The sequence below is a fragment of the Maribellus sediminis genome (assembly GCF_011799805.1).
In the GTDB taxonomy this organism is placed as follows: domain Bacteria; phylum Bacteroidota; class Bacteroidia; order Bacteroidales; family Prolixibacteraceae; genus Draconibacterium; species Draconibacterium sediminis_A.
This window is the reverse complement of record NZ_WXUB01000004.1, coordinates 1-115343: the sequence shown is the minus strand read 5'-3', so window position 1 is coordinate 115343 and position 115343 is coordinate 1. Positions and strand designations below refer to the sequence as shown.

At 42.2% G+C, this 115343-nt stretch carries 86 protein-coding genes and 1 pseudogene (1 of these 87 running past the window's edge); 54 read left to right on the top strand and 33 right to left on the bottom strand.

The genetic code is table 11. From position 1 onward, the window contains the following. Positions 1-363, top strand: partial view of a PepSY-associated TM helix domain-containing protein gene (locus HFD85_RS15495; protein ID WP_167611832.1) — the end only. Its footprint begins 1155 nt before the window's first position; 363 of the gene's 1518 nt are visible here — the last part of the coding sequence; its start codon lies beyond the left edge, outside the window; the stop codon is at positions 361-363. Positions 364-511: 148 nt separating this feature from the next. Here HFD85_RS15495 and HFD85_RS15490 read toward each other — a convergent pair whose 3' ends face one another. From HFD85_RS15490 to HFD85_RS15455, 8 genes are all read right to left on the bottom strand, one after another. After that, positions 512-1858: an outer membrane protein assembly factor BamB family protein gene (locus tag HFD85_RS15490; protein ID WP_167611829.1), complete on the bottom strand. Its 1347-nt coding sequence runs from the start codon at positions 1856-1858 to the stop codon at positions 512-514. A 112-nt stretch (positions 1859-1970) separates the two neighbouring features. After that, positions 1971-2711 carry a class I SAM-dependent methyltransferase gene (locus HFD85_RS15485; RefSeq protein ID WP_167611826.1) on the bottom strand — a complete coding sequence of 247 codons (741 nt, stop codon included), beginning with the start codon at positions 2709-2711 and terminating at the stop codon, positions 1971-1973. An 11-nt stretch (positions 2712-2722) separates the two neighbouring features. Further along, on the bottom strand, positions 2723-3028 hold the full coding sequence (gene trxA / locus HFD85_RS15480; RefSeq protein WP_206081993.1) for a thioredoxin: 306 nt from the start codon (positions 3026-3028) through the stop codon (positions 2723-2725). Then, positions 3012-3248, bottom strand: coding sequence for a DUF6132 family protein (locus HFD85_RS15475; RefSeq protein WP_167611823.1), 237 nt, complete (start codon positions 3246-3248; stop codon positions 3012-3014). Before HFD85_RS15475 ends, trxA begins: the two co-directional genes overlap by 17 nt. Positions 3249-3364: 116 nt before the next feature. Continuing rightward, positions 3365-4081 carry a phosphoadenylyl-sulfate reductase gene (locus HFD85_RS15470; protein ID WP_338087641.1) on the bottom strand — a complete coding sequence of 239 codons (717 nt, stop codon included), beginning with the start codon at positions 4079-4081 and terminating at the stop codon, positions 3365-3367. A 314-nt stretch (positions 4082-4395) separates the two neighbouring features. Beyond that, the gene (locus HFD85_RS15465) at positions 4396-5586 is read right to left on the bottom strand and encodes a class I SAM-dependent rRNA methyltransferase (RefSeq protein WP_206081992.1); all 1191 of its coding nucleotides are present in this window, start codon (positions 5584-5586) and stop codon (positions 4396-4398) included. 3 nt (positions 5587-5589) lie between these two features. After that, entirely contained in the window at positions 5590-6162 is a 573-nt protein-coding gene (locus HFD85_RS15460) for a 3'-5' exonuclease (RefSeq protein ID WP_167611817.1), read from the bottom strand. Beyond that, positions 6163-6780: a DUF5063 domain-containing protein gene (locus tag HFD85_RS15455; protein ID WP_167611814.1), complete on the bottom strand. Its 618-nt coding sequence runs from the start codon at positions 6778-6780 to the stop codon at positions 6163-6165. An 843-nt stretch (positions 6781-7623) separates the two neighbouring features. Here HFD85_RS15455 and HFD85_RS15450 point away from each other — a divergent pair. Beyond that, a pseudogene (locus HFD85_RS15450) lies at positions 7624-8652 on the top strand (IS481 family transposase); the annotation flags it as partial. Positions 8653-9006: 354 nt separating this feature from the next. On the opposite strand, the gene HFD85_RS15445 reads toward HFD85_RS15450, so the two are convergent. After that, the gene (locus tag HFD85_RS15445; RefSeq protein ID WP_167611811.1) at positions 9007-10908 is read right to left on the bottom strand and encodes a RecQ family ATP-dependent DNA helicase; all 1902 of its coding nucleotides are present in this window, start codon (positions 10906-10908) and stop codon (positions 9007-9009) included. 137 nt (positions 10909-11045) lie between these two features. Here HFD85_RS15445 and guaB point away from each other — a divergent pair, with 137 nt between their 5' ends. The 13 genes from guaB (at position 11046) to leuB (ending at position 27868) form a co-directional block, all read left to right on the top strand. Next, a complete protein-coding gene (gene guaB / locus HFD85_RS15440; protein ID WP_167611808.1) occupies positions 11046-12521 on the top strand; it encodes an IMP dehydrogenase in 1476 nt (491 codons plus the stop codon). A 40-nt stretch (positions 12522-12561) separates the two neighbouring features. Then, positions 12562-14457: a peptidylprolyl isomerase gene (locus HFD85_RS15435; RefSeq protein ID WP_167611805.1), complete on the top strand. Its 1896-nt coding sequence runs from the start codon at positions 12562-12564 to the stop codon at positions 14455-14457. After that, positions 14450-15310, top strand: coding sequence for a hypothetical protein (locus tag HFD85_RS15430; protein ID WP_167611802.1), 861 nt, complete (start codon positions 14450-14452; stop codon positions 15308-15310). Before HFD85_RS15435 ends, HFD85_RS15430 begins: the two co-directional genes overlap by 8 nt. A gap of 11 nt (positions 15311-15321) precedes the next feature. Further along, the gene (locus HFD85_RS15425; RefSeq protein WP_167611800.1) at positions 15322-16665 is read left to right on the top strand and encodes a peptidylprolyl isomerase; all 1344 of its coding nucleotides are present in this window, start codon (positions 15322-15324) and stop codon (positions 16663-16665) included. 15 nt (positions 16666-16680) lie between these two features. Beyond that, positions 16681-17643, top strand: coding sequence for an AAA family ATPase (locus HFD85_RS15420; protein ID WP_167611798.1), 963 nt, complete (start codon positions 16681-16683; stop codon positions 17641-17643). Then, the gene (locus tag HFD85_RS15415) at positions 17643-19214 is read left to right on the top strand and encodes an OstA-like protein (protein ID WP_167611795.1); all 1572 of its coding nucleotides are present in this window, start codon (positions 17643-17645) and stop codon (positions 19212-19214) included. Before HFD85_RS15420 ends, HFD85_RS15415 begins: the two co-directional genes overlap by 1 nt. Positions 19215-19374: 160 nt before the next feature. After that, positions 19375-20103, top strand: coding sequence for an aspartyl/asparaginyl beta-hydroxylase domain-containing protein (locus tag HFD85_RS15410; RefSeq protein WP_167611792.1), 729 nt, complete (start codon positions 19375-19377; stop codon positions 20101-20103). 97 nt (positions 20104-20200) lie between these two features. Next, on the top strand, positions 20201-20992 hold the full coding sequence (locus HFD85_RS15405) for a class I SAM-dependent methyltransferase (RefSeq protein ID WP_167611789.1): 792 nt from the start codon (positions 20201-20203) through the stop codon (positions 20990-20992). A gap of 434 nt (positions 20993-21426) precedes the next feature. Continuing rightward, positions 21427-22932 (top strand): 2-isopropylmalate synthase, encoded by a 1506-nt coding sequence (locus tag HFD85_RS15400; RefSeq protein ID WP_167611786.1) that lies wholly within the window; start codon positions 21427-21429, stop codon positions 22930-22932. A gap of 122 nt (positions 22933-23054) precedes the next feature. Continuing rightward, positions 23055-24467, top strand: a complete 1413-nt coding sequence (gene leuC / locus HFD85_RS15395; protein ID WP_240925059.1) for a 3-isopropylmalate dehydratase large subunit — start codon at positions 23055-23057, stop codon at positions 24465-24467. 82 nt (positions 24468-24549) lie between these two features. Continuing rightward, the gene (gene leuD / locus HFD85_RS15390; RefSeq protein WP_167611784.1) at positions 24550-25137 is read left to right on the top strand and encodes a 3-isopropylmalate dehydratase small subunit; all 588 of its coding nucleotides are present in this window, start codon (positions 24550-24552) and stop codon (positions 25135-25137) included. A gap of 62 nt (positions 25138-25199) precedes the next feature. Then, the gene (locus HFD85_RS15385) at positions 25200-26783 is read left to right on the top strand and encodes an alpha-isopropylmalate synthase regulatory domain-containing protein (RefSeq protein ID WP_206081991.1); all 1584 of its coding nucleotides are present in this window, start codon (positions 25200-25202) and stop codon (positions 26781-26783) included. A 20-nt stretch (positions 26784-26803) separates the two neighbouring features. Next, positions 26804-27868 carry a 3-isopropylmalate dehydrogenase gene (gene leuB, locus HFD85_RS15380; RefSeq protein WP_167611780.1) on the top strand — a complete coding sequence of 355 codons (1065 nt, stop codon included), beginning with the start codon at positions 26804-26806 and terminating at the stop codon, positions 27866-27868. 81 nt (positions 27869-27949) lie between these two features. Here leuB and HFD85_RS15375 read toward each other — a convergent pair whose 3' ends face one another. Both HFD85_RS15375 and HFD85_RS15370 read right to left on the bottom strand, forming a co-directional pair. Beyond that, a complete protein-coding gene (locus HFD85_RS15375) occupies positions 27950-28759 on the bottom strand; it encodes a hypothetical protein (protein ID WP_167611777.1) in 810 nt (269 codons plus the stop codon). Positions 28760-28818: 59 nt separating this feature from the next. Further along, positions 28819-30639 carry a right-handed parallel beta-helix repeat-containing protein gene (locus tag HFD85_RS15370; protein WP_167611775.1) on the bottom strand — a complete coding sequence of 607 codons (1821 nt, stop codon included), beginning with the start codon at positions 30637-30639 and terminating at the stop codon, positions 28819-28821. Between the two features lie 145 nt (positions 30640-30784). Here HFD85_RS15370 and HFD85_RS15365 point away from each other — a divergent pair, with 145 nt between their 5' ends. Beyond that, a complete protein-coding gene (locus HFD85_RS15365; protein ID WP_167611772.1) occupies positions 30785-33196 on the top strand; it encodes an alpha-ketoacid dehydrogenase subunit alpha/beta in 2412 nt (803 codons plus the stop codon). A 173-nt stretch (positions 33197-33369) separates the two neighbouring features. Then, entirely contained in the window at positions 33370-35673 is a 2304-nt protein-coding gene (locus HFD85_RS15360; RefSeq protein WP_167611769.1) for a GH92 family glycosyl hydrolase, read from the top strand. A gap of 82 nt (positions 35674-35755) precedes the next feature. Here the strand turns inward: HFD85_RS15360 and HFD85_RS15355 are convergent, their stop codons facing one another. The 4 genes from HFD85_RS15355 to HFD85_RS15340 form a co-directional block, all read right to left on the bottom strand. Beyond that, a complete protein-coding gene (locus HFD85_RS15355; RefSeq protein ID WP_167611766.1) occupies positions 35756-36967 on the bottom strand; it encodes a cation:proton antiporter in 1212 nt (403 codons plus the stop codon). A 615-nt stretch (positions 36968-37582) separates the two neighbouring features. Then, positions 37583-39079: an IMP dehydrogenase gene (locus HFD85_RS15350; RefSeq protein WP_167611763.1), complete on the bottom strand. Its 1497-nt coding sequence runs from the start codon at positions 39077-39079 to the stop codon at positions 37583-37585. A gap of 94 nt (positions 39080-39173) precedes the next feature. Beyond that, the gene (locus HFD85_RS15345) at positions 39174-39809 is read right to left on the bottom strand and encodes a 3-keto-disaccharide hydrolase (RefSeq protein WP_167611760.1); all 636 of its coding nucleotides are present in this window, start codon (positions 39807-39809) and stop codon (positions 39174-39176) included. Positions 39810-40265: 456 nt separating this feature from the next. Next, a complete protein-coding gene (locus HFD85_RS15340) occupies positions 40266-42683 on the bottom strand; it encodes an ABC transporter permease (protein WP_167611758.1) in 2418 nt (805 codons plus the stop codon). A 138-nt stretch (positions 42684-42821) separates the two neighbouring features. On the opposite strand from HFD85_RS15340, the gene HFD85_RS15335 reads away from it, so the two are divergent. Then, a complete protein-coding gene (locus HFD85_RS15335; RefSeq protein ID WP_167611756.1) occupies positions 42822-43205 on the top strand; it encodes a VOC family protein in 384 nt (127 codons plus the stop codon). A gap of 1027 nt (positions 43206-44232) precedes the next feature. On the opposite strand, the gene HFD85_RS15330 is transcribed toward HFD85_RS15335, so the two are convergent. After that, positions 44233-44865: a histidine phosphatase family protein gene (locus tag HFD85_RS15330; protein WP_167611755.1), complete on the bottom strand. Its 633-nt coding sequence runs from the start codon at positions 44863-44865 to the stop codon at positions 44233-44235. Between the two features lie 354 nt (positions 44866-45219). Here HFD85_RS15330 and HFD85_RS15325 point away from each other — a divergent pair, with 354 nt between their 5' ends. From HFD85_RS15325 to HFD85_RS15230, 21 genes are all read left to right on the top strand, one after another. After that, positions 45220-45639 (top strand): hypothetical protein, encoded by a 420-nt coding sequence (locus HFD85_RS15325; RefSeq protein WP_167611753.1) that lies wholly within the window; start codon positions 45220-45222, stop codon positions 45637-45639. Between the two features lie 282 nt (positions 45640-45921). Then, the gene (locus tag HFD85_RS15320; RefSeq protein ID WP_167611751.1) at positions 45922-48117 is read left to right on the top strand and encodes a zinc metalloprotease; all 2196 of its coding nucleotides are present in this window, start codon (positions 45922-45924) and stop codon (positions 48115-48117) included. Between the two features lie 473 nt (positions 48118-48590). Then, positions 48591-49247: a hypothetical protein gene (locus HFD85_RS15315; RefSeq protein WP_167611749.1), complete on the top strand. Its 657-nt coding sequence runs from the start codon at positions 48591-48593 to the stop codon at positions 49245-49247. A gap of 123 nt (positions 49248-49370) precedes the next feature. Next, entirely contained in the window at positions 49371-51266 is a 1896-nt protein-coding gene (locus tag HFD85_RS15310) for a tetratricopeptide repeat protein (protein WP_167611747.1), read from the top strand. Positions 51267-51508: 242 nt separating this feature from the next. Next, positions 51509-52969, top strand: coding sequence for a DUF4832 domain-containing protein (locus HFD85_RS15305; RefSeq protein WP_167611744.1), 1461 nt, complete (start codon positions 51509-51511; stop codon positions 52967-52969). Between the two features lie 208 nt (positions 52970-53177). Further along, positions 53178-53579: a hypothetical protein gene (locus HFD85_RS15300; protein ID WP_167611741.1), complete on the top strand. Its 402-nt coding sequence runs from the start codon at positions 53178-53180 to the stop codon at positions 53577-53579. A gap of 598 nt (positions 53580-54177) precedes the next feature. Continuing rightward, positions 54178-55503 carry a WG repeat-containing protein gene (locus tag HFD85_RS15295; protein ID WP_167611738.1) on the top strand — a complete coding sequence of 442 codons (1326 nt, stop codon included), beginning with the start codon at positions 54178-54180 and terminating at the stop codon, positions 55501-55503. A 74-nt stretch (positions 55504-55577) separates the two neighbouring features. Next, positions 55578-56387 carry a CPBP family intramembrane glutamic endopeptidase gene (locus HFD85_RS15290; RefSeq protein ID WP_167611735.1) on the top strand — a complete coding sequence of 270 codons (810 nt, stop codon included), beginning with the start codon at positions 55578-55580 and terminating at the stop codon, positions 56385-56387. A 385-nt stretch (positions 56388-56772) separates the two neighbouring features. Further along, the gene (locus HFD85_RS15285; RefSeq protein WP_167611733.1) at positions 56773-57978 is read left to right on the top strand and encodes a DUF4185 domain-containing protein; all 1206 of its coding nucleotides are present in this window, start codon (positions 56773-56775) and stop codon (positions 57976-57978) included. A 376-nt stretch (positions 57979-58354) separates the two neighbouring features. Continuing rightward, positions 58355-59365 (top strand): aldo/keto reductase, encoded by a 1011-nt coding sequence (locus HFD85_RS15280; RefSeq protein WP_167611730.1) that lies wholly within the window; start codon positions 58355-58357, stop codon positions 59363-59365. A gap of 114 nt (positions 59366-59479) precedes the next feature. Then, positions 59480-60364 carry a TraB/GumN family protein gene (locus HFD85_RS15275; RefSeq protein WP_167611727.1) on the top strand — a complete coding sequence of 295 codons (885 nt, stop codon included), beginning with the start codon at positions 59480-59482 and terminating at the stop codon, positions 60362-60364. A 307-nt stretch (positions 60365-60671) separates the two neighbouring features. Continuing rightward, a complete protein-coding gene (locus tag HFD85_RS15270; protein WP_167611725.1) occupies positions 60672-62111 on the top strand; it encodes a type 1 periplasmic-binding domain-containing protein in 1440 nt (479 codons plus the stop codon). 578 nt (positions 62112-62689) lie between these two features. Beyond that, positions 62690-64624 (top strand): SGNH/GDSL hydrolase family protein, encoded by a 1935-nt coding sequence (locus HFD85_RS15265; protein ID WP_167611722.1) that lies wholly within the window; start codon positions 62690-62692, stop codon positions 64622-64624. Continuing rightward, positions 64621-66486, top strand: coding sequence for a carbamoyltransferase family protein (locus HFD85_RS15260; RefSeq protein WP_167611720.1), 1866 nt, complete (start codon positions 64621-64623; stop codon positions 66484-66486). The genes HFD85_RS15265 and HFD85_RS15260 overlap by 4 nt, the downstream gene beginning before the upstream one ends. A gap of 37 nt (positions 66487-66523) precedes the next feature. Further along, the gene (locus HFD85_RS21930; RefSeq protein ID WP_167618534.1) at positions 66524-66673 is read left to right on the top strand and encodes a DUF5989 family protein; all 150 of its coding nucleotides are present in this window, start codon (positions 66524-66526) and stop codon (positions 66671-66673) included. 9 nt (positions 66674-66682) lie between these two features. Further along, complete coding sequence (locus HFD85_RS15255; RefSeq protein WP_167611717.1) at positions 66683-67051, top strand: hypothetical protein; 369 nt, start codon at positions 66683-66685, stop codon at positions 67049-67051. Between the two features lie 70 nt (positions 67052-67121). Continuing rightward, complete coding sequence (locus HFD85_RS15250) at positions 67122-69290, top strand: TonB-dependent receptor (RefSeq protein ID WP_206081990.1); 2169 nt, start codon at positions 67122-67124, stop codon at positions 69288-69290. Positions 69291-69303: 13 nt separating this feature from the next. After that, positions 69304-70098 (top strand): cation efflux transmembrane domain-containing protein, encoded by a 795-nt coding sequence (locus tag HFD85_RS15245; protein ID WP_167611715.1) that lies wholly within the window; start codon positions 69304-69306, stop codon positions 70096-70098. Positions 70099-70268: 170 nt separating this feature from the next. Beyond that, positions 70269-70616, top strand: a complete 348-nt coding sequence (locus HFD85_RS15240) for a hypothetical protein (protein ID WP_206081989.1) — start codon at positions 70269-70271, stop codon at positions 70614-70616. A 178-nt stretch (positions 70617-70794) separates the two neighbouring features. Continuing rightward, a complete protein-coding gene (locus HFD85_RS15235; RefSeq protein WP_167611712.1) occupies positions 70795-71061 on the top strand; it encodes a hypothetical protein in 267 nt (88 codons plus the stop codon). Positions 71062-71072: 11 nt separating this feature from the next. Then, positions 71073-72110 (top strand): alpha/beta hydrolase, encoded by a 1038-nt coding sequence (locus HFD85_RS15230; protein WP_167611709.1) that lies wholly within the window; start codon positions 71073-71075, stop codon positions 72108-72110. Positions 72111-72121: 11 nt separating this feature from the next. Here the strand turns inward: HFD85_RS15230 and tilS are convergent, their stop codons facing one another. The 4 genes from tilS to proS form a co-directional block, all read right to left on the bottom strand. After that, positions 72122-73441, bottom strand: coding sequence for a tRNA lysidine(34) synthetase TilS (gene tilS, locus HFD85_RS15225; RefSeq protein WP_167611706.1), 1320 nt, complete (start codon positions 73439-73441; stop codon positions 72122-72124). Positions 73442-73601: 160 nt separating this feature from the next. Further along, positions 73602-74828 (bottom strand): peptidase T, encoded by a 1227-nt coding sequence (pepT, locus tag HFD85_RS15220; RefSeq protein ID WP_167611702.1) that lies wholly within the window; start codon positions 74826-74828, stop codon positions 73602-73604. Positions 74829-74978: 150 nt separating this feature from the next. Next, positions 74979-75665, bottom strand: coding sequence for a hypothetical protein (locus tag HFD85_RS15215; protein WP_167611699.1), 687 nt, complete (start codon positions 75663-75665; stop codon positions 74979-74981). A gap of 142 nt (positions 75666-75807) precedes the next feature. Then, positions 75808-77283 carry a proline--tRNA ligase gene (gene proS, locus HFD85_RS15210; RefSeq protein ID WP_167611696.1) on the bottom strand — a complete coding sequence of 492 codons (1476 nt, stop codon included), beginning with the start codon at positions 77281-77283 and terminating at the stop codon, positions 75808-75810. Positions 77284-77380: 97 nt separating this feature from the next. Between proS and HFD85_RS15205 the strand changes: the two genes are divergently transcribed. Next, positions 77381-78802 carry a hypothetical protein gene (locus HFD85_RS15205; protein WP_167611693.1) on the top strand — a complete coding sequence of 474 codons (1422 nt, stop codon included), beginning with the start codon at positions 77381-77383 and terminating at the stop codon, positions 78800-78802. Positions 78803-78856: 54 nt separating this feature from the next. Further along, positions 78857-80347, top strand: a complete 1491-nt coding sequence (locus HFD85_RS15200) for an OmpP1/FadL family transporter (RefSeq protein ID WP_167611690.1) — start codon at positions 78857-78859, stop codon at positions 80345-80347. 262 nt (positions 80348-80609) lie between these two features. Here the strand turns inward: HFD85_RS15200 and HFD85_RS15195 are convergent, their stop codons facing one another. From HFD85_RS15195 to HFD85_RS15180, 4 genes are all read right to left on the bottom strand, one after another. Next, positions 80610-80957 (bottom strand): L-rhamnose mutarotase, encoded by a 348-nt coding sequence (locus HFD85_RS15195; protein ID WP_167611687.1) that lies wholly within the window; start codon positions 80955-80957, stop codon positions 80610-80612. A gap of 18 nt (positions 80958-80975) precedes the next feature. Further along, a complete protein-coding gene (gene fucP / locus HFD85_RS15190; protein WP_167611684.1) occupies positions 80976-82271 on the bottom strand; it encodes an L-fucose:H+ symporter permease in 1296 nt (431 codons plus the stop codon). A gap of 119 nt (positions 82272-82390) precedes the next feature. Continuing rightward, positions 82391-83473 carry a mannose-1-phosphate guanylyltransferase gene (locus HFD85_RS15185; RefSeq protein ID WP_167611681.1) on the bottom strand — a complete coding sequence of 361 codons (1083 nt, stop codon included), beginning with the start codon at positions 83471-83473 and terminating at the stop codon, positions 82391-82393. Positions 83474-83578: 105 nt separating this feature from the next. Further along, the gene (locus HFD85_RS15180) at positions 83579-85447 is read right to left on the bottom strand and encodes a heparinase II/III domain-containing protein (RefSeq protein ID WP_167611678.1); all 1869 of its coding nucleotides are present in this window, start codon (positions 85445-85447) and stop codon (positions 83579-83581) included. Between the two features lie 187 nt (positions 85448-85634). Here HFD85_RS15180 and HFD85_RS15175 point away from each other — a divergent pair, with 187 nt between their 5' ends. Both HFD85_RS15175 and HFD85_RS15170 read left to right on the top strand, forming a co-directional pair. Next, positions 85635-86081 carry a hypothetical protein gene (locus HFD85_RS15175; RefSeq protein ID WP_206081988.1) on the top strand — a complete coding sequence of 149 codons (447 nt, stop codon included), beginning with the start codon at positions 85635-85637 and terminating at the stop codon, positions 86079-86081. Between the two features lie 4 nt (positions 86082-86085). Continuing rightward, entirely contained in the window at positions 86086-86415 is a 330-nt protein-coding gene (locus HFD85_RS15170; RefSeq protein ID WP_167611675.1) for a hypothetical protein, read from the top strand. Positions 86416-86473: 58 nt separating this feature from the next. Here HFD85_RS15170 and HFD85_RS15165 read toward each other — a convergent pair whose 3' ends face one another. The 3 genes from HFD85_RS15165 to HFD85_RS15155 are packed head-to-tail and all read right to left on the bottom strand — an operon-like array spanning position 86474 to position 89477. Beyond that, positions 86474-87313, bottom strand: coding sequence for an N-acetylmuramoyl-L-alanine amidase (locus HFD85_RS15165; RefSeq protein ID WP_167611672.1), 840 nt, complete (start codon positions 87311-87313; stop codon positions 86474-86476). After that, positions 87310-87813, bottom strand: coding sequence for a holin family protein (locus HFD85_RS15160; protein WP_167611669.1), 504 nt, complete (start codon positions 87811-87813; stop codon positions 87310-87312). Before HFD85_RS15160 ends, HFD85_RS15165 begins: the two co-directional genes overlap by 4 nt. 29 nt (positions 87814-87842) lie before the next feature. Next, the gene (locus HFD85_RS15155) at positions 87843-89477 is read right to left on the bottom strand and encodes an amidohydrolase family protein (protein WP_167611666.1); all 1635 of its coding nucleotides are present in this window, start codon (positions 89475-89477) and stop codon (positions 87843-87845) included. A 428-nt stretch (positions 89478-89905) separates the two neighbouring features. Here HFD85_RS15155 and HFD85_RS15150 point away from each other — a divergent pair, with 428 nt between their 5' ends. From HFD85_RS15150 to HFD85_RS15135, 4 genes are all read left to right on the top strand, one after another. Next, positions 89906-90160 carry a hypothetical protein gene (locus HFD85_RS15150; protein WP_167611663.1) on the top strand — a complete coding sequence of 85 codons (255 nt, stop codon included), beginning with the start codon at positions 89906-89908 and terminating at the stop codon, positions 90158-90160. A gap of 100 nt (positions 90161-90260) precedes the next feature. Then, entirely contained in the window at positions 90261-92156 is a 1896-nt protein-coding gene (locus HFD85_RS15145; RefSeq protein WP_167611660.1) for a B12-binding domain-containing radical SAM protein, read from the top strand. 92 nt (positions 92157-92248) lie between these two features. Then, complete coding sequence (locus HFD85_RS15140) at positions 92249-94891, top strand: hybrid sensor histidine kinase/response regulator transcription factor (RefSeq protein ID WP_167611657.1); 2643 nt, start codon at positions 92249-92251, stop codon at positions 94889-94891. Between the two features lie 239 nt (positions 94892-95130). Next, complete coding sequence (locus HFD85_RS15135; protein WP_167611654.1) at positions 95131-96081, top strand: hypothetical protein; 951 nt, start codon at positions 95131-95133, stop codon at positions 96079-96081. 47 nt (positions 96082-96128) lie between these two features. Here the strand turns inward: HFD85_RS15135 and buk are convergent, their stop codons facing one another. Together buk and HFD85_RS15125 are read right to left on the bottom strand one after the other, a co-directional pair. Next, positions 96129-97202 (bottom strand): butyrate kinase, encoded by a 1074-nt coding sequence (gene buk, locus HFD85_RS15130; RefSeq protein ID WP_167611652.1) that lies wholly within the window; start codon positions 97200-97202, stop codon positions 96129-96131. A gap of 1 nt (position 97203) precedes the next feature. Next, positions 97204-98100, bottom strand: a complete 897-nt coding sequence (locus HFD85_RS15125; protein WP_167611649.1) for a phosphate acyltransferase — start codon at positions 98098-98100, stop codon at positions 97204-97206. 641 nt (positions 98101-98741) lie between these two features. On the opposite strand from HFD85_RS15125, the gene acs reads away from it, so the two are divergent. From acs to HFD85_RS15100, 5 genes are all read left to right on the top strand, one after another. After that, on the top strand, positions 98742-100664 hold the full coding sequence (acs, locus tag HFD85_RS15120; protein ID WP_167611646.1) for an acetate--CoA ligase: 1923 nt from the start codon (positions 98742-98744) through the stop codon (positions 100662-100664). Positions 100665-100711: 47 nt separating this feature from the next. Next, the gene (locus HFD85_RS15115; RefSeq protein WP_167611643.1) at positions 100712-101275 is read left to right on the top strand and encodes an acetate uptake transporter; all 564 of its coding nucleotides are present in this window, start codon (positions 100712-100714) and stop codon (positions 101273-101275) included. Positions 101276-101642: 367 nt separating this feature from the next. Continuing rightward, positions 101643-104339 carry a bifunctional acetate--CoA ligase family protein/GNAT family N-acetyltransferase gene (locus tag HFD85_RS15110; protein WP_167611640.1) on the top strand — a complete coding sequence of 899 codons (2697 nt, stop codon included), beginning with the start codon at positions 101643-101645 and terminating at the stop codon, positions 104337-104339. Between the two features lie 65 nt (positions 104340-104404). Next, the gene (locus tag HFD85_RS15105) at positions 104405-105148 is read left to right on the top strand and encodes an SIR2 family NAD-dependent protein deacylase (RefSeq protein WP_167611637.1); all 744 of its coding nucleotides are present in this window, start codon (positions 104405-104407) and stop codon (positions 105146-105148) included. Between the two features lie 233 nt (positions 105149-105381). Next, positions 105382-106515 carry a hypothetical protein gene (locus HFD85_RS15100; protein ID WP_167611634.1) on the top strand — a complete coding sequence of 378 codons (1134 nt, stop codon included), beginning with the start codon at positions 105382-105384 and terminating at the stop codon, positions 106513-106515. 230 nt (positions 106516-106745) lie between these two features. Here HFD85_RS15100 and HFD85_RS15095 read toward each other — a convergent pair whose 3' ends face one another. From HFD85_RS15095 to HFD85_RS15080, 4 genes are all read right to left on the bottom strand, one after another. After that, the gene (locus HFD85_RS15095) at positions 106746-107174 is read right to left on the bottom strand and encodes a hypothetical protein (RefSeq protein ID WP_167611631.1); all 429 of its coding nucleotides are present in this window, start codon (positions 107172-107174) and stop codon (positions 106746-106748) included. Between the two features lie 47 nt (positions 107175-107221). Continuing rightward, the gene (locus HFD85_RS15090) at positions 107222-107779 is read right to left on the bottom strand and encodes a hypothetical protein (RefSeq protein WP_167611628.1); all 558 of its coding nucleotides are present in this window, start codon (positions 107777-107779) and stop codon (positions 107222-107224) included. A gap of 46 nt (positions 107780-107825) precedes the next feature. Further along, positions 107826-108323 (bottom strand): hypothetical protein, encoded by a 498-nt coding sequence (locus HFD85_RS15085; RefSeq protein WP_167611625.1) that lies wholly within the window; start codon positions 108321-108323, stop codon positions 107826-107828. Between the two features lie 188 nt (positions 108324-108511). Next, positions 108512-110446, bottom strand: a complete 1935-nt coding sequence (locus tag HFD85_RS15080; RefSeq protein ID WP_167611621.1) for a helix-turn-helix domain-containing protein — start codon at positions 110444-110446, stop codon at positions 108512-108514. Positions 110447-110638: 192 nt separating this feature from the next. Between HFD85_RS15080 and HFD85_RS15075 the strand changes: the two genes are divergently transcribed. Beyond that, on the top strand, positions 110639-113551 hold the full coding sequence (locus HFD85_RS15075) for an FAD-binding and (Fe-S)-binding domain-containing protein (protein ID WP_167611618.1): 2913 nt from the start codon (positions 110639-110641) through the stop codon (positions 113549-113551). A 511-nt stretch (positions 113552-114062) separates the two neighbouring features. Beyond that, on the top strand, positions 114063-115343 hold a 1281-nt coding region (locus HFD85_RS15070), incomplete at its 3' end, for a hypothetical protein (RefSeq protein ID WP_206081987.1).

Below are 115343 nucleotides of genomic sequence, written 5' to 3'. Positions count from 1 at the left end.
GGCGAAGTACGCGACTATTTCAGCGGGCTACCTTATCAGGCGCCACAGGGAATGAGCCGTCCAATCGGCAATCAAATGGTAGCCGGAATGATCGTTGCCAAAGACAAGGCGTGGTGGTTCGATTACAATATGGGGGCTCAAGGGATGTCATCCCTCAAGTTTCCTGAAATGCCTGGGGAAATCAGATTCGCTTCACCAATGTCGCTTTGGAATGTTTCGCAGGAAATACACACCGGACGAATCTTTGAAAATATACTTGGTCCGTTTTACATTCTCTTTGTTCCGCTGGCCGGAATATGTTTATTGATTGTACTCATTAGCGGTGTACTTATCTGGTGGTGGGTGTACCGCAAAAAAGGGTGAAGCGGTTTGAAACCGCTTCAATCTTCGGCGCTTACACCTCCACAAAAAAGGATGTCATCCGTCAGTTGACGGATGACATCCTTCTGCTCAACGATCGACGTAATTCGATCACAGAAATTACACCTAAATATTTCGGGAGAAGGTTCCCTTATTTCTTCCCAACCGCAATCACAGATTTCTGAGCACGGAAATAAATCACGTTTTCAGAAATAGCGGGCGAGGCCATTAAAATGTCGTTCATGTTATTATGTGCAGCCACTTTATATTCCGGACCGGCCTGCACCACAAAAACATCACCCTGCTCGGCACAAAAGTAGACCAGATCGCCGGCAGCAACTCCCGAAGCTGAAAATCCGCCCACCGATCCCAGGCTTTCTTTATACATCAATTCGCCGGTGGTTGCCTTAAAAACCGACAAGGAACCATTTCCCTGCAGGTTGTACAGATAATCGCGGTAAATCAACGGCGATTGCATATAAGCGCCTCCGCGTTTAACGCTCCAAACAATGTAATCGTTCGACAATTCATCCTCGCCTAAAGTGATGTCTCCGGTTGCATCGGGTTTTACCGCATAAATCGGCGAATACCGGCCATGGGCATTATTTATGAATATGAGATCGTTAGCAATTACCGGCGTTGGCGTTGGAATATCGCCGCCGCCACTCATTCGCCAGATAGGTTTCCCGGTTTCAAAATCATATCCTCCCATATGTTTCCAGCCATTCACCACAATTTGAGTTTTACCGTCTTTCTCAAATACTGTCGGCGTACTCCATGTTGATTCATCGTCGCGGGCAACCTGCCAGACAAAATCTCCTGTTTCCACATCGTAGCAAGCTATAAATCCATCTCCCAAAAAATCGCATTGCAAAACAACTTTGCCTTTGTGAATGATTGGAGAACTTGAAAAGCCCCACTCCAGTTCGGGTGCGTTGTACGGACCGGCATTCATTTTGCCAAACTTTTTGCTCCATAATAAATCGCCATCCAGGTTATAACAGTACAATCCATTCGAGCCAAAAAATGCCAGCACATGCTTTCCGTCGGTTGCGGGAGTTGGATCGGCCTGTGAAGCCTTGGTGTGCCGTTTTACCACCGGAACACCTTTATGACACAAGCGTTCCCAAAGAATTTTACCGTTGTTTTTATCCAGACAATACAGTTTGAATTCGTGTTCCGAAGTATCTTCAACCGCATCGCCGTCACCATACAAACCAACTTTCAGGTAGTCTTCACCCGATCCGCTTATGGCGGTTGTTATAAACATCTTATCGCCCCAGATTACCGGACAGGAATGCCCCAGACCGGGGATCGGAGTTTGCCATAAGATGTTCTCGCCTGTTTCCAGGTTCCAGTCTTTCACGGTTTGAACATTATCAATAAATCCGCGAGCAAACGGGCCACGAAACGAGGGCCACTGTTGCATATAATTTGTCTGGGCTGTTACGTTCAGAATTAAACATAACAAAATTGAAAATAGTAGAAATTTGGTCATTGATCCGGTTTTCTCGCTAAAATAGCATTTTTTACCGCAATGGATTACAAATTCCAGGACTGCCAAACGTTTTAAATGAAATTGTTAGTTTGAGAATTTTCCTTTGACGCTTCTATTTCCGGCAACTAACAACCAGTGGTAAATGATTTCCTCCAAACGGGTCGGAATTAAAATTGGAATACAACTCAACCGATTTGAATCCTTCCGTAATGAGTAAATGCACAAGCTCTTTACTTTTTAAAGCAAACAAAGTAGTGGTATTAGAAATCAACTTGTTTTCATGCTTGATGAGCAGGTCGGTTTTAAAGTTTATCAGTCGACTTTCGGGTAAGAATTCGTACTTACGAACAAACTTAATGGCGTCGGTTTCAATAAGGGGAAGTTCGGTAATATTTTCAGCAAGAATATGATCGTAGTTCAGAATCTGCAACAAAAAATGTCCACCTTCTTTAAGTAGGTTGTATACGGAAAAGATCATTTTACGCATTTGCGTCAGGGCTTGCAGATGAACCATCGTATTCCCAAAACACAAAATACTATCGAACTGCCCGACTCGAAAATCATTTTCAAGTTCGAGCATATCGCCTGACTGAAATTTTAGGTTAGGTTGCGGAATGTTCTCTTTTGCCTGAGCCAGCAAATCTTCATTCAAATCGATGCCGGTAACTTCGGCGCCTTCTGCTGCCAGTTGAAAGGTTAATTGTCCGGTAGCACAACCAATATCCAAAATCTGTTTCCCGGGAAGTGATCCCAGTTTATTCGCCACAAAGAATAACTGTTTGGGATTATAAGGAAAAATATCGGAATAATGTGTCGAAATGGAGGTATAGAATATGTTCTGCTTATCAGCCAAACTATTGTTTTTTAATTTTCTATTTCCTGTTGAACGATGAGTTTAATTTCGTTTGCTGAGTGCACACCTGCTCCGCTCCATTTTGCTTCGCCGTTTTTAAACAACATTATGGTTGGCACACTTCTTATCTGGTATTTTGTAACAATATTCGGGTTCCGGTCAACATCAACTTTTATGATTCGCAACTGTTCGCGAAACTCTTCCTTAACTTCTTTTAAAATGGGAGGTACCTGTTTACACGGCACACACCATTCGGCATAAAAATCGACTAAAACCGGACGACTTGAATTAATAATATTTTTAAACTTCCCTATCATTATTCGTTTCTTTTTTCTTCTTCACCTTCAGAAGTAGGTCGTTAAGAAAATCTCCTGCCAGGTAACCAACTGCAGCGCCCCATAATGTGCTCCAGTACCAAACCGATTTTATGGCACAGGTTCCGCTGGTACAGCCCACAAACCGCCAATATAAAAATCCACCAATAGCTCCTAAAACCAGAAAGATAATCTGTAAACGCTTCTTTTTTAATGCTTCCATTCTATAACTGTTAATAATCAAACAATAGTCGGAGTTTTTGGTTCCCAACTACCAATAGATAATTCATATCACCAATAGACTTTGCTGAAAGGAGGTTGAAATATTTTGAGTCCGGCTTATTTTTTCACTTCGTGCAGGCCACATTCTTTGCCCGTACCTTGTTCCCACCACCAGCGTCCGGCACGGAAATCTTCGCCCGGCTGAATGGCACGTGTACAAGGCTGGCAGCCAATGCTTACAAAACCTTTATCGTGTAGAACATTGTAAGGTATTCGCTTTTCTTTGATGTAGGCGATGGTTTCGTCGAGACTCCAGCCTTTAAGCGGATTAAACTTTACGATGTTGTTGCCCTCATCCACTTCAAATTCCTTCATGTCGCTGCGGTTATCCGACTGTGCAGCACGAAGGCCGGTTATCCAGATATCGTTGCCGGCAAGCGCCCGTTTTAAGGGAATTACTTTACGGATAAAACAGCACTCTTTACGGTTTTCAAGCGATTCATAAAAGCTGAAAGGTCCTTTCTTCGTGACCATCTCTTCTACTTTATCAGCCGGCGGAAAATAAACCTGAATTTCTTTTTTGTAGCGCTCCACTGTACTGCGGAATACCTTGTACGTTTCAGGAAAAAGACGCCCGGTATCCAGCGTGATCACTTTAATATCAATGTCATTGTCGAAGATCAGATCTGTGATCGCCTGGTCTTCGTAACCAAAGCTGGTTGTAAAAACCACTTTCCCGGGGTGCTGTTCCGCAAGGAATTTCAGTTTCTCAACTATTGATTGTTTTTCAAGTTGGGTGTTATATTGATCGGCTGTCTTTTGCAGTTCCATAATCCTGTAGTTATTTATTGCTTCTTAAAACTTGTATTCCTTTTTAACAGGTTAATTATAGTGATTTATTGTGACTTCTTGCGATTGATTGTAATTTCTAATTTTAGCGATGATCTGCGAGCCGCGAGCTTGTTTGGTAGTCGGAAATTGAATATTCAAAATTGGATAATGATCATTAACGCCATGATATTCAATTTAACAGTTCAGCAATTTTTCAATTTTTCAATTTCACAATTAATCTCCATCAATCTTCTTTCAATCTCCCATCAATCCTTCAGTCCTTCAATCCTTCAATCCTTCAATCCTTCGTCCATCAACTACTCCACATACAAAACCAAACCCTTCAAATACTCTCCTTCCGGATGGTAAATATTTACCGGGTGGTCGGCGGGCTGAGTAAGCTGATGCAGGATGCGAACTTTTCTTCCGGCAATGGCTGCGGCAGTAAACACGGCCTCGCGGAATTTATCTTTGGTTACCACCTGCGAACACGAGAAAGTGAATACCACACCACCGCTTCTGATCTGTTCAAAAGCGCGTGTATTTATGCGTTTGTAGCCTTTTAAAGCCTGATCGAGCGCCCTGCGGTGCTTGGCAAATGCAGGAGGATCGAGAATGATCAGATCATATTTATCCTGAATGTTTTTTAGATATTCAAAACCATCGGCAGCAAAAGCTTCGTGACGTTTGTCGCCGGGAAAATTCAGTTCCACATTTTCGCGGGTCAGTTCAATGGCTTTTTCCGAAGCATCTACTGAATGCACCAGTTTTGCCCCACCCTGCATGGCATAAAACGAAAATCCACCGGTGTAACAAAACATGTTTAACACTTCGCGACCTTTGGAATAGGTTTCTACCAGTTTTCGGTTTTCGCGCTGATCGACAAAAAAACCTGTCTTCTGGCCATCTTCCCAGTCGACCTTAAATTTCAGGCCGTATTCTTTTACCTCTGTTTCTGAATCATTACCAAAGAGGTAACCGTCCGCCGATTCGATATTCGCCTTAAAGGGCAGAGTTTTATCGCTTTTGTAATAAACTGCTTTTAGTTTTTCGGCCAACACCTCGCGTAATGCGTTTACCACATGTTCGCGGGTAAAGTGCATACCCACCGAGTGCGCCTGCATTACAGCTGTTCCATTGTAGAAATCAACGATCAAACCGGGCATGTTGTCACCTTCGCCATGTACCAGGCGAAAAACATTGGTTTCATCGCTTTCAGCCAGCCCCAGCATTTTACGCAGGTTCCAGGCACTTTCGATTTTCTCTTTCCAAAACTCGTAATTCACCTCTAAATCGAGGAAAGAAACGATACGCACCGCGATTGATCCGATTTGGTAGTGACCAATTCCGAGAAACTCATTTTTATTCGAGAATACTTTTACGAGCTCACCTTCTGCGGGCTCCCCGCTCATTTCGCGGATAGCACCTGAAAATACCCAGGGATGAAAACGCTTCAGCGATTGTTCCTTTCCCGATTTCAGAACAACTTGAACCAGATTGGCTGACATAAATTAATTGTTTGAAAAATGTTCGAAAATAACCAATGCAGCCCAGGCATCGGTAGCGGCATACAATTGCTGTGGCTCGGTAAGTTCCGGCGCTTCCCAGTTCGACAACTGCTGCCCTTTTGAGATGCGGAAACCACAGGCAATGGCGGTTAACTTTTTCAGGCTGAAATTCTGAATGCCCATATCTTTGGCTTCGTCCTGCAATTCAACAAAACCGGCTGGTTTGAAATTTGCATATTCCTGCAAGCCTTTTATATCATCGCGTATGGCAACGCCGGGTTTAATAATGTCTTTGTTCGACAACAAGTTCACAATTTCCTTTGGTAACCCAATGAGATTGATTCGGAATAAATAAGCGCGGTTACGGGTTGAAAGCTGCAGAAGAGCTACTTTGTTGACCACCCCTTTTTTAAAGGAAGGTTTTGTTTCAGTGTCGAAACCAATGATCCGGTGCTTTGACAATTCTTTCACAGCACTCCGAACCTTTTTTATTGAATCGATCACTATGATTTCGCCTTCGAATGATTTCAAAGGCATTTCAACTAACTCTTCGTTTGTTATGCTTTCTTTAAACATTTAATCTTCCTCTTCATTCGTGCCCCAAAAGTTATCCAACCATTTGGGATTTCCTTTTCCGGGAGCGGCTTCATCCGAAGTATCTTCCGTAAAATCAACATCGCCAACTACCAGCATGTGCACTGCGCGCAGAACATTTACCAGTTGTTGCCCCCAAAATTCGCTAAAGTGAAAAACACATTCAGCCAGACTATCGTTCATTACTTCCTCGTTTCCAATGCTGTAGGAAGTTATAAAATCCTTCAGATCCTGGTAAATGTCTACCAGGTTTTCGGAAATACTGGCCGTAACCGTTTCGTCGCCAAACTGAATGCTCGGATCGAAAACTTCGTAAAAACTATCGTGCTCACCCAGTAATTGAAGCCACTTCTGATGAACGGTATTGTAATCCAGTTCCGAAACAAACTTTTCCAGTTCCTCCTCCATTACTGATTCCACTTTTGGCAGCAAAGCAGCTTTCAGATAGAGCAGCGGAAGGATCTTTTGCAGTTTGTCCAGATTTTCCTTGGGTGTATGATGACCGGCGTTTTCAATAGTAGCGCAATACTCGCTGGCTACAGTAACAAACTCCACCACATTTTTGGAATACACTATTTGGCTGACACCCTGATCGTTCATTAGTACACTATAAAAATATGCTGCAAAAGTAGTAAAGATTTTTTAAGAAGAAAGCGCTTAGCTTCGAGCCGCAAGCGGCAAGATTTGGAAGGACTGATGGATTGAAGGACTGAATGCTTGAATGCTTTAATATTCTGAAAACTGAGACTGCGACTGAAAACTTTGAATAACGAATGTCGATTAACGATTGAAGATTTTTGATTAAAAACCCCAAACAGAAGGACTGAAGAGTTGAAGGATTGAGGGCAAGAGAGCTTGAATGCCAAAATGCTTTAATGCTTTAATATTCTGAAAACTGAGACTGCGACTGAAAACTTTGAACATCGAATGTCGATTAACGATTGAAGATTTTAAATTGAAAACGCCAAACAGAAGGATTGAAGAGTTGAGAGATTGAGGGTTTGAATGCAATAATGCTAAAATGCCTTATGCTTTAATTCACTGACAACTGAGACTGAATACTGAAAACTATGAACATCGAATGTCGATCAACGATTGAAGATTTTTGATTGAAAACGCCAAACAGAAGGACAGAAGGTTTGAAGGACTGAAGGATTGAGGGTTTGAATGCAATAATGCTAAAATGCCTTATGCTTTAATTCACTGATAACTGAGACTGAATACTGAAAACTTTGAACATCGAATGTCGATCAACGATTGAAGATTTTTGATTGAAAACCCCAAACTGAATGACTGAAGGTTTGAAGGATTGAGGGCAAGAATGCTTGAATGCCAAAATGCTTTAATTGAAATAGTTTCGATTTAATCTGACAGTTAAAAGGCAAAACTGAATAAATTTAGTTTGCGAATAAAAATAAGTTTCACCTTTTAAAACTGTCAGAAATGAATACAGAATCAAAGTTAATCAAAAGCAAGTTAGGCTTATTGCAATTAGCCGAACAATTAGGAAATGTTTCCACTGCTTGTAAGTATTTAGGCTACAGCCGGGATACTTTTTACCGATACAAAGAACTCTTTGAAGAAGGCGGAGAAGTCGGACTTAAAGAGTTAAGCAGAAAAAAGCCCAATGTAAAAAACCGAATTGCTGCTGAGATTGAAGAAAGGGTTGTTGCCTTTGCCATCGAGAACCCTGCATTCGGGCAAACCCGTGTTTCCAATGAACTCAAAAAGGAAGGGATTTTTGTATCGCCAGCAGGAGTCAGATGCGTTTGGCTCAGGCATGACCTGGAAACCTTTAAAAAGCGTTTGAAAGCCCTTGAAGCCAAGGTAGCACAAGATGGTTATATTCTCACTGAGGCTCAAGTTGTGGCATTGGAAAAAGCGAAGGAAGAAAAACAGGCACAAGGCGAGATTGAAACCTATCATCCCGGCTATCTGGGAGCTCAGGATACCTACTATGTCGGCTATATCAAAGGTGTTGGGAAAATATACCAGCAAACCTATATTGATACCTATGCCAAAGTAGCAACAGCGAAACTCTACGACCGAAAAATTGCATTGGTTGCTGCCGATACCCTGAATGATCGGGTGATTCCCCTTTACGACAGATACGGTATTCCTTTGATGCGGATACTGACCGACAGGGGGACTGAATACTGTGGGGCAAGAGAACATCACGAATATCAGTTATATCTTGCCATTGAGGATATTGACCATTCCAAAACAAAAGCAAAAAGTCCGCAAACCAATGGCATTTGTGAACGTTTCCACAGAACAATGCAGGATGAGTTTTATGCTACTGCATTCCGAAAAAAGATTTACAACACAATCGAAGAATTACAGGCAGATGTTGATGTCTGGCTGGATTATTACAACAATCACAGACCTCATTCCGGGAAATACTGCTTTGGGAAAACACCTATGCAAACCTGGAACGATAGTCTGCATCTGGCAAAAGAAAAGCTGCTAAGCAATCAGTTTCAAAATGTTGTATCTTTAACGGTGTCAGATGAAACGGAAACAGGCTCTGGTGGCGACCAACCTGCAAGGGATAATCTGACCGACTGGAATGGTAAAAAGGGGCAATCCAGCCCCTCATTCCCACTAATCATTCCAAGAGAAAATGCCTTGGAAAACGCATTGTCTCGATAGAGGCAAAAATGCCTTACTGTCAGATCAAGTCTTAACTTTTACACTTTAATTCACTGATAACTGAGACTGAAAACTGCGACTATACCTTAAACTCTGAACTTTGAACCTGCCCGAATGAATTCGTTCCCGCCAGAATGGTTCTTTCGGGCTGGCAGGCGGGCTCTGAACTCTCAACTACTCCTTCCACTCCAACAGCCCGTCAATGCGGTAAATGATCTTATTGTTGTCGAGGTACCATTTCAGTATTTTTCGCATTTTCTCAGGTTCGCCTTTTAGTTTAAAAATCAGCCCTTCCATGGTTGAAGGCTCGGCCAGTATTTTCTTAATGCGCTGTCCATAACTTTTAAACTCAAATGTGGTGATCTCCAACTGTTCCACATTCTTACACACATCGCAGGTGCCGCAGGGTGCTGCATCGTCTTCGCCAAAATACGCCAGCAAAATCTGGCTGCGGCAGGTATCCGAACTTCCGGCATAGTGAATCACAGCATCGATTCGTTCTGCAAAATCCTTTTTTCTGATATCGTAATTTTCCTTCGAAATTTTTAACCGGTCGATGGCGATTCTTTCCTTGCTGAAATAAATAAAAGGTGTCCGGCTGCGTGGGACGTAGTCGATTACATTGGATTTTCGCAGGTGTTTCAGATAGTTATACACCGCATCCCCATCGATTCCGGCACGTTTGCCCAGCAGTTCTTCATCGATCCGAACATAACCGCTAAACAAACCGGTGTATGAACGCAATACCAGCTTGATAAAATTATCGTAATTGGCGTTGGCCACCTGAAATTTGTAAAGTTCGTCGCGCGAAACCACAAAATATATCCGCGATGGATTATCCACTTCTTCCGTAAATTCAAGGAAACCTTCCCGTTGCAAAATCTTCAGGCTGTTGTACACCATGGCCTGCTGAAATTTAAACGCCTGGGCAAAGCTCTGCAGACTAAATTCATAAGTCATGCCCTTTCCATATCCGATGGCCACCTGGAGGTAATTACAAAGCGCTTCGTAAATCCGTTTAATGTTGGCAATTTCGGGAAAAGCAACCGAAATGTGTTTTTTCAGTTTTACCCGGTCGGTGTTGTTGTACAATAGCACTGCCGCCGATTTTTTACCATCGCGGCCGGCACGACCAGCTTCCTGGTAATAAGCCTCCAGTGAATCGGGTGGTGTTAAATGAATCACAAAACGCACATCGGGTTTGTCAATTCCCATACCGAAAGCATTCGTGGCCACAATCACCCGCGTTTTCCCCTTCACCCAATCGTCTTGCCGCACACTGCGTACCAGGTTACTCAAACCGGCATGGTAATAATCTGCTGAGATTTTGTTTTTACGTAATTCATCGGCTATTTCGCGTGTTGCCTTGCGGCTGCGAACATAAATAATACCCGAGCCTTTTACTCTATTCAGCGTTTTCAACAGGTATCCATCCTTATCTTCCACTTGCCGCACCAGGTAACTTAAGTTGTCGCGCTGAAAGGAAACACTCAGCTGATTCTTTTCTTTAAAGGCCAGCTTCTCCTGAATATCGTCGACTACCTTTGGAGTTGCCGTTGCCGTTAATGCCAGCACAGGAACATCGGGCAGGAATTTCCGTACTTCAACAATATTCAGGTAACTGGGCCTGAAATCGTAACCCCACTGTGATATACAGTGGGCTTCATCTATCGTCAGCAGGTTAATCTCCATTTGTTTCAGGCGCTCCAGAAAACGCTCCGAATTAAGGCGTTCCGGAGAAACATACAGAAACTTGTAAGACCCCCACACTGCATTATCGAGCGTAAGTTTTATTTCGCGCGGCGACATGCCACTGTGAACAGCCAGCGCCTTAATGCCCTTTTTGTTCAGGTTCTCAACCTGGTCTTTCATTAAGGCAATAAGCGGTGTTACCACAATGCAAATACCTGGTTTCGAGAGCGAAAACACCTGAAAAGTAATCGATTTCCCGCCACCCGTCGGCATCAGTCCAAGCGTGTCTTTCCCTTCCTTTACCGACTGGATGATTTCCAGCTGTAAAGGTCTGAAGTCGGGATAGCCCCAATGCTTGATCAGTATCTGCCTAAAAGATTCCATTTAATACAAATTAAGAAATCATTTTAGGCTTTAACAATATTTATTGTTCAAAATAGCTGTACGGCCTATTTTAGCCTTCCCTGTGTGCTATTTTTTTGTAGTTTTGCGCATTAATAAAAACACTTAATACAATAGCCATGTCGTTTTTAAAAGACAAAATTGAATTTGAAGGTTTGACTTTCGACGACGTCCTATTACTTCCCTCATACTCAGAACTCTTACCACGCGAAGTAGACCTAACATCACGGTTCACACGAAATATTACCATCAACACACCGATACTTACGGCTGCCATGGACACGGTAACCGAACACAAAATGGCCATTGCTATTGCCCGTGAAGGCGGAATTGGTGTGATTCATAAAAACATGGGGATCGAAGAACAAGCCCACCAGGTAACGACTGTTAAAAGGGCTGAAAACGGAATGATCTACGATCCGATTACCACCACTCCCGATAAAAAGGTGAAGGATGCTTTGGAACTCATGGCTAAATACAAAATCGGTGGTATTCCCGTGGTTGACGACGGTGGCTTTTTAGTGGGAATTGTTACCAACCGCGATCTACGTTTCGAACGCAATATGAGCCGTCCGATCACCGAAGTAATGACCAGCGAAAACCTGGTTTCTACAACCGAATCAACCAACCTGGAAAAAGCAGCTGATATTCTTCAGAAATATAAAATTGAGAAACTGCCGGTAGTTGATAAAAACAACAAACTGATTGGGCTGGTAACCTACAAAGACATTACCAAAGCAAAAGATAAGCCGCTGGCCTGTAAAGACGAAAAAGGCCGTTTACGGGTAGCTGCCGGAGTTGGAATTGCCGGCGATACCATGGACCGTGTGGATGAGCTGATAAAAGCGCAGGTGGATGCACTGGTGATCGATACGGCTCACGGACACTCAAAAGGTGTAATTGAGATACTAAAAAAAATAAAAGCAAAATATCCTGAAAAAGATGTTGTAGCCGGAAACATCGGTACCGCCGAAGCAGCTATTGCACTGGTAAATGCCGGCGCCGACGCGGTAAAAGTGGGAATCGGGCCCGGCTCGATTTGTACCACCCGGATAATTGCCGGAGTTGGTATCCCACAATTATCTGCCATTTACAACGTTTCAAAAGCGATAAAAGATTCCGGGATTCCGGTAATCGGCGATGGCGGCATCCGCTATTCGGGCGACATTGTTAAAGGCCTGGCAGCAGGTGCCGATTCAATCATGGCCGGTGGCTTGTTTGCCGGAGTGGAGGAATCGCCCGGTGAAACCATTCTTTACCAGGGACGAAAATTTAAATCGTACCGCGGAATGGGATCGGTTGAAGCCATGCAGCAGGGATCGAAAGACCGCTATTTTCAGGATATGGAAGAAGACATCAAAAAACTGGTTCCCGAAGGTATCGCTGCACGGGTGCCTTACAAAGGATCGCTATATGAGGTAATTTACCAATTGATAGGCGGCCTGCGGGCAGGTATGGGTTATTGCGGTGCACCAAATATAAAAGCGTTGCAAAAAGCCAAATTTACCGTGATTTCCAATGCCGGGGTGCAGGAAAGTCACCCCCACGATGTGAGTATTACACGTGAAGCACCAAATTATAGCAGTCGCCAGTGATCCCTGAATTTTTGAAATGAATAATAAAAAGAAAACAGTAATGAAACGAGCATTCTTTTCATTTGTATTGATATGCATTACAGCATTCGGCCTTTTTGCACAAGACGATGAAATTCTAATGACCATCGACGGTCAACCGGTTACAAAAGCCGAATTCGAATACATCTACAAGAAAAACAACAACAACGTTTTTAGCGAGGCTGATAAAAAATCACCGGAGGATTACCTCGACCTGTTCATTGATTTTAAACTGAAAGTGATTGAAGCTGAAAACCTGAAGATGGACACCAGCCAGGCTTTTATCAATGAGTTGGCCGGCTACCGGAAGGAAGTTGCAGCGCCCTACCTCACCGATACTAATTTCGATGAGCAACTGGTAAAAGAAACCTACAACCGAATGACAAAGGAAGTGGATGCCAGCCATATATTGTTGCGTCTTGATCAGAATGCGACACCCGACCAGGAAGCCAAGGTACTGGAAAGGATAACCAACATCCGCGAGGAAATCGTAAACGGGAAAGACTTTGGTGAAGCAGCTGTTGAATATTCCGAAGATCCTTCGGCAAAGGATAACAAAGGTCATCTGGGCTATTTCACGGCTTTCATGATGGTCGCACCATTTGAAGATGCCGCATTCGAAACACCGGTGGGAGAGGTTTCTGAACCGGTTCGTACGCGTTTTGGCTATCACATCATAAAAGTGAACGATGTTCGCAAAAACAAAGGCGAGATTCTGGTCGCCCACATCATGAAAAATGTGGCAAACGACGCTTCAGAAGAAACCAGAAAAGCTCAGAAAGAAAAAATAGACGCGATTTATGAAGAACTTTTAAAAGGTGCCGATTTTGCCGAAATGGCTAAAAAGGAATCTGACGACCGCCGCACCGCTACCGAAGGTGGAAAAATGCCATGGTTCGCTGCAGGACGCATTATCCCCGAATTCTCGAATCCGGCCTTTGCCATCGAGAACATTGGCGATTTCACCAAGCCGGTGGAAACAGCATTTGGCTACCACATTATAAAAAAACTCGATGAAAAACCGGTGGCTTCTTTTGAAGATATGAAAGCTGAGATTGAAACGCGAATTAAAAGAGACCCGGAACGCAGCAATTCAAGCCAGCACGCGTTTATTGCTTCGTTGAAAGATGAGTATGGATATTCAGAAAACGAGGCAAACAAAAAGGTACTTGCGGAAAAAACGATTTTGGACAGTGCTTCGGTTAGTAAGCTTGTTCTTTTCAGCATTTATGGAAAAGACTACACCGGTGCCGATTTTACAAGTTGGATTGCAAACAACAAACAACAAAATCCAATCTATTCAACACAATTCGAACAATGGGTGGATGCCGAAGTGCTTGCTTTGGAAGATGCAAAGCTGGAAATAAAACATCCTGAATTCAAATTCCTGATGAAGGAATATCACGACGGTATATTACTGTTCAATATTTCACAGGAGAAAATCTGGAATTATGCCAGTCAGGATAGTGCCGGTCTGGAAGCGTTCTACGAAAAGAATAAAGGAATTCACATGTGGAACGAACGTTTTAAAGGAAGCATTATAAGCTGTGAAGATCCTGCGGTTCACGAACAAGCCGATAATTTATTTGGAGCCGGTTTGTCGAACGACGAAGTAATGGAACACATTAACGTTGACGGCGAACTTATTCAATTCAAAACCGGTGCCTGGGAAGAAGGCGAAAATCCGATTGTCGATTACTTCGTATGGAATGGACCGAAACCTGCCGGTTTTAACGAAGAAGTTACTTTCGTTCGCGGCGACAAGGTTGGCCCGGAACCTAAAGAACTGGATGAAGCTCGCGGATTGTACATTTCTGATTACCAAAAATACCTGGAAGAAAAATGGATAAAAGAACTTCGCTCGAAGTATAAAGTTAAGATCAATAAAAAAGTATTGAAAACGGTACCTGGTGTTTAAAACGCTTCTAAAATATAGCTTGTTTATTGCAGTGGTTCTAACTGGGGCTGCCTGTTCCGAATCGGTACAGGAGAAACCGGTGGCACAGGTTGGTTCGCATTACCTCTACCCTTCCGACATTTCGCGAATAATGCCGGCGAATACAAATACTGAAGACAGTGCCATTCTGGCTAACGATTACATCAACAAGTGGATTAAACAGGAATTGATGATCCAGAAAGCCAACGAAAATTTAAGCGAAGATCAGAAAGACCTTACTCACGAACTGGAGGAATATCGTAATTCACTAATCATTTATCGTTATAAAAACGAGTTGGTAAAACAACGCATGGATACGGTGGTTACCACGGAGCAGATTGAAGATTTTTACAATGCCAATAAGCAAACCTTTTTGCTCGACCGCTCTATCGTAAAAGCCGTTTTTATAAAAATCCCCAGCGAACTGGCCAATCCCGAGCAATTAAAGGAAATGGTGAAAGATGATTCGGAAGAAGGACAAAGCGAGCTAAGGGATTATTGCATGCAGTACGCCAAAAATTTTGAGATCGCACTCGACAGCTGGATTGACTTTGCTGTTTTGAACCGCAACCTGCCTGAAAACATCAGCGATCCGGTAAGCTTTCTTACCCGAAATAACCTGAAAGAAATGGATGACTCCAATTATTACTATCTTGTGAGCATTCACGATTATATGCTGACTAACGACCTTGCTCCTCTTGAATTTGTGGAAAACAACATAAAAAATTTAATTTTGAACCAGCGTAAAATCAAATTTCTAAGAGAGCTGGAAAACAATATTTATACTGAAGGGGAACGTCAAAAGAAATTTAAAATATACCAGGAGAACGAATGACAATGAAGAATATGAAGAAAATACTGGGAGCCATTTTACTGAATCTACTTGTTTTGGGAAGTATGGCTCAGGATAAAGTTATCGATCAGATTGTTGCAATTGTGGGCGGTAACATTATACTGAAATCGGATATCGAGAACGCAACACTCAGTCAGCAGGCTCAGGGAATCACCACCGAAGGCGACATGAAATGTGAAGTACTGGAGGATTACCTGATTAATAAACTGCTGGTTGCCGAAGCCGAAATGGATACCTTGATCACGGTAACACCAAGCCAGATTAACCAGCAAATGGACCAACAGATACAATATTTTTTGCAACATATGGGTACCGAAAGTGCGATTGAAACATATTTCAACAAACCGATTGCACAAGTTAAAGCAGATTTGCAGGAAAACATCCGCGAAAATTCTCTGGCACAACAAATGCGTTCTAAAATTGTAGAGAATGTTACGGTAACGCCTTCGGAAGTGCGCTACTATTTCCGTAATCTCGACAAGGAACAGATTCCCACAATTCCAACTCAATACGAATACGGGCAGATTACCATGCAACCTCAGATTGAACTGGAAGAGCAAAACCGTGTAAAGGCTAAACTTCGCGAAATAAAGAAACGTATCGAAAACGGTTCAAGTTTCGAAGCCATGGCAGTGATTTATTCTGAAGATCCGGGATCGGCCAAAGATGGCGGAAAATTACCATATTTCGGACGCGCAGAGTTAGATCCGGAATTTGCTGCTGTTGCTTTTAATCTAAAGGGTGACAAGATCTCGAACATAGTACAGAGCGCTATGGGTTACCATATCATTCAGCTAATCGACAAACAGGGTGGTAAAGTAGCAACCCGCCATATTCTTATGAGGCCTAAAGTTTCGGTTGAAGCACGCGAAGAGGCGTACAATCGTCTGGACAGTCTTGCAACGCTAATCCGTAAAAACGAAATCGGGTTCGAACAGGCTGCTAGCATGTTCTCGTACGATAAAAACACTAGAAATAACGGGGGTTTGGCAATTAACCCAAATACCATGTCATCAAAGTTTGCCATAGAAGAACTCGACGGCGACATCAGTAAGGTAATTACAAAGATGAACCTGAACGAAATTTCACAACCTTTCGAAACCATCGATCCCGAGAATCAACAAACCGTGTATAAGATTGTTAAACTCACTAATAAAATCGATGCTCACAAAGCAGATTTGCAAAACGATTATCAGGTTCTGGCCGACCTTTACCTGGCTAAAAAGAAAGAGGATGTAATGCAAAAATGGATTGCCGAACAACAGTCACAAACCTATATCCGAATCGATAATACGTATGCAAACTGTAACTTTAAATTCGATAACTGGATAAAATAAGCACCTGATACACCCATGGAATTTAAAAACGATGTTGCTGCGCTGGATGCCCTGCGCGAAAAATTTGAGGCATTAAAAAACGAGATTAAGAAAGTAATTTACGGACAGGATGAAGTGATCGACCAGGTGTTGGTTTCACTTTTCAGCCGTGGACATGTCCTTCTTATTGGTGTTCCGGGACTGGCAAAAACGCTGCTGGTAACTACCATTGCTAAAACACTCGGATTAAAATACAACCGTATTCAGTTTACTCCCGATTTGATGCCTTCTGACATTATCGGTACTGAGATCCTGGATAACGAACGCAACTTCAAATTTATCAAGGGGCCGCTTTTCGCCAACATCATTCTGGCCGACGAGATCAACCGTACGCCGCCAAAAACACAGTCGGCATTGCTAGAAGCCATGCAGGAAAGATCGGTAACTGCTGCAGGCGAACACTTCGATCTCGACAAGCCGTTTTTTGTTTTGGCTACTCAAAACCCGATTGAACAGGAAGGTACTTATCCGCTTCCTGAAGCTCAGCTCGACCGTTTTATGTTTTCGGTATGGCTCGATTATCCAAAACTCGAAGATGAGTTGACCATTGTTAGAAATACAACTTCAACTTATACCAATGAACCCAAAACCGTGATTTCGGGCGACGAGATCAAGTTCTTCCAGGACCTGATTCGTAAAGTGCCTGTAAACGACAATGTACTGCAATACGCAGTAACACTCGCCGCCAAAACTCGTCCGGGTAACGGGCATTCAGCCGAGGTTTCAAACCAGTACCTGAAATGGGGAGCCGGTCCGCGTGCTTCGCAATACCTTGTACTTGGAGCAAAAACCAATGCTGCATTGCACGGAAAATATTCTCCCGACATTGAAGATGTAAAAGCAGTGGCGCCTTCCATTTTACGTCACAGGATCATAAAAAATTACAAGGCAGAAGCCGAGAATAAATCTATCGACGATATCATCGATCAATTGCTTTAATGCACACCAGTCGTTTCAATACTAAAATAGCTGCCCCTTTCCGGAACTTTATTCTGGGGCTTATACTTTTATTGCCTTTTTTCTCGTCGGCCCAGGAAAAGAAAGAGGTGGAAATTTTACAGGCCGGAGCACTCGTTCAAAGTCCTCATATTGCAAATGCACAACGCCTGCTGAACGACGTTATCATCAAGCACCAGGACGTGCTGATGTATTGCGACAGTGCCTACACCTACGAAGGCTCGAACCGGGTAGATGCTTTTGGCCACGTTCATATTAACCAGGGAGACACACTACATCTTTACGCCCAAAAGGTTTTTTACGATGGCGACCGCAGTTTTGCACAAGCCATACATGATGTTGAACTTCACAACAAGGATATTATCCTGTACACCGACACCCTGGATTACGACATGGAAAATGACATTGGTTATTACGACTGCTTTGGTAAGATAGTCGACAGCACCAATGTACTAACCAGCAAAGTTGGCAAATACTACATGAACGAGAAGCTCGCGCACTTTACCGACAGTGTAGTGGGTTTCAGCGATAAGTACACCATCGACAGTGACAACTTGAAGTACAACACGGAAAGCGAAATTATTTATTTCGAAGGACCAACTACCATACGCGATTCAGCAAATACTTTGTATGCCGAAGATGGCTGGTACAATACCATTACAGGTGAAGCCGATCTGAAAAAAAGCCCCGAGGTTTATAACGAAACCCAGCTGTTAAAAGCCAAACAAATTATTTACAACAAAGAAAACGGTGATGGTTTTGCCTACGGGAATGTTCATCTTGAAGATTACGAAAACAGAACCATTGTTCGCGGAAACAGTGTTCAATACAACGAACTCACAGAACTCGCCACAGTCACTGATTCGGCTATGTTCATATCGTATAACGAAACCGACAGCCTGTTTTTGCATGCCGACACATTGCGCACCATGCCCGATACCGTTGAAGGTGAAAATATTGTGAAGGCCTATTATGGTGTTCGTTTTTACCGCAGCGATGTACAGGGAATCTGCGATTCACTGATCTATTTCACAAAAGATTCGCTGGTGCAGTTGTTCAGAAATCCGGTACTTTGGTCGGAAATGCAGCAACTGAGTGCCGACCGTATTGAAATGATCCAGCATACAAATGCGCCCGATCAGATTCTGATGTATAAAAACAGCTTTATTATTGCTGAACAGGATTCGGGCATGTACGACCAGATAAAAGGCAAGGATATGGTAGGTTACGTTATAAATGGTGAACTCAACAACATCAATGTCGACGGAAACGGACAAACGCTGTATTATGCCCGTGAAGACAAGGAAATTATTGGCATGAACCGTGCCGAAAGCAGTAACATTTCCATTCGCTTTAAAGACGGACAGATACATAAAATTGCTTTTATGAAGCAGCCTACCGGAGAGTTGAAACCACTGTTGGACCTCACTGAAAACGACAAAAAACTTGCGGATTTTAAGTGGCAGATCGATTTGCGCCCGGTTTCGAAAGACGACATTTTCCGTGAACCCAAGACACAGACTCCGGAAATAACTGAGGCCGCAGAAAAATAGAATTGATCCCGGTTATTATTCACTTCACCATCCTTCACAACAGGCTGGTAATCGTTGCCTAGCCAGGTAAAAGAAGTAAAAACGCTAAACTTTGGAGCACAGCTGCTTGTTAGGTTTACTTTGAATTTAGATAACATTCTGACCAACTAAGCGCAGAAATATGAGCAACCGGCAAATCACAAAACATTTAAAGTTACCAATTCGATTCGATCAGCATAAACTGGCTCATGATCTTTCATTAGCACTCAAAAAAAACTGGATACCGCATTTTAATACCTCGGGGTATAGCGGCGAGTGGACAGTAATTCCTTTGTACACAGGCAATGGCGACGAAACAAATATTTTTGCCATTTCACCTGAAGCTGCCGAAATTACAGAAACACCAATCATGAAAGAGTGCCACTACTTCAGGGAAGTAGTCGAATCATTTAAGTTTCCGGTAACAAGCGCACGTTTGTTAAGGCTTGGCTCCGGAGCTGAAATAAAGCCGCACAGAGATCATGAGTTGGGCTACGAAGACGGTAGTTTTCGCCTGCACATCCCGATTGTTACCAACAGCCTGGTTGAGTTTATTTTAGATGGTGAATGGCTGCTAATGTCACCCGGAGAATGCTGGTATACCAATGTCAATTTCATTCACTCGGTAAGCAACCGTGGTGAAACAGATAGGATTCACCTGGTAATTGATGGCCTCAGAAATGAATGGACCGACAAGTTATTTTATGCGCAGGCTCCTCCCGACAGCTTTCAGAAAATGCGAGATAACCAGGAATCGTCGGAAACGATTAAACGAATAATCGAAGAATTGGAACGAAGTACTGAACCCGCCGCAAAACAGTTGATCGCAGAATTATCCCAGAAGCTAAGTTCGGGAAACCACTTGGCTTAAAATCACAGTTTCTCTCACTTTATTTTCGCAAAAGATTTGATTTTAGCCTGAAAAAAGCTTCATTCACTTAACTTTATGTCGAATAAAAAATTGACCAATGGATTATATCGCCATCAATAAAAAACTCTGGGACGAAAAAACAGAACATCACTTTCAATCCGATTTCTACGATGTAAGTTCCTTTCTGAAAGGAAAAGATTCGCTAAATACCATCGAACTTGAATTGCTGGGTGAGCTGAAAGGGAAAAAAATATTACACCTTCAATGTCATTTCGGACAAGATACGATTTCACTCGCCCGCCACGGAGCAGAGGCTACCGGCGTTGATCTTTCGGATAAAGCCATTGAAAAAGCACGGGAATTAAACGACAAGCTGGGAACTACTGTCCGCTTTATTCAGAGCGATGTATACCAACTTCATGAGGTGCTCGACGAACAATTCGACATTGTTTTTACATCCTACGGAGTTATCGGTTGGTTGCCAGATATGAACAAATGGGCCGAAGTGATCCATCGTTTTTTAAAACCCGGAGGGAAGCTGGTGTTTGTTGAATTTCATCCCATCATCTGGATGTTGAGTTACGATTTTCAGCGCATTGAATACAATTACATGGATTCGCCACCAATTATAGAAGAACTTGAAGGCACCTACACCGACAGGAGTGCTCCAATCAAGGAAAAATCGGTTTCGTGGAACCACGGTCTGAGCACGGTAATAAATGCACTGATAAAATCCGGTTTGACGATCACCGATTTCAGGGAATACAATTATTCGCCTTACGATTGTTTTCAGAACACGGTAAAAATCGACGAACGAAAATTCAAAATAAAAGGACTCGAAGATAAAATCCCGATGGTTTATTCGGTAACGGCAGACAAAAAATTGTAGTATCGGTGTAGATTTTTGGGGTAACGGCGTGTAGAATAGTTAAACAGAATCGGAGTTTGTGGTATTATTCTTAACTTTTCGTATAAAAAAGCCCGTTTTGTTTTCATTTTTGAAAAATATTTTGATATTTGCAGGAAATCGTAAGTAAACGATCAAATGAGATTAAACATCAACATATCTATTCTAAATATTATTCTTGGTATTCTTCTTCTAAAAAAGTTGAACTGAGAGTGGTATGTTGATACAAAATATTGGATTTAAAATAGAAGCCATTCTCAGATAAGAGGGTGGCTTTTTTAATGCAGGAAGCTGGAAGCACGAAGTCGGAAGAAAAAAAATTTCCGCTTCATACTTCAAACCGCAATCCAATAGGTTTTATAACGAAACAGAGAACTTGATTAGACAGCTAATAAAAATTGAAAAATGAATAAATCATGAGCGACAGACTTTACATTTTCGACACAACCTTGCGCGACGGAGAACAGGTCCCGGGTTGTCAGTTGAACACGGTAGAAAAGATTGAAGTTGCCAAAGCATTGCAGGATTTGGGAGTTGACGTAATTGAAGCCGGCTTCCCTATTTCCAGCCCTGGCGATTTTGAATCGGTAGTAGAGATTTCGAAAGCGGTAACATGGCCAACCATTTGTGCCCTGACCCGCGCAGTGCAAAAAGATATCGATGTTGCAGCCGAATCGCTAAAGTACGCCAAGAAAGGACGTATTCACACGGGAATCGGAACATCGGATTTTCACATTTACCACAAACTAAATTCCAATCCGGAAGAAATTATAGAACGCGGTGTTGAAGCCGTTAAATACGCCAAGAAATACGTTGAAGACGTAGAGTTTTATGCCGAAGATGCCGGACGTACAGGAAATGAATACCTGGCTCGGGTAATCGAGGCAGTAATCAAAGCCGGGGCCACAGTGGTAAATATTCCGGATACAACCGGTTATACCCTCCCCCACGAGTTTGGTGCAAAAATTAAGTACCTGATGGAAAATGTGCCAAACATTCATAAAGCAGTTATTTCAACACACTGTCATAACGATTTGGGAATGGCAACTGCCAATACCATTTCGGGTGTTTTGAATGGTGCGCGCCAGGCTGAGGTAACCATCAACGGTATCGGCGAACGTGCCGGAAATACTTCGCTCGAAGAAGTAGTTATGACACTTAAAACACATTACCAGGCACTGGGAATTGAGACAGGTGTAAATACCAAAAACATTTACAACACCAGCCGTTTGGTTTCTACCCTGATGAACATGCCGGTTCAGCCAAACAAAGCGGTAGTTGGCAGAAATGCTTTTGCACACTCATCGGGAATTCACCAGGACGGTGTTTTGAAAAACCGTGAGAACTACGAGATCATGGATCCGACTGACGTTGGTATCAACGAATCAGCGATTTTGTTGACAGCCCGAAGTGGACGTGCCGCATTGAAGCACCGTTTGGAATTATTGGGCTTCCAGTTAGACAAAGCAAAACTCGACGAGGTATACGACGAGTTCCTGAAACTGGCCGATAAGAAAAAAGACATCCGCGACGACGATATCGCGTTGCTGGTTGGCGATGCCACGCGCAAAGAGCGACGTATCAAATTGGATTACCTGCAGGTAGTTTCAGGCAAAAGTCTGAAACCAATGGCTACCGTTTGCCTCGATATTTCAGGTGAGAAATTTGACGCAACATCTGCCGGAAACGGTCCGGTTGATGCCGCCATTTCTGCAGTTAAAAAGATCATTCACCGCCAGGTAGTTATTGAAGAATTCCTGGTTCAGGCCATAACCCGCGGTAGCGACGATATTGGTAAAGTGCACATGCAGGTGGACTATAACGACTCCATCTACCATGGTTTTGGTGCACACACCGATATTATTACTGCATCAGTGGAAGCTTTCCTTGATGCGATTAACAAATTGCCGGTGGCGAGTTAAGTAGTTAAGTAAAAAAGATTCGGACAGTTCATCCCCCTTAATCCCCCTTCGAAGGGGGAGTGCGACGAAGGAGCAGGGGGATGAGTCAGTTTCAAAAATATATAAGTTGAATCCATTTATAGATGGAAAAGATTATGGAAGCAAAAACATTATTTGATAAAATCTGGGACGCTCACGTGGTAGAGCAGGTTGAGGGAGGTCCCAACGTATTGTACATCGATCGTCACTTAATTCACGAGGTTACCAGCCCGGTAGCTTTTCTTGGGTTAAAGACACGCGGATTAAAAGTATTCCGCCCCGATAAAACAACGGCTACACCCGACCATAACGTTCCAACCCAGGAGCAGCACCTTTCAATTAAAGACGAACTTTCGCGCAACCAGGTTGAAATGCTGAAAAAGAACTGTGCTGAACATGGCATTGTTTATCACGATCTGCAGTCGGAAGGACATGGAATCGTTCACATTATCGGCCCTGAAATGGGATTGACCCAACCGGGAATGACCATCGTTTGCGGCGACAGCCACACCTCGACTCACGGAGCTTTTGGAGCGATTGCTTTTGGAATCGGTACCAGCGAAGTGGAAATGGTGCTGGCCAGCCAGTGTATTATGCAGCCAAAACCGAAGAAGATGCGCATTACTGTAAACGGTGAACTGGGTAAAGGCGTAACTGCAAAAGACATTGCACTGTACATTATTTCGAAAATTTCGACCAGTGGAGGTACCGGTCACTTTATTGAATATGCAGGTTCTGCCATTACCGGACTTTCGATGGAAGGCCGGATGACATTGTGTAACCTGAGTATCGAAAGTGGTGCACGCGGTGGTATGATCGCCCCGGATGAAACAACGTTCAACTATGTAAAAGGCCGTCAGTTCGCACCAAAAGGCGAAGAATGGGAAGCCGCTCTTGCCAAATGGAAAGAACTGAAAACCGATGACGGTGCTGTATTCGACACAGAATACACTTATGATGCTGCCGACATTGAACCCATGATCACCTATGGTACCAACCCGGGAATGGGAATTGGCGTAACACATCAGATTCCTACAACCGAAGGGATGCAGGGAACCGATAAATCAACTTACCTGAAATCGTTGCAATACATGGGTTACCACGAAGGAGACTCAATGAAAGGCAAACAGGTAGATTACGTATTCCTTGGAAGTTGCACGAACGGCCGCATCGAGGATTTTCGTGCTTTTGCAAATTTTGTAAAAGGCAAACAAAAAGCGCCAAACGTAAACGCATGGCTGGTGCCCGGCTCGAAGCGGGTTGAAACCCAGATACGAGAAGAAGGTTTGGTGGACATTCTTGAAGCAGCAGGTTTCGAACTCCGTCAACCGGGATGTTCAGCTTGTCTGGCGATGAACGAGGATAAAATTCCTGAAGGTAAATATGCAGTTTCTACTACCAACAGAAACTTCGAAGGCCGCCAGGGACCGGGATCCAGAACTATGCTGGCCAGTCCGCTCACAGCAGCAGCTGCAGCCGTCAGTGGAGTAGTAACCGATCCAAGAGAAATGATGTAAAACCGCGAAGCGCTAAGCGCAAAGGGCACAGCGAAAAAGCGCCTGGCTCTCTGCTCTTGGCTCTCTGCAAAATTTTGTAAACATGGCATACGATAAATTTTCTGTAATAAATACACCGGCAGTACCGCTGCCCCTTGAAAATGTAGATACCGACCAGATCATTCCTGCACGTTTCCTGAAAGCAGTTGAACGCAAAGGATTCGGCGACAACCTGTTCCGCGACTGGAGGTATGAAAAAGACGGAAGTCCGAAAGCTGACTTCCCCTTAAACGACAACAAATATTCAGGTAAAATACTGGTTGCAGGTAAAAACTTTGGTAGCGGATCGAGCCGCGAGCACGCTGCCTGGGCTATCTACGATTACGGATTCCGTGTAGTGGTTTCAAGCTTTTTTGCCGACATATTCAAAGGCAATGCCTTGAACAACGGACTGCTACCGGTTGTTGTTTCACCTGAATTCCTTCAAAAGATTTTCGACGCTATCGAAAAGGATTCCGACTCGACTTTTGAAGTAGATCTTGAGAAACAAACATTCACCATTGCATCAACAGGCGAATCGACTGAATTTGAGATCAATCCTTACAAAAAGCATTGCTTAAAAAACGGTTTGGACGACATCGATTACCTGGTGGCAATGAAAGATGCGATAGCTGAGTTTGAGACAGCTTAAATTCGCCGAATAAAGAGCGTTTGAAATCAGCATTATCAATTCGCTCACAAAAACAGACAGAAATGACAGGCAAAACAATAGAAGTTACAGGGAAACAGTTGACCATTATGGACACTACCCTGCGGGATGGAGAACAAACCTCGGGGGTTTCGTTCAGTGAGACCGAGAAGCTTAGCGTGGCTAAGGTACTGCTCGACGATGTAAAAGTTGATCGTATTGAAATTGCCTCGGCCCGTGTATCTGAAGGTGAATTTAAAGGCACACAACGCGTTATGAAGTGGGCCGCAGAAAAAGGTCACCTCGAAAAGGTGGAGGTACTCGGCTTTGTTGATGATGCCATTTCGCTGAATTGGATCAACGATGCCGGTGGGAAAGTCATTAACCTGCTGTGTAAAGGTTCGTTCAAACACGTTACCGAACAGTTGCGCAAAAAACCTGAAGAGCATGTTGCCGATATCCGGAAAGTGATCAACAATGCCGATAAAATGGGCATTAAGGTGAACATTTACCTGGAAGACTGGTCAAATGGTATGCGCAGTTCAAAAGACTACGTTCATTTTATGGTTTCGCATTTGAAGGATGAGAAAGTGGACCGGATCATGTTGCCCGATACACTTGGCATTCTCGACCCGGATGAGACTTACGAATTCTGCAAAGAAATGATCGAAACCTATCCGTATGCAAACTTCGATTTTCATGCACATAACGACTACGACCTGGCCATTGCCAACGTTTTTCATGCCATAAAAGCTGGGATACGTTGTGTTCACACCACCGTAAACGGTTTGGGAGAACGAGCAGGAAATGCGCCGCTTTCGAGTGTGATTGCAACAATCAAGGACCACCTGAAAATGACCACCAATGTGAATGAGCAACAGCTCAACAAAGTTTCCAAACTGGTGGAGTCGTTCTCTGGAATTCGTATTCCGACCAACAAGCCCTTAATTGGCGAGTTTGTTTTTACGCAGTGCAGCGGCATCCATGCCGACGGCGACAGTAAAAACAACCTGTATTTCAATGAGCTCTTGCCGGAACGTTTTGGCCGTATCAGACAATATGCGCTTGGTAAAACATCAGGGAAAGCCAACATCAGGAAAAACCTGGAAGAGCTGGGGATTGAACTGGATGCGGAGTCGCTTAAAAAAGTGACCGATAGAATCATTGAACTGGCTGATGAAAAGGAAACCATTACCAATGATGATCTGCCCTACATTGTGGCCGACACCCTGGATAATGATCTTATTGAGCAAAACATACGCGTGGTCAACTTCTCGATAAGTCACACCATGGGACTGCGCCCACTGGCCAACCTTGCCCTTGAAATAGGCGGAAAAATTTACGAAGAATACAGCGACGGCGACGGTCAGTACGACGCATTTATGCAGGCTTTGAAGAAGATTTACAAAGAGCTTAGCCGGCCATTGCCAAAACTGATCGACTATGTGGTAACCATTCCTCCCGGGGGACGTACCGATGCTTTGGTTGAAACCGTAATTACCTGGAAAGACAAGCACGAGTTTAAAACCAAAGGTCTGGATCCAGATCAGAATGCAGCGGCCATCAAAGCAACCATCCGCATGCTGAACATTATCGAAAACGAATTTAAACCCGGAATTCTTGATAAACTCATGAGTTCCATTTCATAATCAACTATTATTTAAATCAAATGAAGCTAAACATAGCAATACTTCCCGGCGACGGGATCGGGCCTGAAATTGTTGAACAGGCTATGAAAGCTGTAAAAGCAGTTGCAAAAAAATTTAATCACGAACTCGAATATGAATACGGAATCACCGGTGCAGCTGCCATCGATCAAGTAGGCGATCCCTACCCCGAAGATACTCACCAATTGTGTATGAATTCGGATGCTGTGCTTTTTGGTGCCATCGGCGATCCAAAATTCGATAACAATCCCAAAGCCACCGTACGACCGGAACAAGGCTTACTGGCCATGCGTAAAAAGCTGGGCTTGTATGCTAACATTCGTCCGGTAGAGACTTTCGAGTCGCTGTTGCACAAGTCGCCATTAAGAAGAGAATTGGTTGAAGGTGCCGATTTTGTTTGTATCCGCGAATTGACCGGTGGTATTTATTTTGGTGAAAAAGGTAGAAAAGACAACGGAAATACTGCCTTCGACACCAACACTTATACCCGTGAAGAAATCGAGCGTATCCTGAAACTGGGATATGAATTTGCAGCCAAACGCAATAAAAAACTTACGGTAGTTGACAAAGCCAATGTGCTGGAAAGCTCTCGTTTGTGGCGCGAAGTGGCTCAGGAAATGGCTCCAAATTATCCGGATATCAAGACCGAATACATGTTTGTGGACAATGCGGCGATGCAGATCATTCAGTGGCCAAAAAACTTCGACGTAATGGTTACCGAAAACATGTTTGGCGATATCCTCACCGACGAAGCCAGTGTGATCACCGGTTCGCTGGGATTATTGCCTTCTGCGTCAATTGGTATTCATACTTCGGTTTTTGAACCTATCCACGGTTCATATCCGCAGGCAGCAGGAAAAGATATTGCCAATCCGATTGCAACCATTCTTTCGGCCGCCATGATGTTTGAATATGCTTTCAACCTGATGGATGAAGGAAAACTGATTCGTGATGCTGTTGCGGCTTCAATGGAAGAAGCTTATGTTACAGAAGATATTGCCGAAGGCACGGCGTACAATACTTCGCAGGTTGGCGACTGGATTGCTGACTGGATTGCAAAGAATTAATTTGATAAATTTATTTGCTGTTTATAACGCAAGGAACAACCTTCGGAAAGCTATTTTCGGAGGTTGTTTCTTTTCCATACATCAGTTTTCTATACTTTCATATTCGAATACAACATTAATTCCCTGCTGATCGGGATACCGAACATAACTCAATACAGCTTTCTCCGGCAGATTCTCAGAACTGTATTCATACGAAATTTCAAACTCAGGAGGTAAACTACTCGCAATTGAATTCATGTACGACAGATAAACCGGATTATTTACCTGTACAATATCAATATCACGCGAATACATAAAAGCGTTTATAGTACTAATCCCTGAAGCGCCCAGCGGATTAATCTTAGCATCATACCTGAATTTAAGTTCCGACAATATAAAATCAGAATCGCTATTCGAAGGTCGCACAATCTTTTCTATTGTATTCCCTCTTGAATCGTACTTATAGCTAATATAAGAACTTACCTCTCCATTTTCTGAAAACACTTTTCCTTTACTAATCCTTCCATTTTTATAGTAATATTCCGTTTTTGTGCTCCACTCGTTTCCGTTTTCCGGAGATAGATATTGCAAGTTCTCCTCAATTACCTGACCTTCTGAATTGTATACATAACTTGTAGTATAATCCCCGTTTGTTTTTTGACTGATTTTACCAGCTTCGTTATACACATATGATTCAGTAAAAATCTGCTCGCCCTGAGATCTATTTTGTATTTCGCTTAATCGGTTCAGGCTGTCGTAAACAAAATCCGTCCGGTACTCCCAATCTTCGGTCGTCGTTGTTATTGCAATCAGATGCTGATTCAATTCAGGAAAAGTAGATGTAAAATCGTCTTCCTTACAGGCATTTAAAAAGATGAAAAATAACAAGGCAACTAATGTAGCTTTTCTCATAATTAAGGTTTTTCAGAAGATGAAGATTTCATACACTTGGTTGCGTCGGAAAGAATTTTCTAATCGGCAAACCTTTCTATTAATTCCTCTAATTGTTGACGATAGCTTTCGTCTCCTTCCGTCAATACCAGATTATTTACCTTCTGAATATCCTCTTCGTTCGTGCGGTTATAACGAATCGGAGGATTTCCGGGCGAGCAAAACAAATAATTCTCTTTTACCAGATTGGTAGTTGCCCTGTGAAACCGCAGTGGTGATTTGGCAATATTGTAAATCAGGTTATTGGCAACCAGCACATCGGTCGTACCTTCATCCAAAAACATTCCATTGCTTTCGGCCCTGCCGGCATTTATTCGCACATCGTGAATATGATTATTTACCAGCTTGCTCCCGGGCTGCAAACCCAACATGTATATTCCTCCTCCATCACTTAGCAGATTCATAATATTGTGAATGTGATTCCCATCAACAACATTTGCCCGACAAGGAGTTGGCACCGGACTCCACATCCACCCTATCGATATTCCTGTATAAGGAAGATCATAAATGTGATTGCTTTTCACATTAACTTCAGCAGTAAACCCACACCAGATTCCTACTGCACCAAAAAAACGAACGCCGCACTGCATTACGGTGCAATTTTTTACTGAATTCCCGGTTGCCACGTCACCTGGAGTTTCTTTCCACCAGGGTTCGCCACCTACCATTCGGTCCTGTCCTTCTCCAACCATAATTCCATTTCCTCCAATATCCGTAAACAACGAATTATTCACACCACAGTTTTTACAGCCCGTTGAAATCCAAAGCCCTGATCCTCCCAGGTTTTGAAAGGTGCAATTATTAAAGAGAACATCTTCGGCCCATTCAGCTTTTATAGCAGCAGGCACTACCTCCCATGGTCCGCTTTCGGGACGGGAATCGTGATGGCAAGCCTGAATTCCGCAATACCCTTGCGAAGGTATTTTCCAGGCGCTGTATTGGAATTTAATTCCTTCGAAGGCAATATTTTTTACCGGCTGATCTTTTGTTCCGTTTATCAATACAAGACCTTCTGATACAGGAAACATCACATTCAATTCTTCCGGATTTTGATCGACAGGTAATTTCAACAATATTTTTTCCGTATTTGAGTCATAGCACCATTCAAAATCCATATCAAGGAAAGCTTTGTCGTTCTCCAGAAAATACCTCGGATGTTCTTCCCAGTTATCGATATTAAAAAATGAAAGACTTTTCGCGCCAATGGAGTCAACGGCTGTCAATTGATGTTTTTGAAAATCTATTTCTTTCAGGCCGATTCTGGAAATCGACCAGTCGTGAAAAAATACGAGTTCTACATCGCTAATATTCGTTGGAACAGGAAATTCTCCTTCTTCAAAAAAGAAATTTGTACGATGATCGTCTCCCGCTTTTTTTACCCTCAAAAAACCTTCATTTGGAAATCTTGCACGCGTACAACGCCGTTCATCAATGAATAATTCTGTTGGACTTCTTTCTTTCTGTATTTTTGCTTCCCAGATTCCGTCATTTAGTTTTTGCCATCCCTTAATCCGGTTTCCTCCCGATATTACCGGACTGGCTCCTTCCACAGCTTTCAAAACTAACTTCGATTCGGAATTTGAAAATTTATCAGCTGCCATTAAAAGCGGTTTTTCTAAAAAATACGTTCCGTCGGCAAGATGAATTACATAATTCCCAGGTTCATTAGAAGGTATCGCTTCCAATGCTTTCTGAATGGTTTGAAAGGGCTTTTTTGCAGTTCCTGAATTAGCATCGTTTCCTGCCGGAGCAACATAGAATTCTGTTTCGCCCGGAGATAAGCACGATAGAAGAAAAATATTAAGAATCAGGAAGAAACCATTCACAGAACTAGTTGTCATTGTTATTGATTTAGGTAAGATTTAGTACCCAAAATTATCCAAATTAAGCTAAAATCAAATGCCTTCGCCACATTTCATCATCGAACAAATGCCCTCTTTAAACGTTATTTTTTCAGAAAAAACCACAATGGTTAAACGCGTACGAATGATTACAGATAAAGCAGCACCTAGCCCCAAACATAAAATAACAACAAAAGAGGCACTTGAAGATTATTTCATGGCCTATCTGAGCCGCCAGCTAAGTATTCTTGGGCGAAGAGAAGTTCATAATGGCAGGGCGCATTTTGGTATTTTTGGCGATGGTAAAGAAGTAGCCCAAATTGCATATGCCAAAAATTTCAAAAAAGGCGACTGGCGTTCGGGTTACTACCGCGATCAGACCTTTATGCTGGCACTCGGATTATTACAGCCCGAAGAGTTTTTCTCGATGATCTATGGAGATACCGACACTGAAATCAATCCGTCAACAGGCGGCAGAAATTTCAACAACCACTTCTGCACCACAAATATTACCCCTGAAGGAGAGATCAAAAACTTGAGCAAACAATATAACTCGGCTTCCGATATTTCTTCAACCGGAGGGCAAATGCCTCGTATGCTGGGACTGGCGCAGGCTGCAAAAATCGCCCGCCAGCAGCCTGAACTTGTAAAACATTTGAAGAACAACATTACCGGAAACGAAGTGGTTTTTGGCAGTATTGGCGATGCCAGTACTTCTGAAGGTCTTTTCTGGGAAACCATAAATGCAGCCGGAGTAATGCAGGTACCAATAGCTGTAGCTGTTTACGACGATGGATTTGGGATAAGTGTGCCTACCGAACTGCAAACCACAAAAGCCAGCATTTCAGAAGCCTTAAAAGGTTTCGAAAAAGAAGGAGAAAGCAACGGAATTAAAATCTACAAATGCAAAGGTTGGGATTATCCGGAGCTGATAAAAACATTCAAAAAAGGCATCGATTTCTGCCGCGAAACGCAAACACCGGTGGTCTTTCATATCGATGAAGTTACCCAGCCACAGGGACATTCAACTTCCGGTTCGCACGAACGTTACAAAACAAAGGAACGTTTGGAATGGGAAAATGAATTTGATGCATTGAACCGGATGCGCAAATGGCTGATCGACAGTGGCACTGCCGATGAAGATCTGTTGAAGGAAATAGAAAAATCGGCGAAAAAAGATGCCCGGGAGGCTCGGGAGAAAGCCTGGAAAAACTATACGGATGGTTTTAACGAAGAGCGGGCGGCCATAAAAAAGATCCTCAACAAAATCGACAGTAAAAGCGATCTTCAGAGCCTGCGTCGTTTTGAGAAAGTTACCGATAAGGTCTTCCCAACCCGGCGTTCGCACCTGAGCTTTGCCAAACGCCTGAACCTGGAACTGCATATAATACCTGAACTCGCCAACGAGAAAAGGGAGTTAAAGGAATGGATCAGCAATTTTGAAGAACGCAGCCGTAAATTTTACAGCGGAGAATTATACCGCACCGGTAAAGATTCAACACTAAATGTAAAAGCCGTACCGGTAGAATATGATGAGAATTCAGTAGAAGTGAACGGTTCGCAAATAGTGAACAAGAACTTCGAGGTTCTTTTTGAAAAATACCCGAACCTGGTCACTTTTGGTCAGGATACCGGCAAACTTGGCGATGTGAACCAGGGCATGAAAGGCATGCAGCAAAAATATGGTTCGCAGCGTGTTTCTGATGCCGGAATCCGTGAAGCTACCATCATCGGACAGGGAATTGGTCTGGCACTGGCCGGCTACCGGCCTATTGCTGAGATTCAATACCTCGACTACCTGATCTATGCGCAATCACAGTTGAGTGATGATCTGTCGACCATGCAGTACCGCACACTCGGGAAACAGGCTGCCCCGGTAATCGTACGAACCCGCGGACACCAGTTGCAGGGGATCTGGCACGCCGGATCACCGATGCAAATGCTACTTGGGTCAATGCGGGGCATGTACATTTGTGTTCCCCGAAACCTGACTCAGGCAGCCGGATTTTACAACACTTTACTTGAAGGGAATGATCCGGCTTTGGTGATTGAACCACTAAAGGGCTACAACGTAAAAGAAAAACTTCCGGTAAATCACGGCGAGTATAAAGTTCCGCTTGGTGTTCCCGAGATCATGCGCGAAGGAAGCGATGTAACCGTGGTAACTTATGCCTGGAACGTACACCATGCCATTAAAGCAGCCGATCTGCTTCAAAAATACAAAGGAATTTCTATTGAGGTGATCGACGTACAAACCTTACTCCCGTTCGATGTGAACCACATTATTCTGGAATCGGTAAAGAAAACCAACAAGGTGATCTTTATGGACGAAGATGTACCCGGAGGAGGAACTGCGTACATGATGCAAAAAGTGCTGGAGGAACAAAAGGCCTTCGACTACCTGGATACCGCACCGCGCACACTTTCGGCAATGGAACACAGGCCGGCCTATGGAATCGACGGAGAGTACTTCTCGAAACCCAATGTTGAACGTCTTTTCCGCGAAGTGTATGAAATGATGGGTGAAGTTGATCCAAAAGAATTTCCACACCTGTAATAAATAACAAAAAAGTGTGGGTAACGCGTTTTGAAACTGCCACAATTAAAAATTGCTGAAACCATTAAGGATTCAGATACAACATATCTTTTCGTAAAAAGCGGTAAACCACCAAACAAATAATTCAGAAATGCTATTTTTGTTGCAATACTTAAACCGACAAAGTTATTGCAATGAGAATTACATTATTTCTAATGCTACTGACACTCTTTTTTAGTTGTACAGTAAGCGAAACTCAACAAACAACTTCTTATGAGTCTGATAAACTGGTTGACCTTGTTAACCCGCTGATGGGCACCGACTCAGAATTCAAACTCTCCAACGGAAATACCTATCCGGCAATTGCCCGGCCCTGGGGAATGAATTTCTGGACACCGCAAACCCGCAAAATGGGTGACGGTTGGGGTTACACCTACGACGATTATAAAATCCGAGGCTTTAAACAAACGCACCAGCCCAGCCCATGGATCAACGATTACGCGGCCTTTTCATTATTGCCTGTAACCGGCGAACTAAAATGGAAAGAAGATGAGCGCGCATCGTGGTTCTCGCACAAGGCCGAAGTTGCCAAACCACACTATTACAAGGTTTATCTGGCCGATTACGATGTAACAACAGAATTTACACCAACGGAGCGCGCTGTTGCCTTTCGTTTTACCTTTCCCGAAAACGAATCGTCGTACATTGTACTGGATGCTTTCAACGGCGGATCGATGGTGAAGATCATTCCTGAAGAACGAAAAATCATAGGTTATTGCCAGAACAATCATGGCGGTGTTCCTGCCAATTTCAAAAATTATTTTGTCGCCATTTTCGATAAGGATTTTGAAATTACCAAAACCTGGAAAGAAGACGATCTGCAGGATGCCGACGAAGCCAAAGGTTTTCATACCGGGGCAGTTATTGGTTTCAAAACGAAAAAAGGCGAGCAGGTAAATGCTAAAATTGCTTCTTCATTTATTAGTCAGGAACAGGCTGAACTAAACCTGAACCGCGAAATCGGAGATAAGTCGTTTGAGGCTATCAAAACAGAAGGCGCTGCAGTTTGGGAAAAAGAACTTTCGAGAATTAAGGTTGAAGGCGGAACCGAAGAGCTCCGAAAAACTTTTTACTCGGCACTTTACCGTGTTTTGCTTTTCCCGCGTAGTTTTTACGAATACGACAAGGATAATCAACTCGTACATTATAGTCCATACAACGGCGAAGTACTGCCCGGTTATATGTATACCGACAACGGTTTCTGGGATACCTTCCGTGCCGTTTTCCCCTTCTTTACCTTGATGTATCCCGAGCTCAATTCACAAATTATGGAAGGACTGGCAAACACCTACAAGGAAAGTGGCTGGTTGCCCGAGTGGGCCAGCCCGGGTCACCGCGGTTGTATGATCGGCTCGAACTCTGCATCGCTGATCGCCGACAGTTACTTAAAAGGTATCCGCGGCTACGACATTGAAACCTTGTACGAAGCCATTCTGAAAAACACCGAAAACTGGATGGAGAACATCACCTCGGTAGGTCGTTTCGGTGCCGATTATTACAATGAATTAGGATACATTCCATACGATGTTGGCATACGCGAAAACACGGCTCGCACACTTGAATATGCTTATGCCGATTACTGCATCTGGAAACTGGCTCAGGAACTCGGCCGTCCGCAGGAAGAGATCGACCTGTTTAAGAAACGGGCGCGTAATTACCACAATGTTTTCGATCCTGAAAACAAACTGATGCGGGGTAAGAATGAAGATGGAACGTTCCAGTCGCCTTTCAGCCCGTACAAATGGGGCGATGCCTTTACCGAAGGAAACAGCTGGCACTATACCTGGAGCGTTTTCCAGGACATTGAAGGCCTGAAACAACTGATGGGTGGCAATGACGGTTTTGTGGCCATGCTCGACTCGGTATTTGTCGTGCCTCCAATTTTCGACGATTCGTATTACGGCGGTACCATCCACGAGATCCGTGAGATGCAGATTGCAGGAATGGGCAATTACGCTCACGGTAACCAGCCCATCCAGCACATGATCTACCTGTACAATTACACCGACAAACCATGGAAAGCACAATACCATGTTCGCGAGGTTCTGGATAAACTCTATTCATATGCGCCCGACGGTTATTGCGGCGACGAGGACAATGGACAAACTTCGGCCTGGTACGTTTTCAGCGCTATGGGCTTTTACCCGGTTTGCCCCGGAACTGATGAATATGTGCTGGGATCACCGCTTTTCAATAAGGTAACTGTAACGCTTGAAAACGGAAATGAATTTGTGATCGATGCCGCCAACAATTCAAAAGAGAACGTTTATGTTGATGCCGTTTCGTTGAATGGAGCGTCTTACAACAAGAACTACCTGAAACACGCCACCATTCAAAACGGCGGTGAAGTTTCATTCACAATGTCGGCTAAGCCAAACAAAGAAAGAGGCACCGGAGCAGAAAGTTATCCGTATTCGATGACCAACGAAGAAAATTAGAAATTTGACTTAGCAAAAATAAAAGTGGGGATTCGACTAAAAACCGGATCCCCATTTTTTGCAATTAATATCGTCAATCATCCTACTCAATCTCCCCTGCTTTTTTGAGCGAAAAACGGGAAGCGATCGGGCCAATAATTTCGTGAATCAGTGCTGCTCCGATAACAATACCCATAATCATCGGGCCTGTGTTTTTAAAAGCCGGATCGTTCGTAAGTAACAAAGCCAGCCCGATAACAATACCGCCCTGTGGGATCAAGCCACCGGCGGTGTATTTCTTTATATTCGGACTAAGCTTAAAAAATAAGGAACCGGCATAAATTCCTGCAAATTTACCCAAAGCTCGGGTGATAATGTAAATCACAATCAGCAAGAAACTTCCCGATATGGATGCAAGTTGCAAATGCAGGCCGGACAGCGTAAAAAAGATCACAAATATGAGTTCATCGGTATAGCGCTCAATGAGTTTAAATATTTTGTCGGCCACCGGATTTGTGTTCACTACAACGGCTCCCAACGCCATTGTTGAAAGCAGCGATTCGAAACCAAAGTACTCAGAGATACCGTAGCTTAAAGCAATCAGGCCAAAGATCAAAACAATTAAGGTTCCCTCCTGCTGTTTTGAAAAAAACCTGATGATGTAGGTAAACATCATTCCTACCATGGCTCCTACCAGCAAAGCCCCGCCAATATTTCTTCCCAGGTCAGCGAATACGTGGCCAATTTCCACATTACTCGTTCCTAAAAAATAGGCTGCAAAAGCCGTAACCAGCGTGTAGATGACTATTCCTACCAGATCGTCGAAGGCGGCAATCTCGAGCATGGTCGAACTCACTTCACCTTTTGCTTTGTATTCGTGAATTACCGCAATTGTTGCCGACGGATCGGTTGGTGCCGCCAGCGAGGCCAAAACAAGACTAACAGCCAAACTCACGGAGACAGCATCGAAGAGCGGAATAAAAAACCGCAGTATAAGAAACAAGAAGACAAATACACTAAAAAAAGCAAATAATGATTCCAGAAGCGTTAGTGCTACAAGTGTTCTTCCTGTAGCTTTTAACTTTTTCGCCGAAAGTGACCCCCCTATTGAAAAAGTGATAAACGATAAAGAAATGGAGAGCAGCGGATCAGTGTGTTCAACAAAATCATCTGACATTATACCCAATAAATCGGGATTAAGCAGAATTCCGGCGATGATGTAACCCGATATTTTTGGCAAGCGGATTTTTTCGGCCAGCTCACCCAAAATATAACCTGTAAATATTAGTAGTCCAACGCTTAAAATTACATTCATGAGCATCGATTTTTGATTTCGAAACGCGAGCGCAAACGAAGTTCAGGAAGCATTAAATTTACTAAGCTCAACCCACAATAAAAACCATTCGCAGAACAAAATGCGACAATTTGCTAACTTTAACATTCATCATTTCCGGTATTCACGCTAAGAGGTAGCCACAAAAACAAACCGAACATGCATGGCCTTGCAAATGCTGCTTTTCTATGTCAGTTCATTCCAAGCGCTCAGCATTCAAATACCGGCTTTATGAATACCCCTTTCGATTGATGATCCTGCGACATCTGCCTCGCTTATGCCGGACAAAAACCCAAAATCAGCGATTGAAAACTGCGTGAGCAGATTATGAGTTGGCAAATCCATAAGGATTAATCCGCATCAGCAAGTGGTATTAAATGGCTGGTTGATGGAATAAAAATTCATTCCCGGGGGATAAAAATTACTTCAGTTGATAGTAAAAAGAGATTGCTTCTCCCGAATTCTCGGGTTCGCAATGAGTGGAAATTTGTGGCTTATCAGTTATAGAGAGGGCCTGGCGGCTTTGCCGCCAGGCCCTCTCTAACCTAACTATCTTAAAATTGTCATTGCGAACGCAGTGAAGCAATCTTTTTGTCCTTAGTTACTCGTGTCCTTCACAATCACATCATGCGCGCCACCTTCAATAATACTGGTTGAAGAAACCAGGGTGATGCGTGCATCTTCCTGCAATTCGGGCAGGGAACTTACGCCGCAACTGCACATGGTCGATTTTATCTTACCCAGCGTAGTATCGAGGTTCTCTTTAAGTTTTCCGGCATACGGTACGTAGCTGTCAACACCCTCCTCGAATTTAAGCGCACTGCTTCCGCCCATGTCGTAACGTTGCCAGTTACGGGCACGGTTCGAACCTTCGCCCCAGTATTCTTTTACATAGTTTCCGTTAACCAGCAGTTTACGCGTAGGGCTTTCATCGAAACGGGCAAAATAACGTCCCATCATCAGGAAATCGGCGCCCATAGCCAGTGCCAGTGTCATGTGATAATCCTGAACAATTCCACCGTCGGAACAAATTGGAATGTACTCGCCGGTTTCGGCAAAATATTCGTCGCGGGCTTTGGCCACTTCAATCAGTGCGGTAGCCTGTCCGCGGCCGATACCTTTTTGTTCGCGGGTGATACAGATCGATCCGCCGCCAACACCAACTTTAATAAAATCGGCACCTGCTTTTGCCAGGTACAAAAATCCCTCTTTATCCACAACGTTACCGGCACCAATCAGTACCTCGCCCTTGTATTCGTTTTTGATGTAATCGAGTGTTTCCTGCTGCCATTCCGAGAAACCATCCGACGAGTCGATACACAGCACATCAACACCGGCTTCAACCAGTGCCGGAACACGTTCTTTGTAATCGCGGGTATTGATACCGGCGCCAACAACAAGTCGTTTATGCTGATCGAGCAGTTCGTTCGGATTCTTTTTATGACTGTCGTAGTCCTTACGGAATACAAAATATTTTAAGCGGTTGTCTTCATCCACAATCGGAAGCTGGTTCAATTTATGTTCCCAGATAATATCATTGGCTTCTGTAAGCGAAACGCCGTTAGGTGCAGTGATCAAATCTTCTGCTGGCGTCATAAACTCACTTACTTTTTTATCGAGGCTGTCTTTGCTGGCACGGTAATCGCGGCTGGTAACAATTCCCAGAAGGACACCTGACGAAGTGCCATCGTCGGTTACCCCAACGGTTGAAAAACCGGTTCTCGATTTCAGAATTAAAATATCCTGCAAGGTACTGTCGGGTGTTAAATTGGCACGGCTTTCAACAAATCCGGCTTTGTGGTTTTTTACTTTGCTAACCATTTTAGCCTGCGACTCTATGGTTTGCGAGCCGTAAATGAATGAAAGTCCGCCTTCTTTTGCCAGTGCAATGGCCAGTCCGTCATCGGAAACCGACTGCATGATAGCCGAAACAAAAGGTACATTTAAGGAAATTTTTGACTGTTCGCCTTTTTTGAACTTCACCAGAGGTGTCTCTAAATTAACACGATCAGGAATGTGTTCTTTAGTTGTTAAACCAGGAATAATCAAGTATTCGCTAAACGTTCTTGAAACTTCATTCATTATTTTTGCCATAACCTTCGAATAAAAAATTTCGCAAAACTATAAAAATTGTCGCGGTTTTGAGGCTAAATCAGCTCATTATTCCCCAACGTTAAATCAAGTAAAACTACAAAGGCTCAATATAAAAATTGCGGAACTGTATTTTTGAACCTTCAGCCTGTAAACCGATACCACCTTTTGTTGTTGAACAATCGGTGGCTACATTCTGCAGCAAACCGTTTACATACAATTCTATGGTAGTTCCATTGCAAACAATGTCGTAACTGTTCCATTCGCCGGCGGGTGTTTCATTGGTCGGGTGCATTTTCGCGATCAGCGGTTTATCGTTCGCCGTTGAGGTATAAACCGTATCGTTCAAAGTCGCACTTTGTCCAACGCCGTGTACAATAAAATCACCTGCATTCTGGTATTTCAGCTGCCCCTGGTAATGACTTATCCAAATCATATCCGGAGTGTTTACATGCAGCATAATGCCGCTGTTTACCGGTTCTTCGGGATAGCGCCACTCCACATGCAATTTGTAATTGCTATATTCCTTTTTGGTTCTTGCGTAACCCAGCGGCACGCCCGGCGTTTCAATCATTCCGTCTTTCACATAAAAGAAATCTTCAGGCTGAATTGAATTATCTTCGGGATAAATCACCCAGTTATCGAGATCTTTTCCATTAAACAGGTATTCCTTTTTATCACCACAGGCTGCCAGAATGCCTAGCAAAATTAAAGCAAATAGAAGTTTCTTCATCGGTACAGAATTAGCATTTATGATGCGAAGAAGCCCAAAATCAGCTTTTCACGTGTTCATGTTGAACTGTAAATTTAAGCTATTCAGCTGAAGATATGATGTCGGAACGATAGAATTATCGCAACATATAATTTTTTTAGATGTATTACCGTCTTACTCCACAAACACTTACAGTCATTACAATATTAAATACATTTTGAATATTTGAAGTGCTGTTTCATTATCGTCCGGAACATCCGTTGAGCTTCGATCGGCTTCCTTCGCCGGACGACGTAGATCGTGTTATTTCAACCCGGGGCGCCGTAATTCGTTGAATTACTTTGCCCCGGGCTAAAATACGACGCACTTTCAGTGCTTATCTGTTGTTTCAAAAAAATCTATAAACAGACTTTACCGTTTAATAGGGCTGAAAATCAACAGAAAGGATCAATCACAAGAATGACAACTAAAGCTTCCCTATTCGTACCGCAGCGTGTTCGCAGGGTTGATCCGTAAGGACTTCAGCGTTTTGTAACTTATGGTCAGCAGTGCAATCATAATGGCAATTACAAATCCGATAAAAAATTCGAATACCTGCAAATGAATCCGGTAGTAATAATTGTGCAGCCAGTTTCTGGCAATAAAGAATATAAGCGGCCAGGCAATCAGAGTCGCTACGCAAACCAAAATGATTATTTCTTTCGAAATGATGTAAAAAATGTTGATCCCCGTAGCGCCAAGTGCCTTCCGAACGCCCACTTCCTTGGTACGTTGCTCGATGGTGAACGAAGTAAGTCCAAACAATCCTAGCGCCGCGATAAAAATTCCCAGAATAGCAAACACCACTGCCAGTTTTGCATTTTGTTGCTCGGCCTTGTACATGTGCCCGAAATCATCGCTCATAAAAAAGTACTGCAAGGGATTATTGGAGGCAAAACGTTTCCAGATATTTTCGATTTGAGTAACCGATTGTGCCGAAGCTCCCGAATTAAATTTCACAGTTACATAGCCCCAGTAATTGTTCTGTTTAAAACGCATCATGTACGGATTAATCCGGCTGTGCAGCGATTGAAAATGAAAGTCGCTGCAAACCCCTACAATTGGCATATGTACCCTGTCTTCCGCGTCATCCATTGTAATAAACCGGGTCTGGCTAAAATCTTCGATACCAAATTCTTCGATTGTTTTTTGGTTCACAAAACAAGCCTGCTGGTCGGAACCGTAAGAGCGGTCGAAGAAACGTCCGTCGGTAACTTTGATATTGTAAGTTTTCAGAAAATCATAATCTACCCAGGCAGTTTGCAACAGAAAAGTCTCCCCGTCGCGGCCTTCGAGCATGTAACCGTTGTTGTTATTGTTGTGTCCGGGCACAGCAGTTGAGGCTGAAACACTCTCCACTTCCGGCAGTTTCAACACCTCTTCTTTAAAGGTATTTACTTGGTCTCCTATCGAACCGGCCTGTTCAATTACCAGCAAACGGTCTTTGTCAAAACCAAGGTCTTTGTTCAGCATAAAAGTAAGCTGGCGGTACATAATGATGGTTCCAATAATCAGCACAATCGAAATCAGAAACTGAACCGAAACCAGGATGCTTCTGAGTTTTCCGTTTTTCACCCCATCCCTTATCTTTCCTTTTAATACCGTTGTTGGATTAAACGACGAAAGGTAAAAAGCGGGATAAGTACCCGCCAGAATACCAACAACAATGGCAAAAAGAATCAGCAAAGGCAGCGTGTAAAAATTGCTAAAGAGATGGAAGCTGACTTTTGTATCGAGCAGGTTATTGAAGAAAGGCAAAGCAAGAAAAACCATGAGCACTGCAAGAATTAGAGCGATGAACGAGATCAGCACCGAGTCGCTCAGGAATTGTGTGATCAACATGCCTTTTGATGAACCACTTACTTTTTTGATCCCGATTTCTTTGGCGCGTTTGGTGGCCTGTGCCGTCGACAGGTTCATAAAATTGATGGAGGCAATTACGATGATCAGTATGGCGATACTTCCGAAAATAATCAGGTATTTAGGATCGGTAGCGGGTTTCACTTCACTTTCAACCGACGGATCGAGATGAATTTTTGTAAGCGGTTGCAGGTGAAAATTGTACCTGTTTCCCTGGCTGATAAAATCGCTGATCGAAATTCCAAACAATTCCTGGACCCGCGGTCCGATATACTTTTCAACCATTCCCGGAAATTTAGCTTCCAAAGCATCAGGCGATGTGTTGGGTTTTAACAACAGATAAGTTGAAAAGCTGTTATTCAGCCATTCCTGATCGTTTGCCCGCTGGTTGGTTACAAACGAAGTCAGGATGTCGGCGTTAAAATGCGACTCTTCCGGAAAATCGGCCATCACTCCGGTAATCCGGTACGGTTCCTGTCGGGTATTCACGCGCAACATTTTATCAACGGGATCCTGGTCGCCAAAAATAATCTGAGCCATCGATTCCGATAAAACCATCGTGTTGGGTTCGTTCAGCAATGTTTTCACATTTCCTTTCAGCAACGGGATCGAAAAGAGCTCTAAAAACGATGAATCGATTTCGGCAAAATCCTTCACCGTAAATACGCGGTCGCCATCCTTTACAATGGTTTCGCCATACGTGTTCATTCTACAAAATTTTTCAACCTCCGGAAAATCAACAGCCATTGTTGGCCCGATTATCGCAGCAGTATAAGCAGAATTTATCTCCTGCTCCCCTATTTTACCATCGAGCGTCAGCCGGTAGATCCGGTCCTTGTTCAGGTTATACTGATCGAAACTCAACTGGTGAAGAATAAACAGTGCGATAATTAAACTGCAGGCAATGCCCACCGAAAGGCCAAATATGTTGATAGCGACATAAGCTTTCTGCTTTTTCAGGGCACGTAAACTGTGTTTCAGTAAGTTCTTAATCATGATTCAAACGATTTAATCAGGCTGAATAAAAATGCGAACACCTGTAAGACGCAGAATTCTCTCTGAAGTTACATTGGTGTTTGAGAACCTTATTCAACGAAAGTGTGTTATGCTTTCAGTCACCAAAAACTTACAAAAATGAAAAACAATGCAGTTGGCTGGTTTGAAATTCCGGTAAATAACATGGAGCGGGCCATGAATTTTTACGAGACCGTTCTCGATTTGAAAATGCAAAGAAACCAGATGGGGCCGCTTGATATGGCCTGGTTCCCGTGGCAGGAAGACGGACTGGGTTCGCCCGGATCGCTGGTTTACCACGAAGAATACTACAAGCCGTCGGCCGATGGTGTTTTGATTTACCTCACTGCTCATTCCGGCGACCTTGCTAACGAACTGGCCCGTGTTGAAGCGGCAGGCGGAACAGTGTTGCAGCCCAAAACCAAAATATCGGATGAATACGGTTTTATGGCCCTCATCCTCGACACGGAGGGCAATCGCGTGGCGCTGCATTCGAGGCAGTAATCTTTTGAATTCCTAAATACACCCTTGACACGAATATTTCCCTGCTGCCCCTCGTTTGTAACGTGGGGCCGGTAACTCGTCGTTTGTAACGACAATTTTAAAAATTTAGATACAGAGTTAATTACTAATTGCAAGCAGATTTTGTCGATGCAATCGACAGATTATTTATCCCTCGTTGTAAACGAGGGATAGTTCGGAAACTCGTAGCTCATAGCTTGAAGCTAAAAGCTATTTCCCCCGCTGCCCCTCGTTTGTAACGTGGGGCCGGTAACTCGTCGTTTGTAACGACAATTTTCAAAATTTAGATGCAGAGTTAATTACTAATTGTAAGCAGATTTTGTCGATGCAATCGACAGATTATTTATCCCTCGTTGTAAACGAGGGATAGTTCGGAAACTCGTAGCTCATAGCTTGAAGCTAAAAGCTATTTCCCCCACTGCCCCCCGTTTGTAACGTGGGGCCGGTAACTCGTCGTTTGTAACGACAATTTTCAAAACATAGATAAAGAGTTAATTACTTTATTGTAAGAAGATTTTGTCGATGCAATCGACAGATTAATTATCCCTCGTTTACAACGAGGGATAGTTCGGAAACTCGTAGCTCATAGCTTGAAGCTAAAAGCTATTTCCCCCGCGGCCCCTCGTTTGTAACGTATGGCCGGTAACTCGTCGTTTGTAACGACAATTATCAAAATATAGATAAAGAGTTAATTACTAATTTTAAAAAGATTTTGTCGATGCAATCGATAGATTATTTATCCCTCGTTTACAACGAGGGATAGTTCGGAAACTCATAGCTCTTAGCTCATAGCTTGAAGCTAAAAGCTATTTCCCCCACTGCCCCTCGTTTGTAACGTGGGGCCGGTAACTCGTCGTTTGCAACGACAATTATCAAAATATAGATAAAGAGTTAATACTAATTGTAAGAAGATTTTGTCGATGCAATCGACAGATTATTTATCCCTCGTTGTAAACGAGGGATAGTTCGGAAACTCGTGGCTCGCAGCTCAAAGCTCGCAGCTATTTCCCTACAACTCATTCAACACATTCAGCGAAACCAGGTGTTCAATTACACCCCACTCTTTTAAAAACCAGTGGTCGTCGCCGATGTAAAACGAACTGATGGACGAATTATTGATTGAAAATACCCGCGGATCATCCAGCTTTAAACCGAAGGTTTTGTACATCATCATTTCAAGTACGAGGCCATGCGCAACAATCAGTACTTTCTTGTTTTCAAATTTACGTGCAATGGTTTCTATTTCGGTGGTTACACGCTTAAAAAGCTGTTCGATGCTTTCGCCGCCGGGAAATGCAAATTTCGGATCGCGGGCTTTGTAGCGGCTGTATTCATCGGGGTAACGCGCCTTCATTTCCTCAAAGTTCAAACCTTCTACTTTGCCAAACGAGCGTTCGCGTAAATTCGAGTTGTATTCGTGCGACAAATGCAATTTTGCATTGATAATTCGTGCGGTTTGCGCAGCCCGTTCCAAATCGCTGCTGATCAGTACATCGAACTCGCGTTTAGCCAGTGCCTCAGCCACCAGCCCTGCCTGTATGATACCGTTTTCGCTCAATTGGCTGTTACTGTGCCCCTGTATGCGTTTTTCCGCGTTCCAAATGGTTTCTCCGTGTCGGATAATGGTTATCTCGGTCGCCATGCTTTTTCAAATTTGCTGCGAAGATGAGGTATTTTTTGGCAGCAATAAAAAATTGGATGTGAAAAATATGTTATGGTTTTTTACCCCTGTTTCCCCTAAAGGGGACTAAAACCACATATTTCGGCAATTTTTGAAGATATAAAACTATTATTTCAAGCAAGGAGTCAGAAGTCGGAAGTTGGGAGAAAAACAAAAAATTCTCCGTGCTTCCAGCTTCCCGCTTTTTTTCCTCCTCCCGCTTCTCTCTGCCTCCTTGTGTTTAAGTCAGTTATTTTGTAAATTGTTATACCCTATTACAAAAGATGATAAGCATTTCCCGGAGCCAATCGTTAAATCAATCTGAAACTCAGGAATATGACCGTGACGCTACAAACCATTCTTCAGAAAGTTCTTGTTTTAACACTATTACCCCTCTTAACAATTGGTTATGAAGAACATCGATTAATGCATACAACCAACAATTTTCAAACTGACATGACTACACTAAGCATTGATTTCCAGGACGGATTTGATAAGGACAGCATTCTTTGCACAGTAAATGAGCTTACAGTTTTCAATAAAAAAGCTGTTACAACTTCAAAATTAACTGGTCTGGCCGATTCAATAAATATTGAAGTTGAAAAAGGAAAAGCACACCTCGAGATTACGATTGTGAACAGGAATCTGTCGAAATTAATTAAGCTGAATATCACTGAGGAATCCTACATTGGAATTTCCCTGGCAGGTGATTCAATCAGCTATATCCGGTCAGCAGAACCGTTTGGTTACGGTTAATACGATCCTTTATGTAAACTATAAACCCTAATTGGAATAATGTAAAACGTCTCTTTAATGCTTTCACTCGCTAAATAGAGTGACAACGTTCTTTCACTTTTTAAAACCATATAAAACAGAAATAACACCGCAAGGTTAGTTCTGAAAAACGATCTATGCGCTCATTGTTTGCTGTTCAGATAGCACACATTAATTTGACATTCCGATAGCTTTCTATCCTTGTCATCTATTCCCGCGACTTCATTCTGTAAGTCAAAATTTTTAATCCAAAAAAATGCAATTATGAGTAGGAAAGTAAAACCAACCAAAAATCAAGACTTTCAAACTGCACTCACCAATCCGGCAGCCGATTATACGCTGGTACCGCAAAAAGAGCTTCTCAAGTATCCAACCGACTGGTGGCAATGTTTAAGATTCGGGCCTGTAAGCGGGCGTTACGAAGGAGAGATGACAGCTCCTGATGTAGGAAAATACCTCCTCGATCTGAGGGTCGACATCGACGTACGACATGCGAACTCTCCGGTGATGAATCGTGTTAGCGGCGACTTGTACCAGATGTACAATTACACCTGGGGAACCTATAAATACAAGTGGCGCGTTTACAAAGAATCCTGGATTATCGATAATCCCACCGTGAAGTGGTCGAATTGTTCAGTGAAAATTACGGGCAACCTGCGATTCTGGACTGGATTCCATCTCATTACAAGTGCAGAAATTGTCATTCCATGGTCGGGAGGAACAATTGGACCAGCTACAGTAAAAATTTCCTCCATTTTTTCATCTGCAAGTTCGGTGTATTCCTGCACGAAAAAATCGAATGCATTTCGCGAAGTTAAACTCGAAGTCGATATCTGTTCTTCAGTGAACACAGCTCCAATCTTACCCGAGTACGACACCGACGATCACAACAACCGTCCGGTGGATCTGCCACAGCGCGTGCTTACTATCGAGGAAAGCTACCAGGAAGCCGGGATCGACATGACCATCAACCCGAGTCACTCAATTATCGACGACAGCGACTCGCAGTTTACTACCTGGTCGCCGGCCGAACTCCACGACGCCATGGAGCAATATTTCAGTCAGTACGCCGGTACCTGGCCCAAATGGCACATGTGGTGTTTGCTGGCCGGAACCTTCCAGTCGTCGTCGGTTGGCGGAATAATGTTTGATGCAGCGGCTGCCTATGGCGGAGCGGGCGATGCTCCCGACCGGCAGGGATGTGCTGTGTTCAGAAATCACTCGTGGTTTAACAGCCTGGTTCAAAATCCAAGCACACAAACCCAGGCCGCCGCAATGCGAAAATACCTCTACACCTATGTTCATGAAATCGGACATGCCTTTAACTTTTTGCATTCGTGGGATAAAAGCCGTCCGGATGCGCTCTCGTGGATGAATTACGACTGGAAGTATGATAACCGAAACGGTTCGGGTACGTTCTGGGGCAATTTCAGGATGCGTTTCGACGACGAGGAACTGATCCACATGCGGCACGGAAACCGGGCTTCGGTGATCATGGGTGCCGATCCGTGGGCTTCAGGCGGGCACATGGAAGAGCCGGGTAATGCCATGTCGAATATTATTGGCGATGCACCTGTTGAATTCAGCGTTAAATCAAAAGGTTATTACCAGTTTATGGAACCCGTTTCCATCGAACTGCGGGTAAAGAACATATCCGAACTGCCTTTGAATCTCGACACGCAACTTCATCCCGAATTTGGTGGCGTTGTCATCTATATTCAGCGGCCCGACGGAAAGATCCTTCAGTACGCCCCTGTGCTGTGCAAAATAGCAACACCTGAGCTTAAGGTTTTGCAGCCACTGGCCGTTAGCCTTGAAGGAAACGACCGCCACAGTCAGAATGTATTTCTGAGCTTTGGTTCCGACGGATTTTATTTCAACGAACCGGGCGAATATGCTATCCGGGCGGTTTACCAGGGCGACGGAAGCATGCTCATCCCTTCGAACCTGCATCGTATAACCATCGGCCGGCCATTTTCGAGGGAAGAAGAGAAAACAGCGCAGGACTTTTTTAATAACAGCACCGGAATGGCCCTGTATTTAAACGGTTCGGCTTCACCGTTCCTTAAATCGGCAATGGATACTTTGGAAGAAGTGGCAAATAAATATGAGAAAAGTCCGCTTGGGGCACAAGTTTCACTGGTACTGGCCAAGAATCTCAGCGCTCCGTTCTACCGGATTGATGAAAAAACAAAGAAAATGGTGAAAACAAGTGATGCCAAACCGGCGGAAGCTTTAAGTTTTACCGAGAAATCGCTGAATTATCAGAAAAGCGAATCCTCGACCTTCCAGAACATCGAATACCACGACTTACGGAAAGTGCGAACCGATTTACTGGTTAGTATGGGTAAAACAGCCGAAGCTAAAAACGAGGTAAAAGAACTCGTTAGCGATCTTAAAAAACGCGGTGTAAATCAACCCGTATTAGATACTATCAAAGCATATACAAAAGGATTGTAAACTTTAATTCACTCACAAACACCGTCCCGGAACAAGCTTCTGGGGCGGTGTTTTATTTTTCATTTCCCGGGAATTACAAAATACAACTGCAGCAGGAATAATTCCCCTCCTCCCCGAGGAGGGGTGGCTCCGATCCGTCAGCTGACGGACGGGGACGGGGTGGTGAACCATGCTCCCAAACACTACCGAAATATAGCTCTCCAAAAAAATGTACTGTTAAACAGCCCAACAAACAATTTTCTGATTATCTTCGGGGTAAACTAAAAATCAAACCTTTGCTAATAAAAATACTCCCTCCCTGCAAAATCCGAAAACCTGGTTTATTCCCCCAAATTGGGTGTATAACCCAAAGTGATAATAAGGAAATAACCCAAAGTTTTGGGTTCCACATACGTTAGCAAACATTTTAAAAGAAGATACGCAACCAAATAGAATGATTAATAATCTATGTTACACACCTTTAATTAATTCACATGAAAAAAGTCGTAATTCTGATGATTTTCGCAACTACACTTCTATTTTCTTGTAAAAAGGATAATGAAGACATAGGTTTTGATAATGCGATTTGTAAACAAGAACACTTCTATTACACATTCGAGGAAAAATATTACATCGATAGTTCATTGAGAAATGACTATTTACTCATCGGATTTAAAACAACTAACACGGACGAAGAAATTAATGAATTTCTAAATACTCAAGCATATTTCAAAAATGAGAATATTTCTGAAAGAGTTGATTCAAATTACAAATTGATTATTAGAAAATTTGAAACATCAAAAGCATGCTTTGAAATTGATGAAATAATTGATGAATTACAGACATACAATATTGTATCCTTTGCAACGCACACATATGATGGTGTCGCTTGTATAGGATTTAATTGTACCGAATTAATGAGTTATGGTAATGAACTTCTTGTCAAACTTAATGACGATTCAGATATTGACGAATTATATGAACTTGTAAATAATACTAACACGTGGATAGAAGAAGAGAAAAATAGTTACACGGTAATTGGAGTTGATAAGAATTCGCAAGGAAATGCTTTGCAAATGGCAAATTACTTTTATGAAACTGGAATATTTCATTACACGCAACCTAATTTCCATTACTTTGACATTGAATAAAAAACGTTTGCTAACACAGTACATATTGCAGGGCGGGGTTTGGTGGTACGCCAACTGCGGATTCTCGTTTCGCAGTTCCATGTCCTTCGGACAGGAACGCTCTCCGAAATCCGCCCCGACAACATGTACCAACCGTTAGCTGCAACTCTAAAAAAGACCCGTACAACTAATAATGAATTGAAAGATTTTAAACAAAATACTGAAGAACTAATCTTAGAAATTAGCGAGAAGATTAAAAAACGCGAGACTGCAATTTTTTGTGGTGCTGGGATTTCTTATAATTCAGGACTTCCTTTAGTTAATGACTTAATAAAATATGTTCTAAATTCATTCGATGTTGAAGATGCAGATTCAAACAAAATCTTGAATTCAGACCTCCCCTTTGAAAGTTTCATTCAAACTCTCGCTGATGAAGTAAACATTGAAAAAATCTTAGACATTTTTGCAAAAGGAAGTCCAAATATCAATCATAAACTAATTGCAGGGTTGATTCAAAAAGGGTTAGTAAAAACAATCTTGACTACAAACTTCGATACTCTAATTGAAAAATCATTAAATATTTTAGGTTTAATTAAAGGAGTAAACTTTCAGGTATATTCATCAGAGAATGAATTTGAGAAAATAGATTGGGAAAGTGACACTATAAAAATTATTAAAATCCACGGCTGTGTTTCAGATAAAGAAAAGATGGCAATAACCATGGAGTTAGTTGCTAAAGGAACAAACATTCAAAATAAAAACAATGTTGTTTCATCATTCTTTTCAAATACTGTAAATCCAAGCATTCTCGTATTAGGCTATAGCTGTTCCGACTTGTTTGATATTTCACCGCAAATTGAATCAATTAGCAATGATATGAGTCAAATCTTCTTTTTAGAACATGTTGTTTCGGATTCAGAGCCCTATGTTGAAGATATTTCAATTAAATCAAATAAAAATCCATTTAAGAAATTTATCGGGCAACGATTATATATGAATGCAGATAAATTAATTAAGAACTTATGGGATTTAATATTGGTAAATAACTATGAATATTCATCTTCAAACATATCATGGAAATTAAATATTGACACATGGTTGGAAGAAGCTATTAAATATTCTTTGGGTATAAAAAATCAAATTTCTGCTCGATTGTTTTATGATATTGGGGAATATGAAATTGCGATAAAAAGATGGGAACAAGGGTTAAGTATTGCACAAAGTGAAAACAACCAATTATTTTTTTACAGTCAACTTGGTAATCTTGGAATGGCTTTCAACGCTCTTGGAAAATATACAGATGCTAAACGGTGTTTAGAAGAATCGTCTAAAGCTTGTCGAGATATTGAATTCTTGCAAGGAGAAACTGCTCAATTGCAAGCATTAGGAAACATCTATCGAAACCTTGGAGATTTTGATTCTGCAATAAAAGTATACAATAGAGCTGTCTTTCTTGCTGGCCAAGAAGATGTCGGCAGCCTTTGTAATTCCTTAGGAAACTTAGCTTCTATTTTTACGCAAAAGGAACAACCTGATGAAGCAATCAAAGTATTAGAGCAAGGATTGATATTAGCAAAAGAAATTGGAGATAAGCAATCAGAGGGAAGTATGTTGTGTAGTATCGGAGTAGCTTATTCTCAAAAGGGAAATAATCCTAAAGCTATCCAATGCATCCAGGAAAGCATAAACATAACCAAGCAAATTGGCGACAGACAGGGAGAATGTATGGCATTTCTGAACCTATCTAATGTTAACCTTCGAAGCGAAGAATATGACAGTTGTATTCATAATGCAACTATATCACTTAGAATCGCACAATCTTTTAATCTAAAACAAAGTGTTGGTAGTGCTTATTACAATATCGGAGGTGCATATTTTTTTAAAGGTGATGCAAAATCCGCAATTCCCAATATAAAAAAAGCAATTTCAGTTTATGCAGAGATATATGGAAATGAACACAGACATACTCTATCTGCAATAAAACTGTTGACTAATTCAGAAATATACCTTAAAAGATATGGAGACAAAGTGCTAAAATGATAAAAAACAAAAAAGAGCAGCAGCTAACACAGTACATATTGCAGGGCGGGGTTCGGTGGTACGCCAACTGCGGATTCCCGTTTCGCAGTTCCGTGTCCTTCGGACAGGAACGCTCTCCGAAATCCGCACTCCACTTACATAAACCGTTGTATATGAATGGAACTTGTTTAGATTTAAACGATGAAGCATTTTCAGGTAAAGGAAGAAAGCGAGAGCGCACACTTTGCAGGTAATTAAACAACATGAATAGAAGAACATTTATCAGGAGAACAGGAGTAAGTACTGCCGGATTATCCATGTTATCATTTACAGGATTTCCGGCTGTTTATAAAAACGGCCTTATTTCCGTCGTTCCTGAGGATAATGGCAAAGCCTTAATAAATCCGGATATGGGTTGGACCATGCACTACTATTCCAACATTATTACCAATTACGGTTCCAGGCTGGAACCTTCGGATACCCTGGACGATTTCCCCGGGCTCTCCACCGTTTACCTTCGTGTACCCTGGTCGTTTATTGAAACAGAAGAAGGAAAATTCAACTGGGAATTACTGGACACTCCGGCCCAGCGCTGGATCTCGAAAGGCAAAAGAGTAGCTTTTAGGGTTTCAGCCGAAGAAAGCTGGATGAGGTATGCCACCCCCAAATGGGTGAAAGATGCGGGTGCTGAAGGAATTGACCTAAACGACAATAAAGACGGGACATGGGAACCTAAATTCGACGATCCGGTATTTCTTGAAAAAGTGGAAAACTTTGTAAAAGCAATGGCTGAGCGTTATGACGACAAATCCTATGTTGACTTTGTTGACGTGGGGCATTTCGGCATGTGGGGCGAAGGTCACACGGTTATGAGCGGAATAGAATATTCGTTTGAAGTTAAGAAATGGCACATTGATGTTTATCTAAAGTATTTTAAAAACACATTGCTGTGCATCAGCGACGATTTTGCCGGCCACGACAAACCGGGAGATCACTTCCCCATTTCGGATTATGCTTTTTCCAAAGGGGTTACCCTGCGCGATGACAGTATTATGGTTCAGCCGGCCCCACGAAACTGGTATCATTCGGAAATGGCGCAACAGTTTTGGCCAACATTACCCGTTATTTTAGAGCACGAACACTACGGTAATGCAATAAAACGCGGCTCGTGGGATAAAGATTTGTTTTTAAAATCGGTGGAAGACTATCATGCGAGTTACATGTCTATTCATTGGTGGCCGAGAATTCTTTTAAATGAGAACAAAGATGTGATAGACAAAATAAACCTCAGAATGGGTTATCGTCTTCAACTCGTTGAAGCATCGTGGCCGGAAGAGGTAAAAGCTGGAGAAGCATTTGAATTTAAATCGGAATGGAAAAATGCGGGTGTAGCACCTTGTTACAAAGGAGGATTTTTGTGCCTTACCATTAAAGACGGCAAGGAAGGAATTGTTGCAGTTTTGGTGAATGATGAATTTGATTTCAAGGAACTGGAAACGGGAGAACCGGGAAAGAGCAAATCAAAAACCATCGCTTCAATGTTTACAATTGCCCCAGTTTTTAAAGACGCGGACCGGGAGTTTTCAAGAACTATTCAGACAGGAGATTTTCAAGTGTTTATTTCCATTGGCTCACGTGATGGCACACCAATTTATGAATTACCCTACGACAATAACGACGGAAACAATCGGTACAAAATCGGGAACATAACCCTGAACAAATAACATTTTAACTAACAATAATTTTAATTATCGAGAATAAGAATAATTTTATACCACATTTTGGATAAGTAACGGCCGGGGAAGTGCTAAACATCAATGTTTGTAGCCCCAGTAAGCACCGGTTTATAAGCGGTGCTTCGGTTGAAACAACCGACAACCGGAAAATCATTAAGAAAAACACTTAAAATCATACATCTTTAAAAACTATCAAATGGACCAAAAACAATCTTTTAATCTGAATGCCGACTTTTTAGGGGGCTTTACAGCAATTTTTATGAAACTGGTTTTTGTTATTGTAGCTGTTTACCTGCTTGTAATGGTAATGAATTTTCTGCGCGACAAATTCATTAATACAGAAGTCACCACAAAAAAAGACGACATTTCCGATTTACTGATCATCTTAAACAAAGTATTCTTTATCTCCGGTTTTGGATTTATAATCGCCAATATTTTTCAGGTTTTACTGTCTCAGGCCAGCCGGGGCCACAGTGGTATGCCGTCGATGAATTTCATAGGCGAATGGGAATACCTGACATTTGGAATTATCATCATCTTCGTAGGTATTGGATTTAAGGTGGCGAATGAACTGTTAAAAAAGAACCAAAACGAATAAGTGCTATCATTACTACCCCTCGTTTGTAACGACAATTAGAAACACATCAATCTTCTGAAAGAATTCTTTACTTCATGGAAATAATTCTTGTCGATGCAATCGACAAACTATACGCCCCTCGTTGCAAACGAGGGGCAGTGGAGTGGAGATTATTTATTCAACCACCTCCCCCTGATTTCGCAAAGCTACATCAGGGTACTCCTCCTTTACAAGGAGGAGAAAGTTCGCATTTCAAAACTTTTTTGAACTAAAGAATATAACCGTAGCAAGAAAATTTCCCCTCCTCATTGAGGAGGGGTCCGGCTTTAGCCGGGGGGTGGTGAGTATATTTAGCTACTCCTGTTTGCAAACGAAGGGTAGCGGACAAGCACTTACGGGCATTGGAAGTCGTGCAGAAAGTGAATATGAAGTCCGGCTTTTCTAAAAAATGTACTGTTAAACAGCTCTTCCAATCCTTTTCTGATTATCTTCGGCGTAATCTATCAATCTGATGTCAACTAATGAAAATATTCCCACGTAACAGTCCTCGTCCTGCAGACGAACAACTACATAAGCAACTTACAATTTTCCACCAGACTTAAAATAAAGATCGCAGACTATGAAAAAATTATTCTTAATCGCATTTATAATCCTTCTGATTACCAACTATTCCAACTCTCAGACAGCAGGATACGACAGCATTGGAAAATTCGGAACGCATGGAATTTCATGGGCGTTGGTTCAAAAGGACAACAAATTCGGGTTCATTAACTCCCAGGGAGAAGTTATCGTTCCCGTAGAATACGACAACATCGGAAAATTTGGAACCCACGGAATCGCTTGGGCGTTGGTGCAAAAGGACAATAAATGTGGGTTCATTAATTCCCAGGGAGAAGTTATCGTTCCGGTTGAGTACGACAACATCGGGAAATTTGGCACCCATGGAATCGCATGGGCGTTGGTGCAAAAGGACAATAAATGTGGGTTCATTAATTCCCAGGGAGAAGTTATCGTTCCCGTTGAGTACGACAACATCGGGAAATTTGGCACCCATGGAATCGCTTGGGCGTTGGTGCAAAAGGACAATAAATGTGGTTTTATTAATTCCCAGGGAGAAGTTATCGTTCCCGTTGAGTACGACAACATTGGAAAATTCGGAACCCATGGAATCGCATGGGCGCTGGTTCAAAAAGACAAAAAATTTGGCTTCATTAATTCGCAGGGAGAAGTGACTGTGCAGCCTGAATACGACAACATCGGGAAATTTGGCCCCCATGGAATCGCATGGGCGTTGGTTCAAAAGAATGATAAATTCGGTTTTATCAATTCCCAGGGAGAAGCAACCGTTCCGGCGGAATACGACAACATCGGGAAATTCGGTACGCACGGGATCTCCTGGGCGTTGGTTCAAAAGAATGATAAATTCGGTTTTATCAATTCCCAGGGAGAAGTGACTGTGCAGCCTGAATACGACAACATCGGGAAATTCGGAACCCACGGGATTTCCTGGGCACTGGTTCAAAAAGACAAAAAATTTGGCTTCATTAATTCGCAGGGAGAAGTGACTGTACAGCCGGAATACGACAACATCGGAAAATTTGGAACCCACGGAATCGCATGGGCACTGGTTCAAAAGAATGATAAATTCGGTTTTATTAATTCCCAGGGAGAAGTTACCGTTCCCGTAGAATACGACAACATCGGGAAATTCGGAACCCACGGGATTTCCTGGGCACTGGTTCAAAAAGACAAAAAATTTGGCTTCATTAATTCGCAGGGAGAAATGACTGTGCAGCCTGAATACGACAGCATCGGAAAATTTGGTGCTAATGGAATCGCATGGGCTTTGGTTCAAAAGAATAATAAATATGGATTCATCAATTCTCAGGGAGAAGTTGTTGTTCCGGTTGAAAATGACGATCCGGATAAAATAAACGTTGAATAATTTGAGGTCAAAGTTTTGTAACGATACAATAAAAACGTCAGCCGCATCACGCTCTACTGAAAATTAATTTTACCATGAGAATTGGCAAATCCTTTCTGTTTACCTTCCTGCTTCTGCTTATAAACGCAGCCCTGATCCTGCTTTTTTCATTCCCGGGAAAATTATTGAAATCATATCCCGACTTAAGTCGGATTTATGAAGGCGGGATAACAACATTGTGCTATTTATTGTCGTATGTTTTGATGTTCTATTTTGTATTTAAATGGAAACCTGATCTAAAAAGCAGGTTCAAAATTCCGGGCCGGATAAACGGGAGCATCCTGTTTTTTACGCTTCTGATTATGCTGGGGCTGCGCTTAGTACAAAAACCCATATCCGAAATACTGGTTATCTTTGATTTTCTGCCACAATACACACCGGGGAAGCATGGCCCCAAACTGGAAAGCAGTACCTATGATTTTCTGATCATCAACGGGTTTATTACATCGGTTTTAATTGCTCCCCTTGGGGAAGAATTATTTTTTCGGAAATATGTGTTTAAAAAATTACTGGAAAAACATTCTTTTGCCGTAGCCACTCTCGTTTCGAGCCTGTGCTTTATGCTTATTCATATTCCCAAATGGACGAACCTGCTGCCTACCTTTATTTTTGGGATAGTGGCCTGTTATATCTACCATTATACCAAGCGTTTGATTTACCCGGTTTTTCTGCACCTGTCGGGTAACCTGCTTGTTTTTTTAATGGGGCTTTATGGCAGCCCGGTCAGCAACTGGTACCGGGAAAATGCGTTTAACGGAACTTACTGGCTGCTGGTAGTTGCCGGCTTTGGTATAGGCCTGTTCGGATTGCTAAGTATTCGAAAAGCAGCACACAACATTGTTTGATCCCCCGTAGGCGCGTCACGATAATTACCGGAACATACCAACGGTGTCTGTCGTTGGAGCGGAGATCGCTTCGGTGTCCTTCCGTCAGCTGACGGAGGGAAAGGTGAAGCAATCTAATTCTTACCTGCCCCCGCCGGCGCAGATTTGTAATCCGTGCCCGTGACATCCTCCCCTCCCTCTTGTTTGCAACGAGTGGGACGCAACATGTCGTTTCTAACGACAAATAACAGGATGAATGTTCGTAAAAATGATTGATTTTAAAGACACTGTGTCGATACAATCGACAAATCAGTAACCCCTCGTTGCAAACGAGGAGTAGTTGAGTAGTTGAAGTGCTATGGAAACATTATATTTACTCCAATCGTAAGCCACATAAAAACTCAAAATGATGATACCGCGAATGCTGCGTTGCTCCGTTTTATTGTTTTTGATTCTAGCCGTTACTTCCTGCGTTCACACACCACCGCTCTATGTGAATTTAAGCCAGCACAATCCCATTATCGACGATTACAAGGCGCTAACCAATGCCGGTCTGGCGCAACGTTGTTGTCCCGAATTTCCGTTAAAGGACGGCTGGCTGGGTGGCGACGGCGATGTTTCGGTCCCGCTCGATGCCACCACTACCCTCTTTCTGTTTAGCGACTCATATGTAGGTCAGCAAAATCAAACCAAACGTAATGTTCCGGGCACAAAAATAATTGCCAATACGGTGGCCATCCAATCCTGTAAATGGGAGGATGAATCGGAGATCAACTACTTCTGGAACCGGATGTACACCTCCAATCCACGGCCTGTATTCGAGCCGAAAAAGCACGGTAACAAATTCTGGGTGAACGATGCCTTTTTACTCGAGGGGAAGCTGTATGTACTGCTCGAGGAGATCGGCGAAAAAGAAAATGCCGCACCCGACGATGTTTTCAATTTCACGCAGGTGGGCTATACAATGGCTAAAATCGATAATCCCTATGATACACCGTTAACCTGGAACATCGATTACCTTCCGCTACCGGGTTTTCAGCACCCGCAAACCGGGATTAGCTGCCTGACACGGCATAAAGAATACGTCTATTTTTTCATCAACAATAACGACCGGGTACAGCAGCTGGTGCGCAAAGCAGTGACTGATTTTGAGGACATGGACCACGGATTTGAATACTTTGCCCGCGACCGCAGCTGGCAGTCCGGAATTGAAACCGCGGATATGGATACACTTTTTACGGGTTTCCGATGTACAACGGTAAAATACCACAGCGCCGTAAAAAAGTGGGTAATGATCAAGGATATTCAATTCAAAACAAACGAAATTAAAATGCGCTGTTCCCCTGAACTCACCGGTCCGTGGTCGGAAGAGCGCGTAGTGTACACCATTCCTGAAACAACACCGGGTAACGAGCATTACCACGAAAATAACTTCTGCTACCTGCCCAGGGAGTGTACACAAAACTACAATTCCAAATCGTGTGAAATGGTAATGACTTACGATGTCAATAATTTTGACCTGTCGTATGTGATCAACCACGAACTTATTTACACCCCTCGTGTGATAACGATTTATCTGCCGGTGGAAGAATCTGGCGGCCCGGAGGAATGAATGGCTATAGCTTTATTAAAACAATCGTTTAATTACCACGCATTCACGCCGGGCTTCGCTACAGCACCGTGACATTGGACTTTAGTCCGCATAAACCTTTTTCGCTTGTACCTTTGCAACAAGCAAAGCATCAATCTTCAAAACAGAATTCTTCAATGTAATGGCTTTATTGCCGATGCAACCGACGAATCCTTACCCCTTCGCGAAATAATCGGGACAGGCTTTTGCAAAAGAGAGATAACAGAAAAGTTTGTATTTCAAAACTCTTTTGAATAACACCCAAATTACCGGAACCATTTGTAGCTCGTTTTGTTAATTTCGATAAAACATAACAACATTACGACCATAACAGATTTTCACAACCAAAACATACATTATGAAATACAATTTATTGGGAAACACAGGATTATACGTATCGGAACTTTGTTTGGGTACGATGACTTTTGGTGGCCGCGGGATGTGGACAGCCATAGGCACACTGCCCCAGGACCAGGTGAACAGCCTGGTAAAACAATCGATCGAAGGCGGAATAAACTTTATCGACACCGCGAACATTTACAGTGAAGGATTGAGTGAGCAAATGACGGGGCAGGCCATCCGCGATCTGGGACTGAAACGCGACGACCTGGTGATTGCCACTAAAGTACGCGGACAAATGGGAAAAGGCCCCAACGAGGTGGGGCTGAGCAAAAAGCACATTCTACAGCAAGCCGACGAAAGTCTCGCACGCCTGAACATGGATTACATTGATTTGTATCAGATTCATGGTTTCGATAAACTTACTCCACTTGAAGAAACGCTTGAAGCGCTCGACATGCTGGTAAAAAGTGGCAAAGTAAGGTACATCGGGTGCAGCAACCTGGCTGCCTGGCAACTGATGAAAGCGCTGGGCATTTCGGCACAGCAGCACCTGAGCAAATTTGTTTCGCTGCAAGCCTATTACACCATCGCAGGCCGCGATCTCGAACGCGAACTGATTCCCCTGCTGCTCGATCAGAAAGTGGGATTGATGGTATGGAGTCCGCTAGCCGGAGGTCTGTTAAGTGGCAAGTATAGCCGCGATGCGGAAACAAAGGAAGGCCGCAGGGTGAATTTTGACTTCCCGCCTGTGAACAAGGAAAAAGCCTTTGACATTATCGATGTGATGCGAAAAATTGCCGATGGCAAAGGCGTTACCGTGGCTCAAATCGCGTTGGCGTGGCTCTTGCATCAGCCCGCGGTTTCATCGGTTATTATTGGCGCCAACAAACCCGAACAGCTAGCCGACAACCTGGATTCGGTAAATGTTAAACTCGATGCCGCCGAACTTAAGGAACTGGATGTGGTAAGTAAATTGGCTCCTGAATATCCGGGTTGGATGATCGAACGCCAGGGCAGCGGTAGGTAATTGTTAAAAACATATGTTTCTGCCATTTAAAACAAGGGATAGCAGTGACCATGTATAACTCCAAAAATTGCAAAATAAAGGGAATACCCGTATTTTGACCGTAAATAATACGCAATGGTTAAAACCATATTCACAGTACTGCTTATCCCGCTTTTTTGTATTTCGCTATTTGCCAATAAGAGCGTTACCCGCGATTCATTAAATACCAATACGGTATTGTTTAAGGTAACGCATTCCGACAGCAAACATGTCTCTTATCTTTTTGGCACCCACCATGCCTTGGGGAAGCCATTTTTCGATGCGCTGAAGCCTGCAAATGAAGCACTGTTATCGTGTGACCTGCTGATAAAAGAAAATCTGAATATTCCCGGACATCTGGCAAAAGACATCATCAACCAAAGAACCACAACTACAAAATGGGAAAAGTACCTCGATAAAGAGGAACAACAGTTTGTACTGAATCTTTTTGCGTCGGGCAGCCTTGAGTTTGACAAAATGACTCCGGCCGAATTGTATGCTTTTTTGAGCAGGCATTACAAAGAAGAGGTTTGTGTGGAAAAGGATCCTGAAGCCACCTACTTTTCATTGGATGACTACATTGGAGCTGTTGCAGAGAAAAATCATTTAGAGCTTTTCGGTCTTGAAACCAGTGAGGAACAAATTTACCTGATTAATGAGGATGTTAAGGGAATGCCACGGAAAGTTCATGAACGAAGGCTTTCGGCAATGATCGCCCGTTTGGAATCCGGCTCAAAGGATCTTTGTGCTGAAATTGACTGGTACCGAAGTATGCAGTTCGACTTTAAACTGGATCAGCCATGCGCAAATCAGCTCGTATTAAGCGACCGAAACGACAAGTGGATGGAACAAATAGAGGAACGCTTAAAAACCAATAACTGCTTTATTGTTGTTGGTTTGAGTCACCTGATGTTTGAATGTGGCTTGCTCAATCAGATAAAAAAACTGGGCTACCACATTGAAGCTGTGCCGGTAAAATAAAAAGGCCCGTGCTTGCCCGATTGATTTGCTTGATTTATAAACATGTACATAAAATGAGACCAAAGAGGCGAATTACTAAAATACAGGGCTTGCTTATGTCTATGCTATTTCGTACCTTTTTGTCTCATTTTCTTATTATTAAATATAAAGTATCTATAATAATGTATGTCAAAACTCTCTTGTAAATATTAAAATTACAACTGATGATCTCATTTACATAAAGACTGGATTATTTGCTTATTTACTAATGAACCTTTAGGTGTATTCTATAAATTATCATACACGCATACAAACATTTTAACAAGAAATGAAAGATATCCTTGAGCATTTACCGGAGATAATAAAAGCAGCTTCCTCCGACCCATTGTCGATGATAGCATTCTTTATTGTTGTTATTTCATTATTGGCTTACACCTTTTTTAATAATGAAAATATAAAAGTTAAGATCTCAGTCTTCATTGCAATTACGCTTGGCTTAGGATATATGATTTATGCATTCCTAAATTTTTACAAACAAATGGATAATAATGTTGATATACAAAAACCAACTGTTATTTACAGTGACGAGTCCCCAAAAATTATTGGTATCTATCCCAAAGATATTTTTGGCCTAAATCAAAAAGAAGGATTGGTTAAATCGCTAGATAATAATAAAATTGGCATTGATCTGATTCATATGGATTTTCTGTCATATAATGAGATGAAATCAGAAAAGTTTAACGGCTTGCTGGACTCTTTGAAAACACTTCTCCTTAATGAAAACATCATAGCAATTGCGGGTCCACCTATTACTGAATGTGCCGACGATGCACTTAAAGTCATTGAAGAAACCAAATCTAAAGTACCCGTTTTCAACACTAGTGCGGCACCCCAAAGTTTTTTGAAATGGAATGAATACAATAAGAAAATCAACCTTTACAGAATTGGAACGGGAACAGATGATCGAGCTAGGTCAATGGCGGAGTTTCTCAAAAGGCATACTAATGATATTAAGAAAACTGCCTTATTAGTTGAAACGAATCATAGCAGATTAAAAACCTACGGAGAGATCTTTCTCGATGAAATGATCAAGGCATCTCCCGAGTTAGTATCATTCACAGAATCAGGCTTAATAAAGGTATTCTATTTTGACCGATCAAATATTGATGAGTATGATTCGCTGTTTAATTCTATCAAATATGATTATAACTCTATATTTCTATTTGGTGTAGGTGAGCCATATAGTCACACTATTGATAAGTATTACAAAGGTTCATTTAGCGAAGACAGTCTGGCTATGTTTGGTGGATATATGTTCGGTTATGCCTTAAATGATGAGTTAAATAAATCAAAATCAGATATAATAAATGAAAGGATTTTTGAGATCACAGATTTGAATCTTGGACGATCGGAAGGTATTGACGCCCCCATGCAGGTAAACAAATTCAGATCTGAATTTGGTGGTTTTCATCCAGGATTGAGAGATGAGGCTTCTTATTATGACATTGGACTATGTATGATACAAGCACTTGCTATTTTGAGAGATAGCTTAAATGCTTCACCTTCGAAAAATATAAAGTTCAATGAAGAAACTTTAAATTATTTGAACAAAATTCTTAAACAGAATACATTTAATGGTATCTCTAACGAAATCAGATTTGATGCTCGAGGTATTAATTCGAAAAGCATTCTAAAAACAGCAGTATACGATTCCATTAATAATAAATGGAAGAGTATGCATAGAGATTCAATTATGAATTTAAGATGAATTAGCGACTCGAAAAAATGAACTGGAAAAATTCAAATTTACCCAAATAACCATAAGAGTAGCATCTTCCATCCACTCATATGTCGATCGCAGTCAATGCAATTCTTGCCTTCTTGGTGTATTTTGAAACATGTACAACTTTTGGGCCTCCCAGTAAGTCTTTTTGTGTCCCTGTTAAACATTTGAGCCTCCCAGTGCCGCGGAAGGGGCAACTTTCCAAAGGAACCCGGAGATTGTCAGATTTTTTCAAACCATATACCAAATTACCTTATTCATCCGTCACGACAGAAAGTCAACCGCTTATCCGATATATTCAGCAAAAACACCCCCTTAAATATTTCAGGCTTCACCTTACCATTTAATATCAAAAATTTGTAGCTTAATGCGTTTTTCGGAGCTGCCGGTTTAGTGTGCTCCTGCTTGTGCCGGACACCGCATGCAGGAAAGAACACAGGGCAGCAACAGACTAAACTTGAATAAAACTAAATGAATAAGCGGCATAGTGACCTGACAGGCAGGAGCTTTGAATTGTCCTGCATTGTTTCCGGCATTCCATGGCCGGCTTAAAACTTTTGAACATGGAAAACAAATCGAAAAGCAGCAGAATCTGGTTATTCAGAATAATACTGGTTTCACTTTCCTTGTTTTTAATCGTATTTATCGAATTGATATTAAGACTGGCCGGCTACGGACACAGCTACGATCTGTTTGTGGAAAGTGAATCCTACCCAGGTTATTACGTGATGAATGAATTTGCATCGGAAAAATTCTTTCCGGATGCCGATAAAGCCACAGTTGGATATTACGAGCCTTTTTCGATGCACAAAGCGGATGATACCTACCGAATCTTTGTACTCGGAGAATCAACCACGGTTGGGTTCCCCTACGGCTACAACGGATCGTTTCACCGTTGGCTCAAATACCGTTTAATGTTTGCTTTTCCCGATGTTAACTTCGAGATCATCAACCTTTCGCTGACGGCGGTGAATTCGTATACCGTTGCCGATTTTGCGGAGAAAATTGTGGATTACGAACCGGATGCGGTGTTAATTTATGTTGGGCACAACGAATACTATGGTGCACTTGGTGTGGGATCTGTACTAAAAACGGGGAACAATCCTAAAATAGTAAGAAGCATCATCAAGCTGCGGCAATTAAAACTGTACCAGTTAATGTACAACATTATTGAAGGCATTAGCAAGGCAACACAGACTGAGAAGCTCACCGAAGAAAGCTTAATGCAACACATGCCCGGCGATAAACAGATCGCCTTCGGATCGGAGAAATACCAGCAGGCAATTGAACAGTTCAGGTACAACATGAATCGCACCTGCGAGATTCTGGACCGTGAGAATATTCCTGTGCTGATCAGCAACCTGGTGAGTAATGAAAAGGATTTAAAACCATTTATCAGCGACAGCGTACCTGAAAATTCAGCAATAAACTTTTATGAAAAAGCCCGGCAACAGTATGAAAATGGAAATTTTGACGAAGCCAAAAAGCTTTTTGTAAAAGCAAAAGAATATGATCTGCTCAGGTTCAGGGCACCTGAGGCTATTAACAGCGAGATTGAAACGTTGGCCCGCTCATACGCTCTGGTTCAACTTGTCGATTCCAGGTCACGCTTCGAACAGGAATCTCCGCACGGGATCATAGGAAATGAGACCTTACTGGAACATGTACATCCAAATTTATTTGGGTATGCCCTACTGTCCGATGCTTTTTTTACAAAAATGAAGGAGCTGAATCTGCCGGCATCGGATTGGAGCAGAGCAATGAGCTTTGACCGCTTATTAAAGGAAATGCCGGTTAATGAGGTCGATTCGTTGAAAGGCGCCTATCAAATTCGCTTCATGTTAAACGAATGGCCGTTTACGAATAATCCGGTACCGAAACAGCAAGTCGTTAAAGCTACCACTGAATTTGAAAAAAGCATTTTAAACTATACACATGGTGAAACTTCCTGGAATAAGGTTCAGGCCGGGCTCTATGTTGCCTACCGGAATAAAGGCGATGTAAAAAGTGCACTCAAACTAAGTGAGGCCTTTGCGCTAATTGATCCTTTAGAAGAGAAATTATTAAAAGATGTAGCGGCCTTAAGTGTATCCGCCGACGATTTTCCCAAAGCAGCATTCTACTTCTCAAAAGCTTTTAAGCTAAATCCAACCATACCTGTTGCGCAGCAATTGGGAAAAATTTATACCCGTACTGATGATCCGGAACATGCCTTGCTGTATTACCGGTACTTACAATCCAACGATACCAGGAATACATTTTATGGTGTTATTATAACCATCCTTGAAGATATACAACGTGAAAAGGAGGCTTTGATTGAAAATGATGCCAATATTCAGGTATTGAATAAACTGGCATTCAACTATGTTCAATTACGAAATACAGAACCGGCGCGAAAATATTTACTGAGATCGCTAAGCCTTGATTCCAGGAATAATGAAACCATTCAAATAGCCCAGGCTTTGTTACAGGTTGAGAAAGAGCAAAAAGAACAATGAAAAAAATCTTAGGTATTTCTGCATTTTATCACGATTCAGCTGCCGCACTCACCATCGGCGGAGAAGTGGCAGCAGCTGCCCAGGAAGAACGATTCACTCGAATTAAACACACTTCCGATTTTCCGGTAAATGCAATAAAGTACTGCCTGGAAGAAACCGGTCTAAACCTGGATGAATTGGATGCAGTTGTGTTTTATGACAAGCCTTTGTTGAAGTTCGAACGCTTGCTGGAAACGTATTATGCATTTGCTCCCAAAGGATTGCTGTCGTTTCTGAAAGCTATTCCCGTTTGGTTGAATGAAAAAATGTTTTTGAAGAAATTGATATATGATGGCTTGAAAGAGATTCAGCACTTTGACAAAAAAGAGCTGACCTTGCTCTTCCTTGAGCACCATCTGTCACATGCCTCGAGTGCATTTTTTGTGTCGCCTTACGAAGAATCCGCAATTCTTACCATCGACGGTGTTGGCGAATGGAGTACTGCTTCCATAGCTATGGGTAAAGGAAATGCTATTTCCATGATTAAGGAACTGCATTTTCCGCATTCGCTAGGATTGCTTTACAGCGCCTTTACCTATTTTCTTGGTTTTACGGTAAATTCAGGCGAGTACAAATTGATGGGACTGGCTCCTTATGGAGATCCCGATTCAGAAGAGGTAAAAAAATACACGAGCATTATAAAAAGTGAATTGGCAGACGTAAAAGAAGATGGTTCTGTTTGGCTGAATCAAAAGTATTTCAACTACAGCACAGGATTAAAAATGATTAAAGAGAAAAAGTGGGCTGCTCTTTTTTCATTTCCACGCCGAAAACCTGAAGCCGAAATTGAACAGCGCCATTGTAATTTAGCCATGGCCATACAAAAAGTTACAGAAGAAATTGTGATGAAGATGGCTCTTGAAGCCAAAAGAGTTACCAATTCCGAAAATCTGTGTCTGGCCGGCGGAGTTGCGCTTAACTGTGTCGCCAACGGAAAATTGCTGCAGGAAAAAGTCTTCAAAAACATTTACATACAGCCGGCGGCAGGCGATGCAGGCGGGTCACTCGGTGCTGCTATGGCTGCTCATTATTTGTATTTCTCGGAAGAAAGAAAATTGGAGAACAGAGCGGATAAAATGACCGGCGCTTATTTGGGGCCTGATTATTCTGAGAAAGAAATAGGGTTAATGAACAGAAAATACAAAGCGGTATTCAAAAAATATGCGGATTTTAATGAATTATGTGCCGCTGTTGCAGCTCAGATAGCAGACAGTAAAATTGTAGGTTGGTTCCAGGGAAGAATGGAATTCGGACCCCGCGCATTGGGAAACAGGAGCATTCTTGGAGACGCACGTAACGCCGATATGCAGAAAAGATTAAATCTGAAAATCAAATACAGGGAAGGATTCAGGCCATTCGCTCCGTCGGTTTTAATAGAAAACAGTAAGGATTTTTTCGACCTGGATGTGGCTTCTCCCTATATGCTGTTTACTGCTCCGGTAAAGAAGGAAAGAAGAGAAAAGCTACCCGGTAATTATCACAATCTGCCTCTGTGGGAAAAATTATACCACAAACGGAGCGATGTACAGTCCGTAACACACCTCGACTTTTCTGCAAGAATTCAAACGGTACATAAGGAGACAAATCCCCGGTACTGGGAACTGATAAACGAATTTAAAAATCAAACCGGCTATGGTATTGTTGTTAATACAAGTTTCAATGTCCGGGGAGAGCCGATAGTTTGCACCCCTTACGATGCCTATCGCTGTTTTATGAGTACAGAGATGGATTACCTGGTTATGAACGATTTTGTGTATTGCAAAACAGATCAGCCTGATTGGCAAAATAAAGAGAAATGGATGGTCAAATTTAAAATGGACTAGCTGAATCAGCAGCTATTATGAACTAAAAACAAATAATATGGACTTTCTGAAAGACTTATGGCTCTTTATGAAGGAGCGAAAAAAATTTTGGTTGCTGCCACTTATTATTGTTCTGTTGTTACTTGGTATTGTAATTGTCTTTGCCGGGGGCAGCGCTATTGCTCCCTTCATTTATACACTTTTCTAAAACCTGTGTATGAAAACAAAAAAGAATAACGCTACAAAAACAGTTTTAATCATATCCATTGGATTTGCCATCATTTTCCTGGTAACCAATTCGAAATGGCTGTTAATAGTGTCCGTTACTGTAGGTCTGCTGGGAGCAATCTCGGATAAAATCAGCGGGCTGATTCATTTTCTTTGGATGAAGTTGGCCAAAATATTAAGTTATATCATCCCGAATATCCTGCTTAGCCTCATATTTTATTTATTTCTTTTCCCATTGTCCGTTTTATCGAAAGTTTTTGGGAATAAAGATGGTTTGAATCTTAACAATCGAAACAATAGCCTGTGGAAAACACACGACAAAACAATTAATAAGGAATATTTCGAAAAGACCTGGTAACGCAGCCAACAGTGCCAGCTTCGCAGAATCATTGTACATTTACACTTTTGAAAGGCGAAACACATTTAAAATGAAGATATTTCTAAGCGGCATACTTTTCCTGTTCTTTTCAGGAATGATAACGGCACAAAATAAAGTAAGTTTTCAGGTCAACGGAGAATCAGGAGAATCCCTGATCGGGGCAAGTGTAATCATTGAAGGGACCAGCACCGGAACCGTGACCGATACTGAAGGCCTGGCTATGTTCAGCAACCTGCCGGATGGAAAAATGAACTTTGTGATTTCCTTTGTCGGTTACGAAGAGATAGAAATTGACCTGTCCTTCCCGGCTGACAACAACAAAGTAATTGAAGTTGAACTGGAAGCCGGCGAAGAACTGGAGGAAGTTATCATTACTACAACCCGTTCATCGCGCAGCATCCAGGATATTCCAACCCGCATTGAAGCAATTACAGGTGAAGAGTTGGGTGAAAAAGCGGCCATGAACTCCTCGAATATAGGAATGCTGCTGAGAGAAACTACAGGGGTGCAGATGCAACAAACCTCGCTTAGTTCCGGAAATATGAACATCCGGATTCAGGGACTTGACGGCAGGTACACACAAATATTAAAAGACGGAATGCCGCTATACGGTGGTTTTGCCGGCGGTCTGTCGATTATGCAGATCCCGCCGCTGGACTTAAGACAGGTGGAACTGATCAAAGGGAGCAACTCTACGCTTTACGGGGGCGGGGCCATTGCGGGTTTGGTAAACCTTGTAAGCATTCAGCCTGAAGACGAGCCCGTATTGGACGTCATGGTCAATCAAACCAGCGCATTGGGTTCAACGGGCAATTTATTTTATGCCCAAAAATATGGCAAGGTCGGCCTATCGGTTTATGGTTCAGGAAGTTTCCAGGTTCCATACGATCCCGACAATGATGGTTTTTCAAACATGCCCGAAGCACAAACTTTTGGATTCAATCCAAAGTTGTATTTCTATTTCAACCCAAACACCGAGCTCAGTTTTGGTTTTAACTCTACCATCGACAAACGAACCGGCGGCGACATGGAAGTGATAAAAGGGAATGCGGACGCCGAACATGTCTTTTTCGAAGAAAATAAATCGGAACGCTATTCTACCCAGCTCAACTTCCTGAACTCAACCGATAACAGAACCATTTCATTCAAAAACAGCATTTCGTGGTTTGATCGGAAACTTACCATCCCCGACTACCGTTTCAATGGGCATCAGGTTTCCGGCTTTACCGAAGCCATGTACAATCTGCACAAGAATAAAAAATCGGAATGGCAATTCGGTCTCAACCATTACCTCGAACAGTTTACAGAAGAGCATACCGACACAACGACTGCAAGAGATTACACGCATAACACCTTTGGGGGCTTTATTCAAAACACAACTGATTTTAGCGAAAAACTGGTATTGGAAGCTGGTTTGAGAACAGATTACAATGCTGATTACGGTACTTTTGTGCTGCCGCGTTTTACGCTGCTTTACAAAGCCAATCCAAAGCTGAGTACACGCCTTGGCGGCGCGATGGGTTATAAATTACCCACCATATTTACCGAAGATGCCGAAATACTTTACTTCAGAGGCATTCAAGCTTTGTCGGATCAGGTGGATGCCGAAACCTCGTTAGGTGCGAATTTTGATGTGAATTACAAAACCGTTTTAGGCGAAAAAATGACCTTCTCGATCAACCAGCTGTTCTACGTCACACATCTTAAAAATGCCCTGGTTCTCAGGGAAGACAACGCTTCCGACCTGGCTTATTTTGAAAGTGCCGATGGTAATATTCTTAGTTCGGGTTTTGAGACCAATGCAAAACTAAGTTACAACGACTTTAAGCTTTATATCAACTATGCATTCATAAATACAAAACTGAAATACGACAACATCAACCGTCAGCAACCTTTGACACCAAAACACAATGCAGGTTTTGTATTGATGTACGAAATTGAGGAAAAATGGTCGGCGGGTTACGAGCTGTATTACACTGGCAAGCAATACGACAATGTGTATCACACGAAAACCGATTACTGGATAATGGGTGCCATGTTGATGCGCATGTTCGAAAACTTTTCGGTATTTATCAATTTCGAAAACTTCACGAATACCAATCAGTCGAAATTTGAACCTCTGGTATTGCCTCCATACAATAGTCCTACATTTACTGATATTTGGGCGCCAACCGATGGTTTTGTGTTTAACGGAGGTGTGAAGATTAGTATATTGTAAAAAAGATTGAGCTATGTTAAAATCAGCTTACAACATCCCAAAGATGGATTGCCCCTCGGAGGAAAACATGATCAGGATGAAACTTGATGGCTTAAACGTGATCAGGAAGCTGGAGTTTGATATTGAAAAGCGGAGTCTGACCATTTTTCACACCGATGAAGACCGGGAAATAACAGCGCGTTTGGAAGCCTTAAACTTTGGGGCAAAATTGGTAAACATCAAAAATGTTGATGATTCAGAAGTAGTAGCTGAATCCTCCGAAGCACAATCGAAGCTACTGTGGACGGTGCTGATCATTAATTTCGGGTTCTTCGTACTGGAGATGACAACGGGGCTTATTTCGAAATCGATGGGGCTTGTAGCCGATTCGCTGGACATGCTGGCCGATTCTTTTGTGTATGGTTTAAGCCTTTGGGCAGTTGGCTCAACACTCATCCGGAAAAAGAAAGTGGCACGTTTAAGTGGTTACTTTCAGCTGACGCTGGCTGCTTTGGGTATAGCTGAAGTTATCCGAAGGTTTATCGGTTTTGAAGAAATGCCCGATTTTAGAATGATGATCGGTATATCAATTCTTGCACTGATTGCCAATGCTATTTGTCTGTTCTTACTGCAAAAATCAAAAAGCAAAGAAGCACACATGAAAGCCAGTATGATCTTTACCTCAAACGATGTGATCATTAATGCAGGCGTAATTTTGGCCGGTATCCTGGTTTTGCTTACCCAATCGAAATATCCCGATTTAATTATTGGGTCAATCGTATTTTTGATTGTAGTAAGAGGCGCTTTTCGAATTTTAAAACTGGGATGAGAATAATATGGATTGTAGTAAAATCAATAATTATCCGGCCGGCCGGACCTTACCTGTCACTGGCAAACGTACAATAACATTCTAAGGTGGGGGCAGAACTATTGTTTGTCTTTCAAATTGTAAACCAATTGTCCGAAGCACCAATCAAAACATAATGCATTATTTTTACGATGATGACCGCGACAAATAAATTGCTGACCATAAAAATTGCACACACCATCATCTGGGTGTTCTTTGTGAGTGTAATTGTTTATATACTTTACACCGGCATAATCGACGCAGTTAACACTTACACCTGGGTTGGCATTGGTCTGGTTGTAGCAGAAGGTCTTGTTTTGCTTGCTTTCCGTTCGTTTTGTCCGCTTACCGTTCTGGCCCGAAGGTATTCCGAATCCGACCGGGACAATTTTGACATATTTCTCCCCAACTGGCTGGCCAAACACAACAAACTAATTTTTACCATCCTCTTTGCTGTGGGAGTTGTTCTTGTGCTGTGGCGCACTTTTATTAACTTCTGACACCTAACTCTGTCCGCAAACTGCCAAATGGCGTAATCGTACCAGCCCATAAAAACCTCCAGCGGCAGTTATGTCCCATTGTCGGTTTTTCAAAATGAAAACGAATTTTTTACCTAAGCGCATAAGTTTAGTTATATTTAGCAGCAAACTTTCGTTTGTAACATCACAATACTACGGTATGTATAAATATTATCTGGTTCCCTTTCTTTTTGTCATTTTAGCTGGAATTCAGAACCTGGCTGCACGGGAAGTTCAGGACAACGTACAAACACCATTGACTCATTTTAGTATTCAACAGGGAACCGACCGGATGTTGATCGATTACGAATCACTGATTTTGTATATGCGGCAATTGACGTTACGGTCAACCCGGGTAAAAATCACGAAAACAGGCGAATCACCAATGGGGAAAAAAATGTACCTCTTGTTTTTTTCGCCGGAATAAAACATCAAACCATGACGAAATACTTTTTACTGCTACTTTTCTGCTTTGTGGCTTCCTTTTCAGCATACCCGCAAGAAGCTACCGGTATGGTGGTAACCGATACCCTCTATTCGAAAAACCTGGAAAATAATTTTGGTGAGAATCCGCACCGCGCCGTTTCTGTTTACCTGCCACCGGGTTATGAAAACAGCGACCAGCGGTATCCGGTCATTTATTTCCTGCACGGTTTTACCGGCGACAATAAAATGATGGATTACATGAGCGGGCTGTTGGATTACGCGATCGCAAAACATAAGATCAGGCCGTTTATCCTCGTTATCCCCGATGAGAAAACGACTTACGACGGCAGCTTTTACAGCAACTCCGGAATTTTTGGCAACTGGGAAGACTTTACTGCTTTCGACCTGGTAAATTACATGGACGAAAATTTCCGAACGATTGCCAACGCAGCCAGTCGCGGAATTACAGGGCACAGCATGGGCGGTTACGGTGCTCTGAAAATTGCCATGCATTATCCCGATATTTTCAGCAGTGTTTATGCGATCAGTCCGGGAGCATTGACCATCGTGCGTGAGTATGGTCCTAACACCGGCACTTTTAAGGAATTATCGACAGTAAAGACTCAGGAAGAGCTGAACAAAACTTATTTCGGGAAGGTAATGGTTGCCTTCGGCAAATCGTGGTCACCCAATCCCGATAATCCTCCTTTTTACTGCGACTTTCCTTTTACCTACGACGGCGATGAATTAATCGTTCATGAGGATGTTCTCGAAAAATGGTATGCGAATATGCCGATGCACATGATCGACGACAACCTGGATAACCTGAAAAAATTAAAGGCAATAAAACTGGACTGGGGCCGAAATGCCGGCGATCGCTTCACCATTATGTGCAGCATGTTCAGCCAGCGACTCGAGAATGTTGGCATTAAACATTTTGCGGAAGAATACATCGGCACCCACGTAAGTGATATTTACACCGAAGATGGCCGCATACCAAACCAGGTGCTGCCGTTTTTTGATAATTACCTTGAATTTAAGGCTGAATAAAATACACGAGTTTACCCGATTTTAAGAATTAGGATATTCCTGCTTTCTGAAGTCACCTTAAAACGATCATCGAGGCGATGGCCCATGATCCAGACGATTTTCTTGCCGCTGCACAACAACCATGTGTTTTCCTTTTCGTGTAGCGGTAGTTTCTGATCGATAAAAAAGTCGCTTACTTTTTTCATTCCGCTCATGCCCAGTGGCTGGAAATAATCGCCCTGTTGCCATTTTCGGATCAGCAACGGGAATTGAATGGTATCGCGATCGATACAGGCCACTTTGGCATCGCGAATGAGCTGAAATTCTTCGGCATCAGGCATTTCGATGCTGATATCAAAAGGCTCGAACAATTCCATATCGTTTTCTTCAATGTAATAGATGTGTTCTTTTTGTTCTTTCAAACGGTCGACAAAGAGGAAATCGCGGTCTTTCACCAGGCGATGCGACGACGAAAAGAATTTTTTCCCGGATTCGGCATCCAAACTTTGAAATACCTCCTCAATAACAGCAGGATTAAAATTCAGGGGAGAAAGCACCTCCAACAAGAGCAACTTCGGAAATGGTGTGTTGCGGAGTTTCCGGATATCAATCCCTATTTCATCCTTTGCATCTTCAACTAACAACTCTTTATCCTTATCCAGCGTAAACCTGTAAACCTGTTCAGCATCGCGGAGGTTTTCGATACTTGCCAACAGGTTCTTTTGAAATGCCGGATTCCACTCCTGTAACAGCGGCAGAATTTTGTGCCGTAAAAAATTGCGCTGAAATACCAATTCATTATTACTCGAATCTTCACGAAATTCGATGTAATGTTTAGCAGCGTATTTTTCAATGTCTGCTCTGCCTGCAAACAACAAGGGACGGATTATATTCCCTGCCTTCTCTTTGATACCGGTCAGTCCTTTGATTCCCGTTTTCCGCGACAGGTTAAGGAAAAAAGTTTCTATCAGGTCATCCTGATGGTGGGCAGTCGCAATCAGCTCGAAACCGTGTTCCGCGCGAAGTTGTTCGAAATAGTTGTAGCGCAATTCGCGGGCTGCCATTTCAATGGAGATACCACTTAAACGTGCATATTCTTTAGTATCGAAATCCTTAAACCAGGCCGGTGTGCCGTGCTCTTCAACCTGCAAGCGAACAAACTGTTCATCGCCATCGGACTCCTCGTCACGCAAATGAAAATTGCAGTGTACCACACCGTATTCAAATCCGGATTGTTCGAAAAGATGTAACAATACCATGCTGTCGATACCACCGCTAACGGCCAGCAGCACCTTCTGACCAGTTTTGATCAGTTGCTTCTCCTCAATATTTCGAATGAATTGTTGCAGCACCTTTATTCCTTCTTTTCGTTACCGTCAGACTGAACTTGATTCAAGATCTCTTCATAAAGATTCTGAAACAAGTTCGGAATGACGTGCAATGTATGATATTGTTTTAATTCAACGGGTGACTCTGTGATTTAACTCAAAGTCACCCGGTGAATTTTCAGAACTACTTATTAAGCTTTCCAACCAGTTGTGCAATGTTCAGGATCACTTCCACCGACTTTAACATTGATGGGATCGGAACAAATTCGTATGGTCCGTGGAAATTATGGCCACCGGCAAAAATATTCGGACAAGGCAGACCGTCGTACGATAAACGCGCACCGTCAGTTCCTCCGCGTATTGCTTTTATTTTGGGCTCCACATCCGACAGTTTCATTGCTTCTTCTGCAATATCGATCACATGCATCACCGGTTTAATTTTCTCGAGCATGTTGTAGTACTGATCTTCCATTTTTAAATCGACAATCTCCTTGCCGTATTCAGCATTGATGAGCTTTACTACTTTTTTGAGCAGCTTTTTCTTCTGTTTAAATTTCTCAGCACTGTGGTCGCGGATCAGGTATTGCATTTCAGCTTTTTCCACATTACCGCTCAACGATAAGAGGTGAAAGAATCCTTCGAATTTCTCGGTATGCTCTGGACGCTGTGTCGCCGGCAACATACTAATCAGCTGATTCGCCACATTCAGGGCGTTGATCATTTTGTTTTTGGCCGAACCGGGATGTACGCTGCGTCCGCTGATTTTAATCTTCGCACCGGCGGCGTTGAAGTTTTCATATTCCAGCTCGCCAATTTCGCCACCATCGAGGGTATAGGCAAAGTCAGCTCCAAATCTCTTCACATCAAAAAAATCGGTGCCCTTCCCTATTTCTTCGTCAGGTGTAAATGCCACACGGATTTTACCATGTTTGAAACTTTTGGTATTGCGCAAGATATCGGCTGCAGTAACAATCTCGGCCACACCGGCCTTATCGTCGGCGCCCAGCAAAGTTGTCCCGTCGGCAGTAATAATATCCTGTCCTTTATAATTGAGAATTTCAGGAAACTCCTTTGGGTCGATCACTACTCCGTTTTTGAGCTTAACCGGTGATCCATCGTAATCCTCGATGATTTGCGGATTGACATTTTCTCCCGAAAAATCAGGGCTGGTATCCACATGCGCAATAAATCCCACAACCGGGCTGTTCTCGACACCGTTGGCAGGAATTGTGGCTGTAACATAACCGTACTTGTCCATTTCAACATCTTCCAGACCAATTCCCTTTAGCTCTTCAACAAGCTTTTTCATAAAAACCAACTGCCTGTCCGTACTCGGGTAAGAAGTGCTCTCCGGATCGGAGGTGGTATATTGTTTCGCGTAACTGATAAATCTCTCTACTACTTTTTCCATTTCATTTTATCGTTTAATTCTATTATAATCAAATCCTTACCGGATTTTCATTTTGTGATAACTAATTCACTCCTTTGAACTCTGACCTTGAACCTGCCCGAATGAATTCGTTCAGGCGGGCTCTGAACTTTGAACTTTAAACTCTGAACTCTAAACATCATCTGAATTAAAACCAAATCCGAGCCGTTTTCCGGTGACGATCTTAGAATGACTGATTTTCTCGCGCATTTGTTCAACCGTTGCCAGTTTTACCTGGTCGTACAAAGGAACCAAAAGATCGAATTCGATACTGTATTGAATCGCTGTTTCGATAATCTGCCTGAGAATTCCTGGAGAAATGGTATCGATGGCAAAATCCTTTACCAGTTCATCCGACTGTCGTTTGCCTTCTACAAAGAAATGATTGTCCTTATTCACAAATATTCTGGCCACCAGGTAACCGATATCATTCATTCGGTTGTACTTGAACGAATCGGCTAAGAAGTTATAGATATTAATTACGCCGCAATAGCCACACATTGGCTCATCTTTCAGATAGTCTGTTTTCCACACCGGGTGTTTATCATCGAACTGAAACACATTGGAGTGCATACTAAACAGCAACAAATCGCCACCGATCTTGAACTCTACCTCAAACGGACCACGTTCGTTGTAATGCGGCATCGAAGCCTCTGTCAGCTCTCCTTTAATAATATTCCTATAATTTTTTTCAAGCTGAATGAGTACCTTTTTTAGTATTTTGAATGTTTGAAGCGTGTTGTTATAAACTGCCTGTTTTGTTGAAGCTTTTATCACCAGTGCCTCCAAAAATGAAGCCCTAATTTCCTTGTCATTCATAACGCAAAGTTTGATGGATAAAAGTAGCAATTCCGACCAAAAAAAGAAAGCAGCCCAAATAGAGCTGCTTTACATTTTATAAGGATGTCATCTGTGTTTGATTTTACACAGACAGATGACATCCTTCCTAAGTGACGATATCCTAATAAGCCAGTGCAAAAAGCACCCTTCTTTTTGAAGGTTTGCCCGAATAAACACATGTACCTTCTTCTTCTACGTATTCCAAAGGCATACAACGTATAGTGGCCTTGGTTTCGTTTTTAATCTGATCTTCTGTTTCCGTCGTTCCATCCCAGTGAGCCGAGATAAAACCACCCTTGTTGTTCAACACCTCTTTGAATTCTTCCCAGGTATCTACTTTGGTAGTATTTTCAGCCCTGAAGTCGTAGGCTTTCCTGAAAATATTGTTTTGAATATCCTCCAACAAAGTCTCTACGTAGTCTTCGATGCCTTCCAACTGAGCAGAAGTTTTTTCAAGGGTATCACGACGTGCTACTTCCACAGTTCCGTTTTCGAGGTCGCGTGGTCCAAGTGCCAAACGAACAGGAACACCCTTTAATTCATATTCGGCAAATTTCCAGCCCGGTTTGCGCGTGTCGCGGTCGTCGTATTTCACAGAAATACCTTTAGCTTTCAACCTGGCGATAATTTCATCCACTTTTTCGCTGATAGTAGCCAGTTGCTCTTCACTTCGGTAAATCGGAATGATAACTACCTGGTGAGGTGCCAGTTTTGGAGGAAGCACCAAACCATTATCATCGGAGTGAGCCATGATCAAAGCTCCCATCAAACGGGTAGAAACTCCCCACGATGTTGCCCAAACGTAATCTTCCTTACCTTCTTTTGTGGCAAATTTCACATCAAATGCTTTCGCAAAGTTTTGCCCCAGGAAGTGCGAAGTTCCCGACTGCAAGGCTTTTCCGTCCTGCATCAGTGCCTCAATAGAATATGTTTCCAGGGCACCTGCAAAACGTTCGTTAGCCGATTTCAGACCTTTGATTACCGGAACCGCCATATAATTTTCGGCAAAGTCGGCATATACGTTAATTATCTTTTCTGTCTCCTCAATCGCCTCCGCTTTAGTGGCATGGGCCGTATGACCTTCCTGCCATAAAAATTCGGCAGTACGTAAAAATAAACGTGTACGCATTTCCCAACGCACTACGTTGGCCCACTGGTTTATCAGGATAGGCAGGTCGCGGTACGATTGAATCCAGTTCTTATAGGTATTCCAGATTATGGTTTCCGAAGTCGGTCGAACAATCAATTCTTCTTCCAGTTTAGCAGCCGGGTCGACTACTACTCCACCGTTTTCTTCATCGTTTTTCAAACGGTAATGCGTTACTACAGCACATTCTTTGGCGAAACCTTCAACATGGTCGGCTTCCTTGCTGAAAAAAGATTTTGGGATAAATAATGGAAAATAGGCATTTACATGGCCTGTATCTTTAAACATCTTGTCAAGCTGCGCCTGCATTTTCTCCCAAATCGCATATCCGTATGGTTTTATCACCATACATCCTCTTACTGCTGAGTTCTCCGCGAGATCTGCCTTAATCACCAGATCCTGATACCATTGTGAGTAATTCTCGCTTCGCGAAGTTAATTCTTTAGCCATAATCTAATCTTTGGTACAGATTTTGTTTTTAATATTTAAATTTTGAGCTTACAAAGAAAGTAATTATTATTGACATTAAATAAACGGAGGATTCGTTATGAAAACAAGATTAACATTATTAGGAATTTTAGGTTTATTCCTGGGTGCTTGTTCCACGGGGGGCTATGTTTCCGGGACGTATTCCGACGACATTTACTTCGCCCCGAGCGATGTACCTCCTCCAATTTCAATGGAAGAGCCGGTTGCTGAGAAAGCCGCAACAAAATCGGCAAATACACTGATCATTAGCGACATTGAAAAAGCTGATGACGGTACCAATACCATGAACAATTACATCTTTGACGGCACAAAAGAAGATGCCGATGTATTGCGTTACAACATGGATCAAATGGAACTTCAGGATACCGATACTACAGTTTATTACAACGATGACGAAATGAAATACGTCATCAATAATTATTACGAAGGTGAAGAGTTGGATTACGCGTACCGCATTCGTCGTTTCCATAATCCTTATTTCTACGACCCATTTTACTGGGACAGCTGGGCTTATTACGATCCCTTCTATTATGATCCCTGGTATTATGGTCCTTCGTGGTCTTTCTCCTGGAGCTTTGGTTGGGGATACCCTGGCTACGGATGGGGATATCCTGGCTACGGATGGGGATACCCGGGTTACGGATGGGGATACCCCGGTTACGGGTGGGGCTATCCTTGTTACAGTTGTTGGGGAGGTGGCTATTATCCGATACACCCGATCTATCCGGGACCTGGTAACAGTGATCGTTACCGCTACGGTAGAAGAACAAATTCAGGTGCAGGCGGTGGAAGTGTTGCCCGCAGTGTAAGTGGCAGAGATGGAACATCGGCTGTTGCAGCAACCGGAAGAACAGCCACAAAAAGCGGAAGCACTGACGTGCGCAGAAGTACCGGTACCAGCACAAGAGTTGATAACAAGTCAGCAAGCACTGACTCAAGAGTACTGACAGAAAGAAGAAGATCGACTTCAAATTCAGAATATACACGTTCTGCAACAACAAACGGAAATGTGAATACTACACGTGCTGCAACTAATTCCAGGACTCAGACTTATACACGTCCGGGAACCAGTGTGCAGAACAGAACTTACACGAGACCGTCGAGCAGTAACAGTTACACCCGGCCAAGGGTAGTTAGTAACTCTTCTACAAAATCGGGAACATATTCCAGCCCTCGTTCATCTTCTTCTTATAACAGCAGTTACCGTTCAAGTTCAACCTATAACAGGAGTACCAGTAGCGGAACTTCATCCAGATCATACAGAGCTCCGTCATCGGTAAAATCAGCCGGTAGCGGCAGTTACAACAGAAGTTCAGGTTCTTCTTCACCGTCATACAGTTCAGGCTCTTCCAGTTCCGGATCCAGAAGTTCAGGTTCTTCATACTCATCAGGAGGCTCCAGAAGTTCAGGAGGTAGTTCAGGTGCTACAAGAAGTTCCGGCGGTGGCGGAGGTGGAAGATCCGGTGGCGGCAGACGATAAGCTATACCGATGATCCCTGACTTTATTATATGTATAAACAAAAAAACTAATGCCATGAAACGATATTATGTTTTGATTGCACTGATGATCGTATTGCCTCAACTGATGATGGCTCAGAATTTTGCAGATGCGTATCGCATGTCGTACAACCAGATACAGGGAACTGCAAGGTCGGCCGGTATGGGAAATGCCTTCGGCGCATTAGGTGGCGATTTTACCTCACTGTCGATCAATCCGGCAGGAAGCGCCATTTACCTAACCGGTGAGTTTGTGATCACGCCAAGTTACTATATTAACAAGACCGACATGACTGTTGGAGGAAGCAAGTTTTCCGACAACGATCAATCGTTTGCCCTTAATAATGTAGGTGCAGTTGGAGCTTTTAAAACCAACAAATCGGAAGCAGGAATTGTAAGTATAAATTACGGGATCGGGTACAACCGACTGGCAAATTACAACAGTAATTCTTTTGGAAATTACGACCAAAGCTCCGTTTCGTGGCTTGATGATATAACTGCATACGCCAATAACGAAGCACTGGCGAATGCTTATCTCGAACAATCAATTGGTGAGATCGAATACCGCGACTGGACCACAAAGTTGGCCTGGGACACTTATTTGATCGATCCGGTTTACGATAACGACGGAAATGCCATCGACGGACAATACCAAAGTATTTTATACCAGGATGAAAAAGTTGACCAGCGCAAAACTTTCTCAACAGATGGCAGACTGGATGAATACCTTTTCAATGTGAGTTTGAACTTCAACCATAAGTTTTATCTGGGAACCACACTGGCGTTTCACGATATTCGATACGATAGCCACACGCGTTATGAAGAACAGTTGCTCGACAACAACTCGTATATTCATGACAACGATTACTACATGAGCGGAAGCGGTTTCAATTTTAAAATCGGAGCCATTTACAAACCTGTTCAAACCGTACGTTTGGGATTGGCTTTCCACTCTCCTACTTTTTATCAGATAGATGAAAAATCGGTACTTTCGATGGATTCTTACCTGTCGCAAAGTTATAGCAGCTACGGTGTGAATACTTATAACTACGATTTTAATTCACCATGGAAAGTGGTATTGAGTGGTGCTGCAGTTTTTGCCAAACGAGGTTTGATAAGTGTTGATGCCGAGTACCAGGATTATGCATCGATGCGTTACCGCCGAGGAGGTTACGGATCGGATAATTTTAACGATCTGAATTCTGAAATGGGTGACATTTTTAACAGCGTAGTTAACCTGCGGATTGGAGCCGAATACAAACTCACCAATCAGTTTGCAGTAAGAGCCGGTTACCAGGTGTATGGAAATCCGTTTAAAAATACATTGGAGCAACAGGCTACTTTAACCGATAATACTAATGTATTTTCAGGAGGATTTGGCTACACCATCAATGCTTTCTCGGTAAACCTTGCTTACTCCAATTCGATGAGTAAGATTTCGGAAGGTGGCGAGCAACCGAATTACTACCAGGTACCAACAGAAAAAAATAATCACAACATTTTAATGTCGTTTGGATTCAGGTTCTAAACTCTTTATCCAATACAGAAAAAGCCATTATCAGAAATCTGATAATGGCTTTTTTTATGAAAGTCTCGTAGTGCAACAATTGGTTATCAGGGGAGAATCATTTATTATTAACTCACCCTGATTGTGCCTGCGACACAATCGTCCCTCTCTGCGAGCAGAGAGGGAATGAGGGAGAGTCTGCATAAATTTGTATGGCTTTCATTCCTGTGGGTGATTCCCTGGAATCATGATTGTTTTATGACTGCAATCTATGTGTATAATCCTATTTATCCATCTTATAGATACGTTCCAAAAGCTGCCATTTCTCATCGGCTGATGCTTCGGCTGAAGTTTTCTGGAATTGCGAAACATATGCTTCCCACTCCGACTGACGTGGTTTAGATGCCAACTCTTTCATAGCACTTTCATGATCGAAATCCGGCACAGTGTCCATAATCATAAAAAGCTGGGTTCCGAGCAGGTAAATTTCCATATCGAGAATTCCCACCTCGCGCATTCCCTGCGTAATTTCGGGCCAGGCTGCACCCGGAGCATGCACTTTCTTGTACTCCTCTATTAGCTGAGGATCGTCTTCCAATTTTAGTGTCTTGCAATATCTTTTGTATGCCATACTTCAGTCTTAACTAGTTTAATTTTTAATTGCCCGGTAGGTTCTAAAACCGTAAATAGCAATCACTACAAAACAGATAAACGGCAGGATAAATGAAAAATTCACAGCCGGCAAAAATCCAATGGTCTCCTGATCAATAATAAATCCCTGCAATGGTGGCATCAGCGCACCGCCTACGATTGCCATAACCAATCCCGCAGCTCCAAGTGTGGCATCGTCGCCAACGTCTTCCAGTGCGATGCCGTAGATAGTCGGGAACATTAGCGACATAAAAGCAGAAGTAGCCACCAAAAAATACAATCCTGGCATTCCCTGAATAAGGATGACTCCTGTTGTTGTCAGCATTCCGCCAACTGCAAAAATGGTAAGCATAAACCGTGGATTCAGGTATTTCATCAGCGCGGTACTGATAAATCGGCTTGCAATAAAAATGGCCATGGCAACAATGTTGTAATTTTGCGCCTCAGCTTTTGGTATTCCTAAATTATCAGCATACTGAATAATAAATGTCCAGCACATGATTTGTGCACCTACATAAAATACCTGCGCGATTACACCTTCACGATAAATTTTATTCCTGAATAATCTTTTCGCTGAGTGCCAGGGATGAATTTCATGATCGGCACTTTCGCGTTTTGGCATTTTCGCTACAGCAATAACAATCAGCATAACGATGACCACAAAACCAAGTATAACATATGGATTGCGAATTACGGCCAAATCGTTTGTACGAATAACCGCTTTTTCTGCGGCACTTAAAGTATCAAATATCAGGTTGCCTGCAGCGTCCCTCTTATCCGACTCAAGTGAGGACAAAATAAGTTTTGAAGCCACAAACATCCCCAAAATCGATCCCATGGGATTGAATGACTGTGCCAGATTCAAACGGCGTGTGGCAGTAGCAGGGTCCCCCATCGATAGAATATAAGGATTGGCGGTAGTCTCAAGAAAAGCCAGACCAAAAGTCAGGATATAAAGTGAAACCAGAAAGAAACCAAAAATCTCGAACTGAGCAGCCGGGAAAAACAGCAAAGCACCTATCGCGTACAAAGCCAGTCCGATAATAATTCCAAGTTTGTAAGAATAACGTTTTATAATGAGCGCGGCCGGAATGGCCATAGTAGCATATCCTCCGTAGAAGGCAAATTGCACCATTGCAGCTTTAGCATTCGAAATTTCCATTACCGTTTTAAAGGCAGCAACCATGGGATTTGTAATATCATTGGCAAATCCCCAAAGAGCAAACAAACTGGTAATCAGAACAAATGGAACAAGAATTTTCTTGTCCACAACAACCGTTTTCGGGTCTTTCATCGTTTTATTGGTTTTAGTTTTTTATGACAGGTGACAAATATGAAAAATTAAACGAAAATGACTAACCTGTACCTACCTGTTTTTTTCGATTTTTCAGAATATGAATCCGTAAAAATGAATTACAAAAATTCATCGTGCTTTCCTGACTTAAGCTGTTCCACTACTTTTTTCACATCTTCGGCACGATCTCGTTTACATACAAGGGTGGTATTTCCATTCTGAACAACAATAACATCCTCGAGCCCCACTACTGCAACCAATCCTTTATCGGAATACACGTAAGAGTTTTTGGTATCCACCAGCACCGTTTCTCCTGAGCCGGCATTTCCGTTTTCATCTTTTTTATCATCTGTTAGATAAACCGATTCCCAGCTTCCAAGGTCGTTCCAGTCAAAATTTCCTTCAACCAGGTAAATATTGTCGGCGTGTTCCATAATTCCGTAATCAACTGAAATGCTTTCCACTGCCCGGTAAATGGTATCCAGGGTTTGTGGGTAAGTTGGATTTCCAAAATCAGCCTGTATTTTTCTAAGGTCTGCATATAGCGCGGGAGCAAACTTTTCAACAGCTTTAAGAAAAACCGAAACTTTGAACACAAACAGTCCGCTGTTCCAGTAAAATCCACCTTGCTCGAGGTAAGAAGTTGCCGTTGCCTCATTCGGTTTCTCCACAAAACGTTCCACTTTAAACTGCGGAATCTTTGCATCACCGGTAATGTCCTCGTCGGTTTTCACATAACCGTAACCGGTTGCCGGATAGGTTGGACTGATCCCAATGGTCACGATCCCGTCGCGCTCGTCGGCGATTTTTACAGCTGCAAGCACGGTATCTTTAAAAAGCTCGGTATTTGTGATTAAATGATCGGATGGCGCAACAACCATAATGCCATCCTTATTCTCCTGCTCGGCATACATCGCTGCAAGCCCGATACAAGGCAGTGTATTCCTCCCTATCGGCTCATAGATCAGGTTCTTCTTTGGTAACATTGTGGCCTGCTTTTCAAGCACTTCAGCCTGTGTAGCACTCGATACAATGTAAATGTTCTCTTCAGGAGTAAAGCTTGAAAACCGTTTGATGGTATCCTCAAGCAAGGAATCTTCTCCAAAAATATTCAGGTATTGTTTTGGTTTGCGTGTTTTACTTCGTGGCCAGAATCGTGTTCCCGAACCACCCGCCATTATTAAGGTGTATATGTCTTGCATGTTGTGACTTTATTTTTGAGATCGTCTAAAATAAAGCTATTATCTGAATAACACAATTTCAGCTACTTCGAAATCCGTAAAAGTCAGGGATGCCCGCTCAAATGATCATTCTCCGCTGAGCCTGACTTTTATTTTTACCTCGTCGTTGCCGATAGTCCATGCCGGAATACGCAACTCAATTCTTTTCAAACCGGGTATTTGCCGGTCGAGTTTCAGCGGTGCCGGATCTAAAGAAACCAGCGAAACCGAAATATCAGGATGAGACAGATTTTCGAGTTTCAATGTTTTTCCATCTTTTTTCAATAAAGCACCTCCTTCAACGATTTCCACATCTGCAGTCGTCATTAGTTGCCAGGTAATCAACTCTGTTTTATCCGATTTTACGATTTCATCTTCAATTAAAACCGATACCGGGCTGTCTTTCGTGAATGACCTTGCCGCTTTAGCAACAACATCTCCGAGTGTTGCGCTCATATCGTAGCTCACCAGGGGTCGATCTCCGTCTTCAAAATCCGTAATAGTAACAAGGCCATCAGTACGGTGTAGCGAATCGTTGATACTTATGGTACTGTGCCCGAAATTACTTTTTGTAAGCAAGGTCCAGCGCTGGCTTTTCTGGCCCTTGTTCCATAGATCAAATCCGGCTTGCTCCAGGGTATTGTAATCCTGATTTCCGGGATCAACCACCCAACGTACGCCGTTGAGTTCAAAAACAAATGATCCTCCATCCATATTTCCGTGGTTCACCATTCCACGGCCACCCTTCGTACCCAGGTAATAACCATGTGGATCATTCTCGCCTCCGGTAAAAATCGCTATCGGGTTATGCCCCTCCCCCTTCCAGGCTGTTGGTGGTGTAACTGCGACATTTTTTTCAAACTGCGACAACCATACCAATGAAACGCCTGCAAGTCGTGTTTGCTTTTCCATCTTGTCTGCCGGTTGTAAAAATCTTGAACGCTCGTAAAACGTTTCATTGCCCGATTTCATGGCAAACCATGCTAAAATTAAATCGCCGTTTTCGCTTCTACTGTCGCCGCAGTCAGCAAAATTGTAATACATTCCCGAAGGTGCATTTGTAAGCACGCGAAAAACAGCACTCTCTTTAAATCCCGGGAAATCCCAGTGGCCAAAATCATTTCCAAAAGCACTTTCGAGCATGGCAGCAATCGTCACCGAAAAACTGGTGCCGTAATCCCAGTACGTCGATCCTTCGGGATAAACGCCATCGGGCAAATATGCAGCCATGGCATTGGGCAGACCATCGAGTGCACGTGCAATAGTTCTTGCAGCCAGTTCCGGTTCATCCTCTGCCACGGTAATAGCAGCAGCTATCATTCCTCCGTTACAAACCTGGTTCCAGTTATTATCGCCGTTTGTCCACCACAACGGTTTTTCATTATCGGGCCAGCTTGGGTTCAATCCCTTTTCAACCAGTGCCTGTTTAGCGATTTTAATTGTCGACGGCGGCAGATCTCCGGCAGTCCAGTCGAGTGCCAGGGCAACCGCCAGCGACATTTCTGCCACGTCCAGGAAATGCGACGGATTCCAGTCGCTAAATGCACATACAGCAAGCACCTCATCATTTATTCGTTGTAAAACCTGCTGGTCCTTTTCAATGCGATAGACAAAAGCCAGCATATTTATACGGTACAACATTTCGCGAGAAGTACCTAACAGTCGCCGTCCAACCATCTTACGCGTTAACAGTTCTTCATCAAAAATGCTTTCGGCGTTGAGTTGAATAGCGGCATACATATTCTGCAAAACCGGGTCGGTTTTGAGTTTCTTTTTCAGGTCCTTTTCCAAATCCCGATTCAGCACCAATCGGGGTTGCGATTTTCTAAGGTTCTTTTTCAGGTATTCCAAACTCATAGGATTGTCGAGTTTTGGAAGATCTTCTGCAAATGTGTTTGTGAACTTGAATAGGAAAACAAAAATCAGAAGTAGGCGATAAACATTTTTTGATGACATAAAGAATAGATTTAGTTGAGACTTTAAATGTAAATAATTTACTCAACCGGGATCAAATATTCTGCTCTGAAATTTATACGAAACGCCTTTCCCCGATTTGAGTCATCTTATTGAATTGACTTCCAAGCAATTTTCCGTAAATTACATAATGAATCCATTAAATCACGATTCGACTAAAATTTTCGATATGCAAAACATGATTTCAACTAAACAACTGGGGCAAAAACTTCTGCTGCTCAGTTTTTTTATTGCGTTTATCAGCTGTGCCACAATATCGCAGTTCGATCAATATGCTTATGTACAAACCACCTCGTTAAAGGTTGACGCGCTGCAAATCATGGATCTGGCGGTTGAAGCTTACGATGATCATACTGATGAAGTGTTGAAGCTAAAAGCCGATCTTCAGAAAATTTATGAATACGAAAAGAACCGCCCCAACAATGCGATCACGCTGGAAATGTGGGAGAAAATGCTAAAGGAAGACGGCAATTTAATTGGCGGATTTCTTGCACGATGGGAAGAAAAAGGAACCCAAAGTAAAGTTTTTATAAACGAAGCCAAAAAGATTATCGGACCAGCTTTCGACCAGATCGCCCAGCTTGAAAGTAAAAAAATTAAACCTTCAGAAATTTAAAATTATGGCATCGATAGATATTGAACAACTACTAAAAGAATTGAAAGAAGAAAGTGCGGCATTGGCCAAACAGGTTTTCAAAGAACTTAAAACCGACGCCGAATCCGATGCGCTGGACCTGATCGGTTCATTGGAAGAGGATATTAAATCCTGGACATTAATGCTGGCAAAAGGTGAGCTCACAAAAGACGAATTTGAATGGCTGGTGATGGCCAAAAAAGATCTGATTGAGATGATCGCACTGAAACATGCCGGGATTTCGCTGATTAAACTCGACGAACTAAAAGCCAAGCTGCTTAACCTTGTTATCACCAAAGTTTTTAGCCTGATATAAAAACACCTGTCAGCAATTCCGACAGGTGTTCTTTATGATTGAAATATTTCGGAAATTATCACACGGTTTTTAACCACTGATTACTTACCCATCCTTCGATATCAGCTTTTACATACGACCAGCCTCCCTTGGTTTGGGTAATTCTGACCTTGGTACCCTTTGGAAGCGGATTAGAAACCAATGACGCGCTTGTTGCCGGCCTCGATCGTATATTGAGGTTATCGGCCATAACAAGTGCGGCATCATCCAACAACTCATCGGGCTGGTCGGGAACATCTTCGTTGCGACCAAACAATGCCCGGTTTCTCAACGATTCCATCGGAAATGCCGGCCCGGGATCACGTTTTCTGGATGGTGCAATATCATCGTGTCCAACAATCTCGGAGATGCCGTATATTTCAACCAAAGCAAGGCAAATCTCCTCAACAATTTCAATTTGTTCAGCAGTGTATGCTTCCCAGCCGCGCTCTGCCGAATCGAGTTTATGTTTAGCCAAAACCACATTTTTATTCGGTACCAGCTTACTAAAATTAGTCATATAGCCTTCGGCTGTCTGTGTCAGTATCCCTGCATTATCAATTTCAATTCCAATGCTGTATTGATTCAAACCACTTCTTCCCTTCCATGAACTCGCTCCGGCATGCCAGGTACGAATATTGAAAGGCGCCAGCTGGATAATCTCTCCCTTCTTCCCTACAACTAAATGTGCAGAAGCTTTAGCTTGAGGATTCTGCAACCATTTTGCCGAAGAAGCTGCCGAACTCCCCGCCGTGTAGTGAATCACAATGGTATCCGGAAGCCCGGTGTTAAACGGCCCGGAAACATTGGGCGTTTCCTGATACGAAATCTTGAGCTTGGCATCAGGATCTTTGAGTTTATGGTCTTCAATTGTTATCATCCTTCTGCTTTATTGATTGTTGTTGGTACTTTATTTGCTCCTGAACCTGTCATATAATTGGTCAGTTTGTTCGTTATACCCATTTTCTCAGCCGATCGTCCAACACCATACACACCAACCACTGTTCCCCAGGCCCACCAGAATTCGTTGGGCAGTTGAATGTCGGGCATTTTATCCGCTCCGGAAATATAGGCGATAACCGGTACTATTACATAGACCAGGAAAATAAACAGCATACCGGCATAAACGATGGTCGGCCGTGCACGTTTGGTGTAGTTATCTCCTTGCGTGAGTTCGGCCTTAATAATCTCCTGCCGGGCATCCAGTTCTTTTCGATAGGTTTCTTCCAGCTCGCTCTCCAGTTGCATCATTCTGCTTTGCATCTCAAGCTTGAATTCCTGCTTTTCTTCTTTACTCAGAGTAAATCGGTCAATCACATTACTAACACTGTCTACAACGTCGGTAATGCCTTTGCTAAATAGTTTCTTAAACAATTCCATATTTATAAGTTTTGTAGTTAGAAAATGTCCTATATAAAATGTTTTGTAACGAAGTCGAATGCGTTGTCGAAACAAATTTTCTTTACAAATTTTTCGGTGCTGAGGCCGAACAGTAACATGTCTTTTTCGGGATCCTTATCTATTTCGCGAACGAGGTCGGCGGCAAGTTTTTTGAAATCGAGAACAGTTGGATACTCATTCAAAGGATCGATAAAACCATCGAAATCAGTCCCCAGACAAAAGGTGTTTACAATTTCCTTTTTCGATTTAATCTCAGGATCGTCAGAAATGATGACAGCCTTCATCATCGATTTTATATTCTGCCATACATATGAAGCATGAGTTTCGTTCTTCTTGATATCGCCTTTTGTAACTCCGAGAACGCGCTGATCGAGATTTATACCCACAACCCCGTCAGTTTTGAATATCGTTTTTACATCTTCATCACAAATATTGATGTTCCAGTTGTTGAATTTATGCCCGTAACGTTCGCTGAAATCTCCATTCTTTTCTTCGGGCATCCGGGCAATCAGTTCATCCAGTTTCTCTACTCCCGAATAGGCAACATGACTGGCAATGACCGGTATCGGGTGGGCGGTCTTTAAAGCCGGTAGTACAAAGTCGTTGTAGTATTCTTTTCGGGCCTTCGCACTTAAATGTTTAACATCGATCAAAATTCGACGCCCGTATTTTTCAGAAGCAAATTTTCCATCCTCATCTATCGCCAGTAAATAGCGTAACACTTTTTTCCCTTTCTCGGTAATTCCCGAATTCATACCTTCCGACTGATCGAGCAACAGGTTTCCTGTATCGGGGATGCTATGCGCATGGCCGGCCAGGTAATTGTAAAAATGGTGTGTAAAAGTGATAAAAAACAGAGGCTGTTCCCAGCTCTTTATTTCGGCCAGTTTTTGCTCAATAGCTTCATATTCTTCATTACTGTTGAAAACATTCGCTCCTTCAATGGTGAGTACAAATGCAGTTTTATCGTCCTTTATCAGCCGATCGACTTCAGCACCATTTTTAGCAATCTCATACGTTCCGGTTGCTTCTAAATCTCCGGCGTATTTTGCCAGTATTTTTTTCTTACTTACAAAAAGCCGCTTCGGAAAGGGAATGTATAACTCAGATTCCGTAAGCAATTCATTTCGCTTTAACAAAAACTCGCGTTCTTCTTTTAACTCCTCGAAATAATCGTAATGCCGGCTTTGTACAAAATTTACCCGGCGCAACGGTATTTTCATGTAAACAGCCTGGATAAAATCACGTACGGCAATTCCGCCTCCTTCATCGTTTCCAATAAACTGAAGTACATGGTTTAAAACTGAGCTTACTGCTTCATTCAGTAAATTATCGCCGAGGTATTTTTTTAGGTTGCGGGCTACAATTTTTTTTGAATCGCTTCGTCCGGTTACCCACCCCCTTTCAAGTGGATACAGGGACACGAAAGCCAGTTTAAGGTTTCCGTTCATGATTTTCGCCAGGTCACATTGTGTGTAGGCGGCTGCACGTCTACCTTTTTCTTCAGCTTTTTGTTTTGGAAGAATTATCCACCATGGATTGTACCGGCTGTTTATCTCGGGCCTGCGATGTTTATGTAGCCAGTTGAAAGAACGCATATGAGGGTGGCAATGCAGGTCAGCAAATCTATCAAATTCACTCATTCCAATGGGGTTTTAGTTGTAACACTATAGATAACAAGATACTTCTGATACTAAAGTTCAGAATACACAAATGCAACGATTTTAAGCGTCTGTGACTTTTAACCGGGTTCATGATTATGGTTGTCTATTTTCGTAAAACTTCTGCTTACCCCGGCTATATCACTGTAATACAAGTTACTTAACTCGCAGCACAATTACAAATTATGAGACGCCTGCAAGCCATTCGAAGAGCTATAAAATACTTTTTAGTTTTATTTTATTCACTGAAAATCAGACACGACTTCATCAGTTATACGAACATAGTTTTAATTGACAATATGAAACCTTTGTAAATCAAGTACGTTAAACAATTCATTTCGAACGCATAATAAAATAAAATCACATTTAAGTAATTCAATTATTAACCAAAAATCAAAGGAGGATAGAAAATGCCAGATCGAAAGAAATTCAAATTCAAAATTAAGGGTGACGCATTGCATGTTTCAGAAGATTCAAGCAAGCTAACTACGTTTACAGGAGAAGTAAACCAATGGTATGATGCAGTAGGTCGTCCAAGTTTAATTGAATGGTTCGCGAACAAAAAAGTAAAGGATGCATCTTATCTGGAGGACTTCAATTTCGAAGACCGTGTTGAAGGAGTAGAAAAAGAAGCCAAACCAGAAGACATAAGTACCTGGATTTAAACCAACTATTCACATCAAGATCAATAAGTTAAAATCAGATCATATTGTTCTAATACCACCAATTATTGATTCTTCATTAAAGGGGAGTCAAGAAGATCTGTTGCCCCTCGGCTTATTAAGCCTAGTTTCGGTCATCAGGTCAGCCGGGTTTCAAGCTACTATTATTAATCCACAATTGTTAGTTCTCGACAAGCAAAAATACAAGCTTCTTGCTCAAAGGATACTTGAACATAAACCAAATATTGTAGGCTTCTCAACTTGGTGTATCAATTATCCATTCTCATTGTTGATTGCTGCTGAAATAAAAAAGGAAAATCCAGAAATAACTATTCTTTTTGGAGGTCCTCAGGCATCAATTTTACCCAAGTTAACATTACAAAAGTTTCAATTTGTAGACTTTGTCTTAGCCGGCGAAGCAGAGTTGACTCTTCCAATATTCTTAACAGAACTTAATAAAATAACCTCTGACTGGACGACAATTCCCGGCCTGAGTTATCGCGCGCGTAATGGGATAATTTTAAGTAACAAATATGATAAAACTGTTGATGATTTAGATGCTCTTCCAATACCAGCTTACGATTTAATTCCAAATGCGAGATGGCTTAAAATTGATGTTGGAAGGGGATGTCCTTTTCGTTGTGTATTCTGCTCTACAAGTGATTTCTTTTCGAGAAAATACAGAGTTAAAACTACAGATAGAATTGTCTCAGAGATGTTACATGCATATTCGCAACGCAAAATAAGATCTTTTAGTTTTGCTCACGACATGTTTACCTTCAGTAAAGTTTTTGTATTCGAACTTTGTGAGAAACTAATTAGAATTCAACAACAACAGGGAATTGAATTTAAGTGGACTTGTTCCGCACGTGTCGATTGTGTTTCGAAGGAAATGTTGATTGCGATGCAAAAAGCAGGTTGCACGGATATCTTTTTCGGGATTGAAACAGGTTCTAAAAGGATGCAAAAAATTATTCAAAAGAATCTGAATTTATTAGAAATCTACAAGGTTACTGAAATTTGCAAACAGATAAAGATCAATGTACATGCTTCTTATATAATAGGTTTTCCCGAAGAATCTAAATCAGATTTAAATGACACATTGAAAAGCATCTTGATTTTATCATCAAATGCTGTATTAACCCAAGCTTCAGAATTAACAATTTTACCAGGTACACCACTTTATGCATCTCAACTTGACAACTTAAAGTTCGACGGAAGATTCTCAAATTTTTCAAGAAATGATTGCGGACCAAAAGAGATGGAATTAATCAAAAATCATCGGGAAATTTTTAGTTCATTTTATTTCTTGCCAGTTGATACAATAACAAGATTTGAGATGCTTTTTTTACGTAGCCTAATTAATAAAAGCAAAAACTTCAGAAATACACTCTTCTTGCTGGCTAAATTTATTTTAAAGCGAATTGAGAAAGTGGATCTGGTAAATATTCTAAAAAAGGAATGTGGAAAGATTGACAGATCTAATTTAAACTTGGAGTCTATAACATTATACAGCATAAACTATATTGAAAAATTGATAATTAGAGAGAAAGCAATCGAAAGCCTACCGTATATTATGGATGTATTTTCATATGAATCATATTGTGCCATGCTAAAAACAATGTATTTTCAACTGAACATGCATTCTTCCATGTCAACAAACCGAGAAATTGACCAGAAAACAATAATCTACGCTACACCAATCTGGAAAGTACTAACGACAAAACATCAGCTTGAAAAAGTAACACCAGAAGACAACTCCTGGACAATGAATTCCGATGGCACGAGTATTGGAAATTACTATTATCTGTTAGTTGCAGTTTCGAATACTTCTTGCAACAGAATCGAAATTAAGGAAAAAGAAAAGTATCTTTTAGACCATCTTTCGAAACTTTATTTTTCTGATTATGTAAACAAGGTTAATTCTGTCGCTTCTGAAGAGGAAGTTCTTATATGGATCAATAAAATGAGGAAACTGGGAGTGGTAGAAATTTTATAGACCTGATGAAAAATATCCATTTCATATTTATTTTTTGTTTGTTATTGCCTACATTTTCATTACCACAACAAGCTAATAATCCAAACCAAAGTTTGGATTCACTTTTCCAAAACTACGAAAAGGAAAAAGATGATTCGATTCGATTTAAAATTCAGCATGAAATCGACATTGCACTATCTGAACTGGATAAAGACACAATGTTATCAATTTTAGCAAATCTCGCTCAATTCTCAGAAGAAAACGAATATTCCGGCAACGCGGCTCTTTCCTACTACCTCATAGGCAGAGAACTAAGAAAAAGCGGGGAATACATAGGCAGTTTTGAAGCTTACAATAAATCAGAAGGGTACTTTGAATTACTGAAGGATACTAAAGGTCTTGCTCAGGTTTATAACGGACTGGGATCACTTTTCAAAAATTTGAATAATTATGAGGAATCCTATAACCAATATGTCCATAGTTTACAGCTTTACGAAGAACTAAAAGACAGTAGCTGGATTGGATCGATATGCTTAAATATAGGAGGAATGTTTGAGGAAGAAGGGAAACTTGATTCTGCATTGCTTTATCTTAAGAAATCACAGAAAGTACTAAAACTGGTTGACGAAAAAAATAGCTTGCTCAACTGTTACATTAATTTGGGAATTGTTTTTGAAAAAGACAACAAACCCGATTCTGCTTTCAAGTATTTTGTAGAAAGTTATGATTTGGCCTCAATTGATGAAAATCCACGTGCTAAATTCAATGTTAGTTTCTATCTTGGTAAGTTCCTGCTCGACCAGAATAGTATCCCTGCTGCTGAAACCTATTTAGAAGAAGCCAGACAAATAGCAAATGGCTACGAAAACAAGAACCTTCTTGCGGAAGGCGATTTGGCCAGTTTTAATATTGTACTAAGCCACTACTATGCAACCATAAAGGATTTTGAGAAAGCCTATTTTTATTTAAGAAAATCGATAGACTACGACACCGAAGAAAAAATTGATGTCGCCAGACGTGAGTATAATAAAATGGAATTCAAATTGGCTGAGCAGGAGGCTATCCGGAAACAAAAAAGCCGAGAAACACTTATTGCAGTTGCAGTGGCCATTATTTTTCTTACTTTAATTCTTCTGGTAGCCATTTACCGAAGTTACAAACACAAGCAAAAAGCCAATCGCTTACTTACCGAAATGGATGACCTGAAAACAAAACTATTTTCGAATATCTCGCACGAACTACGTACACCGCTCACCCTGATTTTGGCTCCGCTTGAGCAAATGCTTTCAAAAGAAGCTGAGAAAGCTCCGTCGCGAAAACAGATCAAACAAATGCGTAAAAATGCCAATGCCATTCTTGAACTTGTTAACCAGATGCTTGACCTGTCGAAAATAGATGCCAAAAGCATGAAACAGGAGCTGGTAAACTCCGATATCGTTTCTTTTATCCGGGCACATTTTGCAGCCTTTTCGACACTCGCCAAACAAAAAGACATCAGTTTCAACAGTTATACCCCGCCTGATAAAAAACTACGTTTATTCGATGCCTCAAAACTGGAAAAGATCATCAACAACCTGGTTTCGAATGCGCTGAAGTACACTCCCGAAGGCGGGCAGGTGTTTTGTTTTGCCAACTTTCCAAAGCCAAACCTGCTCGAACTTATTATTCAGGATACCGGGAAAGGAATTCAACCTGAAGAACTTTCCAGAATCTTCGATCGTTTTCACCAGGTCAGTAATTCAACCAGTCAGCAAAATATTGGAACGGGAATAGGCCTTTCATTGACCAAAGAATTGGTTGAACTCATGTACGGGCAAATTAGCGTGGAAAGCATAGTTGGCGAGGGCAGCAAGTTCAAAGTGAGTTTGCCGCTGGGTAAGGAACACCTGCAAAACGATGAATATGTCATCCTCGAAAATTATTCGGCCCAAAGTGCCCCGGTATTTACTGATGATGAAGAAACACCAAACTGTAATGAATCACCTGAGGCTAGCAGAGAGAATTTGCCTGAACTATTAATCGTGGAAGATCACCCGGAAATCAGCGAATTTATCCGCGAAAACCTGCATGCATGTTACCATGTTGAAACAGCTGCAAACGGGAAACTAGGATTTGAAATGGCGACAGAACAAATTCCTGATCTGATCATTTCGGATGTGATGATGCCCGAAATGGATGGAATTGAAATGAGCAGAAAAATTAAAGCCGACGAACGGACCAGCCACATCCCAATTATTTTGCTTACCGGGAAAGCGAGCCACGCAGACAAAATGCAGGGTCTGGAAACCGGTGTTGATGCCTTTGTTCCGAAACCTTTTAACATGAAAGAATTGCGGCTGAGGATTGAAAAGATAATTGAACAGCGCCAAAAATTACGCGAGCGTTTTAATAAAAACCTGAAGCTGGAACCGAAAGACATTGCCGTAAGTTCTGCCGATGAGAAATTTATCGATAAGGTAATGGAGTTGATCGAAAAAAATATGAGCAACACTGAATTTGAAGTCAACCAGTTGCAGGATGAGCTATTGATGAGCCGTACCCAACTTTTCAGAAAAATAAAAGCGCTTACCAATCAATCGCCGGGAGAATTTATTCGCACCATTCGCTTGAAACGGGCAGCCAGTTTGTTGGATCAAAAGTTTGGAAATATTGCCCAGATCACCTACGAAGTTGGTTTTAATAATCCCTCCTATTTTGCAAAATGCTTTAAAGAATTGTTTGGAATGTTGCCATCAGAATACATGAAAAAGGAATAAAATTTCCAAAGTGCATTCATTTTCCCATATTCCCATTTTTCTTAATTCCCTAAGAAATGAAACACCAGTTGCAGCATTTGGGACTTTTGTGTTAGACGTCTGAAACTCGCTACAATAAAGCTTTTCCCATGAATTTTCTGTTGCATTCTTTGAAACTTCGGTGGTAGAATCGCACCCTCCTTTCGCCCTACCTTTGAATTGTAATTTTCGAAATCATTAAAATCAAGGAGGAAATAAAAATGAAAACACGGATTAACGAATTTCAAAGGAAACAGGAAAAAAGCAATCGTATTATGATGGTAGTAATGCTTATTTGCGGAACGCTATTACTTGCATCAGGATTTATTCGCGCAGAATCGTTCCCTACAAAAGCCGATACCAATAATTATACATTGCTTAAATCAATCGAGGCCCGGTTTGCAACGGTTCATACCAATACATTAGAGGTCGACAAACTTAGAATGGTAATATTGAATAATAAGCAGACTGCACTGGCTCAGGCATTAAGTGATCTGACAGACATTGAAGAACCGGGCATGTTGTTCGAAGATATCTCTACCATAACTGATTTTCAGAAAAGTTATTTTAATGAAAACAACGACAAGCCTTTTGTTACCCGGGAAAACGCTTACCTCAATGAACTGTATGCACAGAAAAATGAAGAAGTTTTTGCAAATCTGGAAAACGAAAGAAGCACCCGAGAGTTGATCGCAAGGGATAATGAGAAAGATCTTGCTTTGGAAAGCTGGATGCTTACCGACAATTTATTAACATCAAACAAAGCATGGAATGACAACTTCGAGGAATTTTTAAGCGACCTGCTTGATAAGAAAATTGAAGAAGTTGATCGGGAAATTGAAGCCAACAGGATCTTAAACGACTTTTTGGCCTTTGAATTAAAAGATGAGCCACTGAAATTAGAAGCATTTATGATGGAAGATTTTTCCCCCTCTCCGATTAATACCGGCATTGCAGAAAACAGCTACCTGTTGGAATTGCTGGCAGCTAAAAACGAAGCTGTTTTCAAAGCTATCGAGTTTGAAAGGATGTATATGGAATTTCTTGCTGAAGCCAGGGAAGAACCACTTGAACTGGAAGACTGGATGATAGATGAAAGATGCTGGTGCCTGAAAAAAAAGCAGAGCAACCACCTCTACTCTGAGCCTTATGCCATGAACAACAATGAATAGAAAAATGCTCTGCAACAAACGATAAAGTCTCCATATTTATGGGGACTTTATTTGTTATATTCCTTTGCTTCTATTTCACCCTGTGCTACACGCAGGGCATTCAGCGCCAGTGCCTCGAGTTCGTCTTCTCCGGGATAGGTATAAATAGCTGCAATAAAACCACATTTTTGCTGAATGTATTTCTCAAGGTCTTTATTGAAGGCCAATCCTCCCGTTAACAAAATCCCGTCCACTTTTCCTTCGAGCACTGTGGCCATTTCACCAACCATTTTCGCCACCTGGTAAAACAATGCCTGTTGAACTGCACTGGCTTTTTCATCACCTTGTTTCACCCGTTTTTCCACTTCCTGTGCATTGTTGGTGCCGAGGTAAGCTACAAAACCACCCTCACCCACTACCATGCGACGAATCTGCTCTTTGCCGTATTTCCCGCTGAAACATAAATCAATTACTTGTCCGACCGGCAGGGTGCCCGACCTTTCCGGACTGAAACTGCCTTCACCGTCCAACGCATTATTCACATCTATCACCCGTCCGTTTTTATGAGCGCCAACCGAAATTCCTCCACCAAGGTGGGCTACAATCAGGTTAAGGCTTTCATATTTTTTATTCATTTTTTGAGCATGCAAACGAGCTGTTGCCTTTTGATTGAGCGCATGAAATATTGATATTCGCTGAAATTTTGGATGACCGGCGTAACGTGCTACCTCATCCAGTTCATCTGTGACTACCGGATCGGCCATGAACGCTTTTGCACCGGGTATTTGCAATGCGATATAATCGGCCAGAATTGGACCAAGATTGCTGGCGTGCTGTCCTAGGATCCCTTCTCTGAGGTGCTCAATCATACGATTATTCACCCGGTATACACCCGATTCCAACGGGTAAGTCAATCCCCCGCGGCCAATAATGTACTTTATCGAATCGACTTCGATACCTTCTTCCTGAAGCACTTCAATAATGAGCCCTTTACGCAGGTCGAACTGATCGATTATGGTTTTAAAACGCAGCAATTGCTCCAGGGGATGACGAATGGTTTTACGCAAAACACACTCGTTCCCGAAATAAACGGCAAATTTTGTTGAGGTTGAACCGGGATTTATGGCAAGAACACGATGCATATCAACTTAATAACGAAGCCAGTGCGATAGAGTTCAGTTTCGTTTTTTCACTATCTCCGCGCGATGATACCACCGCAGGAACTTTGGCACCGGCAATTATACCCGCCATTTCGGCATTGCAAAGTTTCGAATTGGTTTTGTAGAAAACATTGGCAGCGTCGATGTTCGGGAAAAGCAGGCAATCAGCATCGCCGGCTACCGTTGAATTAAAGCCTTTTATCTCTGCCGCATCCTTGTTTATAGCAACATCCAGCGCCATCGGGCCGTCTACAATACCCCCTTCAATCTGTCCGTGTTCCGACATTTTTGCAATAGTTGCTCCGTCCATACACGACTGGATTGAAATGATGATTTGCTCTGTTGGAGCGATCACTGCTACTTTGGGTTGTTCAATTCCCAAACCATGAGCAGCGGATATCAAATATTGTGTCATCAGAATTTTCTGCTTCAAATCGGGGTAAGGAATTACAGCAGGATCGGTAAAAATCAAGAGCTTGTGATAGCAGAGATTGTGCATTACTGAAATGTGACTCAATGTGGCTCCCGATGGCAATAAACCGTATTCCTTCTTCAACAGCACCTTCATGAATTTATCGGTAGAAACCATTCCTTTCATGATCAGATCCGCCTCTCCATCGTGCACCATCTGCACAGCTCGCTCAGTAGCTCCTTTCGACGATTCTTCATTTACGATCTCGTACTTACTCGAATCAATGCGCAAGGAACTTAGCTTTTCTTCAATTCGTTTTTGGCTCCCTGTCAGAATTGGTTTCACAAATCCCAATTTAACGGCTTCGTTTAAAGCCTCCAGCGTGTTTACATCAACACCGTTCACAACAACCAGGCGTTTTGTCGGTTGCTTTTTAGCTGCATCAAGTAATTCACTAAAGCTCTTCATTATTTGCTATTTAGATTTACCACGAAATTAAACTAAACCCGTGGCGCAATTGGTAACTTTTCTCAGCATATTTTATGTTGTAAACCATCAGTTGAGATTTCATTTTTAAAATTAGATAGAACCTCTGCCATTCAACTCGAACATTGTAACTTACACGCTTCATTAGCTTGCGAATTGCTACATTTTCAAATAAACCTACAACTGGGTTTAAGGTTTCTCGCCTACTTTTTGAGGAACGATTACTAAATGGAAAAATTAGAAATTTACGGTTCTGATTTTCTTATAATATAGACAAAAAAATCTTTTAATTCAACCTTATGAATATGTTTTATAACCAGAAACCAATCCACTGATTTAGTGTTTTATAATATATCTCAATCTTTTAAAAAAATTAATAAATATGCTAATTTCAAAACCTATTAAGTTGTAAATCAAATACTATCAACTTGCTTCAACTCTGTGCATCATACGATTCTATTGTCCGGGTATCCGGAAGCCCATCGAATGGTGAGTCATACGGAAACCTATACAACAAATTCTCGACCAGCCAAAATCGCGCGCAGGGAGTTTTATAATGTCTGGTCGGCATCCCGACCGGAACAATTTCAGTAAGCTAACATAATAACCTAAAAGTTATAACTATGGTAAATAAAATAACAAGTTTAGCCGAGTACTTCGAAAAGTACAAGGAAAGTGTAGCCGATCCCGATGGTTTTTGGGGAAAAATTGCCGAAAGCCATTACTGGCAAAAAAAATGGGATCAGGTACTTCAATATAAATTTGAAGGAGATGGAGCCCCGGATGTCAACTGGTTTGTAAATGGTAAATTAAATATTACTGAGAATATCTTTGAGCGTAACATGTTTATGCGCAAAGATCAGGTAGCCATTATTTGGGAACCGAACGATCCGGCAGAAAAAGAGATTAGACTTACTTACGGCGAATTGTTCGAAAAGGTAAAGCAATTTGCCAACGGACTTAGAAAACTTGGCGTTCAAAAAGGTGACAGGGTGGCAATCTATTTACCCATGGTTCCGGAACTGGCCGTTGCCATGCTTGCCTGTGCACGTATTGGCGCCATTCACTCCATTGTATTTGCAGGATTCTCGGCTACTGCACTGGCCGACAGAGTTGTTGATGCCGAAGCCAAAGTAGTGATCACTTCCGACGGTGGTTTCCGCGGTACAAAATCAATTCCTCTAAAAAGTATTGTTGACGAAGCCCTGGAAAACTGTCCTTCGGTGCAATACTCTGTGGTATTAAAACGTACCAACGAAGACGTAAAATGGAACGAAGGTAAAGATATTTGGTGGCACGATCTTTTGGAAGGCGTTTCCAGCGATAACAAAGCCGAAACCATGGATGCCGAAGATGTTCTGTTTATTCTTTACACCTCAGGCTCTACCGGAAAACCCAAAGGAGTGGTGCATACCACAGGCGGATACATGGTTTATGCCGAGTATACTTTTAAAAACGTGTTCCAGTACAGCGACGGCGATATTTACTGGTGTACAGCCGACATTGGCTGGGTTACCGGGCACTCATACATTGTGTACGGTCCGCTGTTGGCAGGAGCTACTTCCATTATGTTCGAGGGCGTTCCAACATGGCCCGATGCAGGTCGTTTCTGGGACGTTGTCGACAAATATAAAGTCACACAATTCTACACCGCTCCAACAGCAATTCGCGCTTTGGTAGCACAAGGCGACCAATGGGTTACTTCGCATGATTTAAGCTCGTTAAAAGTACTGGGAACGGTTGGCGAACCAATAAACGAAGAAGCGTGGCGCTGGTACCACGATCTCGTGGGTAAAGGAAAATGTCCGATTGTAGATACCTGGTGGCAAACCGAAACCGGCGGAATTATGATCACACCACTGGCCGGAATAACACCTACAAAACCATCACTTGCAACATTGCCATTCCCGGGTATTCAACCTGTGCTGCTTGACCATGAAGGTAACGAGCTTAAAGGGAACAGTCAGGAAGGCATTTTGTGTATAAAACATCCATGGCCTGGAATGATCCGCACCACCTGGGGAGATCATCAGCGCTGTTATCAAACCTATTTCTCATCGTTCCCGGGCTACTATTTAACCGGCGACGGAGCTAAACGCGACGAAGAAGGTTATTACAGAATAATCGGACGAATCGACGATGTAATCAATGTTTCGGGTCACCGGATTGGAACAGCCGAAGTGGAAGATGCCATTAACCAGCACCCGAAAGTGGTGGAATCGGCAGTTGTTGGTTACCCGCACGAGATTAAAGGATCGGGGATTTATGCTTACGTCATTTGCGAAGACCTGACCGATGCCGAATTGGCAAGCATCGAAAATGAGATCAGGGCAACCGTAAACAAATTTATCGGGCCGATAGCCAAACCTGATAAAATCCAGATCGTTAACGGATTACCAAAAACAAGATCGGGTAAAATCATGCGGCGTATTCTTCGAAAAATTGGTGAAGGCGATGCCACAAACCTGGGAGATACTTCAACCCTACTCGATCCGGGAGTAGTTGACGACATCATTGAAGGAGCAAAAGTGGAAGTTAAACGATAGACCAAAGAAAAAATCAAAATTACATTATCAACCTAAATTTTATCGAAATGGAAAATAAATTATCCAATCCTGCCCCGCTGGGTTTGATGGGGTTTGGAATGACTACTGTTCTGCTAAACATCCATAATGCAGGCTTCTTTCCGCTTGGATCGATGATTCTTGCAATGGGTATATTTTACGGAGGTATCGGGCAAGTAATCGCAGGAATTCTGGAATTCAAAAAAGGAAATACTTTTGGAACGACTGCCTTTACATCCTACGGATTGTTTTGGCTCACCCTGGTATTTTTGATCGTATTTCCTAAAATAGGTTGGCTCGAAAGTCCTCCAGTCGGCTTTATGGGCTGGTACCTGTTTATGTGGGGTGTTTTTACGTTCATGATGTGGATTGGTACCTTTGGAAATAACCGGGCGATTCAATTTATTTTTCTAACCCTGTGGATTTTATTCTTCCTGCTTGCCATCAGAGACTGGTCGGGTTCTGCCCTGATCGGGAAAATAGCAGGCTTTGAAGGAATAATCTGTGGTCTATCAGCCATTTATCTGGCCATGGCCGAAGTAATAAACGAAACTCAGAAAAAAGTTGTTTTACCTATCGGAGCCCGGGATTAATCCCACTAAAAAATAAAATCAAATTTATTGCCTCAATAAATTAGCGCCTTGAAATTTCAGGGCGCTTTTCATTTTTCGAACCGGCATAAGAGGGTGAAAAATAGTCTGTTTATGGAAATTTTATCATCAAATCCTGAACATGTTGTTAAACAGGGAACCATAGGATTGTTTTTAAACATATTCTTTAAATAGTCGAAAACAACAAGACAAGCACAAACAGCTATATATCTGACAATTACATCCACACAATCTTCTTTTCTGTCAAAATCAACTATTTTTTAAGCTGACATTTTTTGATGAAATTTAGAAGTCAAAACAACCTACTTCATAAGACAACAAAAATCGATCAACCCAAAAATAGTAAACAATGGCCATCAAGAAGTTAGACAGTATCTTTAAACCAAAACGAATTGCCCTGATTGGTGTTTCCAATAATCCCGACAGTGTTGGTGGAATCACTTTAAAAAACCTGGTAAGCGGTGGATTCAATGGTGTGGTATATCCGGTAAATCCCAAGCGCGAAGCAGTGTTTGGCATTCCCTGCTACCCCGATGTAAAAAGTCTGCCCAAAGTCCCCGATTTGGCTGTAATCATGACCGCTGCCAAATGGGTACCGCAACTTGTTAGAGATTGCGGTGAGGTAGGCATCCATGGCGTAATAATCATGTCGGCCGGATTTAAGGAATCGGGAGATGAAGGAAAGCAACTGGAAGCTCAGGTTAAAGCTGAAAAAGCGAAATTCCCCGACATGCGCATTATTGGCCCGAACTGTCTCGGAATTCTGGTGCCGGGTTTAAATATGAATGTAAGTTTTGCCGATGGAATGCCGAAAAAAGGACACGTGGCTTTTATCTCACAATCCGGTGCGCTTTGTACTTCGGTTCTCGACTGGGCTTACGAATCGAATATTGGATTTTCCTACTTCGTATCCATTGGTAACTCTATGGATGTAAGTTTTGGCGACCTCATCGATTATTTTGGACAGGATCCCAATACCAAATCCATTGTTTTGTATGTTGAATCCATAGCCAATGCGCGAACATTTATGTCGGCGGCCCGTGCCTTCTCGCGCGAAAAGCCGATCATAGTATATAAATCAGGTCGCTTCCCGGAATCGGCTGCGGCTGCAGCTTCCCACACGGGTGCGATGGCTTCTGAAGATTCGATTTACGATGCGGTATTCCGACGTGCCGGACTGGCCAGAGTATTCGACTTTGGAAACATTTTCGACTTTACCGACCTTGTAGGCAGAAAACGCATTCCGAAAGGAAACCGTCTGGCCATTGTTACCAATGCCGGTGGTCCCGGTGTTATGGCCACCGACTCGTTGATTTCGATGGGTGGAAAATTGGTTAAACTTTCCAATGAAACCATGGATAAACTCAACGATTACCTGCCGCCATTCTGGTCGCACGGTAACCCCGTGGATGTGCTTGGAGATGCCACCCCGGAACGTTTTGCCCGAGCTACCGAAATAGTTCTCGAAGATAAGGGGGTTGATGCAGTGCTTGTTTTGTTAACTCCGCAAGCGATGACCGATCCAACAGCGACTGCGCAGGCAATAGCCGAAATGACAGCCAATACAACCAAATCGGTAATGGCCGCATGGCTGGGCGGTACGGCCATGCGCGATGGTATACAGATCTTTAACAACAAAGGTATTTCAAGCTACTCGACACCTGAACAGGCCATTCGCGCTTTTATGACACTTTCTGATTATTCAGAAAACCAGGAAATGTTGTATGAAACACCACGTGAAGTGCCGGTTTCATTTGAATATGACCGGAACGAATTGCGCAAAAAATATTTAAGCAATATTTTCCCGAAAGCCAAAATACTGAACGAAGACGATTCAAAAATGCTGGTGAATGATTATGGAATTGACACCACTCACCCAACACCGGTAGCCACCGAAGATGAAGCCGTTCGAATTGCAGAAGAAAAAGGCTATCCGGTAGTTTTAAAAATCTATTCTCCAGACATCACCCATAAATCGGATGTGGGCGGCGTTGCACTGAACATCAAAAATGAAGATATGGTTCGGGCAACATTCAGAAACATGATCAAAACTGCTTCTGAAAAACGTCCGGATGCAAAGATCGAAGGAGTCACTGTACAAAAAATGGTTGATTCGAAAGATGGCATCGAGCTGATTCTCGGGATAAAAAAAGACCCGATCTTCGGAACTGTGATGCTGGTTGGAATGGGTGGAACAACTGCTGAGTTGTTTAAAGACAAGCGTCTTGAGTTTCCTCCGTTAAACGAGCGCCTGGCGCGTCAAATGCTTTCCTCATTAAAAATATATCCGTTGCTAACCGGCTGGCGCGGCGATACGCCCAAGAACATCGACAAATTGATTGAAGTGTTGATTCGTATGTCATACCTGGCAGCAGACTATCCTGAAATAGAAGAACTGGATATTAATCCATTAATAGTAACGCCGACTGATGTTATTGCATTGGATGCAAGGATAGTGGTGGATGAGAACATTATGAAAAATCCGGTAAAAGAATACTCACATCTGGTATTACGGCCATATCCCGAAAGTTTAATCCGCAATTGCAAGTTGAAAGACGAAACTCCGGTAACCTTGCGCCCAATTCGTCCGGAAGACGAACCGATGTGGCTCGAATTGCTGGGAAGTTGCTCAAAAGATGCCATTTACCACCGTTTCCGTTACGACTTCTATTTCGATTCGCACGAAGTGGCCAGCCAGTTCTGTTTTATCGATTACGACAGGGAAATTGCCATTGTTGCCGAGCATGAAAAGGAAGATGGAAATAAAGAGTTAATTGGTGTCGGCCGCCTGATTGCCGATCCTGACGTTGAAATTATGGAATATGCCATTTTGATAACGGATGCATGGCAGAAAAAAGAACTTGGATTCACACTCACCAAATATTGTCAGGAAGTTGCGAAGGCACGGGGAATTAAAAAACTGGCTGCCGAAACAACCCGCGACAACAAACCGATGATTTCGGTGTTTAGAAAGTTGAACTTTAAAATCAGGTTTAACGAAGACACAACCGTTTCGGTGAGTAAAAACCTTGAGCAAGAAGAATAAAAAGTTGAATTACTAAAATATGCTCCCGGGAAATAATCTCAGTTTTTCCGGGAGTTTTTGAATACATGGATCGCAACAGTTTAAAACAAGCCGCTCAAATTCTTCGCATAGCAAAATATGCGGTGGCTTTTACCGGGGCAGGCATTTCGGTTCCCAGCGGAATTCCGCCGTTCAGGGGCGAAAACGGTTTGTGGAACCGAACCGATCCAATTTTTCTTGAAATTGAATTCTTCAGGAAAAAACCACTTCAGTCGTGGCTAAAAATCAAGGAAATATTTTACGATACCCTGGGTGATGCACAACCCAACGAAGCCCATAAAGTACTGGCAAAAATGCAGGAACGCAGTTTCCTCGAAAGCATTATCACGCAAAACATCGACCACCTGCACCAGGAAGCCGGAAGCAAGCAGGTGTATGAAATTCACGGAACCTACAAACAACTGGTTTGCATGGACTGCAGTTCGGAATACGACATGAGTTTTGCCGACTTAAATTACCTGCCACCAAGCTGTTTTATATGTAAAGGTATCCTTAAACCCGACATCGTTTTTTTTAACGAACCGATTCCGGCTTTTGCGAAAAAGCGTTCGTTTGAAGAAGCCGCCAAAGCAGATGTCCTGCTCATAATCGGAACAAATGCAGAGGTACTTCCTGCTGCCGAAATCCCCGTAACCGCTAAAAAGCACGGAGCCAAAATTATCGAGATCAACATCGAAAAAACCCATTTCACCAGCGAAATCACCGATATTTTTCTAATGGGCGATGCTGCTGAGGTGATGACCGAAATCGGGAAATTACTGTACCTCTAAAGCACACTTCCAACCTGTAACAGGTTGATGATGGATATGTCAACCATTTATATTTTGCTTCATCTTCCTGTTAGGCTGAAAAAAACGAAGTGTTGTTTTGTTGAAACACCTCAACTTTCAGAGATTCTGAACGACAGTGTAACAAATAAGCTGATACACAATATTGGTAACATTATGTTCCTGCCAAGAGTCTTAAAAGCTTATATTTGTCGCCAAATCTTTTACTATTGAAAATGAACAACCGAAATCTGCTTCTATTGCTGCTGCCCTTACTTCTCTTTTCGTGTTCCTCCGGGAAAAAAGCCTTACAAAAGGGCAATTATTACCAGGCCATAACACAAGCTGTTGAACGTCTGAAATCGGATCCTGATAACAGTAAAGCAACAACTGTTGTAAAAGAGGGATACCCAATAGCTCTCGAATGGTCGCAGGAAGAACTGGATATGGCACTTTCGTCGAACCAGGCATTTAAATGGGAACGAGCCATTAACATTATGCACCAGGTAAATCGTTTGTCGGAACAGATAAGGAGTACTCCTGCTGCCCGAAAAATTATTACTGATCCGAAAACCTATACCTCTGAACTAAATATGGCTTACGAAAAAGCAGCGGAAGAACGCTACCAGGCCGGGATTCACTTTTTGGAACAGAATACACGCGAAGCGGCGCGAACTGCGTTTAATCACTTTCAAAAAGCAGAGCAGCTAATTCCCGGATATAAAAATGCGATGCAGGAAATGGAAGCTGCCAAAGATATGGCTACCTATATTGTTGTTGTAGAAGCCGCAACAGTTCAAACCAGAACCTACCAGTTAAGCTCTGAATTCTTTTACAAACAGGTATTTGAGTTTTTGAATAACAAATATCCCGAGCGAAGCTTTGTAAATTTCTATTCCCCTCAGCAAGCCGAAAAATTTAACATCGAACATCCCGATTTTATCGTACAAATGGAATTTTACGATTTCTCGATTGGTAATTTGGTGCGCAACGAAAAAGAAGAGGAACTGAATAAAAGAGTGAAAATTGAAACCGCAGATACCACCAGAGCAACATACAAAACATACAAAGCAAAGCTAAAAACCTTCTCCGATAAAGTAATCTCGGGAGGAAGATTAAATTATCGCATCGTCGATTTCAACACAAATGGTTTGTTGCGGGAGAAGCTTATTCCGGGATCGTTTACATGGGAAAACCGATATGCCATTTACATAGGCGATAAACAAGCCTTAACTGAAGAGCAATTTGCACTAACAAAAAATAAAGCTCTGCCACTGCCACCTCAGCAGGATTTGTTTGTTGAATTTACCCGGCCGATCTACGAAAAACTGACTGACGATCTTAATCAATTTTTCAGAAGGTACCGGTAATATTAAAGGCAAACAACGACAATTATTTTTTTTGGGGATAACAATTCAGGGAGTGTTTTCAACAAAAAACCCTCCTTCGAAAGATTCAAAAGGAGGGTAAAACTGTTACGGTATACAGAACCTTTGGATTAAATCAAATGAATAAGATTCACGGCAACAGTTTTATTTCACATCGTTGTGAGTTCAATTTTCCATTTAACCGGCAGCTATTCATGGGATAGTAAGCTTAATCAATGACAGTTAACATGATCAATGGAGAATGTGAAGGTGGAGTAATCAAGCGTAAATTTACCCGTGTAAACCGAGCCCTTATCTCCAATAAAATTATATGTCACTTCAAGTGTCCATAAACCGGTATATTCCCATTTATCAGTTCTTCTGATCCGGAAGGTTTCACCTGTCAGATCACTTGTAATATTTCCTTTTAACTGCTCAATTTCACGATATGGTACTCCATTCTTGTATCCCCGGCCAACCCAGTGGTAATCGATTTCTCCAACCAGTCGATCAATCATTACACCATCGCAAAATATACCAATAGCGCCGGGTGAAAATGTACTCCAACCTTGTGTAGCGTTATTAGCTTTTTCCTGTGCAAAACTTGTTGCAATTGCCGTGCTTACGAATAAGCATAGTAACAAAAAGACTTTTGTTTTCATATTCGTAATTTTTTAAGTTTTTATTGGTAACATTAAAAAAGTAGTACTTATAATTCTTCCGTAATTTTCCCTTTCGAGATATACATAAGACTTTCCGGACTTCCATCAAAAACCATGGTATATTTCCATCGGGCGGTTAACCCAAAGACGGTTCCTTCGGTGCCTGCTCCAACACCCTGACCCACGATTCTAAAAGTGCTTCCGTCGGGACTTGTCAGGGTTTGTGAGCCCTTCCAGGTCATGTCCCATTTTCCAAGGTATTCTCCATTGTTAACATCTTCTATGGTATTGGCACCTACAAATATTTCAGCTGTACCTGCAAGCTCAAAGTTAATATCATCAATTTGATTCACTTCAGTGGTGTTCCATCTTGAAATTCCGGTAACTCTTTCATCATCTGTTGCATCGTACCAGATTGTAAGGTCTTCACTACGTGGTGTGCATGTTCCGGAAAACTGCGTTGGGATTTTTTTGGATTTCAATGCATTCGAAACCTCATTGTTTTGGTTCAGATCCGGAAACTGAGAATTATCTTCTGAGCAACCTGGAAGAAGAATTGCAATGCCTGCAATCAGGCAAACGAATAATAAAATTTTTGCTTTCATAATCGTAATTTTTTAGTTTTTATTGTTAATTATTAGGAAAGTTTCCTTAGTAATCGCTTTGCGGACAGATGCCTTTTGGGAAATCCAGTGTTTGACTTGCCCAGTCAAAATCGAAAAACATGATTACATGGGTACCTTTATCGCCTTTTGCATGAATATGCATAGTAAATGATTCGTACTCTCCATTTTCATCAAAAATCACTTTTGTCTGGTCGTTAACTTTAAATGTCTCACCGGTTTGCTGGCTTGTAATTGTTAATTTGCAATGCACAATAAACCACACAAACTGTCCGTCAACAAGGTGAGCAGTTATATGTGCATCCTGACCTTCCACTTCAGGCAGATATAACAAGTCAACCGTCTCACCGTCGCAAATTACAGGCGTATAATATTCACCGGTCATATCGAAGTTGATGGTTCTTGATTCGGCAGATTTCAATTGAAGGTCGTTGGAGTTATCAACATAAGGATCATTTTGCTTATCACATCCTGCAGAAAAGCAAATAAATACCATTAAAAACAACAGTTTTACAAGTGCTTTCATAATTAATTAATTTAAGTTGAACATGTGTTATTGGAATTGATTTAATCCGAGGGAAAAGTTCCGAAGAAAGCCATTTCAGGACATAGCAATTATGTCTGCAAGAATTACAACTATGTTGTTTTAATTGCAATTATGTTGCGAAAAAAAGTTAGCTCAAAATATTTGTGAATTCTCCAGAAGAAAACCTGTTAATCTGTAACATTCACCCAATATAGACTCAAACCAAGTGAATCGGTCACAGCACGAAACCGGGGCTCTTCGTGCAGAAACTCAAAATCAGGATGAAATAGAATTAAATTGAAGTAATGATAGGGTATGTATTTAGAATGTAATGTTTTTTCGAGCCAGGATAATGTTTCCTCGCGATCTTCTAACACGGCGTACCACCAGGCGGTATAAAAAGGGCTACCATTTAGTCCTTCCACAGGAACAGGATGATTATTATTTATGTCAATCATACTGATGAAAAGCCCATCAATCCCTCTTTCTTCGAAAGCCTGATCAATTTCATCTGAATAATTATCTGAATGCGAATATTTTCTGGCTATCTCCCTAATTTGCTGATGTGCTTTTTCGCCCTCATTAAGCTTTACATAATTCAGGAAATGCAGCCAGGCATTCATTGGAAAATTCGGATTAAAATCACCTGCAACTTCACTAATTTCGAGTGATTTTTGGTAATCTTTTTCGAAATATGCGATCCAGGAGTCCAGACTTTTAACCACCCAAAAATAGGGTTCCAACTCCAGTGCTTTATCAATTTGGTTACGAGCTTCACTGATCGGGCCGGTAATCATTAAATGTTGAGCATACCATTGCCTTGCCGTGGCAAAGTTCGGGTTCAATTCAATCGATCTCCGGAGTTCATCTCCTGACCTTTCGAAATCGTGTCTGAACCAATAGTTTAAACCTAATATTGTGTGGGCTTCTGCACAATTAGGATCGAGTTGTATTGCTTTTTGACACAACTGATAAACCTTTCTTACCATTCCTGTGTCACGTGCAATTCCCCAGGCAGTTAACTGCGTAGTTGCATTGGCCAATCCCGCATAAGCATCAGCAAAAGCAGAATCGGCTTCTATCGCTTTTTTGTAATATTGTACTGAACTGATGACACCTGCCGCATCAAATCCTGATCGCTGTGGACTATTGGCCCTGTGTAAAAGAAACCTTGCTTGCAAATAATAATCGTACGCCTCTGAGTTTCGGGTGGATTGTTGTTCTATTTTTCTTATCTCTTTCTGTGGAAGAACTGCTTTAAGTTTATTGGCAACCAGCAAAGCAATCTCGCTCTGAACCGGAATAATATCTTTCATATTCCGATCGAAATTATCAGACCATAAATGATCGTCCTTTTTGGCATCAATCAGTTGAACGCTTATTCTCACATCGTCATCATACCTGCGAACGCTTCCTTCCAAAACATACTCCACATGCATCAGATGCGCAATTTCACGAGCCGTGAGTTTTGTATCCCGAAAGTTCTCAGCCGTTGTATTTGATAACACCCGAAGTGAAGAAATCCTGTAGAGATTATTCAAAATATCTTCTCTAATACCATCTGCAAAATATTCATTGGCGGGATCGTTGCTAAGATTATTAAATGGAAGTACAATAATGGATAATTTGTCCGCCTGGTGATTCAACACTTTATTGTATCCAATCCACGATAGGAGAAAAATAAATACCAGAAACGGTACTATCTTTAAAATTGTAACCTTAATATGCCCTCCCTTCGAAGTTGTATTATTTGTCAAATCACCTTCCGAAAGGACTTCTTCAGAGCCAAGTTTTTTAACTTCACCCGGGGTATAACCAAAATACTCATGAAAACATTTATTAAAATAGGCCGGACTGCCAAAGCCCACCTGGTAAGAAATCTCTGAAACCGTTAAGCTTGATTGCCTTAACAATTCCAGTGCTTTATTCAGCCTGATCTCCCTGATAAACTGGCTAACGGTTTTTTGTGTACCCGACTTCACCCTGAAATATAAGCGTGAACGGCTCATTCCCATTATTTGTGCCAGCTCAGTTACCCCAAAGTTCTCGTCGCCCAGGTTGGCCTCTACGATAGCAGTCAGTCGACTTAAAAAGACGTTATCATTCCCGGAATTGGAATTCATGGTTTTGGTTGCTGATTAAATCTTTTGGCTTATTGAATTTACGAATAAATTAACTGATAAGCAATTACGCAGCTTTAGTTAGAATTGCCCATTAAACACTACATCCTTTAAGTTTTTTTTATTCATAATTTGTATGACAAATTTGCGCTTACATGCTTTATCTGCTATTTTTACTCTCCTAAAAATTCGCATATGCAACCCGATTTTGACCTGCTGAAATCCCAACTCGAGGGAGATTTATTTACCGATAACGTGCAACGGGTACTTTATTCAACCGATGCTTCGCAATACAAGGAAATGCCGCTCGCAGTTACCCGGCCGAAAAACAAGGAGGACATTAAAAAGATCATCGACTTTGCGCGTAGGAACAAAACATCGATAATTCCCCGTGGAGCAGGAACATCGTTGGCAGGTCAGGTTGTTGGTCCCGGAATCGTAGTTGATATTTCGAAATACATGAACCGTATTCTCGAGTTCAACGAAAAAGAAAACTATGTAATCATTGAGCCAGGCGTGGTACTGGCGGAACTTAACCAGTTTTTGGCGAAATACGAGATGCAGTTCGGGCCGGAAACCTCAACTGCCAATCGATGTGTGGTGGGCGGAATGCTGGGAAACAATTCCTGCGGGCTTCACTCGTTGGTTTACGGCAGCGTACGCGAGCACATTCTCGAAGTGGATGCAGTGCTTTCTGATGGTTCAGAAACCGTTTTCAAAGCGCTGACAAAAGAAGAATTCAAGGCTAAACTAAACGGCAATCCAAATCAGCTTGAAAAAGCTATTTATGAGAACATTAACGAACTGCTTTCTGATAGCGACAATCAAAAAGAAATTCGCGAGAAATTTCCCGATCCGAAACTGACCCGCCGAAACATGGGTTATGCCATTGATGTCCTATTAAATTCTGAAATTTACACTGAAGGTGGCGAGACTTTTAACTTTTGCAAATTACTTGCAGGTTCGGAAGGAACACTGGCATTTTCAACCCGGTTGAAATTGAATGTCATTCCGTTGCCTCCCAAACATAAAGGATTGGTATGTGCGCATTTTGAAACGCTCGAAGAATCTTTATACGGAAATCTAATTGCACTGAAATATAAACCGACTGCCATCGAATTGATGGACGATCCGGTGATGCAGGCGGCCAAACAAAACATCGAGCAAAACAAAAACCGCTGGTTTGTTAAAGGCGATCCGGGGGCAATGCTGATGATTGAGTTCTCCTTCGAAACAGAGGAAGAGCTGAACGCAACTGCCGAAGCACTGGAAAAGGAATTACGAGATGCTAAACTGGGCTACCATTATCCGCTGATTACAGGTGCTGATAACATTAAACGGGTATGGGCACTCCGAACTGCCGGGCTCGGTTTGCTATCCAATATTCCGGGCGACCGGAAAGGTGTGCCGGGAATTGAAGACACTGCCGTTCATCCCGAATACCTGCCCGACTACATTGCCGATTTCAAAAAGGTGCTGAAAAAACTGGAGCTCGAAAGTATTTATTACGCGCATATCGCCACCGGTGAAATTCATTTCCGTCCGCTAATCAATTTTAAAGACCCGGGAGATGTAAAACTGTTCGACACCCTGATGAACGAAGTCGCTGTCCTGGTTAAAAAATACAGGGGCTCGATGAGTGGTGAACATGGCGATGGCCGTGTTCGTGGAAAGTTTATTCCCTACATGCTGGGCGAAAAGAACTACGAGTTGATACGTTCGGTAAAAAAAGCCTGGGACCCCAACAATATTTTTAATCCGGGAAAAATTGTAGATACGCCCGAGATCACCGAAAGTCTGCGGGTAATTCCGGGCAAAGCTATCCCGGAATTCGAAACCAATTTCGATTTCTCGAATTATAACGGCTATTTCCGAAGCATTGAAAAATGTAACGGATCGGGCGATTGCCGGAAAAGCGACAAAATAGGTGGTACCCTCTGCCCTACCTTTATGGCTACCCGCGACGAGGACAAAAGCACACGCGGACGCGCTAATATTCTGCGCGAATTTTTGTACAACAACGAAAAAGAACAGGCTTTCGACCATAAGGAAATTTACGATATTCTCGACCTCTGTATTTCGTGTAAAGCCTGTAAAAGCGAATGCCCGTCGAATGTTGATATGGCCAAACTAAAAGCCGAGTTTCTGCAGCATTATTACGATATTCATGGCATTCCGCTTCGTTCGAAACTGATCGCCTATCTTCCTCGTTTGAATAGGCTGGCTATAGTTTTTCGTCCGATATCGAACATGATAATGAACTTGTCGGTGACAAAAAATATGATCGGTTTTTCAACCAAAAGAAACGTACCTGCATTATCGAAAATTACCTTAAATCGCTGGACAGAAAACGGCATTCCGAAACCCGAAACCAGTAAACGAACCGTTTATCTGTTTAACGACGAGTTTACCAACTACAATGAAAGCGACATTGGTATTAAAGCTATTCTGTTGCTCACAAAACTGGGGTACGAGGTAAAAATACCAGCCACAAAAGAAAGTGGACGTACCTTCCTGTCGAAAGGCCTGCTTAAAACTTCCAAAAAAATAGCCACTGAGAATGTCAACCTGCTGAAAGATATCATTTCAGAAGAATCGCCACTGGTTGGAATTGAACCTTCGGCTATTCTGGCTTTTCGCGATGAATATCCTGATCTGGTTGCTGAAAACCTGCAGGAGGCCGCCAAAGAACTAGGTAAAAATGCCCTGCTTTTTGAAGAGTTTTTGGCCACTGAAATCGATAAAGGCTACATTGATCAGTCGTTGTTTACAAACGAAGAAAAACACATTCTCCTCCACGGGCACTGTCAGCAAAAAGCTGTCGCATCAACCGATCCATCGAAAAAGGTGCTGTCGTTTCCTAAAAATTATACGATTAAAGAAATTCCATCAGGCTGTTGCGGAATGGCCGGTTCATTCGGTTACGAAAAAGAGCATTACGAACTATCCATGAAAATTGGAGAGATGGTGCTTTTCCCTGCTGTGCGAAATGCCAATGTTGATACAATTATTGCAGCTCCCGGAACCTCGTGTCGCCACCAGATAAAGGACGGAACAGGAAAAAAGGCATTGCATCCGGTGGAAGTGCTTTATGAGGCTTTGGTCTAGTTTTATGTTAATTCAACTTTTTTTATCGAATAAACTATCACTTCAGGTCGATATCATTTTTATACAATCACAGGGCTGTTTCATGCAGTTTCAGTAGCATTTCATGTAATTACAGTACTATTTTCACAAATTCGTATCGCACTCATATACAACCGAATAGTTTTTTTTTTGTAAATTATATATGGTGAATTAAGATAAAAAATTAGGGTATCATCTCAATTCTCCACTTTTTATTTGAACCAGGTTTATGAGAAATTCAGTGAAGAGTTTCTTTGTAAGGCCGTACTCTTTCAATTTACCAACCATTAAATCACGGTAAATCGCGTCGTGAACGTCTTCAATTTACCACTTCCATTTTTACAAATCCCTTGTTCCTACAAACCCCATGTAATGTTACAAACTCCGAGTTCTTGTTCATGCGCTGTAAGCTTGTGCCCTGGGCAAGCAGGTTATTGTTTTGCCAATTTAACAAAAGAACGAACATAGTTATTAACCTTAAAAAACAAACAGGATGAAAAAGATTTACCAAACTTTAAGAACATCCCTTGCTACTATGGTGGTGCTGGTATTGGGATTATTTACAGTGACCACCACAAGCTCTTTTGCACAAACGGTACCAAGCGATTGTGTGTCAGGCTGTACTTCCAATGACGTACAGATTCAGTCAGCCTATTTGTCTGATGCAAACGGTAACAGAATAGGGGATGATGGAGCTTTTATCTGTCCCTTAGATGGTGACACTCTTGTATATTTAACTTTGCAATTAACAACAAACACTCCGCGTGAGGGCGTTGCAATTTATACTGTCATTAAAGTATTAGATGAAACTGGAGATCCTAACCAAGGAGATTCTATTACATTCCTGAGTCAATGTTTTAGCCAAGCACTTGACCAAGAATTTAACAGAGTAACATTTTACGACCAATTCAACTGGAATTGCGATACAGCATCAGAAATTGCATTAACAGATGTTTATATTGCCTGGGGAACAGGACATAAGGATTTTTGTGCCGGTACTAATGATTTTCGATGTCCGGCAACCCCATCTAAATGTTTTCAGTTGGATCCTGATAAGTTTATCGCAATCGAAACCCCAAAACCAAAAAATTATAGCACTTGGAGTTGTCCAGATGTTCCGGGAGAAGTTATACCTACAGCTACTTTTAATTTGAAAAATTTTGAAGGTTTGGTTACCACTTCTAACGATGTGACCATTACCTGGTGGGAAGAACAAGACATTAATACTGGTGATTTATCTGTTCAGATTATACCTTTCGACGAAGATAGTGTCCCATATACCACCCCGGATGCTGATCAAGATGTATATGCTTTGATAACCAGTAATACACCGCCAAATCCTACTTCTGTTGCTACTCTTTCATTACTTGTTTATACAAGTCCAACAGTAACCCTGTCAAGTTTTTCTCCTGTTTGTGTTGATGCAGACGCTTTTGCACTTTCAGGAGGGGCTCCTGGTGGTGGAAATTATTCAGGAACAGGAGTTAGCAATGGTCAATTTGATCCAGCCACAGCGGGTGTTGGAACTCATACCATAACTTATTCATATACTGACAGTGATGGTTGTCCAAATTCAGCTACTGCTAATATTACCGTCAATGATCTGCCTACGGTAACCCTGTCGGCATTCTCAGATGTTTGTGTTGATGCAGCTGAATTTGCACTTTCAGGTGGATCTCCTGCCAATGGAACGTATTCTGGTACGGGTGTTAGCAGTGGTCAATTTGACCCGGCCACAGCGGGTGTTGGAACTCATACCATAACTTATACCTAT

Bases quoted from the DNA above. Each gene is read 5' to 3' on its own strand.
- HFD85_RS15405 (WP_167611789.1), top strand. From the start codon at position 20,201: ATGGATTATATCGCCATCAATAAAAAACTCTGGGACGAAAAAACAGAA.
- HFD85_RS15125 (WP_167611649.1), bottom strand. From the start codon at position 98,100: ATGAAGAGCTTTAGTGAATTACTTGATGCAGCTAAAAAGCAACCGACA.
- acs (WP_167611646.1), top strand. From the start codon at position 98,742: ATGGTAAATAAAATAACAAGTTTAGCCGAGTACTTCGAAAAGTACAAG.
- HFD85_RS15150 (WP_167611663.1), top strand. From the start codon at position 89,906: ATGCCAGATCGAAAGAAATTCAAATTCAAAATTAAGGGTGACGCATTG.
- HFD85_RS15255 (WP_167611717.1), top strand. From the start codon at position 66,683: ATGAAAACAAAAAAGAATAACGCTACAAAAACAGTTTTAATCATATCC.
- HFD85_RS15280 (WP_167611730.1), top strand. From the start codon at position 58,355: ATGAAATACAATTTATTGGGAAACACAGGATTATACGTATCGGAACTT.
- HFD85_RS15340 (WP_167611758.1), bottom strand. From the start codon at position 42,683: ATGATTAAGAACTTACTGAAACACAGTTTACGTGCCCTGAAAAAGCAG.
- HFD85_RS15460 (WP_167611817.1), bottom strand. From the start codon at position 6,162: ATGTTTAAAGAAAGCATAACAAACGAAGAGTTAGTTGAAATGCCTTTG.
- HFD85_RS21930 (WP_167618534.1), top strand. From the start codon at position 66,524: ATGGACTTTCTGAAAGACTTATGGCTCTTTATGAAGGAGCGAAAAAAA.
- HFD85_RS15370 (WP_167611775.1), bottom strand. From the start codon at position 30,639: ATGACAACTAGTTCTGTGAATGGTTTCTTCCTGATTCTTAATATTTTT.
- HFD85_RS15365 (WP_167611772.1), top strand. From the start codon at position 30,785: ATGATTACAGATAAAGCAGCACCTAGCCCCAAACATAAAATAACAACA.
- HFD85_RS15200 (WP_167611690.1), top strand. From the start codon at position 78,857: ATGAAACGATATTATGTTTTGATTGCACTGATGATCGTATTGCCTCAA.
- HFD85_RS15260 (WP_167611720.1), top strand. From the start codon at position 64,621: ATGAAAAAAATCTTAGGTATTTCTGCATTTTATCACGATTCAGCTGCC.
- HFD85_RS15465 (WP_206081992.1), bottom strand. From the start codon at position 5,586: ATGTCAGCCAATCTGGTTCAAGTTGTTCTGAAATCGGGAAAGGAACAA.
- trxA (WP_206081993.1), bottom strand. From the start codon at position 3,028: ATGATAGGGAAGTTTAAAAATATTATTAATTCAAGTCGTCCGGTTTTA.
- HFD85_RS15350 (WP_167611763.1), bottom strand. From the start codon at position 39,079: ATGGCAAAAATAATGAATGAAGTTTCAAGAACGTTTAGCGAATACTTG.
- HFD85_RS15305 (WP_167611744.1), top strand. From the start codon at position 51,509: ATGAATAGAAGAACATTTATCAGGAGAACAGGAGTAAGTACTGCCGGA.
- HFD85_RS15445 (WP_167611811.1), bottom strand. From the start codon at position 10,908: ATGGAATCTTTTAGGCAGATACTGATCAAGCATTGGGGCTATCCCGAC.
- leuD (WP_167611784.1), top strand. From the start codon at position 24,550: ATGGCATACGATAAATTTTCTGTAATAAATACACCGGCAGTACCGCTG.
- HFD85_RS15205 (WP_167611693.1), top strand. From the start codon at position 77,381: ATGAAAACAAGATTAACATTATTAGGAATTTTAGGTTTATTCCTGGGT.
- HFD85_RS15335 (WP_167611756.1), top strand. From the start codon at position 42,822: ATGAAAAACAATGCAGTTGGCTGGTTTGAAATTCCGGTAAATAACATG.
- HFD85_RS15250 (WP_206081990.1), top strand. From the start codon at position 67,122: ATGAAGATATTTCTAAGCGGCATACTTTTCCTGTTCTTTTCAGGAATG.
- HFD85_RS15360 (WP_167611769.1), top strand. From the start codon at position 33,370: ATGAGAATTACATTATTTCTAATGCTACTGACACTCTTTTTTAGTTGT.
- HFD85_RS15085 (WP_167611625.1), bottom strand. From the start codon at position 108,323: ATGAAAGCACTTGTAAAACTGTTGTTTTTAATGGTATTTATTTGCTTT.
- HFD85_RS15310 (WP_167611747.1), top strand. From the start codon at position 49,371: ATGTACCAACCGTTAGCTGCAACTCTAAAAAAGACCCGTACAACTAAT.
- HFD85_RS15170 (WP_167611675.1), top strand. From the start codon at position 86,086: ATGGCATCGATAGATATTGAACAACTACTAAAAGAATTGAAAGAAGAA.
- HFD85_RS15095 (WP_167611631.1), bottom strand. From the start codon at position 107,174: ATGAAAACAAAAGTCTTTTTGTTACTATGCTTATTCGTAAGCACGGCA.
- HFD85_RS15270 (WP_167611725.1), top strand. From the start codon at position 60,672: ATGAAAGATATCCTTGAGCATTTACCGGAGATAATAAAAGCAGCTTCC.
- HFD85_RS15115 (WP_167611643.1), top strand. From the start codon at position 100,712: ATGGAAAATAAATTATCCAATCCTGCCCCGCTGGGTTTGATGGGGTTT.
- HFD85_RS15410 (WP_167611792.1), top strand. From the start codon at position 19,375: ATGAGCAACCGGCAAATCACAAAACATTTAAAGTTACCAATTCGATTC.
- HFD85_RS15330 (WP_167611755.1), bottom strand. From the start codon at position 44,865: ATGGCGACCGAGATAACCATTATCCGACACGGAGAAACCATTTGGAAC.
- HFD85_RS15490 (WP_167611829.1), bottom strand. From the start codon at position 1,858: ATGACCAAATTTCTACTATTTTCAATTTTGTTATGTTTAATTCTGAAC.
- HFD85_RS15455 (WP_167611814.1), bottom strand. From the start codon at position 6,780: ATGAACGATCAGGGTGTCAGCCAAATAGTGTATTCCAAAAATGTGGTG.
- HFD85_RS15090 (WP_167611628.1), bottom strand. From the start codon at position 107,779: ATGAAAGCAAAAATTTTATTATTCGTTTGCCTGATTGCAGGCATTGCA.
- HFD85_RS15240 (WP_206081989.1), top strand. From the start codon at position 70,269: ATGATGACCGCGACAAATAAATTGCTGACCATAAAAATTGCACACACC.
- HFD85_RS15155 (WP_167611666.1), bottom strand. From the start codon at position 89,477: ATGAGTGAATTTGATAGATTTGCTGACCTGCATTGCCACCCTCATATG.
- HFD85_RS15385 (WP_206081991.1), top strand. From the start codon at position 25,200: ATGACAGGCAAAACAATAGAAGTTACAGGGAAACAGTTGACCATTATG.
- HFD85_RS15375 (WP_167611777.1), bottom strand. From the start codon at position 28,759: ATGAGAAAAGCTACATTAGTTGCCTTGTTATTTTTCATCTTTTTAAAT.
- HFD85_RS15425 (WP_167611800.1), top strand. From the start codon at position 15,322: ATGAAGAAAATACTGGGAGCCATTTTACTGAATCTACTTGTTTTGGGA.
- fucP (WP_167611684.1), bottom strand. From the start codon at position 82,271: ATGAAAGACCCGAAAACGGTTGTTGTGGACAAGAAAATTCTTGTTCCA.
- HFD85_RS15160 (WP_167611669.1), bottom strand. From the start codon at position 87,813: ATGGAATTGTTTAAGAAACTATTTAGCAAAGGCATTACCGACGTTGTA.
- HFD85_RS15180 (WP_167611678.1), bottom strand. From the start codon at position 85,447: ATGTCATCAAAAAATGTTTATCGCCTACTTCTGATTTTTGTTTTCCTA.
- HFD85_RS15265 (WP_167611722.1), top strand. From the start codon at position 62,690: ATGGAAAACAAATCGAAAAGCAGCAGAATCTGGTTATTCAGAATAATA.
- HFD85_RS15420 (WP_167611798.1), top strand. From the start codon at position 16,681: ATGGAATTTAAAAACGATGTTGCTGCGCTGGATGCCCTGCGCGAAAAA.
- HFD85_RS15300 (WP_167611741.1), top strand. From the start codon at position 53,178: ATGGACCAAAAACAATCTTTTAATCTGAATGCCGACTTTTTAGGGGGC.
- HFD85_RS15315 (WP_167611749.1), top strand. From the start codon at position 48,591: ATGAAAAAAGTCGTAATTCTGATGATTTTCGCAACTACACTTCTATTT.
- HFD85_RS15105 (WP_167611637.1), top strand. From the start codon at position 104,405: ATGGATCGCAACAGTTTAAAACAAGCCGCTCAAATTCTTCGCATAGCA.
- HFD85_RS15475 (WP_167611823.1), bottom strand. From the start codon at position 3,248: ATGGAAGCATTAAAAAAGAAGCGTTTACAGATTATCTTTCTGGTTTTA.
- HFD85_RS15080 (WP_167611621.1), bottom strand. From the start codon at position 110,446: ATGAATTCCAATTCCGGGAATGATAACGTCTTTTTAAGTCGACTGACT.
- HFD85_RS15165 (WP_167611672.1), bottom strand. From the start codon at position 87,313: ATGATAACAATTGAAGACCATAAACTCAAAGATCCTGATGCCAAGCTC.
- HFD85_RS15135 (WP_167611654.1), top strand. From the start codon at position 95,131: ATGAAAACACGGATTAACGAATTTCAAAGGAAACAGGAAAAAAGCAAT.
- HFD85_RS15235 (WP_167611712.1), top strand. From the start codon at position 70,795: ATGTATAAATATTATCTGGTTCCCTTTCTTTTTGTCATTTTAGCTGGA.
- HFD85_RS15345 (WP_167611760.1), bottom strand. From the start codon at position 39,809: ATGAAGAAACTTCTATTTGCTTTAATTTTGCTAGGCATTCTGGCAGCC.
- HFD85_RS15435 (WP_167611805.1), top strand. From the start codon at position 12,562: ATGAAACGAGCATTCTTTTCATTTGTATTGATATGCATTACAGCATTC.
- HFD85_RS15295 (WP_167611738.1), top strand. From the start codon at position 54,178: ATGAAAAAATTATTCTTAATCGCATTTATAATCCTTCTGATTACCAAC.
- HFD85_RS15110 (WP_167611640.1), top strand. From the start codon at position 101,643: ATGGCCATCAAGAAGTTAGACAGTATCTTTAAACCAAAACGAATTGCC.
- HFD85_RS15290 (WP_167611735.1), top strand. From the start codon at position 55,578: ATGAGAATTGGCAAATCCTTTCTGTTTACCTTCCTGCTTCTGCTTATA.
- proS (WP_167611696.1), bottom strand. From the start codon at position 77,283: ATGGCTAAAGAATTAACTTCGCGAAGCGAGAATTACTCACAATGGTAT.
- leuC (WP_240925059.1), top strand. From the start codon at position 23,055: ATGGAAAAGATTATGGAAGCAAAAACATTATTTGATAAAATCTGGGAC.
- HFD85_RS15275 (WP_167611727.1), top strand. From the start codon at position 59,480: ATGGTTAAAACCATATTCACAGTACTGCTTATCCCGCTTTTTTGTATT.
- guaB (WP_167611808.1), top strand. From the start codon at position 11,046: ATGTCGTTTTTAAAAGACAAAATTGAATTTGAAGGTTTGACTTTCGAC.
- HFD85_RS15185 (WP_167611681.1), bottom strand. From the start codon at position 83,473: ATGCAAGACATATACACCTTAATAATGGCGGGTGGTTCGGGAACACGA.
- HFD85_RS15355 (WP_167611766.1), bottom strand. From the start codon at position 36,967: ATGAATGTAATTTTAAGCGTTGGACTACTAATATTTACAGGTTATATT.
- leuB (WP_167611780.1), top strand. From the start codon at position 26,804: ATGAAGCTAAACATAGCAATACTTCCCGGCGACGGGATCGGGCCTGAA.
- HFD85_RS15175 (WP_206081988.1), top strand. From the start codon at position 85,635: ATGCAAAACATGATTTCAACTAAACAACTGGGGCAAAAACTTCTGCTG.
- buk (WP_167611652.1), bottom strand. From the start codon at position 97,202: ATGCATCGTGTTCTTGCCATAAATCCCGGTTCAACCTCAACAAAATTT.
- HFD85_RS15230 (WP_167611709.1), top strand. From the start codon at position 71,073: ATGACGAAATACTTTTTACTGCTACTTTTCTGCTTTGTGGCTTCCTTT.
- HFD85_RS15320 (WP_167611751.1), top strand. From the start codon at position 45,922: ATGAGTAGGAAAGTAAAACCAACCAAAAATCAAGACTTTCAAACTGCA.
- HFD85_RS15075 (WP_167611618.1), top strand. From the start codon at position 110,639: ATGCAACCCGATTTTGACCTGCTGAAATCCCAACTCGAGGGAGATTTA.
- HFD85_RS15215 (WP_167611699.1), bottom strand. From the start codon at position 75,665: ATGAATGACAAGGAAATTAGGGCTTCATTTTTGGAGGCACTGGTGATA.
- HFD85_RS15325 (WP_167611753.1), top strand. From the start codon at position 45,220: ATGACCGTGACGCTACAAACCATTCTTCAGAAAGTTCTTGTTTTAACA.
- HFD85_RS15245 (WP_167611715.1), top strand. From the start codon at position 69,304: ATGTTAAAATCAGCTTACAACATCCCAAAGATGGATTGCCCCTCGGAG.
- HFD85_RS15285 (WP_167611733.1), top strand. From the start codon at position 56,773: ATGATGATACCGCGAATGCTGCGTTGCTCCGTTTTATTGTTTTTGATT.
- pepT (WP_167611702.1), bottom strand. From the start codon at position 74,828: ATGGAAAAAGTAGTAGAGAGATTTATCAGTTACGCGAAACAATATACC.
- HFD85_RS15400 (WP_167611786.1), top strand. From the start codon at position 21,427: ATGAGCGACAGACTTTACATTTTCGACACAACCTTGCGCGACGGAGAA.
- HFD85_RS15195 (WP_167611687.1), bottom strand. From the start codon at position 80,957: ATGGCATACAAAAGATATTGCAAGACACTAAAATTGGAAGACGATCCT.
- HFD85_RS15100 (WP_167611634.1), top strand. From the start codon at position 105,382: ATGAACAACCGAAATCTGCTTCTATTGCTGCTGCCCTTACTTCTCTTT.
- HFD85_RS15415 (WP_167611795.1), top strand. From the start codon at position 17,643: ATGCACACCAGTCGTTTCAATACTAAAATAGCTGCCCCTTTCCGGAAC.